This is a genomic window from Anaerocolumna sp. AGMB13025 (assembly GCF_029689925.1).
Lineage (GTDB): Bacteria > Bacillota > Clostridia > Lachnospirales > Lachnospiraceae > Anaerocolumna.
The window spans coordinates 408,357-523,699 of sequence record NZ_CP121445.1 but is presented as its reverse complement, the minus strand read 5'-3'; the positions used below and the strand labels follow the sequence as shown (position 1 = coordinate 523,699).

The window sequence follows — 115,343 nt, the reverse complement described above, 5'->3', positions numbered from 1 at the left end:
AACAGCCTGACCCCTGCTATAGAACTTCTTTTTTCTTAACAACCTCAATTGGTATTTTAAACGTTGATATAAGTTTATCATAACATTCTTCACATATATTAAATTTATGAATTTCCAAATCATATTTTGAAAAGTATCCCCATTCCTTGGCTGCTTCAAATACATCTTCTTTCATGATTCCCTGCTCGATGACAATCTTTTTCCCACACACGTTGCAACTTATGTCCTCGTTAATGCGGATTTTCGTCTTGACCTTGTCCATGTGTTATCCCTCCTGCTAACTTGACCCACTTCTTACTAACATTATAACGTTTTCCATGGTATTTTTACAGTGGGAATTACTGTATCTCGTTCTACTAGGAATATCCAGTGCCATATCTGAATGAGTCTTTCCCATAATTTCATGCATCCTTATGGAACTGAATCAGTTACGTACTGATAATAAGGAGGGCAACTAGTCCCCCCTTAAAAAATGGAAACATATTCTTACCTTCTTACTGAAGCCACATAATCAGGGCATCTTCGGCAGGTGCTTCATAGAAGTTCTTTCTTATACCAGCATCTAAAAAGCCTAATCTGCGGTATAATGCGATTGCTGATAAATTGCCGACCCGTACTTCAAGGGTGAAGGCCACCAGCCCCTGCTTTTTGCCAAGATCAATGAGCTCTTGTAACATGTTACGTCCAATTCCCTGTCCTCTTAACATTTTTTTAACTGCCACATTGTTAATCTGTCCTTCTCCTGCAACGCCCCATAATCCACAATAGGCAACGATTTCGCTTCGTTCTTCCACAACCAGATATATATTATGTGGTTTTTTCATAGAGTCCTTGAAGTCTGTTATGCTCCAGGGTTTTGAAAATATACTGTTCTCCATCTCCTGAACCTCAGGCAAATCTTCTTCTTTCATCCTTCGAATTATCACGTTAACCCCCGTCTGTCTTCACCGGCACACCAATTCAAACGGTTGATATAATGCCTATGTTATTCAACCTTATATGTCGGCAAAGCATTATTGTTCTGCTTTTTCTCTTTCTAAATATTCTCTCTCGGCCTGGGACATCCTAAGATAGGTCGGTTCATGGTCATCTGCACTTTCTGTCAGACCCTGTTTATAATAAAGTATTCCAAGGGCTCCCACTGCTCCCGCTCTTTGTTTAGACAAATGTATGGGGGCAAATTGAATAGGAACTTTCATTATACTTTTTAGGGTATTGGCATGTACTTCTACCCCGTCTCCTAAAAATATTACTTCTCTGCCAAGCTTGTTTAATTCTTCCGCTATCTCGGTGATTTCCACTGCCTTTTGGGCTGTCAGGACCTGAAAACCCTTCTGATTATATTCATAAATTCCTGTATAGACCTGATTCCTTCTGGCATCCATAATGGGGCAGATTAAGCGGTCTGTTCCGTATAAATTATAGGCCAGGGCATCTACAGAAGGCACCTTTATAATCGGCTTGTCCAAGACCAGACCAAGCCCCTTGGCGGTAGAAGAGCCAATCCTGAGTCCGGTAAAGGAGCCGGGACCGCCTGCTACAGCGATTGCATCGATCTCTTTTAAATCCTCATGAAGGAGCTTAACAATCTCATCCAACATGGGCAATAAGGTTTGGGAATGAGTCATTTTATTATTTACTGTATACTCTGCCAACAATTTTTCCTCTGTTACCATTGCAACGGAGGCAACTAAACCTGAACTGTCTATCGCTAATATTTTCATCTATTTTCCGCTCTCCACTGTAATTTTTCTGTAATCAAAGCCTTTCTCCAAATCCTTTTCTAGGGTAATGACTGTCGGAGCTTCTGGAAGTATCTCTTCAATCAGATTGGACCACTCTATTAAACAGACTCCGTTTCCATAGAAATAGTCTTCATAACCAAGCTCATACATTTCTTCTATATCTTCAATCCGATAAACATCAAAATGATAAAAGGGCAGCCTTCCCTCTTCGTATTCCTGGATTATGGTAAAGGTAGGGCTGTTCACCGCTTCCGTAATTCCAAGACCTTTTGCAAAGCCCTGGGTAAATACGGTCTTGCCGGTGCCTAAATCACCTAATAAACAGTATACCTCCCCTGCCATGGCCTGTTCCCCTAATTGTATGCCTAAGTTATAGGTATCTTCCATATTAAAACTTTCAATCATCATAGCTATCTCACTTTACTCCGGTGGATTTGTTTCTATGTGCAATTATAGCAGATTGGGCTAAAATTACAAGTAGGACAACGGTAAACGTTTCAGACCATATCTTAGACAGCCGGAAAGGGCTGCTGCAAATGAAAGTCACTGAACTTTTGCTAAAATATATGGATACTTTCGCAGTTAAGTCAAGTAAGGATTGCAGCAGCCCCTTTGTCCGGGGTTATTATTTAAGTTGGAATGAGAAGTGGCAAGTTTATTGTCTTAGAGACGATTTCTTAATAACCGGTAGGTGTAATGACCGATTACGCCAAGGAATACGCCTTTAAATAAGTTAAACGGTGTAATACCAAAAAGAATCAGAGTGAATTTATCTTTGATTCCGGGAATTACGGTAGCCGCATAAAGTACATTTTCCATACCGCCATAAAGAGTGGCATATAAAGGTATGGTTACAAAGTAGTTCATTAAAAATCCTGCAACAGTCATACAGATGGTAGCAACGCCAAAGGAAATCAGCGGTTTATAATGATTCTTTAACTTTCGGTACAAGATTGCGGCAGGTACGACATATGCAGCACTTACAATAAAGTTGGCAAGTTCGCCCACACCTGCAGTTTTCGTTGCAGTGATACCTTTAATTAAATTCTTAATTAACTCGATTACAAGTCCTGCCATTGGACCGAATTGAAATGCTCCTATGATAGCAGGTATATCACTAAGTTCCAGTCTTAAAAAGCCGATAAAAGGTGGTGATTCCAGTAACATCAGAACATAGGATAAGGCTGATAATAAGCTGATGGTTACCATAGCCCTGGTGGTAAAGGCGGTACCTTTGTTTGAATTCGGTGATTTTGTTTGATGGGTAATTGATGCCATAATAATCTCTCCTTTTCATTTAATTATAAAGGAAAATTCTTGGTTATTAGTACGCTTCACAGGAAAACTATATAATTGTAATCTTACTGACGGCGTATATGCCCTCTATATCGGGCATGGATTATCGCTTATGCATCCTACCCGGAAGGGCTTTTTATTTCATGGAAATATAACGAATTTTTCATAAAATAAAAAACCTCGAATCTATTGATTCGAGGCTAATGATTAAGATTAGTTGCTTGCTATGCAATATTTTCTCTTCTCACATCCAGACTTTACTGTCGGTTTTGGAATTACACCAAATCAACTGATTCACTGCTATTATCAATGTAGTTAAATCAATAACTTCTTGATAAGTCAGAAATCAGGTCGCGGACTATACCGCCGGTCGGGAATTTCACCCTGCCCCGAAGAACTTCCTTATTTAGTTTTTTTCATTTTACAACTTTGGATGGCTCTTGTCAATCCTATTTTTTTAACCATTTTTTATATCACGATAAGATAGTATATATTTCCCTTACATATTCACGAATTATTAGTCCTTAATCGACGCAGTAATATTACCCCTTAATGGACTAAGTAATATTATCCCTTAATGGGCTCAGTAATGTTATCCCCTAACAGACGCAGTAATTACAGTTACCTGCTTTCCCTGGGACAGACCACTGGGGGTCATCTGGTATTCCTTAACACTTGCCGGGATGATGACAGTTTCTGCGTAATGAACATCAAAAGGTTTAAATTCTCCAGCTGTACTTGATATGGTCATTTGTGCTCCATCCACCAGATTCAGCATAGTTACGCTGTCTCTGGACAGACAGGTAATAGACTTTTCAAAGGTATAGCGGTAGGTATCAATAAATTCTAAGTTATGAAGTCCCGTCCGCTCTATGGTTATACCTTCTTCCTCATGACAGGTCTTAGCCTGATGAATTAAATTATCATTGACCCATTTGGTATCTCTGTCCCACTGAATATTTTTTATTCCGTGTTCTAAATGGATGGGTCTGGGTTTTCCATCTAAACCATTTCTCCCCCAATCCCATAGTTTAAAGGTAAAGATATAAGGGGTTGCACTGATTTCCAGAACCACCGTATTTTTTCCGGAACAATGGATGGTTCCGGCAGGAATCAGTATATGGTCGTGTTTTCTCACAGGTATTTTATTAATGTAAGTATCTGCCGGAAATGAATGCTCACCCCCCCTGGCCTTTTCTAAATCCCGTATCATGTCTTCTTTCTTGATGCCCTCTTTTACTCCCAAATATACATAGGTATCTTCTTCCTTTGAAGCCTCCAGTATGTAATAGCTTTCATCCTGAGTATAATGCATACCAAAGGTCTCCTGGATGTATTCTGTCATGGGATGTACCTGGAGGGAAAGATTACCGCCCTCCATGGTATCCAAAAGGTCGAAACGAATTGGGAATTCCGCTCCAAAACGGGCATGGACGCGCTCACCCAGTAACTTTTCCGGGCGGTATAATACCAAATCCATACAGGGGATTTCCACCATAACGTTACCAAATTTAAGAGTCAGGCTGTTTTCCTCCGGTACGCCGTCAAAACTCCAGGCATAATTATCGGACGCCTGATAAAGCCCAAAGACTTCCTTCATCCATTGCCCGCCCCAGACCCCGGGGTCAAAATAGGGTTTCAGACGGAAGGGTCCCGCAGATAATTGGTTTAGTGCTTCGCAGAATGCTTTTCCAGTAATCATCTTAGGCTGGTTGGGAAGATTGGTGTCCACCAGATAATGAATATCTTCGAAATGAGCTTTTTTATGTTTATCTGCCAGGCGCCATTCTATAAAAAATCCACGTTTATATTTACTTAAAATCGGTGCATCGTTGTTTAAACATCTCCAGTTGGGCATACCCCTGCGGTACCGAAGCTGTATTTCCCATCTGGAAAGGTCAAAGTAAAAGTACACATCACCCAAGGTAATTAATCCGGCTCCGACACCCACGATAACTATGAGTTTATCTTCCTCTTCTGACAATAACGTCTGTACTTGTTCTATTTTAGCCTTATCAAAGCAATCCTCAAGTTTTTTATGGGTCATTACACCAAATACACGGTCTTTCGTTAAATTATCTTCAAAGATTTCCGTTATTTTATCGCTGTCATAAGCACATTCCTCAGAATCAATCAGTAAAGAGGGATTTAACTGCTTTAACCAAAAGATAAGCTCACTTTTATCCACTCCCGGATATAAATCAAATACGAAAATGCGTTTTCCCTCTGACTCCAGTCTGCGTATTTCCGACAATATGGATTCATAACCTTCAAAAGCCTGATTGTCAAAACCATCAATCACTTTAAAGGGTGACAAATCATAATTATTATAAATTGAGTATTTTCCACCCATTTTTTTCTCCTTTTAATCTGACATTCATAAGTATAATGAAACATTGCGGTCAGGTTCTTACCTCCTAGTCCGAACATAAAGCCCTTTTAAAATACTCACTGACGTATCTTCTGTTAGTCTGACTGCAATCTGATGTTCTTTACAATACTGTTCTAACTCAGCGCCAAAAAAGCAGAAGCTTTTCGAAACCTGTCCGCCAAGTACCAGGCAGTCCGGTGAGAAAGATTCTAAAAAAGGTTCAATGGCTTCTTTTATGTCACTTCCAAACTCTTTAAAAGTCAGAAGCGCTGTCTCCTCTCCCCTCACTGCCAGATCATATAAAATCCTTCCCTCCACAGGGTCTTTTAAATACTTAGCTGATAGTTTTTGTAAACCCCTGCTGGATACATAATCGTCAATAATGCTGTCTCTAAAAGGCGTTTTATAAATCCAGCCGTTTTCCGGGAAATTTATCGTTTCTTTTTTTAGCACAATTTTGTCTTCCGTAAAGGATGTACCAGAACCTGTGCCGATACATAGATACATGGCACGGCTAAAGCCTGCGGCAGTACCAAAGTGGCTTTCGCCGATGGCAAAGGCTTCCACATCATGAACGAATACAAGGGTGAAGTCTTTTCTAAAGTACTTGTATGTGCCCTTTTTCTTTATGACCGCTATAAGTTCCTGTCTAAAATCACAGTTATAGATGGAGTCGTATTTATTCAAGCCTATCATCTTACTGATGCCATGTTCATAATCAAATGGACCCGGAAAGGCAAACCCAATACCGGCAATACATTTCTCAGGCTCCTCGATGGTGTCAATCAGGTTGCTTATGATATCAGCAAAGTTAACGAAGATTTCCTCCTTTGGCCGGTTTGATTTGGCATCAAAGGTGCTTATATCATGAAGCAGTCTTCCGGTTTCCGTCAGAATTCCGCCTTTAATCTGAGTGCCGCCTACATCCAGCATTACATAATAAATCATATACTCCTTACTCCATTCTCTTCCCTGTTCTTTTTATTTGTTTTTGATCTGTGTTTTTATTTGTTTTTGATATCTGCTTTATATCTGCTTTTATTTCTGCTTCTATATCTGTTTTTATTTCTGCTCTTATTTCTGATCTTATTTCTGCTTTTATTTCTTTTTTACATCTGCTTTCATTTCTGCTTTTATTTCTGCCTTTATTTCTGCTTCTATATCCTACTTTTATAAGTGTTTTTATATCAGCTTTTATACCTTTTTTTGTTCTTTATATATAGAAAGATATCATGCCTTCATTCATTGCTTCACATACTTCCATGGCCTCTTCTTTGGAGGTTTTATCCGTGGTGGTTAGGGAGTAGGCAAATTCATAAAAGCCGCCTAAATCTACTTTAAAATTAGTTTCCCAGTAATTATTCATTATCCAGGAGTAGGCAGTACTCTTGTTTAATTCTGTATCCTTGCCGTCACAAAGTTTAATTGGTTTGGCTTTTAAATCCCCAAAGGTAACTAACGGTGCATCCTTAATAGCAAGGATTACATCCTTCTTGGCACCTTCCATTACAATACCATTTTGCAGGAGATAGAACTCCTTGTTGCTTCCCGGAAGCTGATCAAGACCAGGACGAAGGATGCAGCCGGTTTTATCTATATATGTTACTTCCTCCTCCCCTGCTGTAAAGGGAAGTGCTATATACAGGTTCTCCGGTTCATAGACACTTTCTTTGTGAATACGGACCATGGCTTCCAATTTTGGTATTCCTTTGTAAACCTTTAAGAAGACACTGTAAAATCTGGTTCCTTCCAGATGATAGTCTAACTGTACTGCTGTATAAATATCACCATTTTCTATAATCCGGATATCTTTTAATTTAGAGCCGTACCGTCTTGTGGAAACATCCTTGCGGTTTCTGCCCATTCTTCTTCGTTCTTCACAGGCATTGGTTTTGATGTCTGTTACTTCATAAACACCGGAAAAAGGTGCATAGGGAATTTCAGAACGGACTAAGTCTTTTCCATCCCGTTTATCAATTATGGAATATATTCCTCTTTCTTCACTTAGTAAGACTTTATAAAATGCGGTCTCAATGCAGGATGTATTTTCTTCATAGGTATCCGGTAAAAGAATATCACGGATTCCTTCGGCGCCTATATGAGCGTGGTTTTGTACCGTAGCATTATGCGGTTTTCTTGTAGGATGTATTGCTATGGTCTTTTCTTCTTTCGAATCAAGACTAACTGCTACTTCCACCTGAATCGCACGGGCTATCTGTTTTATCTGGTGTTTTAAAACTTCTCCGGTATTTACATCCACTACTTCCACGGGTATATCAAGGCTGTAATTTATGCCGTCTAAATATTCCCAGAATTCGATATATACCAGCGCAGTGGTTTTTAGAGGAATTCTGTGAGGATTGATTATGGTATATTCCTGTGGTCTGTCCTGTCTAATTGTGACTTCACCTTTTTTAGCTAAAATCTGATCCAGGTTTTTGGCAATCGCTGTATTGCCGTTAATCGCATAGGCTGATTTCTTTAATTCCAGGTCTCCAACCAGGGTTTCCCAGGGTTCTGATACGGAGGAGGAATATCCCCAGGTATGTTCCGCATACAGCATCAGGTTTTCGGAGGCCTCATCCACCAAACGGGAATCTCCCAGGGTTCCGCAGGCATCCAGCTTTTTGCACAGGTTGTATTTTCTCTGGGCATCTTTAAAGTTTTTTACTACTGAGGGGGTAGAACCTACACCATCTGCCCACCAGTCATTCCAGTCTCCTTTATAGGTGGGGATATCGAAGCATTTATCTTTCACCTGTTCAAAAAACTGATCTAACGTAACCATTTTAACTTTAAGTTGTCCGGCAAAGGTCTCGTTTAAACGATTGACACGTTTGGCAATGGAAGCACTTGGGGGTGCATTATCCGTAATTGCACCAGATACCATAAAGGGTATTAGGTCATATGGATATCCTTCCTCCTCAAGGTTAACTAAATAACGCTCCAACCGGCTGCACAGTACTTTAAATTCCTCTTCTTCTGTCGCTTCAAGACCTTCCTTATACATAATATCCTTCCTCATTTTTTCCGTTATTTCGTCACGGATGAAATAGGAGGTACCGGCATGAGGCGCAAACTGTAACTCATTGCCAAAGTGATAGTGTTCTCCGTTCCAGACTAAGATTTTATTTCCCTTTGGACTTTCCCAGTAGAAGGGAATCTGTTTCTTATATAGCGGGAACATGCCATGATGTGGGTGAAGACAGGAAAATAAGTGCTCTACTCCATTTTCAGCTAAGGCATCGGCGTACCCCCAGGCAAAGCCGTTAATATCTGCACTCATACCGCTCTTTACCGGAATTCCGGTTTTTGCTTCATAAGTTTTTGCCTTTCCGATTCTGGACTTTAAAATGTCATAATTAATTAGCTCCGTCATATTTAAATAATTGCCGGATAAGCCGATTTCACCACTTTTTACGTATTTTTCAAAATCCTCTTTATATTCACTACTGGCACTGGCATAGAAATTCTCCACCTGCCAAAAGTTCTCACACTGCCATACAAAGCCCCTGCTGTCGGCATTCTGGTTTTTATGGATATCATTTAAGATATCGATAGCCTGTTTTAAAAAGTCCTTGTGATAATTGATAATCTTATCCTGACGCTCCGTATAACCAATGTCTGTGTGGGAATGGTGGATCAGGTACACATTCCATTCTTTTTTAAATTTCATATATAGACCTTCTTTCTATTATATAATGTAATTATTGCTTTCTTGCTTACTTACTTTGATAAGCAAAGCCTGCTTCAAAATTCTTTTGCAGGAATATAAATAATAATACGGTCGGTATGGAGGCTATGATGCAGCCCACCAGCAAGGCTGGGACATGGGCTTTACCCATTAAGGATATGGCTGCCATGACCGGTCTTATATTTGAGGACTTTGTAAAGGTGATACCAAACATCAGGTCATTCCAGGCCCAGGTAAACTGGGATAAGAATACCACAGATAACGGTGCTTTTGACATTGGGACAAAGATTCTGGTTAATATCTGCATATCCTTACAACCGTCTATTTTGGCTGATTCACAAATTTCATTGGATATTCCCATAAAGAAATTCCGGAGTACAAACATGCTAAAGGGTATGCAGATGGCGGTATAGAATAAAATCATTCCAGCTCTGGTATCATAAAGATGCAGCTTAGCGAAACCCCTGTATACCGGAATCAGATAGATTTGGAATGGAAAAATCGTTCCGCAGTATATTAATAAGAACCAGAACATCCGGAATCTGATTTCCAGCTTTGCGATGGCATAGGCGGCCAGTGCCGCAAGGATAACCGATAAAAGTGCACCGCTGAACGAATACAGGAAACTGCTTAGCATCCCCTGGTAAATGTCTGCTCCCTTGCTTAAATATCCGAGATTCTCAAACAGCAGAAAGTGCTTAGGCATATCCCATATGTTTCCTAAATTATACTCCTGTTTTCCTTTTAAAGCACCCATAACTGTAAAGATCACTGGAAAAATCCAAATTGTAGCCAGTACCGACAGTATTGTATTAATCATGATTTTTTTGCTCTTTTTTTGTCTTATCATAATGACCTCCTTATCTTAATCTGGATTTGGAAATTGGGTGACAACCATTATAACTGCCAATCCAAACTTATCCTTTATGGTTATACTTATTCTTGCAGGTTATACGGTCAGGTTATTATCTGCAAATGTATTTTTCAGATTAAAGTACGCAATTACCAGAATAACAATAGACAAGACCACTGCTACCGCTGAACCGATACCAAATTGGTTTCTTATGAAGGATTCCTCATACATGGTTAAGGCAAGAGTTTCCGAACTGCGGTAAGGACCGCCTTTTGTCATGACCCAGATGGAATCAAAGATCTTAAAGCTATTTACCAGGGACATTAAAAATACTACGATGGTTGTAGGCTTTAACAACGGGAATATCACTTTGGTATACATGCTAAGGGTTCCTGCACCTTCCAGAGCTGCGGCTTCAATCGGAGAAGCCGGAATATGGTTAAGACCGGATATAAATAAAATCATATTAAGACCGATTCCCTGCCACATTCCCATTCCTATCATGATAAAAGTATTGATATAAGGTATTGCCAGCCAGTCACATACCAGGTTATCCATCCCAAGCAGCCCAAAAATCTGGGGCAGACCATATGTGGATATCATAGAGGCAATAATCATACCTCCTACCGTTGCCGATAATGCCGTTGGGAAATAAAATATATTTTTAAAACCTGTCAGCCAGGAACTCCTTGATACCAGTATGGCAAAAAGCAATGGAATTACCAGTGAGATCAGTAAAGAGCAGACTACCCAGATTATAGTGTTCATTACGGATATCTTGAAGTTGGCATCGTGGAACAGATAAATGTAGTTATAAAAACCTACGAATTTAATGGGTGAAAATCCATCCCAGGTATGAAAGCTTAAATAAATCGTGTAAAAGATTGATGTAATAAAGAATACGACTGTTAGTATTACTGCTGGCATAAGATATAAATAGTTCTTTAAGGTTTTGGGACCTTTTTTTAACTTTTTACTATTGATTGATTGTTTATCCATTTTCTTCCTCTTTCTTATATGTAATATGAACGATGGATAAAACATCAGGGCCCGGCAGACCGGGCCTCGTGATGTTATCAGGAAACAATTCCGGTTTATGTTATAAATTTAATTTGAATTAATTAAGTTATGCAAGCCTTAAGTCACTGCAAATCATAAAACCTTTTGAATTTTATGGAGCTTTTCTGGTTATAACTTTCAAGTTATAACTTTCAGGGATAGCACTCAGAGATAGTTTACGCTTTTTTTATTTTAAGTTTTTGAATACTTCATCTGCTTTCTTTTGAATATTGCCTAATACTTCATCGATATCCGCACCACTGTACATAAATCTGGACAGCTCATCCAGTGCATAATTTCTGATATCCTCCGGTGTATTTTCATAATATCTTAAATATAACTGATAATTATCGGAGTCTGCAGTCATCTTTAAAATATTCTGGATCGTCATGTTACTAACGGTTACTGTACTGGTATTCGCTATACCATTCTCATTTAACATTACATTCTGAGTATCCGGTTTGTAAAAATTACGGAGGGCTGCAATAGCTGCTGCTTTATCCTTACTTGCCTTTGCTACGCAAATTGGAGATGCTTCGAAAAAGATAGTGTTTTTTGTCCGTTCATGCTTGGCACAACAAAGGAATCAAAATCATTACCAGAATCCAGACCGTATTCCAGCACCAGTGAGTTGGCAGTTGGATTCGGTTCCAGCATAATTGCAATTTCACCCTTGGCAAAGGTCTTGGTCATATCCGCGTAGGCCTGAGGTTTTGCAAAGTATCCTTTTGCAAACATATCCCTCCAGATTTCCATTACTTTTTTTACACTCTCATCGGTATAGGTTTTGGTGCCGTTACAGATATCCAGATATAGCTGGGGTTCATAGGCTGCTATTAATTGCTCAAACCAGATAAAACTTGCCCAGGAATCATTCTTTAAGCCTATAGGTGTGACTCCGGTCTGTTTTATTTTTTCGCAGTCAGCTAAAAATTCATCAAAAGTTTTTGGTGTATCCGCGATGCCGGCTTTTTCAAAGACTTTTTTATTATATATACAGGTGTTATATAAGACACTGTATGGTGCCGCATAAACTTTTCCGTTAATTGTAAACGCTTCTTTAATATCTGCGGAAACCCCATCTGCTATGTAATTATCCCATTCTGCAGTGAGATCTTCTAACTTGTCATTCTTAGCCAGTGTCTCTAACTGGGCTCCACTCCACCAGGTAAACATTCCGGGTGCCGATTTATCATCAATGGATTGCTGCAGGGAAGTCTGGTATGCTGCTACATCCGGGTAATTGACGATTTTGACATCTATACCGGAGTCATTCTTCCAGACTAATGTTAATTGGTCGATAATTGCCTGATCACCTAGTTTGTCAAGCCAGAATTCAGTATTGCCCGCTGCTTTGGTGTCTACTGCTTTGGTGTCTTCCGTTTTTGTGCCCTCCGGCACAGAATTTACAGCCCCTTCTGTTTCTGTTTTGGTGCCCCCACACCCGGTAACTATGATGCTCATCATTGCTACACACAATAATAACGTTGACAGTTTTTTCATCTTGAACATGATAATACCCTCCGTTTAATTTATTATAACGTTATAATGTTATAACGTTATAATATACACTAACATATGGAATCCGACTTGTCAATTGAAATATTAAACCTAGTTCATTCTTAATAATCTAGTAGTTATTGACTGTTTAATATTACTGGGTACATAGATATGGTTGTTTATTTTATCTTTTAAGTATTTTATAAAGCTATGTTTTTATCCGCTGAATATTCTAACCGCTTCATATTAGTTACCGCTTCATATTAGTTACCGCTTCATAATCATAACCACTGAATAACCCGCCCTCTTTGAATAACCCATCCCCTCTGAATAACCCACCCCCGGAGTATTATTTTTAACTTGATATTGGCATTGCTGGAGTAATCTGCTCTGGAATGCATTTTTGTATCCTTGCTTCTGGTCTGTTTGTCTAGAAACATAAAAAACATCCATTATAAATGCAAGTAATTCTTAGCAAAATATCTTTTGAACGATATTCTGGTACCTGTATTATAATGAATGCTTTTTATGAATGTTTTTTGTTTATGCTTATTATTATGCTTTTATTTATGCTTTATGATCTATGCTTTTAAACCTATGCTTTTTAATCTACTTTAATCTATGCTTTAAATCTATGCTTCTCATCTATACTTTTAAACTATGCTTCTAATCTATGCTTTTAAACTATACTTCTAATCTATGTTTCTAATCAAATGCTTTTAAACTATGCTTCTAATCTATGTTTCCTTCTCATAACAATCATTATGTTATAAGATTTATAATTCTACCGAATACTTATATTTATCACCTGGATAATAACAAACCGCATATTCCACCAGTTCATTTTCCTGGTTGGTCGTCTTCCTGGTTCTTTTAAAAACCGGCGACCCGGCTGATATATTCAGATATCTGCCGATTTCCTTATCGGCCAGGGTCGCTTCAAAGGTATCCTGTCCTTTTACAATTTTAACTCCGTATTGCGACTCCAATAAGTTATAAAGGGATTTCATATACTGCCTCGGATCTAAGGGCAGGTCATAATTCTTTTTTAAATAGGTTATGGAATATACGATTGGAGCAGCTTTCGCGCTTCTTACACGAACTAATTTATAGGCTTCGTCCCCTTCTTTGATATTTAATTTGGAGGCAATCCATTTATCTGCTTTTTCCAACGTAATATCGCAGTAACTCGTTTCCATTTTAATGCCATGCTGTTCCATCTCTTCGGAGAAACTGATTACCCGCTTTAATTTCTCATCTATTTTTTCTTCAAAAATTACAGTGGTACCAATTCCCTGTGAACTTTGCAGGTATCCTGCATTCACCAGCGAACTTACTGCCTGTCTGACGGTCACCCGGCTGACATCATAAAGTTCCTGAAGCTGCTTTTCGCTGGGTAATACTTCACCGTAGGCATATTCACCTTTTTCAATTTTTTCCTTTAGAATATTTTCGATTTGAAAATATAAAGGAGGGGCGCCTTTTTCGTGATTTAGTTTCATGTCGTTCATCCTTCTCCATGTTTGTGATTTCGATATATTAATACAGATTTGGAAATAAACCATTCATAAGATGAAAAACTCCCGTCTTTAAAAACTTAAAGACGAGAGCATTTGTCTCTTATTAACTCTTTTATTCAACTCATCTTTACTGTTAGAGTCTCATCTATTTGCATTATAAATTTACGTTTATATCTCCACTTACAGTTTTTAAACCAGTTTTTACAGAATTTCCAATTCATTATCTCATTCAGAATAGCATGCCGTATTTCATTTGTCAAGTTTGCAAAACCTTGATCTCATCGTAAATCCCGGAAGTTTGACAGTTAAATGAAGAATAAATTGCTGTAAGCCTTGATATAGGCTTATTTTTTTGTCAAATTTCGCGTAAATATATGTAGCTATTTTTGGCTATATATGGTATAATAAGGCATGGAGGTGTTTTTTATGAAACTAACTGTTAGTAAGTCCAAAAATTCTTCATCTTTCTATGTACAAAAAACCATACGCAAGCAGAATGGCTCTGTTACCACTGTTACAGTTGAAAAATTAGGTAACCTTGATGAAGTAAGAACAAAAGCTCATGGCATGGATCCATATATTTGGGCTCAGGAATACGTAAATGAACTCAATCGTAAAGAGTACGACGAACAGAAAGAGATTATTGTTAGTTATTCCCCTACTAAACTCTTAAAAAAGGGTGAGCAAAAAGCTTTTAACTGCGGATATCTTTTCTTGCAGGATGCTTACTACAGTCTTGGTCTCCACAAAATATGCAGCTCAATCCGTTCAAGGCATTCCTTTGAGTATGACCTAAATGATATCCTTTCCAAACTTATTTATACAAGGATTCTCTATCCTTCTTCTAAACTGGCTTCAAACAGGCAGGCCGACGTGTTCATAGAACAACCTTCTTTCGAACTGCATGATATTTATCGTGCCTTATCTGTTCTGGCACAAGAAAATGACTTTATCCAGGCAGAGCTTTATAAAAATAGTCAGAAAGTCGTGGAACGACGCAAGGATATCCTTTACTACGATTGTACTAACTTTTACTTTGAACTTGAAGAAGCGGATGATCTTCGCAGATACGGAAAGAGCAAGCAGCATCAGCCTTTACCCCTGGTTGGTATGGGTCTTTTCATGGATTACGATGGTATTCCTCTGGCTTTTGATATCTTTCCCGGAAATCAAAGCGAGCAGCCTACTCTGAAACCTTTAGAAAAAAAGGTGATCAGTGATTATGGTCTGGATCAGATCATTGTCTGCACCGATGCAGGGCTCTCATCCAAGAGCAACCGTAAATTTAATGATAAATCCATTGGAGGCGAGCGACTCCGTAGTTTTATTACTACGCAGTCAGTCAAACAACTCCCTTCCTATCTAAAAGACTTTGCCCTTGATCCAGATGGGTGGCGCCTGGCTGGCGACAGCCGAACCTATAACATTAGTGAGCTGGATGAAACAGAAGATTACAATAAGATTTACTACAAGGATCGCTGGATAAAAGAAGACCTGTCCCAAAGAAAAATCAAACAGGGTGCTACCCCACTGGAACAGCATTTGATTGTTTCCTTTTCTTTAAAGTATCAACGCTATCAACGCAAAATACGTCAGGGGCAGATTGACCGAGCACAGGAGCTTATCAATAGTGGAAAATATAAACAACGTCCCAAAAATCAGAACGACCCACACCGTTTTATTGGACATGAGGTTGTTACGGAGGATGGTGAGGTATGTTCAAAAGATATCCCATTTCTGGATGCAACTGCTATCCATGAAGAAGAACGATATGATGGTTTTTACTCCGTATGTACGAACCTTGAGAACATGGGGATTGATGAGATTATTAAGATTAACAAGAAGCGCTGGGAGATTGAGGAATGCTTCCGTATCATGAAAACAGAGTTTAAAGCCCGCCCTATATATCTTCAGAAAGAAGATCGTATCAAAGCACATTTCATTACGTGCTACATTGCATTATTCGTGTTCCGGGTACTGGAGAAAAAGCTTTCTGGAGAATACACCTGTGAAGAGATCATGGATACCTTGCGAACTATGATGATATCACGCCCAGGAGAAAAACTTGGTTACATACCAGCCTACACAAGGACAGACCTTACGGATGCTTTACATGAAGCCTTTGGTTTCCGTACGGATTATGAGATTATAACCGACGTTAACATGAAGAAGACTATTCGAGAAACAAAGAAAAAGTAATAATATATAGCTACATTTTTTCATCATTAAAAAGCGGAAAATGCCTTATAAATACAGCGTTTTCCGCTTTTGACCTGTCAAAGATGGGAGAATAGCATGCCGTATTTCATTTGTCAAGTTTGCAAAACCTTGATCTCATCGTAAATCCAGACTTTTTTCTTTGTTCTTTTTCCTGCACAATAAGACAACGCAAAAGAATCCTAAGCCCAAAGTTATTCCGATACTGTCAATAAGTACATCAAGGAGCTGACCAGAGCGCTCCGGTACAAATAATTGATGGAATTCATCCGTACAGGCATAAAGGACACAGATTCCTTCACACCATAGAAACAAATTCCAGCCTCTTTTCTTGTGATAGATATACAAGGCAAAGGCTGCTGCTATGCCTAATAAACCGTATTCTGTCATATGACCTAATTTACGGATAGGGGTATGTATGGAATCTTCTATTGACAGTTTTTGTTCGGGGGTTAATTCTATCTTCATAATGGCTGCTGCCGTATTTACAAGCCGATTTGTTAAATTTGAGCTTAATGCAGAAGATTGATCTCCATTGGCAGTAGAAAACCGGAATATGATAACCATCATGATGAGGGCCGGCAGCCAGGTTAATAAACCAATTTTACTTTTCAAACTTTTTCTCCTTCTAATAACTACTTCGTTTCCCATTTACCTGGCTTAATCCTTTGATAAATGTTAATGATAGAATAAAAAAACAGGATACCAAAAAACATGCCAAGACTGTCTATTAAAACATCCGTGAATCTACCGGAACGCAAAGGGACAAATAATTGGTGTATTTCATCCGTACAGGCATAAAAAAATCCAAAAGCCATACTAATAAGGATCAGCCTTCCCTTATTCATATGATACCGGTACAAGGCAAAAGCAAGGGCAAAGGCAAGGGCTGCATATTCTGTGAAATGACCTAGTTTGCGCACAAGGAGGTTCAGAATATTTAAGGATATCTGTTCCTGACCAGAATTAAAATCTAAAAATGGAACTGCAACGAATACGTTAACAAGCCTGTCGGTCAGACTCACACTTAAGGTATTGGACTGTACGCCGTCCGTTCCTGAAAAATTGAAGATTAGTACTAATAAAAATAAAACCGGAATCCAGACCCATAATTTAGCCAGACGCTTTATTGACATGCCTCTTGTTACCTTTCTATTTATTATTCAGAATATACTATTGATATAAATATTCTCACCAAGTATTACTATTCTAAACAATAAAAAGTGTCTCCTAACAGGAGATTATCCGGTTTTCATAAAACATATCGGCTGTCTTCTCTACAATTTAAACCGATCCACCAGTCGCTCCAGCTCATAAGCAATTCTTTGCAATTCCTGAGCTGACTGGTTGACATTATCCATACTTGAGGATTGTTCTTCCAGGGACATGGCTATCTCTTGGGTAGAGGCACTGGACTGCTGAATTATCATAGAAATTCCCTCCATGGTATTTACCACTTCTGATTTATCGCCATTGATCTGAGTTATGCTGTTGATTACTTTTTGTATCTCCTCAATTACACTGCTTATGGAGCGGTCTATGATTTCAAAGGCTTCGCCGGACTCTTTGGAGACTTCCGTGGTTTTTACGGCTGCCAGAGTTCCCTGCTTCATATACTCGCTTGTTTTATCAATTGCCAGTCCAACCTCGTCTATAATTGTTTCAATCCCGGATATGGATTTTGAGGTCTGTTCCGACAATTTACCAATTTCATCGGCTACGACAGTGAAGCCCTTGCCGTTTTCCCCGGCTCTTGCACTTTCAATCATAGCATTTAAAGCTAACAGCTTGGTCTGGTCTGCAATATTTTTTATTACAGTAGTAATTTCACTCATTGCCTCTAGTTTGCTGTTTAATAAATCCACCTGTTCTTTTATCTGCACCGTAATCTGTGCATTCTCATCTGCTGCTGTTTTTAACTCATCGATGCACTGGGTTCCGGTCTGATTGGCAGCCTTGGATTCTTTAATGCTGTCCCACATAACACCTGTCATACTATTTAACTCATTAATCTTGTCGGCTAAAGCACTTAAACGGTCTATTCCTTTTTGGGTATCGTTAGCAAGGGCTGCAGAACTGTTATTTAACTGCTCAGAGGCCTTTGATATACCCTCGGCAGTGGCTGAATTCTCCTCTAAGACAGTTGCCAGACTCTGGGAACTGTTGGCAACCTCATATGCATTCTGTTTGATCTCCCCCACGACTCCTCGAAAGGTCTGCCGCATATTTTCAAGGGCTTCGCTCATTTTACCAAGTTCATCCTTGCTTTTATGCTCAAACCCGCCTGTAAAATCTCCCTCTGCAAATATTTTCAAACGATCACATATTTTGATAATAGGTTTAATGATTCTTCTTGCCAATACCGAACCAAAAAGAACCGCCAAAACCATACTGATGACAGCGATTGCTGCCGTTTCAGTAAGGGTCATTTTTATCTGGTCATACATGCTTTCTAAAGATATACCTATATTTAGAGCTCCCGTAATCTCTTTGCCATTGGAGAATTCTGTTGATATATTATACACTTTTTCACCGGAAGGAAGTTTTAGTATCTGTCCCAGTGTTTCCTGATTATTTATTACAGCGGCTACATCTCCTGATTGTGTTGCGGAAGAGGTTGCATCTGCACCGCCTGCATCCTGTGTCAGTTTACTGTTATCAGACACTATGACATTGGAGCTTTCATCTGATAGCGAGACATAGACAATATTTCCGTCGCTGCCATCCTTAATATTTTTAAATATATCCTGGAGCTGATTTAAATCAGAAACATTGTTACTAATAATTTCACGTTTTGTATTCAGAACCAAGGTTTTACCGTCACTTTCCATCTGGGCGATTACGGATTTTTGAATCATAAAATAGGACACCCACATAAAGGATGCCGAACAGATAAAGGTAATCAATATTATGACAATAAGAATTTTGTTCATTAATGATTTAATCATTTGTAATTATCCCCTTTCTCCCTTTTTTACATATTTCTACACATTATACTATATTCTGCTATCATAGTAAACGTATTATTTTTAGATGTTTCTGGATAATTTCTATATTGATAATTACAATAGATAGGGTTATAGCTCCCTACCTTTGTAACCGGTCAATCGGATATCAGACTTACCCCGTCTGATCTCAAAACTGCCCTTTTTACAAATATAAGAGAGCTATAACCCTTATCATTAATTATGTATGATTTTAACTAAAAATGGCCTATTCCGCTCTGATTACTGCCCTAATCATTACCGAACTTATGTCCTAATCGTAACCAAACTTATGTCCTAATTGTTACCAAACTTATGCTCTAATTGTTACCAAACTTATGCTCTAATCCCTGCCGTATAAATCCCTGGTATAAACCTTCTCCTCCACATCACTGATGTCCTCCGACCAGCGGTTTGCTACGATTACATCGGATACCTGCTTAAACTCTTCTAAATCCTTGATTACTTTTGAGTTATAAAAGAATTCTTCCCTTAATGCCGGTTCATACACTACTACTTCAATGCCTTTTGCTTTTAACCGCTTCATGATTCCCTGAACGGAGGATTGTCTGAAGTTATCCGAGTCCATTTTCATGGTCAGCCGGAAAATACCAACGGTTCTGGGATTTCTAAGTATAATCCGCTCTGCTATATGGTCTTTCCTGGTCCGGTTGGCATCTACAATTGCTCCGATAATATTGTTGGGTACGTCAAAATAATTGGCCAGCAGTTGTTTCGTATCCTTAGGCAGACAATATCCACCGTAACCAAAGGAGGGATTATTATAATGGCTGCCGATTCTGGGATCCAGGCAGACTCCCTCAATGATCTGCTTTGTATTAAGCCCCCGGACTTCTGAATAAGTATCCAGTTCGTTAAAGTAGGCTACCCGGAGGGCAAGATAGGTATTAGCAAAAAGTTTGATGGCTTCTGCTTCTGTTGAATTGGTATATAATATCGGTATATCTTCCTTTATTGCACCTCCTTCTAAAAGTTTGGCAAATATACGGGCTCTCTCCGATTGTTCGCCTACGATAATCCGGGAGGGATATAAATTATCATATAGGGCTTTTCCTTCCCTTAAAAATTCAGGTGAGAATATGATATTATCAGTTTCAAACATGGCTTTCACTTTTTCTGTATAGCCAACTGGTACAGTAGATTTAATGACCATAACCGCATCCGGATTAATGGATAATACATTTGCAATTACCGCTTCTACCGTTCTTGTATTAAAATAGTTTTTAACCGGATCATAATTCGTCGGAGTAGATATAATTACATAGTCTGCATCTTTGTAGGCTTTATAGGCATCTGTTGTTGCTGTTAAGTTTAAGTCTTCCTGAGTCAGATATTCTTCGATTTCTTTATCTACGATTGGTGATTTTCTTTGATTAATAAGCTCCACTTTTTCCTGAAGGATGTCCAGTGCAATTACTTCATTCTGTTGAGATAATAAAACTGCATTGGATAATCCTACGTAACCGGTTCCGGCTATTGTAATTTTCATATTTTACCTCCATTGCATTTAAAGCCCCCTTGGGTTACTGCTGCAAATAAAATAGGCTGAAAGTATCTCTGTACGACTCTTTTTAATTTTATATTTTCATTCCGTCTTTTAGGCATCATACAAAGAATCGGCATCTCTATGCTTACCTCCTGATATTTTAAATTATCTGCTTTTTCCTTCCTGGGGTTTTTAAAAAATATTTTTAAAGTAAGAATTTTTCTTATAGTAACTCCATTTATTATATCCCTAAATTTTCCATTTCACAAATATATTTTACATATTTTTCCTGAGCTATTCTGACATAAAACACCAGCGAATTTTAACATACGAACCAAGAAAATTTCTGCAAATTTATTTAGAATAATATAATTTTACGCTTCGGTAAATTTCTAATACTAAATTTTTTCATTTGACAGTTTTACGATAACAGAAAAATGTAATGGTTTTATTAAGGCCTAAGTTAAATTTCTTACACAAGAGCTAAGTGCCAGTTTAGAAACTCTTTTCTGGCAGAGCACCTATAAGCAACATATTTTCTTTCCGTAGAAAGATCGCATCAATGCAGAGTGTTTTTAGGTCACGATTTCCACTGTAACAAAAAAAGAGTGGATTATTATAAATTTACCTTATAATAATCCACCCTGTTCAATTGTCTCATATTGTGCTACTGTAGTCAATTTCATACTTTCTATTTTTTCTTCTAACTCCATCAAGAATCTGATGTTTCATGCAGTTGCAGTTAGTCTATGAAAAGAGAAAATAAAGGGAGCTGTATAACAACTCCCTTTTTAAATACTCTATTATTTCATTAATAACTCAGTGTAAAAATATAAGGTGTCTCATTGATTATTTTATCAGGGTCTGCCAATACAGCAACATAATATGTTCCAGGCTGTAAGGTCTCACTGAGAAATAAAAGCTGACCGTTATCTACTGTCTGGGGTTGTGCAGCTGCAGTGACTTCACCGTTAGAATCGAGTATGGCAAAATAATAATCCGATATATCGTCTGTGGCTTTTAGTTCCGGTAATCCGGCTAAATATACCGTAGCGCTTGAGGTAACTGTGAATTTATAATAGTCCAAATCATTATGTGCAAGAGATCCATATACATATATCCCTGAGGATACTGACTGACAGGTATCGGGACTTTTACTTTTCGTTGTATCTTCATACATGATATCACTGTCATTACCTGGATTGTCTTCGCCGGAAACCTTCGTTCCTGAGTTGTCACTTGCTTTGTTGCTATCGTAAAACGCTTGTGCACTTATAGGCTTATCCACATTTACTTTCGATAGCTGATTGATATTAATAGCAAAATTCAGATTCTGACCATCTACATACTGCATTGTATTAATTCCCATTACTTCTCCGTAAGCATTTAATAACGGACCACCGCTGTTTCCATGGGTAATGGCTGCATTCGTCTGAATGAATTCTTCATTTTGAATGATCCTGGAGGCATTGGTTACGATGCCGTTGGTAAAGGTATCGGTAAATCCAAGAGAGCTGCCGATTGCATATACCGTTTCACCGATGCTTACTCCGTGCTTATTGGTTTTTAAGGGTTCATTGGGTACCGGAACACTAAGGATGGCTAAATCCAGGTCTTTGTCATATCCCAGAATCTTTTCCAAATCATAGGTTTTTCCGTTTTGGAGCTGTACTTTAATCGAGGTTGCTCCTTCAATTACATGATAGTTGGTTATGACTCTGTTGTTGTCTAAAAAGAATCCGGAACCTATGGCTTCATTGGTATTGATCTGGACCGTGGAAGGAGAACACTTGGCATATACTTCTTCTGCCGTTAATTTGGCACTGGCATTCTTATCTATGACCGTAACTTTACAGGTATAACTCTTATTGTTTGTTTTACCGGTTATTACTACGACGCCTGCTGATTTTGCTTTCACCGCACCGCTTGAGCTTATCGTTGCAATATTAGTATCCGCACTTTTCCAGGTAATGGTGCCTTTCGCACCATTGATTGAGAGTTTTTTGGTAGTGTTAACCTGCATTTTTAAGGTTTTGGAACTTATGACCAGATTCTTAATAGTTACACTACATTTATACTTTTTCGTTCCAAGGGTTGCTGTGATCGTTGTGGTTCCGCTTTTTACACCGGTTATTTTTCCTTGGGCAGATACGGTTGCAATTTTTTTATTCCCCGATGACCATTTTGCTTTGCTGACTCCGGAAAGCTTTAAGTTATAGGTATCTCCGGTATACAAAGAAATACTGGTTTTATTCAGTTTTACAGCAGCAGCTTCAACCTGTTCACTGTTAATCAGACTCGCAGATACTGGTACTAGTGTCAAAGAAATTGATAATAAAATAGTTGTTAATAGCCTTCTGATTCGATTCATATTTACCCCCATTGCATATCGCAAGTTTGCTTGCGGTACTGCCACAGAATACTATGTGAAAGAATCTTACTGTGGCGTCCTTCTAATTCTTATATTTTCTTTCAACCTTCCAGGCATATCACCGGTAAGTTCGTGTATTATTATAGTAAATATACACCATTACGCTGATATTATCAAGAATTATATGGAAATAACCACCCACACAGCTCAAAGTCCGGTAGAATTATAACAGTTCCGGCGGATTAATCCCTTATTTTGAAACTTTGTTATAGTTGTTGTACGGATATCCTGGTGTTATAATATATGTAAATATTTTACTATTAGGAGCAGAATCTATGGATGCAAACAGCACTTTACTAATTCGTTTCTTATCTCTGTCAATCAGGGCTTTGATACCGGACCATGAATTATATCAGGAAATCCAAATTAAAATTATGGATAATTCCATAGACTGGGACACTATATATCAGGAAGCTTTTGCCCATCAGGTACATGGATTATTATATCCTGTCATATCTGCTCTGCCGAAGGATTGCTGTGATTTTAAAATCCTGTCTCGCTGGCAAAGAGGCGCTGTACTGGCAGGATTACATCAATTGGAACATATGAAACAAATGGAGAAGGTTTTATTCGGGTTTCATAAGGAGAACATCCCGGTTGTTGCTTTAAAAGGACTGGTCTTAAGAAACTTTTATCCAAAGCCGGAATTAAGAACTATGGGGGATGCAGACTTGTTGGTACACAAAGAAGATGTAGAAAGGTCAAAAGCCCTTTTGCTGTCCCTTGGTTATAAAATCACCTTATCCTACTCCAGACATATTAGTTTTTCCTATCTAAGCTACCCTCTGATCGAACTCCATTGGGCTTTAAGCGATGCGGAATGCAGGAAAGCTACCTCTGAATTTACGGACAGTATCTGGGAACGGGTTGAGGAAACTACGATTAATGAAGCACCGGTTCTTTGTCTGTCGGTTGAAGATCAAATTCTTCATCTTCTTTTTCATACTGCCCATCACACGATGACCTCAGGCTTTGGACTCCGCCAGCTCTGTGACTTTGTGGTGCTTATCGAGAATGCAGGGCAGGCAATAAACTGGGATTATATTCATACCAAAACTGAAGTTTATAGCATAAGGAAGTTTTCATTATCCATATTCTTTGTATGCCATACGTTATTTGATACAGATATTTCCTTTATGAAAGATACCTTCGTTAAGGAGCCCTGCTATATCGATTTGCTGATAGAGGATGTCTTAAATTCCGGAGTATATGGAAGAAAGTTAAAAACCCGGGAGGCCAGCACCCAGCTCATGAAATATATTGATGTTAGTGATAATAAAAGGGAGCTTTACCGTATAGGCAATAAATTAAGTTTTTTATTTCCTTCCACTGATAAAATAAGTTTAAAATACAGTTATGCCAAACGACTTCCCTTCTTATTACCCCTGGCCTGGCTCCACCGTGCTTTCCACAACCTAAAAAAAATAAGTACCTACAAAGCCATGAAACACAATGGCATAGAAACAATCACAAAACAAAGAGCCAGTCTCCTTAAGTGGCTTGAGCTTTACTAGCCTGTTCTACCTCCGATAATTTACCGTCTGTAAGCCGCCATACCCGGTGGCAGTAATCCAGTATGGAGGGTCTGTGGGTTATGATGATAAGAGTACGTTTCGGATTTTGGGACATAACTGCGGTAAGTACTTTCTTTTCTGTATCTATGTCCAGGGAGGAGGTTGCTTCATCCAGTAATAAAATAGGAGTGTTTCGCAGTAAAGCTCTGGCAATTGATATCCGCTGAGCCTGTCCCTCCGATAGTCCAAGACCTCTCTCTCCGATTACCGTATTAAGACCTTCAGAAAGTTCTTTTACAAACTCCCAGGCATCGGCCCCTTTTAAGGCGGCAATCTGCTCCTCTTCTGTTGCTGCCTGGTTGCCTATCTTCAGATTATATGCTATGGTGCCGGAAAACAGGGTATTTCCCTGAGGGACATAAGATATCAGGGAACGCATGGTATTTTTTCCTGTTTTGATTTTATCGGCAATTGCCACACGCTCTGACTTATCTGAACTTTTTTCTTCATAATGAAAATATATTCTTCCCTGGGATGGTTCCAAAAGCTGCATCAGCAGATGAATCAAGGTGGTTTTACCCTCACCGGAGGTGCCGATTAATCCGATTATTTCTCCGGCGTATACTTTTGCAGTTATATTCTTTAGAACTGGGTAATTTTCCTTATAGGAAAAAGTAACCTGCTCAAAAACAATATCGTTCAGCTCTTCCACTTCTGTTAAGTCTGTATCATCAATTTCCTTATAAACTTCCCCCTCCAGCTCTTCTAATTCCATTAACCGTCTGGCAGAACCTGTCATGGCAAGAACCTGGGGCAGGGCACTTGACAGACCCAAAAAAGGAACCTGTATCTGGGTGATTAACTGCAAAAAAGCGGTAAGGGTACCAAAGGTAATGGAACCTCTAAACAAACGGACTGCACTCCACAAGAAAGCAGCCAGATACACCAGATAAAAACAAAAAGCAGCCAGCGAGCCGGCTATTACTGTGGCAAGATTTTTTCGTACCACCAGACGTTTTTTATTTTCCTGCAGCCGATATACCTGTTTTCCACTTTCATTTTCCTGGCAGAACGTTTTTAGGACCAGCATATGCTCCATGGATTCCTGCAGGTAGGAACGGTAAGCGCTTTCCGCTGCCTGGGCTCTTTCATGGATTTTCATATATTTTTTTCCAAATAACAGACTCATCAGTATTGCTGCCGGTCCTAAAAGAAATGCAAATACTGCCAGTACCGGATCAAATACGAACAGTGCTATAAAAGAAGCCACTAACCCTACGCTTTGGGATATGATTTCTGGTATCTCACTAACAATTGCGCTTACTACTACATTGACATCGCTGGTCAGTCGGGTTACGATATCGCCGGAATGATACCCTGCATACTCCATCCATTTTGCCCGGATCAGTTTTCTGTATAGCCGGTACCGGATACGGTTGGACATGGATTCCTGGGTTCTGACTGATAACAAGGATACGGCTCCCTTTAATATAATTTGTATGATGATAGCTGCCGTGAAATAAATGCCTGTTTTTACGGCTTTTTGCAGGTCTCCGTCAACAGCAGCGTCAATTAATCCTTTTGTTAAGACTGCCATAGCAACCCTGCAAAGAGAAAGCACCGCACTTAGTATAATGATCAAAATCAGAGCCACTAAAAAGGTACGAATCTTCTCTGCTATCCATTTTACTACCGGCCATATCTTTTTCATGATAATGTACTCCTTATTCTGTGGTTTGCCATCCGTTGAAACTTCCGGTAGGATTTTATAGCAACATACCGCAGGGGAAATATAAGGCGCCAAAGAAAGGACAAAGCCCTCCAGCCCTTGTCCGAGCAATCAATGCACCGATCCTCTCTATAGACCTTACTTACTTTTGCAATAAGTTGATCTGGGTATATTGGTCCTTCAAACCACTGTTGGGCATCACCATTTAGATAAAAATGCTTTTTTCTCTTAAAGAAGAGCCTGTGTAATACATAATGTTCCCTATCCTTTAAAACCAGCAGGATATCTCCCTTACTGACCTCTTTGTAAGATACCTTTACCAATTCCACACTGTCCTTATTTTCCCGCAAAAAAGGGTACATACTCATACCGGTTACGGTGATACGTACCCCTTTACCAGCCTCCAATAATTCCTCTGCTGCTGGTATCATACTACTTGCTTTAATAAATTTCACTTCAGACATTGATATACGATCTCCACTGCTTCACCATCCGGCCTGCACTTTAAAAGATACACAGGCGTAACGGCTATTATTTTCTCAATATTTTGAAATGCCAGCTCCATGATTTCTTCCTCATAATAAGGAAGAAAACACCTGGGCATCAGTCTGGCGGCGGCTTCTTTTGGATCCAGTCTTCTTATGGAATTCTCCTTCGCTTGTTCTAAAAGAATAATCCCAGTCAGAGGAAGGGACCGGTTTTTATATTTTTCTGAGGAACCATTCCAAAGTGTCCCATAAACATAAGCTTTATTATCCCCTGCCCTCACTGCTGGACGGTCTGCATTGATTATCCTGGCACCTTTATACTTCCGCCAGAGATTAGCCTGGGTAGTCTTACCGGTTCCCGAAGGAGCTGAAAAGATAATCCCCTGCCCCTCCCACTCAATTGCAGCGGCATGGATTACGATACCCTGATGAAACAGAAGGGAATTCCGAAACAGGATTTCGCCCAGGGATTCCAAAAAGGGAGTCAGGATATTCCTTTTGTCCTGACAATATGAAATTTCTGCTTTCTTCCATACCTTATCCGCAAGGAGTCTGTAGACTATCTTGCCGGTTTCCGGTTCCTTTATGTATATGGAGGTATTTTCTGCTTTGTCTGGGTCTCGGTTCCAGTACATAATTTCATCCATAGCCAGAGAATTCTCAGGAAGCCTTATTTCTTCGCAGCTTATCAGGGATACCGTTAAATCAGCCACCTGACAGGCTGCAGAAGAAAAACAGTTTATTTTTTTATTTACTTTGAAAGCTACTGCCGAAGCAAGTTGAATCTGTATCCCCGCTATATTAATAGTGATTGTCATTTGTTCCTCCGTTATTTATAACCTAATGGTTTGGGAATCAAAATAGTAACATTCTAACTGCAATGCTGGCTGCCTGACCAGCTTTTTTTACAAGGGCTGCACAGACCTAATAAGGATGCTAATACATCCACAATCCAATTGGGACCACAGTAATGTTCTCTGCATCTGGCAAGTCGTTCCTCCGGACGCAGTTCAACAATTTCGATTGTCGGCTTCACATAATCTTTCATTCTCTCACCCACTGTATATCACAAGTCCACTTGCGATACTGCCACATACTATAATGTGAAATAAGTTTTAAGTTGAACAAATTTCACAGGTTGAAAGAATCGCATCGTGGCATCCTTTCTTTTTTATATTTTCTTTCAACCTTTCCGTAATGATGCTGCCTCTGCAGCATCTCAAACACTAGAGTACGAAGTACTTTCCGCGTGAATATGCTATTCATTCGCACTTTTAGCTCCTGTTTTGAATTAACCTTCTTTCGTAATCATGGTTCTTTCTCTCTTGTGCAAGTTCGCATAAATATGATGACGGTTTCATAAAACTTCCCGTTTCATTCATTAAACTAGCCGGGCAGGAGGTACAATAATCCTGTAAGGAACACTTGCTGCAGCTTTTGCACACAGGAACACGGTCGCATTGTGTTTTTAGGTCTTTCCAAGCCCTCAAAAATCCCTGTTCAAAAGGGTAGGTATGAACCTTATCCATTAAGGAACAAGGAATCATTTTCCCGTCCCAGGTAACCCAAAAGGAATTCTTTCCGGCACTGCAGGGAAAGGCATCTTTTAGTCCCATTTTTTCCAATAAGCCTTGGGGGATACTTTCCTTAAACTGTTCTATAGTGTATTGATCTGCCAAACCGGATACTAGACTATTTTCATTAACTCTGTTTTCAAATTCAGCCAGCTCAACAGGGGATAACCGTTCTGTCTCCGGGCTTGTCAAATTTCCCTCACGCCTTGGCGATATGTAATTTACGATACCTAATGAGGAACCAAAGGTCTTGGCAATATCCTCCATGTATTCATAGTCTCCTATATTTTCTTTTACAATGGTGGTCCTAAGCTGTAAGTTAATGCCCTGAGCCTTTAGTAATTCTATGCCTTTCATTGCCCGTTTAAAACCACTATAATCCCCGCAGACCCGGTCATAGGTCTCGGGAGAAGCACCATATAAGGTTACCTCCATCTGGGACGGCATCCTGCTGCCGAGCCAGTCAGCAACTGCCGGGGTTATCAAAGTCCCATTGGTAAATATAGTTATGTGAAATCCCATCATGGATAGTTCTTCATAAAGGGTTTTAAAGTCATTTCTTAGGAATACTTCTCCGCCTGTGAGTAATAAAAAAAGCATCCCCTGATCTCTGGCTTCTTCGGCAAGCCTGATCCACTCTGTAACGGAACGCTCTTTCTCTATCACTTCTTTCTCGTTTGTATTGCGGCAGATATAGCACATTTTACATCTTAGATTACAACGGGCAGTTAACTCGAATTCTCCAATCAGAGGTATCCGTTTCACCATTGTTTTCCGGTCTAAGATCCCGCCTAATTGCTCCCAGGTCATACTCATTGTTCCATAAATCCTTTCTGCATGATATGATTTAAGAATTCTTTGACATCTGCGGCTGCGGTACTGGTATCCACCTTATAATTCTCTTCTAAGAGTTTTACTAATTCTTCTTCCTTCTCTACCGGGTCCTCCAATCGCTTCCAAAGCAGTGCACCACTTTCACTAAGGCTCATAAGCCCGTTGAATTCCACTACTCTTTGACCGATTGGAACTACTACCCATGTATCTGCTATCTCCCGTAGAAAAAATCCTGGTTTAATCTTCATGGTTTTCCTCCGTATATAAATTATTTACATTGATGTATGGTAATTTTATAGAATTTATTAATATCCTCCCAAGCGCACCCGTGCTGAGGCCAACGCCATTTTTCTTCTTATTCTTCTGAGTCTGCGGCCTCTGATGTTTAAGGCTTCCTCCATGGGTATCATCCCCAGTGTGGTAATTCCGAGATAATGCTCTATATCATCTGCCGTTTTAAGATTATCATTTAACATATGTATTACGATTATAATAACAGCAGTTATGACTGCACCTAATAATCCGCCTACCATAAAACTGCGGGTAATGTTCTGTCCGGTGGGGGAACCTGGTACAATACCATATTCCACTACATTTACTTTTTCTATTTCCATTATGTTTACCAGTTGTTCGGCTGAGATATCCGCTACGGCATCCACCAGTTTCTTGGCTCTGGCGGCGTCAGAATCGGTTACGCTGATTTCCAGGATTCTTGTGCCTTCGGGGTTGATTATGGAGATCTTTCCTGATAGTTCCTCCGGCGTAATGTTTACACCTGAGGTTTTTATTACTGCTTCTAAAACCGGACGGCTGGTTACTAATATCATATAATCCTGGGTGATCTGAGTTCCAGTTTGTAAGTCGGAGTAGGTGATTTTGGATTCATCCTGACGGTTGATTACATATATTTTGGAGGTTGAAGTATATAGCGGCGTTGTGAAATACAGATTAAAAAAACCTAAAAGAGCAGAGAAGACCAACCCCACTACTACTATTAACCACATCTTACGGACCAGACTACTTAAAATATCTTTAAAATCCATTTCTATCATATCTTCATTTTTTGTTTCCATTATTTTTCTCCTTACTAAGTATTTTTTGTATTATTCAATACATGTTATTTTTTTAATTTTGTATATTTTAAAGTTATTGATTTTATATAGCAAGAAAATTATATAATACCCAAACTTCAATTACAATCATAATTTGGTAATATATGTAATTATTGATTTACAGCAAATCTTAATTTAAACCATTATTTTTGTTTTTTTCAATAATCTGTTGCAATATAACTTTTTTTAACTAATCAAGCCTAAAGATGTCAATCAAATAGATTCTTTATTTGCAAAATAATTTTTAACAAAATAAAACCCAGCCCGGTTCCTACTACATTCATTATTATGTCGTCCGTCTGAAAATAGCCCCTCTGTGTGAGATATTGTATACCTTCAATAAAAAAGCTACATAAAAAACCAATAATCAAACATGCCCTACAGGTATTAAACTTATTATTAAGTAAAGGCAGTATAAATCCTAACGGAAGAAATAACATAATATTTTCTACCACATAACTATTACCATAAATATCATTGGTAATGGTAGAGAATAACCTTAAATTTACACGTATCCTAGAACCTGGTTCCCTGGATAATAAAGTGATGGAAATTATCATGAAAATATAAACATAAAGAGTGTATAGCAGGATTACTTTTCCCGGACGAATCCCCATAACTTCTTCTTTGTGAATTACTATATTGTATACAATATATAAAATACATGATAAACTTAATATAATAATTCCAGTAACAACTGCTAATGGCATATACTCTTCTGCTGCTGACCATATATCTTCTATTATTAATTTTCCCATACTCAGACTTCCTTATCGCTATGAATGCAAATTTATGATATCCACACTTTTTTTGTTTTTAACCTCCAATAATTTTTGCCAAACCTGATCTTTAATCTGTACCGCGAGAGGTACTTTACAGATGTAAAGCACAGTAGAATATATTCCAAAAAATACTGTCGCTGAGATAAAAAGAGTTGGAAATTCCGGTAAATATAAGAATTTAAACCCAAAGGAAACCCCAGCTCCTAGTACTAGTGCTAAAATAACTGCATCATATCGTATCGTCTTTAGCATCGAAATGACAATTTCATGCAATGCTATAAATTGAATAACCGTAACTGTCAGCTCTGCACATAAGGTGGCTACTGCAGAACCTACAACGCCCAGTTTTGGAATCAAGGTAAGATTTATAATCAGATCAACTGCTGAACCTGCAATTTCTGAATAAAGGACTTTTTTCTCCAGACCCATAGGAACCAGCATCTGCATCCCCATAATATTGCTGAGACCAATTAGTAGTACTACTGGCATGATTATTTGCATTGGCAATATAGCTTTGGCATAATGATTGCCTGAAAGAAATATTATTCCCTCATGTGCAAAAATTGCAAAGTACAGCCCAAGCGGACAAGCCATTAGAACTACAAAATTCAAGGCTTTCTGGCTCAGATGTAAAAATTTTTTAATATCTTTCTGCTCGAGATAATAGGCGGAGCGAGGTAATAATACACTCCCCAGCGCTGTCACTATACTAGTTAATACACATTTTATTTTAATTGCAGCGCTGTAGTATCCCACATCTGAATCAGTCGATAAAAACCCCAACATAACATTATCCATATTGGTATAAATTGTTGTGGCTACAGACATAGCAAAAAATATGAACACTGCTTTCAGGTGCGGTTTGAGATTATATAAACCAACCGGCTTCATTGATATATAACGATGGACATTAATGAAGTTCAAAATACCAGACCCAGCAGAGGCAAGAACCAGGACTGCACCGTATATGATATAATCTCTTTGCCTATGTACAAATGTAAACATGAAAATCAACCCAATTATTTTAAAAATAATAGAACGGATTGTGATATATGTATATTGCTCCAGTCCCTTATATAACCATTCTACACCGATACAGTTAAAAAATATGGTTGCGCTGGCAATACAAAACAATGTCTTGTCCTGTCTGAATCTGGGTACACAAGCTACTGCCGCAAAAAACATTACATAGATTATCACCATCATAATAATATTAATCAATACTATTTCCTGAACGGTGCGGGAGAGCTTCTCTTTGTCATCCCGAACTTTGGCGCAGGCACGAATACCATATGTCGGAATTCCCAACTGTGCAAACATGGAAAAGTAGGAGACCACTGCCGTTGCAAAAGATACTTTTCCGGTTCCTGCTGGTAACAGAATGCGCGATATGTATGGAAAGGTTATCAACGGAAATATAAAGGAGGACATTGTTAGGATAGAATTCATAATAAAATTTAGTTTAACTGACTTCATTTTCTGCAAGTTTACACCTCATTCTACCTTTGCTATTCAAATCTCCGCTATATTCATACTTTTTCTTAAAAGCATTCACCCAGAAACAGGCCAGTATGCATCCTGTTATATAATTGTATGGGAATGATGTAGAAACAAATAAATATATAAATGCAGCAGAAAAAATAATTAAATTTATTTGTTTTTCTTTTATCCCTTTAATAATAATTTTTAATGCTGGCAAAAGATATAAAATCAATAAATATATTCCCCCCTGCGCCAGTACCCGGAATAATGAATTACTAAAGCCGACATTTTTTGAACGGAAGGTACTCATATACTTATGGATTACCTGCATATTCATATATCCAGAACCAAACAGGGGATATTTAAGCCATGCCTTTAAGCCTGCTGTATAATCATCAATACGTGAATCATAGGAGTCTGTTGCTGCCTTTAAATGAAAGAGATAATTAATTGCTCCTATAGCCGCAAATACCATACACAATAATGTCAGGTATTTCATAAAATGAACAATTCTTGATTTAGACTCGGATAATAGAATTTTAAATACCAAAACAGCTAAAACAAAAGTAATTCCTGTCGTGGTAAATGTAGTTATTATTGTTATAATTAATATCCAAGCTCTGGCAGATAGCTTATTACCAACTCTTTTTGAGCCCAATAGCTCATACAGCAGTGCAATGCTAAGATTCAACGAATATTTGGGAGCTTCAACAAATATACCAGTATTTCTAAATGTATTTAACCCAAAGGTATCATCAAATTGTCTTTCATAATGAAGATACCAATAAGATTCTACTTCCCTTGGCATATTATTAACCCATACGATAACAGAAGTATTGGTATGTATTATATGAAGCAGGGAGCCAAATATAAAAAAGATTAATGATAAACAAGCAAGGAATACAATAAATGAAGAGTATTTTTTTATTATAGATAACATATTATTGCTTGAGGTAAAACTTGCATATACGAAAAATAAAAGCAGTACTGAAACAAACTGAAATGTATCCCGTACAGCATTATAGTTTATCACCAGGAATACAAGTAAATAACTAAGTACTGCGACAACCACAACTTGATTTTTTCTGTTTATTTTCAGTTTCTGAATTGCTAATAGCCCAAGCATTGAAACTGTAAATAAAAAATATATACCATACTTAAAATAACCACTGCCATTTGTCCATTTCCATATACTATCGCATTCCAAAGCAAGACAAACAGCTACTGTATATTCAAGAACACTTTTTAAGCTAACGCTTTTCATGATGATACCTCTTACTCAATATGATCCGCTGATAAAGATTATTTACCAGCACTATGGCTTTACTGTATTGCCAAGCTTTCCAAAAAATCCATCTAAAAACCCACGAATTATTAATTTAATTGCGAGATTCTTCTGCTGCCCCGCAATAACAGCCCAGGCAATTTGACGTAGTGGCTGCCGAAGCATCTTCTTATATTCTTTGCTTCGCTTAAACATATATGTATAATTCCTGACCCGGTAATACTCTTTCCAAGGAGCTTCGGTAGAAATTCTACGCACTTTTCCCAAGATTTTCATATGTTTCTTTTCTAATATGGGATGGAAATAGTATGAATTTGTGATTGTTGCTATGAATGCACCTGCATTTCTGGCACGCCAGGTAAAATCTTCTTCATCACCTTTTATAAAGAAATCTTTGTTAGGGTATCCAATTGCTGCCACTAGCTCTTTCGAGATAAAAGTCCCGTTAAAAGGATTGATATGGTCAGCTATCATGTTATCTTTTGCCTGTGCTAAGGCATCTTTTTTGGTCTTTATTCCACCTGGTAAGCGGAATGACATAATGTCATCCTTTCCAAATACCAGAGAATTTAATAAAAGCTTTTCGTTTTGGTCATGAAGTTTTTCTGCAAACTTAATAATGTTTTCAAATGTATTTTTATCAAAAGGATACCCATCGTCATCCATTAAACATATGTAATCGTATCCTGCCTTATAGGCTAGCTTCGTACCAACATGGAAACCTCCAGCCCCTCCAACATTTTCATCCAGATATATATAATTCAGGTTATCTAACTCCAGAAAACCCTTCTCTTCTAAACATCCTTTCGTATCATCACTACCATGATTATCAATAATATACATCATATCTGGAATACGGGTTTGTGATAATACTGACTGTATATTATGTACAAGTTCATTTTTTCTGTTGAATGTAACAACTACTGTTGCAAACTTCATAATATTCTCCTTTCTCTATGTGTAAAAACTTAGATCCAGACCTTTTACTTTAGCAGATATACATTCTAATCAATTTCATATAACTTATATTATTGTAAAAGCATTTCCCATTCCCTGCATATTTTGTCAATACAGAGTTCATCACGTATTTTTACAGCATTCCTCGACAATTTATCAGCAAACACAGGATCTTGAATCAACTTTAAAATTGCTGAAACCATAGAATCTTTATCATTAACAGGAACCAAAACTCCATTTTCATTATTGCTAATCACCATTCTTGCCCCGCCAATGGGACAGTCTGTGCAAATACTTGGAAGACCAATTGCCATAGCCTCCAGCATTGAATTAGACAAACCTTCATAATTTGATGAGGAGACATAAGCAGTACAGTCTACTACTTTTTCATGTATCTCATTGGAGAATGGTTCCATAAAAATAAATGTATCCGCATTTTTATCTAAAATATATGCTTTAATTTCATCTTCTATAATACCTTCTCCATATATCCTAAGTATGTAATCGGGTACTTTCTCATGAACTTCAATAAAGGAATCTATAAGCAGCGGAAGATTTTTTTGTTTATCTATCCGGCAAAAAGTAACAATTTCTTTTTTCCTGATTCCGTTGAATCGTTCCGGCAAATTAGGTGATATAGGGTTTGGAATAATTTTTCCGTTTTTCTGTGCCTTTTTTGGAAAATACTTCATAGCCTCCGGGGTCTGATAGACTGTTTTGTACATGTACCCAAAGATGAGACCTCGTAAGAACCGAAATGCTGCTCTTTTGGGTTCATTTCGTGGATCTGTCCTTTCTGAACCAATAATTTTGACTCGCAAAAAAAGACAGGAAAGATATGTTTCAACCGCTATCCTTGATATAAATACAATTACATACGCATCTTTGTAATTCTTTAATATATTACGTATCGAAAAGCAGCATTTCAATCGTTCCGAGGCTGAATTATCTTTTGCATCTAAGCAGATAATTCTTATTTTTGAATCTACGGGATAATCGATGGAGGAGTTTTCACGTACTATTATTGTGGTATCATATCCACTATTAGCTAAATAATTGCTTAACATTACAGATACTCTATGAGCTCCACCCCATCCTTTTCCTCCAAGCCGCGGCATAACAAATACAACCTTTTTATTCATTGGTTCACCCTCTTTCTTTTGCTGAAATTATAGACTCAAGTAAAATTCTTGAAGTTCTTTAGAAACTGTATCCATATCATAACCCATTTTTTTTATATAGAGACTCATATCCTGATGGGCATACCTGCTCACTTCAGCCTGTTCTATCTTCTTTACCCATGTATCAACCTTATCGTTTAATGAAACTGTCTCTAGCAAGGGTGAAATATGTATCTCTACCGGCAGTGTATCTGTACATATTACTGGTGTGCCTGCGGCTTGTGCCTCGACTACTACAATCCCCAGTCCTTCAAACAAAGAAGGATAAACAAACACATCCATTGCTTGATACAATTCAGCTACATCTCTTCTATTTCCTAAAAACTTAACTGAATCATCAAGATTCAACTTTTTAACTAGTTCACGAATATTATTTAAAAGGCTTCCAGTACCGATCAATAGCAATACTGATTCCGGATGTTTTTTATGATAACATTCAAAAATTTCCAAAAGGAATTTGTGATTTTTTTGTATTTCAAACCTTCCTACATTTCCTAGAACTATATTATTCCCAACACCAAGTTCTTTTCTTTTCTGAAGTCTTTTATCGGAAGAGAATACGAAATTTTTTGTTATAATAGCATTATTAATTACTCTGAAAGCGGAATTACCAAACATATAACATCCGGCATCCTTTGAACACGCAAATAAATGAGTGGCATCTTTTTTATACATATGATTCATAAAGATTTTGATATATTTTTTCGCATCATTTTGAGTTGCGTTTGTATGAGAATGTGCGATTCGGATTGGTACATTGTACTTTTGTGCCACATGAAAATAAATTGCGCCTAGGCTATGCATATGACCATGTATAATTTTATATTCTTTATGAGTACTAAAAAAATCATTCAGATCTCTATAGTATTTCATACAATTATAGTCTTCCCGAAAAGATAAACGATGAATAATTCCTCCAAGCTTCTCAATTTCATCATCAAAAAACTGCCGTTCCTTATAGTGTACCAGAAAATCAAACTGTATTTTCTCCCTGTCAATGTTCCTGTATAAATTCATTAATAAAGTCTGTACACCCGCTGCCTCCATTCTTTGTAATATATGTAATACTCTTATTGGCTCACTCATAATGAATAACCTGCCTTATCAAGGCTTATCCAACTCCCCATTTTAAGATCAAAGGAATATGGAGTAATCGGATCAAAGCCAGCTCCATTAGCAAATGTAAATTCGCTGAAATATAATTTATTATCAACTATAAAGAAATCTACCCTTACTTGCATAAAATCCTGGGACAGAATCTTTGCACATTGAAGCAATTCACTTAGCACTAAGGGTTTATCAATGGCTTCACTGTGAGGATATTTAAAATTAACATCTTTTAAAAAATTCCAATTAGTATCATATACGTTTCTTTTATGATTTCCAAATCTACCAGAATGTACATCAATTAATTTTGGTTCTCCATTAAAACAAAAAACCTTATAATCCAGCAATTCACCTTTATCTTTATTCTCCAGATATTTTTCTACAATAACTCTTGGCTTTACAATACCGTACCACCATTCACCATAACAGGGAATAAACTTTGCACTAAGCCATAGCTTTAATTTTTGAACTATCTTGTTACGGTCAATTTCGTCCTGATCACGAACGATAATATTAAAGGTTGAACCATGGGTAACTTTAATGACAAATTGCTTAGGTAAACGATTAAAAGGTATCTCTTCTGGGTTAAACCCCTCCCAATATAATTCATTCAATATATCGCTTTCACTATTACCCATCTTTTCCTGAACATACTCACGTACCATATATTTGTCGCATAACCGGGGTTTTAATTGATTTGCTAAATCTGAATCATATAATTTTAACCAATTCATTTTTTCATTAAAACTTTTGGGCTCCACTAGATTTAATCTTCTGCCCGTCTTTAGCTTGAAAAGAACTTTTAGTTCAGTTTTAGGAGAAAGCTTATACAGCAAATTAAATGGTGTCATAACAATCCCTTTAGCTACCTCATTCATGTTACCAATTCTCCTTAATAAAGTGATCAATCATATTGACAATAGCCATTGGATCCTTGTTTTCCCATGGTTTAAGAGTTTTACTTTCTTCATAAATATTTTTAAATGCGGTCTCAAGCTCATCCATTTCATACACCGGGATTACATACCCATTATCAGCAAATGCCTTATTATTCTGTATCTGATGGTCATTAATATGTTCACCATACTTCTCAAGCCTTGTAACTGTAATAACAGGTTTTCCAGCATTCAATGCCTTCATAATAGAACCTGATGCACCGTGGCTTACTACAATATTAGCTTCTTTAACCTTTTCATCAAATTCTTCATTGGAGATAAAATTTTTATATTCATAGTGTATAGGTTTATAAGTGGAAGTACCAATCTGTGCAAATATACTATCAGTGAGAAATCCTTTTTCATATAATTCATCCAACTTTATAAATAAGCGGTCAAATGGATAGTTTCTTGAACCTACGGTTACAAATATCAATATAAACACCCCCCATAAACCGCTTTTTTATAATATTTTTTTTGAGATTCCCATTGAACAATAAATAAATCACTATGCTTTTCCATTTTTACCCCGGCAACAGTTGGCATATCAGCTCTTCCAAAGGTCTCAATAAAAATAAACTTTTTATGTAAAAGAACCGCAATCAGATAAAATGGATAGGCTACCATTGTACCAGTCGTTATAACAAAATCCGGACGCTCTTTTATCCATATGATTATTGCATACAAGGAATTCCAAAACATTTTTAAAAACATATATTTATCTTTTAAGTCTGTTTGTTTCATAAAATACTTTGCTAATGGCTCTGAAAACTGGGTTTTTTCTGTTACAAAAAAACCTTGGTATTTTATTGACAAAGGATTTAATTTCTTAAGCTGTTCCCAGTGCCCGCCTGAGGAAGACACAAAACAAATCCTAGGCTGCCTGTTATGTACTTTTGATTTCATTGTTTTCCCCCTGAATTTGGCTGTCTTGCATATAATAGCCCCTGTACCATTTTGCAAACCGCCTAAGTCCCTCTTCAATACTAGTTTCAGGCTTAAACCCAAAATCCTTTATTAACTCATCTACATCTGCATAGGTCTGGTAAACATCTCCTGGCTGCATCGGAAGTAATTCTTTCTCCGGACGAACACTTATAATACCTTCCTCAAGAAGACAGTTTTCCAGTGTTTCTACAAAGTACATTAAACTAACTGGCTTATTGTTGCCTATATTATATACATGATATGGTACGCCATCATCAGTAAATTCAGGCGTTTTTTGAATTACTTTTATTATCCCACTTACTATATCATCAATATAAGTAAAATCCCGGTACAAATTTCCATAGTTAAATATTTGTATCTTCTCACCCTTTACCATCTTATTTGTAAAGCCAAAATACGCCATGTCCGGTCGTCCAGCAGGACCATATACGGTAAAGAACCTTAATCCTGTGGATGGAATTCCATACAGTTTACTATATGCATGTGCTGTCAGCTCGTTGGATTTCTTTGTGGCTGCATAAAGACTGACAGGATTATCTACCCTATCATTCGTACTGTAAGGTATTTTTTTGTTAGAACCGTAAACGGAAGAACTAGAAGCATATACGAGATGCTCTACTCCTTTCTTACCATCATCATAGGAATGCCGGCAGGCCTCTAATATATTAAAGAATCCGATTAAATTCGAATCAATGTAGACATCCGGATTTGTTATGGAATATCTGACCCCTGCCTGGGCTGCCAGATTTACAACGATATCAGGTATAAAATCAGCAAATATTTTTTTGATTAAGAGTTTATCACTGATACTTCCTTTTATAAATGTAAAATTTTTAAAGTCGCCTAATTCTTTTAACCTGCTTTCTTTCAATTTAATATCATAGTAATCATTCATGTTATCTATACCAATAAGTTTTATATTATCTGATGAATGAATTAAACGTATTGCAAGATTAGAGCCAATAAATCCAGCGACACCAGTAATCAATATGGTTTTATTATTTAAATCAAGCCTCATAAAAAATACCATCCTTATTCTTTTTCTTATCCATAAACCAAATCACCTGTTTTCTCCCACACTATAATTTATATATCTTGTCCTAATAAAAGTTTCTGTTGATTTCCAAAAAGCAGTTCATCAGCATATGCTTCACCATATTTTTTTCTCAGAAAGTTATAGCATTTCCTTATTCTAGGAATGCGTTTCAACTCATTATGGGCATCCGTAGCAACAAATTGTATCAAATTGTTACGTAACAGTTTTCTAGTAGCCGATTTATTTTTTTTACCCCAGCTATTAGTTATACTCATAGAATTAACCTGCATATACACCCCCATATCAAGAAGATTTTCTATAAAAGTCAGATCCTTAATAAAGGCTTCATACCTCTCAATATGGGCTACTATGGGACAAAATCCTTCCAATAAAATCTCCTGTAGGGCATTCTTTATATATCTGCTGTCTGCAACCGGTATAAACTCCACTAATACATATTTTGTTCCTGCCATAGTTGGGATAACCTTTTCCTTAAGTAGCTTCACACAATTATGGTTATAATAAATCTCACACCCCAGAAAAATGTCCATTTCTATTCCTGCACTTTTAGCTGCTTTTGAAACCTCCCGTACTTTCTCTTCCAAAACAACTTTATTAACCATATACCGGTCTTCCTGATAATGTGGTGTTGCAATAATGGTCCGAGTTCCCTCCGCATATGCTATCCTCAGCATATTTATGGTCTGCTCTATACTCTTTGGACCATCATCCACTCCCGGCAACAGATGATTATGTATATCGATAAATCCAGACATTTTCACTCCTTACTATTACTTTCTATCAGCCTTACTTTTTTTCAGCCATACTCCTTTTTTCAGCCTTCCCATTATGATGCCTTTTTTGTAGCATCTCAAACACTTCGGTAAGATCTTTTCTTCACTCTTCTCCCTCACCAAAAATCCGTTTTTCAATTTCACTTATATTTTTATCAAAGTCCATATCAATAACGTCCATTCCACGGATTCTTAAAAAGGAATAGGAACCCTTCACCGGAATACTCCACTGGGCTATATCATAGTTTTTATAATCCGGCAGTTTTAGTAATAGTGAGAATATTTCCCCCTGAGTCAGATTGGTGGTAACCTGGGGTAAAATAATATTAAGTAAACGGTTTAGTTCAATTAGATTTGATTTTTTTACTTTGTCAAATACCTTTTCCAGCACCTTTCTCTGCCTTGCGGTCCGCTCAAAATCCATGCCGATGTAGCGGTTGCGGGCATAACTTAGAGCTTGTTTACCGTTAAGGGTTAAGGTACCAGCTTCCTTTAACAGACCGTCCTCTTCTTTTTGTCCCGTAATTTTATTTAAGCTTGTTATATACCGATTAATAATCGGGATTTCCTCTTGGGTCACCGTAAGTGTAATCCCATCAAGGGCATCGATTACCTCCATGAAGGAATAAAAATCTATGGAGGCATACCGATCGACATGAATTTTTAAATTCTGTTCAATGGTATCCATTAACAGGTCTGCACCGCCATAAGCATAGGCTGCATTGACCCGGTTATTACCCACACCTGGGATTGACAGGTAAATGTCCCGCAAGATAGAGGTGGCAATCAGGGCTTTTGTCTTTTTATTAATGGAGACAAGGATCATGGCATCGGAACGACCGTCCTCTCCCACGGTTCTGCTGTCACTTCCGATTAATAGGATAGTAAAGACATCTTTATCCTGCAGGATCGGGGTACTGTTCTTTTCCATGTTCTCCCTGATTTTATCTTCCAGGGTTTTGACCTGAGCCTCCGTGGCCTCTGTCCCTCCGGGCTCTGTGTCTTCAGGCAGGGTTTCTGTTTTGGTTATCTGTTCCGGCGCAGGGTCCTGTTTGTCTGTAGCTATTACAAGATTTAGTTTATGGATATAACTTTGTATAAATAAATATGCCATAAGTGCAAGTATCAGAAGTATGCCTGCTGCTATCAAAACCGCTATTTTGATTATTTTAGATTTTTTTGTTCTTTCTCTTTGCATATTTACTCCCATTGCATATCGCAAGCCTGCCTGCGAAGCTGCTTTATGTTTTCATTCTTTCCTTTCACCTACAAGTCCCCCTGCCCTTAATAAAACAACTGCTTACTGCACTAAAGCGAATAATAGCTGTTACTTGTCCGTGTAAGTCTTATAATAATTGCCGTAATACTTTCCATAATACTTGTTATTTTTCAATTCTACTTTATTTAAGATTGCACCAAGTATTTTGCAGCTGCCCTTTTCCAATTGCTTAATGATTCTCTGGGCAAATTTATAACTGATGGCGTTAGCCTGAATCACTACGACTACCCCGTCGCAGCATTTGGCTACATTGGCACTGTCTATTACCGCACCAAGAGGCGGTGTATCAATAATGATATAATCATAGGAAGCCTTAAGAGATGCAACCATCTCCCGGAACATTTCACTATCCAGCAAATCGGAGGGGTTTGGAGGTATGGGACCGGTAAATATGAGGTCCAGATTTTCAATATTGGTTTGGCAGAGAACATCTTCCAATCCATTTAATCCGGAAAGGTAATGAGTAAGTCCAAGAACTGCAGAATCTGCTTTTAATCTGGATATGAGAATTGATTTTCTTAAGTCGGCATCGATAAATAATACCTTTTTGCCGCTCTCTGCCATACTGGTTGCAAGACTGAAGGATACTACGGTTTTTCCTTCCCCTGGAATTGAACTGGTAATACAGATTATTTTAATATCTTTTCCGCAAAACTGAATGTTGGTTCTTATAGCATTGTAGGCTTCCGTACTTCTAAAGTTATAACTTTCTATCTTTTCCAGATTAACTGTTTGCATAATGGGGACCCCCTGTGTTTTATTTTTTATATGTACTGATTCTGCAATAGCTTGTTGGTATTTTCCGTTAATAGCTTTTGAATCAGATCAGCACCGTACTTTTTCCGTATTACTTCTATCCCTTCCATAATTCTGGGAGCCCTGACATAGTCAGAATGGGCGTCTGTACCCAGGATATGGACCAGCTCATATTCGATTAACTTTCTGCAGTGTCCCGCCCTTCGATTGGCATATCCGCCGGTAATACTGGATATGTTCATCTGCATATAAACGCCGAGACGGATCATATCATAAATGCCTTCATAATTCTGATACAGGCATTCATAATTCTCCACATGAGCTAAAACCGGTAAATACCCGTATATCAGCAGCCGGTGGAGACCTGTTTTTATTGTGTTATACGCTTCATCTGAGGCGAATTCCACTAATATGTACCTGGTACCGGCTAAGGTCAGGGCTTTTTTCTTTCTCAGATGCTCAATGATATCATCACTGAAATACAGTTCATTTCCAAGTTCGATACAAAAGGACTCATCAATTTGCTTCGCTTCCTCCCGAACCAATTCCAGTTTCCTTTTTAGTTCTTCCTGATCCGGGTTCCTGCACCCCACTCCGTAATGGGGCGTGGCTATAATTGAATGGATGCCTTCTTCATGTGCTATTTTCAGCATGTTTTTCGTCTGTTTCATATTTACGGAGCCATTATCTACGGCAGGCAGTATATGGCAATGAATATCAATCCACTGATTCACTTATCCTTCCCCCAATTCTACCTTGATCCTCGGTTTATTATTACGACCCATATGGTTTTGAGCAGGATTTTTATATCCATCATAAGGGACCAGTTATCAATATAATCCAGATCCATCTTAACAACCTCTTCGAAGTTCTTGATATCACTTCTTCCGCTAACCTGCCAAAGCCCGGTAAGACCGGATTTTAGAGCTAGTCTTCTTTTATGCCTGCCTTCATATTTTAGAAATTCGTCCTCCGTAGGTGGTCTGGTGCCAACCAGACTCATGTCTCCTTTTAGGATGTTAAAAAACTGAGGAAATTCGTCCAGACTGGTTTTTCTGATAAATTTACCCACTTTGGTTATTCTGGGATCATCTTTTAGTTTAAACATGAACCCATCCATTTCATTTTGGGTCATGAGTTCTAACTTTCTCTCCTCCGCATCCAGATACATGGAACGGAATTTATAGATACGGAAACGTCTTCCATTCTTTCCAACCCGTATCTGTGAAAAGAACACCGGACCGGGGGATTCTATTAATATGGCCGGTGCTACAAATAAACCGATTATTACCGTAAGAAAACACCCCACCAGACCGCCTGTAATATCTACCAGCCTTTTTAAATGAAGCTGGGTCGCATTAAATAATTTGGAGCTGAAGGTTAAAACGTGATAGCCGCTCATTTCCTGCACAATCTTTTCACGGAGTTTAAGGCCAAAGGTGTTGATACTTAGGTTAACCGTTATTCCCATATTTTCAAATTCCAGAATGGTTTCCTCTAAATTCAGCTGAGGTACATAGTCACTGGGTATATGAATGAATATTCCGTCTAACACCTGTTGTTTGGCAATTTCATACATATCGATAAAATCTGCTTTTACCTCGATTCCTTCGATTTTTCGGCCTACCATATATTTATCCAGTATGGTAAGATACGTAACCTGGTATTCCCACTCGTTTTCACTTTGAAAGCGGCGTACTACTTCTTTGGCCTGATCGGAAGTGGTTACAATCATAATTTTATTATTGGATTTACTTTTTTTATAAACTGCTAAAAACAATACTTTATAATACAGCCTGCAGACATAGGTAATCAGTATATTAAGCAGGAAAAAGCACAGAAAGAACAACCTGGAATAGGAAGCCCCCTCCTGAAAGATAAACATGACCGCAGTGGAAGTGACTGCCAGGATGCAATTTATTTTTATTATAATGGTGAACTCTTCTAAAAAACCCCGTTTGAACAGGTTACTGTAAGTATCATACAGATTAAATATGGTAATATATAACATGAGCACAAACAAGGAGGACCAGGTGTATATGTTCTCTGACCAGTCTTTTGTAATTTTCCCGTAGCGGATCCAGGTCGCTAACAGAAAGGATGCTATGATGCAGCATAAATCCACCAGCAATATGTATTTATTGAACAAATCCTTCTTCTTTAAATCCATCGTATCTCACGTCCTTTATAAATAATTGATTTTTCCTTGCTATGATAATACATAGAACAAGTAATATCATTATTACTGCCAGCGTAATAAACAGTGCCTTAAAATGTATTTGTGCAGTTTCTACAGTCGTTGTATTCAGGTATAAGTAATTTCCAGCTTTATCGGTTATACGTGTTATGTTTCCCCCGATATCACAGGTCAGGCTAAGTCCGCAGATATTGTAGATTTCCTTAGATAAGTTAATGGCCAGTTCTCTGCCGTCTACTGACATTTTGTTAAAATCACTTTCCTGCTCTATGTTAATAATGGCTTTTAACTCCATTATTTTATTTAAAGCTTCATAAGCTTTCGAGGTTGTAAGGGCAACACCCTGTTTTTCTAAATGATCATAAAGACTTTTAGTATAGATATTATAGTCACCGGCAAGCCCCGTCTCATTTTGGGTATTTCCATTGATATTGAGAAGATTTAAGATAACTTTTTCCGCTTCATTTAATTCCCTATCCTTACTTAAGCTAAGATTACCGGACACTACCGGTATACTGCCTTCCTCTTTCGTATTTAAGCTTCCTGCTGCCGCCTCAGTACATAGGATTAAAACAAGTGCGAGCATGGTAATAAACGGAAGCATAATACGTTTACTCATGAAATTACCCCCTTATGTCAAAAGTATCTTTATATAGCTCAAAGGTTCTTGGTTTATGGTACTGCTGAATCAAAGGATAAAAATTCAACCCAGCTTTCAATTTATTCTTCTTTGAATAATAAGCATTGGGTTACAGATTTATTTTTATTCACTTAACAACATTTATTTACAGTAAATATTTACCAAGTATCTAAGATTATAAAGCACTTAATACTAATTAACAAGATAAAATTTGTAAAATTCCCATCTTTTCATCGCATAAAAACGCTTAATTAATCAGGACAATTTATGATTTTACAGCATAGTATCTCCTCATCTATTATTCTGTCCAATTCGTTTTTGACAGACAAAAATCCCCATGAATCAATTTCTGATCCATGGGGATTTTATTATATTTATTTATTTGTATTAATATTTATATAATATCGCAGAGGATTATGCTCTGGTAAAGAGTAATGATTAAATCCAGTGCAGACTTAGACTTACTTCGACCTATGAGAGAATCTCTCCGGTTTAAATAATCATAGTCAGCTGTATCCGTTTTTTAGAGACATCCACACTCATAACCTTAACTTCAACAATATCACCAACACTGACAACTTCAAGGGGATGCTTGATAAATTTCTTATTGGTAAGCTGCGATATGTGAACCAGACCATCCTGATGAACACCGATATCAACAAACGCACCAAAGTCAATTACGTTGCGGACTGTTCCCTTTAAGATCATACCTTCCGTTAAGTCCTTCATCTCTAATACATCGGTACGTAAAATCGGTTTTGGCATCTCATCACGAGGGTCCCTGCCCGGTTTTTCCAGTTCCTTGATAATGTCTGTCAAAGTAATCTCACCGATTCCCAGTTCCTTTGAAAGGGCTGCCCGGTCTTTTACCTGCTTTCCGAGTTCTGTCAAGCTGCCGGCTTTGATATCCTCTGTGGTATAAGACAGCTTTTTAAGGAGACTTAAGGCTGCTTCATAGGATTCCGGATGCACACTGGTTCCATCCAGTGGATTTTTTCCATCTAAAATTCTCATAAAACCAGCACACTGTTCAAAGGCCTTGGGTCCTAATTTGGCTACCTTAAGGAGCTGTTTACGGTCGGTAAATTTTCCGTTTTCTTCTCGATACGTTACTATATTTTTCGCGATCACCTTTGTAATGCCTGAAATGTATTCCAGTAAAGAGGCAGAAGCCGTATTTAAATCCACCCCCACTTTATTCACACAGTCTTCCACTACTCCGGTTAAAGCCTCTGATAATTTCTTCTGATTCATATCATGCTGGTACTGACCTACACCTATGGATTTAGGATCAATTTTAACCAGTTCCGCCAACGGATCCTGAAGTCTTCTGGCAATGGAGGCTGCACTTCTTTGTCCTACATCAAAGTTTGGGAATTCCTCTGTGGCTAACTTACTGGCAGAATATACGGAAGCCCCTGCTTCATTTACGATAATATATTGTACATTACCATGAAGTTCTTTTAACATATCTACAATTATCATTTCCGATTCCCTGGAGGCTGTACCGTTTCCTACAGAAATTAAGGTAATGCCGTACTTTTTAATGAGGGCGGTGACTGTCTTTTTTGCTTCCTCCACCTTATTCTGAGGTGCGGTAGGATAAATAACTACCGTATCCAGAACTTTTCCGGTTCCGTCAACTACTGCTAATTTACAGCCTGTACGAAAAGCCGGATCCCAGCCTAAGACTACCTGTCCTACGATTGGAGGCTGCATAAGCAGCTGTTCTAAGTTCTTGCCAAAGACCTTAATTGCACTGTCTTCTGCCTTTTCTGTCAGATCACTTCTTAACTCCCGCTCGATAGCAGGGGCTATCAGACGTTTATAGCTATCTTCTATTACCGTTTTTAAGACCTTTGTTGTTTCTTTATTATCTCTGGTTATAATCTTGGTTTCCAGGTACCGTAAGATTTTCTCTTCTGGTGCCGTAAGCTTAACGGTTAGGACCTTCTCATTCTCACCCCTGTTTAAGGCGAGTACCCTGTGACCTGCCAGCTTGGTAAGTTTTTCTTCGAAGTTATAATACATCTCGTAAACACTCTCAAGATTCTCATCCTTGGCAGTACTGGTAATGCTGCCTTCCTGGAAGGTAACCTTACGGATATGGATACGGTAATCTGCTTCATCGGAAATGCTTTCCGCTATGATATCCATAGCACCTGCTATAGCCTCTTCCACCGTATTGACATCCTTTTCGGCATCCAGATAATTCGCGGCTTCCTGCTCCAGTGGATTGCCTGTCATCTGTAACAGTATGATATTGGCTAAGGGTTCTAAGCCCTTTTCCTTTGCAATGGTTGCCCTGGTTCTTCTCTTTGGACGGTAAGGGCGGTAAAGGTCTTCTACTACCACTAACGTAGTGGCTGCCGTTATCTGCTGCCTTAATTCTTCTGTTAACTTTCCCTGTTCCTCTATACTGGATAAGACACTGGCTTTTTTCTCTTCCAGATTCCGAAGATATAATAGCCGTTCGTGAAGATTTCTTAAAATCTCGTCATTTAAGGAGCCGGTTACTTCCTTCCGGTATCTGGCGATAAACGGTATCGTATTACCTTCATCAATTAATTTTACGGTCGCTTCCACCTGTTCTATTCTGATGTCAAGTTCGTCCCTTAGTTGTTTAATGATATCCATGTTTTCTCCTTTAGCTGCATTTCATATTCTTTCCTGTAAACTAACTAACATCATATCATCCAACTCCAGTAAAATCAAGACTCTTCTAATCCTTATCCATTATATCTTACTTCTATTTCCCTGATTACATTGCTTATATCCCTCCGGCTGTTTATCCGGATACGGCGAAAATAAGAATCATTGTAAAGCTGAATGGCATAAAACTCACCTAATGCCTCCCGTTGGCCATGGACCTCGTAAAACTGATCGTTCATTTCCTCTGCCTGTCGGTTTGCATCTCCAATATAAAGGAACAGATTGTCCTTTAAAAACGCTGTTAACTTGTCAAGCTGGTTTGCAGAAACTGCAAAGCCAAGCTGGTATACATTAACCTTTTCCGTGCTTTGCAGACGAATCCCCAGTATCTTTTTATCTGAGTCTTTCTTATTTACCACTACCCGGTAGGCCACCGCCTGTTGATCCAGTACCCCTTTTAACTCAGTAATCCGCTCCTCTAAGACAGCCCCATCTTTTTCATAAGAAAATTCTGTATCTGCCACCATAAGAAGACTCTGATTTGCTGCAATCGTCTGAATTACTTCTATCAAAAATGGAACCGGTTCTTTTATTTTATTATAATCAATAAAATACTGACTTAATCCCTCTATCTCCTTATGTTCTATTCGAATCTTTTTTCCTCGAAACATTTGATAAGCCCTTCCTCTCTACCGTATTTCCTTATTTCATATTCAAGTAAACATCCTCTCTCGTATGAAAACCACTGTCTATAATAACCTTATCAATATTGGAGGCTGTAACCGGAATGGTATCTAACTTATAATAAGGAATATCGTATGCACCATCATTAATCGTATTGTCTACATAATACGTAAAATTCTGGGTTTTATCCGTTATATCCTCTCCTTTTCCTAAGGCTACTGCCAAATAGGCGGCGGCTTTCGCTAAATCCTCTACCTGCTTAAAAACCGTCATGGTCTGGGTTCCTTCCACAATGCGCTGGCAGGCAGATAAATCTGCATCCTGCCCTACTATAAATACCTTTCCTGCCAGCCGGTTTTCCGATAGCGTAAGGAAGACTTCACTGGCTAAATCATCGTTTCCGCACATGATGCCTTTTACATTTGGAAATTCTTTTAAGGCTTCCGCTACATACTTTGCAGCTAATTCGGCACTCCAATTATCACAGGAATTTTTGTATACCACATTTAAATTACTTTTGTTTATTAGGTCCAAAAATCCTTTATTTATCATATCCACATTGTTGTCACTGGCAGGACCGCTGATGATATAGATATCACCACCTTCTGGTATGGAGGTAATTAAGGAATTTGCCATCTCACTTCCTACCTGCTCGTTATCAAAGGATATATATAAATCTGCATTGGCATTTTTTATTAAACGGTCATAGGATATTACTTTAATACCTGCGTCTTTCGCTTCCTTTACAATATCGGTGAGGGCAGCTGAGTCCGTTGCAACGATTACGATTACGTCCATTTTCTTTTTAATAAAATATTTAATTTGGGAAATCTGGGTATCCACATCTCCATTGGCCACCTGAACGTTAACCTCCGCTCCTAAATCCTGAGCAGTCATAACAAAAGCATCCCGGTCCCTTATCCACCGTTCAATAACAAAGGAATCAAAACTAATGCCAATCTGCGGGGTATCTTCTTTTTTTATATTGTTATTTTCATTCTGATCCTTCCTGCTGCACCCGGTAACCATTACTATGCTAACCAAAAGAGCTAGCATACCGTATAGGATTTTCTTATTCATATTCTTCGTTTCTCCCTATAATCACTTGGCGTGATATTTTCAATTTTTTTAAATATCCTGCTGAAATAATTGGGGTCACTGTAACCGGACATGGTACAAATCTCTTTAATGCTTAGGGCAGGATCCTCCAGTAGTTCCTTGGCTTTATTTATTCGTATGCCCGTAAGATAGTCTATAAAATTAACACCGGTTTCTTCTTTAAATCGTTTGCTGAAATAGTATGGATTTATGTTAACTTCTCTGGATACATCATCCAGAGATATGTCTTTTCTGTAATTCTCCTCTATATAACGAATTGCTTTGGACACGATATTTTCCGATTGTGCCTTCTTTCGGTTGGCCATATGTTTTGTAATATCCGTTATCTTTTTCAACCACCAGCTTCTTATTTCATCATAATTATTGCTGTTTTGCACCTCAGATAAATAGTCCTTGCGGTAGAGAAAACCATAATTAAGGCCTCCGTTTAAGAAAGCATCCATTTCCGCCCGCATAATAAGCTCTAACACTTTAAGACGAATACTGTCCATATACTCAGAATAATTATTTACCATCCAGTCAAAGAATATGGAGGCCTGCTCCCTGACAGCTTCGATGTCACCTTTAATGACCCATTGGAAGATAAGCTGTTCATTATCAATAGGATATTCTCCTTCGTATTCCCCTCGCAGAGGCATATCTCCTACATGGACAACCCTGCCTTCTCCCTCCTGTATGGCCCTGAAAGCTTCCTGATAGGATTCGTTTAACTCATCAATCCGGCAGGTGCGGCCGATACCGATACGGAATTTAGCATCAATCCTGGCTTCCAGGGAATGTAGTAGGTTCCTGGCCTGACCTATGATTTTAATTCGTTCTTCATATTCCATGCCATCTGTTTGATCCGGTACCATAACAATTACTTTATTGGCCATAACCGCACCGATAATGCAGTTAAAATGTTCTTTTACAATATCTCTTAGTTCCGGATAAAACTTCTGGGAACGCATACTCATTCCCACCGGATTGGTCAGTACACCGTTTTCATAGCTTTCACCAAATTGTATGAGGATAACATAAGCTGTCTCTTCCTCAATATCTAGAAGTTCCTTATAGTTGTAGTAAGTACTTTCAGCGCCTCCGGTCTGAAGCATAAGATAATTAATAAAGCCGCTTTCCATAATAGGAACCACCGTATCTAGTTTTTCACGGATCCTAAGGTTTGCCATCTGATTGTTCTTTTCTACATCTACCTGTGCCATGGCGCGTTTTATGACCCTTAGGAAATTATCTTTATTCACCGGCTTGGTTAAAAAGTCAAATACACCGATTTCTATGGCTTCCTTAGCATAATCGAATTTGCTGTAAGCTGTTATTACAATAAATAGTACGGTCTTATTCTCCATTCTTATGGCCTGCATGGCTTCAATACCATTCATCCCCGGCATCTGTATATCCATAAAAATGATATCGGGTCTTAGGCTTTGAGCCATATCCACCACTGCCCTTCCGGTTTTTGCCGTGTAAACCTCACACTCTCCTCCCAGATTCTTTTGAATCATGGTCTGCAGAGAATACAACATGATGCCTTCATCATCCGCTATAAGTATTCGATACATGATTGGCTCCTTTCCGTTTTTCACTGGCAAGTTTCGGAATGACAATCCTTACTTCCGTTCCCTTGTCGGTTCCATCACAATGAAGGGTCAGTAGATTTTCCTGTCCGTAATAAAGCTGCAGCCTGCTGATTACATTATGCAGACCGATACCGGTAGAGTTGTCATCTTCTACCGTATTGTAGTTGCCGGATAATACCTCTTTTATTTTTTCCTCTGACATTCCGACTCCATTGTCCTTTACTATAATAAGCAGATATTCCTCATACTGATCCACTTTAAGCAGAATCTCCCCATCTCTGTCAATATCTGCAATGCCGTGTTTCACTGCATTTTCAACGATAGGCTGTAAGATCATACTTGGTACCCAGACTTCTCCTATATCTTCCGGAATCTCTTTTCTAAAGAGAATATCACCGGTTAAACGTACATTTAATATATAAATATAATTATCTACCGATTCGATTTCTTCTAGTAAAGTGGTATCCTGTTCCATCTTCTTTACATTGTAACGAAAGAAATCCGCCATTTTTTCCACGAACAGAGAAGTCTGCTCCGCATCCTCCATCATAGCTAACTGGGCACCCGCATTTAAAGAGTTGAATAAAAAGTGAGGATTAATCTGTGCTTGAAGATATTTTAACTGGGCATCTTTTAGATGATTTTCCATCATCAGCTGCTGCTCGATTAAATTCTGTTCATTTTCCATATCTTTTCTGATCTGTTCAATATAGCTCTTAATATTTTGAAGCATGGTATTAAAAGTACTTGCCAGTATACCCACTTCGTCCTTTGATTTTGGCTTTATAAAATCCGTATCAAAATTACCGTTGGCCACCTCATTGGCATTATGTGCTAACTGTACCAGCGGTCCGATCATATTCCGCAATATAAACAGCAGCAGGAATAAACTGACGATTACTACTGAGATTATAATTGCCAGACTGATGACTTCTGTGTACCTTAAGGATACTAACAGTAATTGATAGTTCTGTGAATTCTGTCTTAACTGTTCCGCGTTCAGGTTGCTGATATAGGAGTTGATATATTGATTTAAGAGTTTGGTCTCTTCATAAGAGGTTTTGTATTTTTCAACATTCCTTCCTCTCTTTTCTTTCACGGTCTCATCGGTCAAAGCGAGATAGGTATCCGACATATTTTTAATATTCTTCTCAAGCATGAGCATATCATCGCTTGTTATCTTATCATTCAGATTTTCCATGAGATTCCTAAAGTCCTGCTCACTTTTATAATAATTAACCAGGGAATTGGAACTTTTGGTGTTTAGGTATTCATAGACATTAGCCTGTACCTCTTTAAGCTTTTCCGCCAGTATATTGGAAGTCACGTTGGAGGCATAGACGGTATTTACCTTTTGCAGGGACTTATTCAAATAGGCGTTCACGCTCAAATTGGTAATAAATAAAATACCCGTTAATAAAAAGAATATGGAAATCAACTTGGCGCTGATGGAACGGCTGAATTTTTGAATTAAGTATTTAATCATAGTAACTCCCATCTGTGTACTTTTGAACATATGCATGTTTTTTCAACCTAACCTCCAGCTGCCGCAGAGCGGCAATCAAATCTGAGTAAAAAACATTTACTGCCTGATAAATAACCTTCATTCCTTAACATTGTCTAAAGCATCGTCTTCATAGGTTTGTACATTTTTCTTATTAATAATATGCAGATCCACATTATAGTAGTTATTCACATATCCCATTTCCTGATATTCCTGAAGAGCCTGTACACTTTGTTTTCCCAACTGCACCGTATCCATGGCAACGGTAACCGCAGCCAGGTTCTTGCTGATTGCTTCTAGGATTGCTTCTGAAGAATATGATCCTATTATGGTAACCTTACCTACTTTATTATAGTCAACAATTGCCTGGCAGGCACATTCTGTATCCACTTCCTCCATACAGACAAGGATGTCCGGAAGATCCTCCTGTGCTATAAATATATCACGGATTGCTTCCTCTGAATCAAATTCATTGTCTGCGGAAATGGAGTAAGGAGCTATGTTCACTCTGTTCTCTCCCAGCTTATCATTCAGGTTTTTCTTGATCTGGTTAAAGACCAGGTCATTGGTAGAGTTGGATTCGGAGGAATGAAACAGAATGGATATGTTCTTGGTGTCCTTATTGATCTGGTCCAGAATCTGTTCTCCGTAAACCAAGCCCAATTCGTAGGAATTTATTCCAACAAAGCTGGCCCGCTTTGTATTGATATCATCATTTAAGATTGTAATTACCGGTATTCCTTTTCTTACGGCCTCATTGATTAATTCCGTCACCTCTTCCGACCCATCGGGACATACGATAATACCGTCTGCTTTTGAGGCAATGCTTATTCTCAGATAATCTGCTATGCTGTATTTTTCCGACAGCTTACTGCCGACTTGTTCTAAATATATATTATTGGCTTCTGCCTCTTCTTTAGCACTTTTATAAACAGACTGCCAGAAGGTGGTGGTGATGTCTTTTGATATCATGACATAGTGTTTTTTATATTCCCTGGCCTGGGTCTGATTTTTGCCATCGATTACGTTGATACTATATTGTTCAAACAGGAAGATCATAACGGCTACGAGGATTACCGTTATGAGGATTCCAATTATATAAGGCTTCTTTTTCAATTTATTCTACCTTCCTGAAAAGTAATTACCTTTTAAGGTATTTTTAAATTTTTAATTCGGGGGGGGGGTGGCTTCGCAGTTGAGGGTTGTGGTACTTGATAAAATCAGCTTTAAGGTTTTTGAGGAAAGCATTGATTAGGATATCGGTTCTAAGCTTAGTATTCGGGGTCTGAATTCACTAATGTCTTTTTTATGTGGTAAAGCGAGAGTGAAACGGCACAAACTCCTCGCTGTCCGCTCGTCAGACAATGTGCCGTTTCACTCTGAACCACATAAAAAAGGCATAAGTGAATTGGCAGACTCCGAATGAAGCGCTTAGGGCCGATATCATAATCATGCTTTCCAGGCTGGTTTTCGAGCTGATTTTATCAAGTTCTTTGAGTTTACTGGGCTGCGAAGCTTTATTTCTTTTTTTAGATTTATATGTTTATTATATCATTATTTATTTGTAATTACAAAAAAACGATGCAACATTATTCAATTTATTATTGTTGCACCGTTTTTTTATTTTATCCTGTTCTTCTTCCATTATCAGGTTTTCCACTTCAGGGATTCCTGATTTTCAGATTATTATGGTTGTTTCGTGAATTGTTTGATGGGCATTTTCAAGTTTTCTTTTTCATAGCGGCATAGATTTTCTATACGAATATCACCGCTTTGAGAGTTTTCCTGAATTTGATTATTTTTTTCCGGTTTATTTAATCGGTATCAGTGTGATTATTGATTGGAAATCGGAATCCCAAGGTCTTTCCAGGTATCCCAGTGATATCTGCATAAACGCGGTCTTAATAATTTTTCGTTTCTTCCTGGATATTTTCAGGGACTGTTTCGTGGAGTTCTTCCATGGTATCCCCTTGTATTTCTGCAGTAGATGCATTTTTTCTTAATTTTGTAGCATACCATACAATCCAGGCTGCACCGATAGCAAATACGGAAGTAAATAAGATTGCAACTGGATAGGACAGGGTATCATCTCCGGTCAGGCGGTTATTAAGGATTGAGTAACCCATATATCCGATATAGATGGCTACCAGGTAATATAATATGGCTTTGCTGCCATCCCCCGGTCTGCTGTATTCTTTCTTTTCCTTACTGGTTTCCCTGTTAAATATGTTATTCCATTTCATTCTTATAGACCTCCTGTCTGTAAACTGCGGCGGCTTATGCCTTACTCATGTTCTTGTTGTTAAATTTAATATCAAAGATTACGGCAAACAATAGTACTCCGCCTTTTACAACATACTGCCAGTTAGAGTTCAGTCCGTAGATAGACATACCCTGATTGATGATACCCATTAGGATTGCACCGATTACGGCACCACCTACGGTACCGGATCCACCATAAGCTGAGGCACCGCCGATAAAGCAGGAACCGATGGCATCCATTTCATACTGGTTACCACTGTCACCGTTAACGGATCCGATACGGGCTGCACTTAAAAGACCGCAAAGTCCTGCAAGAAGTGCTACCTGTGTGTATGCTACGAAGAATATTTTATTGGTATTGATACCGGATAATTTTGTTGCTTTTTCGTTACCGCCGATGGCGTAAAAATAACGTCCGAATACGGATTTATTGGTAATGTAAGCATAGATAAATACCACTACCAAAACCCATAATAACATTACGGAGATACCTTTATAATTGGATAATTTCCAGCTATAAACCAGGATACATAAACTGATAATAGCTACTTTGGTATAGCAGACTATGGGGTTTTCAACCTTATAGCCCTTTCTCTTTTTCGTACTGTTATTGATTATGGTAAATACTACATAACCTACTACCGCTATAATACCAATTATTATTGCTGAATACTTTATCTTGCCGGAATCCAGTCCCGGAATATTAAGATAAGCGGTAAAGGTATCTAAGAACTGCTGGTTTTTAATGGGTATGGTCTTACTGTCAAGTACAACACGACCGATACCACGGAAGATGAACATACCGGCTAAGGTAGTAATAAAGGGTGGGATTCTGGAATATCCAACCCAGTAGCCCTGCCATACACCAATAAGCAGTGCCAGTCCCAAGCCTAATATAATAACCAAAAAGGCACTCAAATCAGATATAGAGAGTATCTTTGCGGCAAATGCACCAACCAGACATACAATAGCACCCACGGATAAGTCGATGTTACCGCCGGTAAGGATACACAGTAACATACCACAGGCAAGAATAACTACATATGCATTTTGAAGGAGCAGATTGGAGAGATTCTGGGCGTACACCATTTTACCTCCGGTTATCATATTGAATAAAAGAAACACGATAACCAAAACGATAACCATGGTATATTTAACGAGAAAATTTTTAGCTTTTACATTCATACGGCTTCAACCTCCTGATTCTTTTTATCATTTAACAGTATGCAGGACATAATTCGTTCCTGAGTGGCTTCACCGGCTGATAACTCTCCGACTATACTGCCTTCATTCATAATATATATACGGTCACACATACCAAGCAGTTCCGGCAATTCGGAGGAGATCATAACAACACTTTTTCCGTCTTTTACTAATTGGTTCATAATACCGTAGATTTCATATTTTGCGCCAACATCGATACCTCTTGTTGGTTCATCCAACATTAATATTTCCGGGTCGGCAAACATCCATTTTGCCAGCAGTACCTTTTGCTGGTTTCCTCCGGAGAGATTGCCAACACGCTGCTCTATACTGCTGCACTTAACATTAAGCTTTTCTTTATATTCATCTGCAACCATGCGTTCCTTATCATAATCAAAGGCTCCATGCCTGCTTACTTTGGAGGTCTTAGCCAGAGTTGTATTTACTCTGATTGGCTGGGCAAGTATGAGACCGTTTCCCTTACGGTCTTCGGTTACATAAGCGATACCTGCTTCAATGGCCTCCTTGGTATTATTAAGTGATGTCTCTTTTCCTTTGACAATTAAAGTTCCAGATATCTTCTGTCCGTAACTTTTACCGAAGATACTCATAGCAAGTTCCGTACGTCCTGCGCCTTGTAGACCGGCAAAACCAACGATTTCCCCTTTGTTTACATGGAAATTAATCTGCTTGCATATTACTTTTTCTTCATATACCGGGTGATATACAGTCCAATTCTTAACTTCCAGACCAACTTCCTTACTTACCTTACGTTCTCTGCTCGGGAAACGGTCCTTCATCTCACGGCCTACCATTCCTTTTATAATGCGGCTCTCATCAATATTATGGGCGGCATTGCTAATGGTTTCAATAGAGGAGCCATCACGGATAACTGTAATATTATCCGATACATAAGCTACTTCATTCAATTTATGGGATATGATAATAGAAGTCATGCCCTGCTTTTTAAACTCTAATAATAAGTCAAGCAGCATCTTCGTATCTTCCTCATTCAGGGAAGAGGTAGGCTCATCCAGTATTAATAATTTTACGTTTTTTGAAAGTGCTTTTGCGATTTCGATTAACTGCTGCTTCCCTGTTCCGATATCTTTAATTAGTGTTTCCGGAGAATCTTTAAGGCCAACCTGGCGCATATGTTTCTCGGCCTGATGGAAGGTTTCATCCCAGTTAATCCCCCAACGGCTTTTTCTTTCATTTCCTAAAAACATATTTTCTGCAATACTTAAAGACGGTATTAACGCTAATTCCTGATGAATAATTACGATACCCTTCTCTTCACTGTCCCGTAAGGTGTTAAACTTACATTCCTGGTTATTATAGATAATATCACCAGAATAGGATCCAAAAGGATAAACACCGCTTAAAATATTCATAAGCGTGGATTTACCTGCCCCGTTCTCCCCTACCAGGGCATGGATTTCTCCTCGCTCTACCTTTAAATTAACATTATTTAAAGCTTTCACTCCGGGGAACTCTTTCACGATATTCCTCATTTCGAGAATATATTCTGCCAAATTAGAATCCTCCTTTTTTTCCGCATGTCCATATACTATAATATGGGCGAGAGAATCTCCCGCCCATAACATTTCATATAAAGCAGCGATTACTTAAATATCCATGATACCGGAATACGAAACTTTTTAAAATCCGGTCATTAATTTATCAATTTATTGAGCTGCTACTAAATATCCATCATCACCGAGTTTATAATATCCGGTATCTACAAGTTTTTCTTTGTAATTATCTTTTGTAACAACATCCGGTACTAAAAGGTAAGAAGGAATTTTGCCGGTACCGTTATCATAAGATTCTGTATCATAAGTAGCTGCACAATCAAATTTGTCTGTTAAGGATGCGTCCGGTTTGTTGCCTGCAAGGATTTCCTGTGCAAGTGCAACAGTAACAACGGCTTCATTAGCTACGGCTTTATAAACGGTCATGGACTGTTTACCGTCTAATAAGTTCTTTAAGTTAGCAACATCGCCGTCCTGTCCGGTAATGATTGGAGTGTTGCTTCCAGCATAATCGGATTCGATAGCCTGAGTAACACCAAGGGCAGTGGAGTCATTTGAACATAAAGCTACATCAAGCTGTGTTCCGTCTGCATAATAAGAAGCTAAGATATTTTGCATACGGTCAAGAGCAGTTGCGGTATCCCAAGCTGCAGTTGCAACTTCTTCAAATTTTGTCTGACCGGATGGAACTTTTAATGTACCTTTGTCAATGTAAGGTTTTAACACATCCATAGCGCCGTTATAGAAATAGGTTGCATTGTTATCAGCGGGATCACCTGCTGTAACTTCAAGATTAAAGGTTTTATCTCCAGCATTATCAAGATCTAATGTATCTACAATATACTGTCCCTGTAATTTACCTACTGTATAGTTATCAAAGGATACATAATAGGAAATTGCATCTGTGTTCATGATCAGACGGTCATAGGAGATAACCGGAATGTTCTGTGCCTTGGCATCTTGTAATACGGTTGATAACGTATCACCATCAATCGCTGCAATAACTAACAGATTAACACCGTCTGCAATTAAGTTCTGGATGTCATTTACCTGTTGGTCACTCTTATTGTCAGAATAGGTTAATTCAGCTTCATAACCTAAAGACTGGAATTGCTGTTGAAGATAAGAACCATCTCTGTTCCAACGTTCCAAAGATTTTGTCGGCATAGAAATACCAACTTTGAATGTCTTGTCGGTAGTAGCCGGCGGTGCTGTTTCTGTGGTGCTGTCAGTAGCAGGGGCTTCGGTTGCTGCCGGTGTATCCTTAGTGGCATCTCCACCTGATGTTGATACATCTTTGTTTGAGCTGCATCCAACTAATGATATCAGCATCACAATTGTTAATACTAATCCCAATACTTTCTTTCTCATAAAATACCCTCCTGGTTTATTTGATAAATAAACTATAACACAGGTGTTTTAGCACTTGCTTTATATATGTCTGGGAATTATTGTTTACCAGGATTAATTTAAAACTGTTTATAGCATATTATTGGTACAAAAAATAGGACAAAACAAAATAATACTGTTCTAAACTCTCCTATGCCTCTATCATAGTTTATTGTTTTACAAATAACTGGACCGCGATAACAGGATAAAGTAATCGGTCTGGTTAATTTGAAAGGGATGTACCAGGTAACTGGCCGGTCACTTTACAAAAGGGAGAACCCCTGTATTGTTCACGATTATTAACTTATGCCTTTAAAAACCAGGGAAAAGCTTTTATACTAATTGACAGCATCAGACCCCGGACAGTATAATCTTATTATAAAAATATGTAACGATGCAGGACTACAAGTATTGGAGCCCCAGATCTAAGGTGTTTTTATCGCCTTAGTATGCTTATTTTTTTTAAGATATCTTGTAACTGATAAATTACTAATTAGTTACTACTATATTATCATTATAAAGGAGATTAACATGTCAGCGAATTTTTCCAATCCTTATATCACCCTTAAGGAATATCTGGATAGCAGGGATTGTGACCAAATCAAAAAACTTGTGGAACTTAGTTATGCTAACGACCAAACTAATCTGAAACTGGAACTGGATTACAAATTAACAGTAGTTAAGCATGAAAAGGACCGGCTCAAGAATATCAACGAATATTTATATTATTATGACGGTAATCTGGTCTCCTATCTTGGAATCTGCGATTTTGGAGGAAATGTATTGGAGCTAAACGGATTGACTCATCCGGAATATAGAGAACAAGGGTTATTTGGACGGCTGTTTGCTCTTGCCGTACAGGAAGCAAAACGTGCCGGTCAGGAAACTGTCCTGTTATTAACCGATGAAAAATCAGTCTCTGGTAATCAGTTCATAGAAAAAGCCGGCGGCAGCTATAAAACTTCTGAATTCCGCATGAAATTATTTGAGAAAACAGAGTTAAAGGGATTCGCGGCTTATGAAGATATCACCTTAAAAACAGCGGATCAATCTGACCTTAACGAGATCGCCAGACAAAATGCCCTACATTTTAACACCACAGAAGAAAGTGAAGCTGCCCTGTTAGATGAATCCATGCTGCATGATGGTATCTATATGATTCAGTTAAAAGGTGAGACCATCGGTAAAATTCATGTGGACTATGAGGACAATTATGCCTTTATCTACGGCTTTGGAATCCTTCCGGAGTTCAGGGGAAGGGGTTATGGTAAATCAGCCTTTTCAAATACGCTTTCTATTATAAAAGGGAAAAACATAGCGAATGTAGAACTTGATGTGGAGAGCAAAAACAGAAATGCCTTGAACTTATATAAATCCTTCGGGTTTGAAGAAATGTCGGTTATGAATTATTATAATTATGCGATTGAATAGATGAATTGTTTGTAGCTGCAGAGAATCAGGTTTATTAAATTTAATGATCCCATATTAGCATAACTGCAAGAATCCCGGAACTTAGTCCAGACTCTTGCAGTTATCATTTTGTAATAACAAATATTTGGTTTGAGCGGCTTATATCCAAACAATATTTTAATTAGATTTTGCTTCATTATTCGGAACTGAGCTGCTGCTCTGCTTCATACAACTTTTAATTCTTTTTCCTTAAGCGCAGGCAGAAGTCCGTATTCTATCCGGTATATATCATGGATGCAGGAATTGGCAGAGGCACTGCAGTCGTATAACTGATCAAAGGTAAAGCCATTTTTACGAAAGATTTCAGCGATTTTTAACGTTAGATCCCAATGCCACTCCGGTTCCGGGCTTCTGTGGTTTTCCAACTCCGAACCTGGATTCGGGCACCAGGCACCTGCAAAGCAGACAATTCCTTTGGAGGCTAAATATTCAACCCCTTCTAAGGTAGAGCGTTTCGGCTCTATACCGGCTACGATATTGGAGCGTACCCTGCCGTGTCCGAATACCTTGGCCGCATGTTCTAAAGATTCCCTCCAATTATCCCAGCCCCCGCTAAGCTGTTCTTTTCCAGGGCAGATACTTTTAAATATATTCTTATCCCAGAATTCAATATTGATTGCCAGGGTCCTATAGCCGGCTTCTTTGTACCGATCAATGATAGTATGGTCCTCCGGCGCTCCGATTACCGCGGTTCCGTTAAAGTCATAAAAGCCTGTTTCCTTCTGTATCGCTTCTGCCACATCAAAATAATAATCCATCTCCCGGTGTTCCGGTATAAAGCCTCCGGTTAAAGTCACATGATGGTTTCCTGGTTCCTTATAGGCAAGTTTTACGGTTTCTGCAATCTGTTTCGGGTATTTCCAGGTGATTCCCTCTACCTGGGCATAAGTATCCTTCGTAGCATTGATGTTACAATATAAGCAGTCCAGGCCTTTTTCTTTTAGATGACACTCATTGCTGTAAGTTACAAATACGACCCCTTCCTGGTTATAGACAGCGATGTTCTTCATCTGCACTCCGTCACTTGTATTATGACGGTAATATTCGGGCCGTTCCAGAAAGTCAATATCAAAGACCTTATGATCATTTTCCGTCAGGATAAAGGAGCCTTTTTCATACCCGATGGAAAATCTGGACTTTCGGTATGAATTAAAAGGAAATATAAATCCGCTTGGTGAACGGAAGCCTGCCGGATGGGCAATCCCGGCATGAGGCTCCTTATCATATTCAAACATACCATGTACTTCTTCCTGATATTTTTCCCCGAGGTCTGCATTTTTTAAAAGGTCATTGACTTCCCTGGTAATCCGGATTCCTTCCACATTAACTTCATTTTTCAGACGTACTTCTTCATATAACTCACTTTTTAAACTCATCGTTACCTCCATTTCTGTACATGCCATATGCACACGTTAAATTTTTAACACTGTCCGGCTTCACCTGCCTGCTGAAAAGTTCTTTTGCTCTTTCAGTCAGGAAGCCCTTTTGCGGTATTTTAAACCATGGGAAGAAGTTCAAACTGAAATTACGTTCATTTAATTTGGAATTCTTCCTAAGCCAATTATGCTTTATCATTCATTTTGAAATAAATTAATCAAATTTCTTATTATCATAAATCCCATACCGCCTCAGTACTACCTTCCCGAACAGCCGAATCAGCCGGTCTGAGATATACCCCATAAGTCCAAGGGTCAGCAAACCAACAAAAATCCAGTCCGTACGGAAGTATAACCTTGAGGTATAGATTAAAAATCCAATACCCTCCTTGGCAGCCAGCATTTCTGCTGCCACAATAGAGGTAAAGGCTCCCCCAAGTCCTAAGCGGATTCCAGTAAAAATATAAGGAATTGCCGAAGGAATAAGAACAGAATAAATGATCTGTATTTCCGAGGCTCCAAGAGATCTGGCTGCCTGTATCCTGTTTTTATCGATGCTTAATACTCCGCTGATGGTATTGATCAGTATCACAAATACCGTTGCATACATAATCAATATGACCTTTGATTTCTCTCCTGCTCCAAACCACATAAGAAACAGTGTAAGAAACCCTATGGCCGGAATGAACCGCAGGAAATCAATAAAAGGTTCAAAGATACGGCGCAGCAGCTCAATTCTTCCGATAATAAGCCCGATGGGAATTGCAAGGAGCATACCAAGCCCCCAGCCTAAACATACCCTTTTTAAACTGATAAGCACATATTGAAATAACGTTCCGTCCAATATGATTTCTCTGGCACCTGTAATGGTTTCTAACGGGCTTGGAAGAAAATCTACGGTATAATTAAGAGATGCTATCCCCCAGATTCCAAAGAGAAACACCCAGGTCAATATTCCTTTTCCCGCCAGATACCAGACTGCTTTATAAAGTGCAGCACCGGTATGAGAAGTGAATCCCGGTTCTCTTTTTACTGTTTCTTTCCCTATTGGTTTCGTCTGTTTTACGGTAATTACTCTGTCCATGTAAGTTTACTCCTTTCCGGTCTTAAATGTTTACCCCAAAATCAAAATGCGCCTGTACCTGCCCGAATAATTCACTGAATTCCGGAGAGTTTATTTTTCTGGGATAGGGCAGGTCTACCTCATAAATCTTATAAATAGCAGCTTCCGGGGCCTTAGACATAATACTGATTCTCTGCCCCAGTAAGATTGCTTCCGTAATGTCATGGGTTACGAAAATTATGGTTTTATGGGTTTGTTCCCAGATTTTGACCAGTTCAATCTGCAGGATTCTTCGGGTATGGGCATCTAAAGCCCCGAAGGGTTCATCCATAATCAGAATTTCCGAATCATTTGCAAGACTCCTGGCAATCTGGACTCTCTGTTTCATTCCTCCGGATAGTTCCTTGGGATATTTATCTTCATGATTGTTTAAACCAACCAGTTTGATATATTCTCCGGAAATTACTCTCCGGTCTTTTGCTTTGATGCCTTTCATTCTTAATCCGTATTCCACATTCTCCCTGACCGTAAGCCAGGGGAATATGGCAGAATCCGCATTCTGAAATACAACTCCCCGGTCTCTGTCCGGCTTAATTATTTCTTCTCCGTTTATGGTTATGCTTCCCCCGGACTTTGGAAGAAAGCCTGCAATTATATTTAATAATGTGGATTTCCCGCACCCGCTGGGCCCTAGAAGGATATGAAACTCCCCTTTCTTTATTTCCAGGTTGATGCCTGTGATGACGTTCTGGCTGGCTTTGGTGCCGAATTCATTATCCGTATATTTTTTTGATACATTTTCAATCTTAATCCATGTTTCACCCATGAAATAGTAACCTCCTTATTCATAATGACCGGTAACCCCTGCCCCGCAACCTGCTGCCGCACCTGGTTTCATCCTGGTAATCCTGATAATCAAACCAGAGAATCGTCACTATAAGTAATTGCCGGCAACCCCCTATTATTATTTTAGACACGCGATTCTTTATAAGCCTCAGAATCTTCTTATCTTTAGAATCTTCTTATCTTTAGAATCTTATCACCCAGATAATTAAGTTATTAAGTGTGCTACTCTTTATAAGTGATGGTATCCGGAAATACTGCCTGTAATGGATTTAGATAAATATAATCTTTTACATTAAAATCATACTTGATTAATTTGTTTTCAATGGACCATTTGGTAACACTGTCTAACTGGTTAAAATCCTCCTCGGAAAACCGGATGTCAAATATGGTATTTTTTAAAACTTTCTCAATATTCTCCGCCGGTATTTTAAAGTTATCCTTAATGATTTCGGCAGCTTCGTGCTGGTCTGAATTAATGGCATCTGCAGCTTCCTTTAAGGCTTTTAAAAGTCTTTCAATTCCCTCTTCATTCTTTTCCAAATAGCTTTTCTTAAGCATTAGAAATCCCTGTGGCGCAAATCCGATCAGACTGTAATCCCCCAGACTCTTTCCTCCCAGGTCTTCAATCTGTGCGCTGGTATCCCCTCCTGCCCAGATCGCATCTGCTTCACCAGATTTAACCAGTGCCAGCCCTTCTGCCGTACTGCTGATATACAGTGGGTTGACAGAAGCCGGATCGATTCCGTACTGGGCGTAAAGCTGTGCCCAGATATATTCATTGACAGTACCTTTCTGGACCACTACAGATTTCCCCGCTAAGTCCTTTACTTCTTTTATACTGTCATCCAGTACATAAAGCTCTGAGCCGCTTAATTTATTACCGGCGATAAAGGATATAAACTGCAGTTCACTGGCACCACCCAGACGGCTTACCGCAGCAAAGTCCATGGCTTCTCCAAGATCTGCCTGATCTAGCTGTACAGCATTGATGGTATCGATTCCATAAGCATAGGTCTGAAATTCCGCTTCAATGTTGTATTTCTTTAAAATCCCTTTATTCTGTGCTACCCAGAACGGATAGGCAAAGGTGCCGGAGTCCACGGCAATATTAATTTTAAATGGCTCACTGCCCCCAGTGTCGGAGGAAGTATCTGAAGACTTCCCGGTATCAGCAGTTTCCTCGCTTTCGACCACAACCGCCCCGCTCCCAGCTGCTTTGGTATTGGTCTTACCGGAACATCCGGTAAGGGCTCCAATTGCTAAACTTAATATTAATAAAATTACCGCAGTAAGTATTAATTTATTTTTTTTCATAATACATACCGTATCACTCTTTTTAAGACGATACTGCCACATATTAAAATAGGCTCAAATGACTTTTATTGCCCAAATAAACAGGTTGAAAGATATTTAAGTGGCATCCTTTCTTTATTTATGTTTTCTTTCAGCCTGCCGTTTTGGAACGTAACACAGATAACTCCTTTTTCCTTCATTCATAATCAGCTTTTTTAGCATTTCATTCTCCTTTCAGCCAAAAACATTGCCTACAAAAACTGTATTATTTCGCAATGACCTTTAAAAAAGAGGTTTAAAAATGTTTCACCATTTTTAAACCTCCGTAGTCCGGTCAGTTCCCAGTTCTTATTCGATTGTATCTGATTCTTTTCTGAATAGGCTACCTATATGCCCTGCTAGTTTCTATACAGCAAAGAAGGTTTTAAAAAGCTGAGTAGTCTATTCCTCTGCTTTCTAAAACCTCCAGTTATCCGGTTAGTTTTGGATGATATACATATGTAATTCATGTGTTGATTATAATTGTTACCCGGTAATGCTGTCAATTACCTGACCGGAATCCATAAACTTTTTCATGGCGTCAGGTAAATTTTGTCATTCATTTCTCTGTTTTTTCACTTTCCTATTATTCTGTTTTTCTTTCTGTTATTTCTATCTCTCGTTTTTTCTGTCAGTATACCTGTACGCCTGCTCCTGCTTTTAATATCTTCTTTATGTTTATCTGAAATACCGTAAAAGTCATACAGGATGCAGAGATATCCGCCTTTTTATCAACTCCCTTTATGATTTATTTACTAAATACCGGCAGTCTCTCTTCTTCAATTCTGAATATATCATGTACTAAAAAGTCTGCTGAAGGTGATACGTCAAAATATTCTTCAAAAGTAAATCCTACTTGTTTGAATATTTTATAAGTCTTTTTCGCCAGGTCCAAATGCCACTCCGGATAAGGTGTCCGGTGTCCTTCAAGCTTTGAGCCGGGATTGGGATTCCAGGCGTTGGTAAGGCTTAATATACCTCTTTTTGCAAAGTACTCAACACCCTCTAAAATTTTCTCCTTGGGTTCAATTCCGGATACAAAACCGGTTCTAACCTTACCCCAGCCAAATACTCCTACGGCATATTCTAATGCATCCACCCAGTGCTGCCAGCCGCCGCATTCGGATTCCTTGCCGGGGCAGATGGTCTTAAAGATGTTTTTATCCCAGATTTCAATCTGGATGGCTATGGTTCTATACCCTGCTTCCTTATATTTATCAATTACACTTAAATCCTTTGGGGCACCGATTACTGCCGTTCCATTAAAATCTTCTGCTCCTACATGTTCCTGGATGGCTTCTGCCACGTCAATGTAATAATCCACTTCTCTTCGTTCTGGGATAAAACCTCCGGTGATGTTTACATGCTGTCCGTTATCATGTTTATAGGCTGCCGCCACGGTTTCTCCGATCTGCTTTGGATTTTTCCACTTTATGTTCTCAGCCTCCGCATAGGTATTCTTCGTGGCATTGGCATTGCAGAATAAGCAGTCCAGTCCAGTATCCTTAAGGGCGCATTCATTGCTGTAAGCAACTCCAACAGTACCTGTGGGATTAAAACTTGCCACATGGGACATAGCCGTTCCATCCGTTGTTTTTAAGCCGTAATAATAGGGCCGTTCGAAGAATTTTATGGGAAACTGCTCTTTTCCCCGGTCCACCAGATAAAACTCGTTGTCATGGTACTCAAGAGATACTTCCGACCTGGGATCCCAGTTAAAGTTGTAATTGAGTCCGGTTGGAGAGGTGAAACTGCAAGGAAATAAAGTTCCCACATGGTCTACATGATCCATTTCAAATAATCCGTGGATTTGTTCCTGATATTTGGTCCCAAGCTCCAGTATCTTAAATATAGACGGTTTTACGTTAATACCTTCTACATTCACTTTGGATTTGAGCGCCAGCTCTTTATATAATATATCTTTTAAATCACTCATCGGTCTGCCTCCTGTCATTATTCACCAAGCTCACTATATGCTGCTTCATAAAAGCTTTTATTAATCCAGTCTTCAAAGTTAATTTCATTTTCAATCAAACCGTTATCCAGTAAGAATTTAATCGTGCTCCGGCCACTCTCAATCAAGGTATCGTCGGCTTTAATACTATAGTAATTATCATGTTTGGGGTATAGATATTCATAAGAACTTTCTGTATCTCCGGTAGTAATCCATTGTTTTACCATTACCGTATCATCTTCTTTGGCTAACTTCTGGGCTTTCACCAATGCTCTTAACAATGCCTTGATAATGTCAGGGTTCTCATTAATATAAGCGGTTCTGGCCTCACCATAGCCACCGCAATTCCATTCCGGATGATCTCTATAATCCACCAGAACCCTGCCATAGCCTTTTTCAATTAAATTAGATAATGTGCTGCCGCCTACCACCGCACCGTCAACACTGCCTGAGATCAATGCTTCGGCAGAACCTTGTGCATTTAAGTTAACAAACTCCACATCATTTATAGTCAAGCCATTCGCTGTTAATATATCTATAAAAACCTTGTGCATAAAAGCACCTTTTTGTGTGGCGATTTTTTTCCCTTTTAAGTCCTGAACAGATTGATAGGAGGAATCTTTCGGAATTACCAGAGAAGCCCCACTGTTTAACCCGCTCAAACTTATAATCTGGGTGTCAATACCTGCCGCTTTACCGATAATTGCCGGAACATCACCCAAAAATCCTATGTCAAGGCTTCCACCTGCCAAGGCTTCGTTAATTGCAGGACCAGCGCCTGTCATAGGCACAAATTCAGCCTTCACTCCAATTGCTCCTAATTCTTCATCAATATATCCCTGATCTCTAGCAACACCCAGTGTATCAGAAATCAAGCCGGTGCCAGTAACATCTACAAAACCGATTTTAACCGTATCTGCCTTGTGCCCGGCAGGCAGCGCGGTGGCTTCGCTTGTAGTTCCGGTTTCTGCTGTTGCTTCTGTACCGGATGTGTCTGTACTGGCAGTTGTCGTACCTGTATCTTCTGATTTTACTTCGCTGGCGGTATCTGCTGTCTGAGTCTGCGTGCTGCTATCCCCACCGGTTTCCGAAGTCTTCTTACCGCAGCCTGCCAAAAGAGATGTAACAAGTACGAATAGCAATAACAGTGCCGTTATTTTTCTGTTCTTTTTCATAAAATTCCTCCTGTTTGATGTCATAAAATTATCAGTTATTGAGTTTAAAGTTTAATTATTTATAAAAATATTGGGTTATAGAGTTACCGGTTATAAAGTTAAAATTAAGATTCCGCACTATATTCGGTCTATGAATTGATGATATTTACCAGTTATCGCCTTACTGTATTTATAGAAGTCCCTCTTCAATTTTAAATACATCATGAATCAAGGTGTTATCTGCCGGTGCTACATAATATAAGTTATCAAACGTAAACCCTGCATTCTTATAGATCCGGTAAGCTTTTTGCGCCAGGTCAATGTTCCATTCTTCCCAGGGGGATCTGTGTCCCTCCAGTTTGGAACCTGCATTGGGGTTAAAGGCTCCTGCTGTTGCCACTACACCCTTGGAGGCCAGATATTCAATACCTTCCAAAGTCTTTTCCTTGGGTTCGATTCCTGCTACAAAGTTGGTTCCCGCATTACCGTAACCAAACACGGATGCCGAGTATTCCAAAGCTTCCACCCAATGGTCAAACCCTCCGCATTCCTGCTCTTTTCCGGGACAGATGGTCTTAAAAAAGTTTTTATCCCAGAATTCAATGTTAATAGCTATGGTACGGTATCCCGCTTCCTTATATTTCTCTATAATTGAAATATCCTGAGGTGCGCCTACACAGGCATTGCCGTCAAAATCCTTTTTCCCCAGATGCTCCTGAATCGCTTCCGCTACATCCAGATAATATTCCACTTCCCGCCTCTCTGGTATAAACCCGCCGGTTATCTGAATGTGCCTGGAACCGTCATATTTATAAGCCGCCGCTACGGTTTCTGCAATCTGCTTAGGCGTTTTCCATTTAATATCTTCTTTTTCCGCGTAGGTATCTTTTGTCACGTTGGCATTACAGAAAAGGCAGTCAAGACCTTTATCTTTTAAAGAACATTCGTTACTGTAAGCCGCTCTTACCGTATTACCGGGGGTAAAGTTGGCTATGTGGGACATTTCCACTCCATCCGAGGTCTTAAGACCATAATAATGGGGGCGTTTTGCAAAAGTTATGGGAAATAATTCTTTACCCGTGTCAAACAGATAATAGTTTCCGTCCCGGTATTCAATGGTTATGGGTGATCTTAAATCCCAGACAAAATTATAGACAATTCCGCTTGGGGATGTAAAATGACACGGGAAATCCACTCCCACATGGGTATGGCGGTCGGATTCCGCAAGGCCGTGTACCTGTTCCATATACTCGGAACCTAAGGCAATATTTTTAAATATACCGGGTTTTACATTAATTCCATTGGAAATCACCCTGGCTTTCGTATAAAGTTCCTTATACAACTGTTCTTTACTGCTCATTCTTACCTCCTGGCTCTAACTGCCTCTCCCCTGACAGTTTCTCTTAGATGCTGTATTCCAGTTCCTGCTTCTCATCCTCAAAGAAGTACTGGTATACTTTATTGGTCAAATATGCAAAGTCTGCGCTGCCTCTGATTTTAGAGCCCGCCGTGTCCACATCTATAATTGATTTTATCTCCCCGGGTCTTGCAGACATCACTACGATTCTCTGTCCTAAATAAACTGCTTCATCAATGTCATGGGTGACTAAAATCATGGTAGTTTTTTCTGTTTCCCAGATTCTTAGGATTTCCTTCTGCATCTGGATTCTGGTTAGGGCGTCCAAAGCTCCGAAGGGTTCATCCAATAGCAATATTTTGGGATTGGTGACCAGTCCTCTTGCTATGGCCGCCCTCTGGGCCATTCCGCCGGATAACTGGTGAGGATATACATTTTCAAAACCGTCCAATTTTACCAGATTGATAATATCCTTTACGATTTTATCTTTCTCCTGTTTCGTTTTATTGGTTAATCCAAATCCGATATTATCTTTAATGGATAACCAGGGTAACAGCCGGTGTTCCTGAAATACCATTCCCCTGTCAATATCCGGTCCGGCTATGGGGGCTCCGTTGTTGGTAACGGTTCCGATCTGATAATCCACCAGACCTGCTATAATTTTAAGCAGGGTGCTTTTCCCGCAGCCGCTGTGTCCTACAATGGTGATAAATTCTCCCTCTTTTATGTTAAGGTTAATATTCTTTAAGATTTCAACCTTTTTCTTATCTACCGAAAAGTACTTATAAAGTCCCTCGATTTTTAACAAGTCTTCTGCCATATCAAGCCCTCCCCTTTTCTACCCAGGGTGTTACCTTTTTCGCGATAAAGCTTAATATCCGGTCCATTAAGATACCGATGATACCGATTAAGAGCATACCTACGATCATAATATCCGGTTTCATTAAGTTTCTGGCATCACTGATCCGGTAACCGATCCCTTTACTGGAGGCAATTAATTCCGCTGCCACCACTGCCATCCAGGAGATACCAAGGCCAAGCTTTAAGCCTACAAATATCTGGGGCAGGGCCGAGGGTAAATACACCTTGGTAAAGATCTGCCAGCTGCTTAAGCGGTAAAGCTTCGCCACTTCGATATACCCCTGGGGGGTACTGGTAATCCCGCTTAGGGTATTTACCATGATTGGAAAGAAGGCGCCCAGGACGATTACTACAATCTTTGATAAATCCTCAATGCCGCACCAGAGTATAATCATAGGAATCCAGGCCATCATGGGAATCTGTCTAATGGTGTTTAAGGTTAACATAAATATGCTGCGGATCGTTACGGACATTCCCATTAGAGTTCCCATAGCCACCCCTAAGAGTGCTGCAAAGAAGAAGCCCTCCAATACACGTTTCACACTGACACTGACATCTGCTGCCAGCTGCCCGTTCTTTGCCTGTTTTACAAATGCAGCACCTACAGCACTGATTTTAGGTAAAATGGCTTTTGGGGTATCGGTATAATTGGTTACATAATACCAGGCGATTATAATAAGTATCGGTATGATACTGCTTAGTGCCAGCTGTTTAACTTTCTGCATGTTTATACCCGTTGCCTGCCGCAGAGCCATCTGCGGTACTGCCTTATATAAAGGTGGAAGAGAACGGCAGCTGCAAGCTTTATCCTTTTCTAATATTTCTCCCAACCATACTGACCTGCTGCCATTCTGCGGCATTCAGACTTTATAGCTATTGCTTTCATTTAAATTTCTTCTCATAAAGTCTAAAGGTATTTCTTAATCTCATCAACCTTATCAAGTCTCTCCCAGGGCAGATCAATATCCGTTCTGCCAAAATGACCGTAAGCTGCGGTTTGTCTGTAAATCGGTCTTCTTAAATCCAAAGCGCTTATAATGGCAGCTGGTCTTAAGTCAAATACTTTATCTATGATATTAACGATCTTCTCCTCGCTTACTTTACCGGTTCCAAAGGTATCTACGGTAATGGATACCGGTTTTGCAACACCGATGGCATAAGCAACTTCCAGTTCCGCTTTATCAGTTGCACCGGCAGCAACTAAATTCTTTGCCACCCATCTGGCTGCGTAAGCTGCAGAACGGTCTACTTTTGTGGGGTCTTTGCCGGAGAAAGCTCCGCCGCCGTGTCTTCCTGTTCCGCCGTAAGTATCTACGATAATCTTTCTACCTGTTAATCCGGCATCCCCCTGAGGACCGCCGATTACAAAACGTCCGGTAGGGTTAACATAATATTTTGTATTTTCATCTAACAGATTGGAAGGAATCACTTCTTTGATTATGTATTTGATCACATCTTCCTTGATCTGTTCTAAGGTCACCTCTTCACTGTGCTGGGTGGAGATAACAATGGTATGGATTCTTGCTACATTACCGGCCTCATCAAATTCCACGGTAACCTGGGATTTGCCATCGGGTCTTAAATAGTTAAGGGTTCCGTTCTTTCTGACCTCTGCCAGCTTTCTTGCCAGCCTGTGGGCAAAGGATATTGCTGGGGGTAAATATTCAGGAGATTCGTTGGTGGCATACCCAAAGATAATACCCTGGTCTCCCGCTCCGGTTCCGAAATCTTCTTTTACTCCTTCCTGCTTGGATTCATAAGCCTTGTCAACTCCAAGGGCGATATCTGCGGACTGTTCGTCAATGGAAGTTAAAACTGCAATGGAGTCTGCATCGAAACCACCGGCGTTTTTGGTATATCCGATATCCCGGATGGTATTTCTTACTATTTTAGAGATATCTACGTAAGCATTGGTGGTAATTTCTCCTACTACCAACGCCAGTCCGGTGGCAACAGTAGTTTCTGCCGCAACTCTGGAATAGGGATCCTGTTCAATTAATGCATCCAGGATAGCGTCGGATATCTGATCCGCGATTTTATCCGGATGTCCTTCTGTGACTGATTCTGATGTAAATAATCTTCCCATATGATTTTCCTCTTTTCTTTTTTATTCCTATCTGTGATTGTTGTCTTAATTCCGCCTTAATTATCACTATTTATTAGTAAATTGCTCAAATCTTCTATCAGCGAAACAGCCCCTGTATATCCGATATCACTCCGGTCTATGATTACTTTTCCATAGGCTGGATAGGATACGATGTAATTCGGAATATTAAGTTTTTCTGCAACCCGGTTTTCCAGTCCACTTCCAAAGATCAGCTCTGCATTGCTGTTTTCAATAATCTCCTCTATTTCACTGCTGTCCTTGTTAAAGTAAACCCGGTCCGTGTATTGACTGATTAAAGATAAAGCTTCCTCCTGTTCTTCTTCCTCCGAAGAATCTGTAATTATGGCAAGCTCCACATCCATTCCAAGATACTCTGTTAAAAATGCTGCATAGCGGATTACCGTACTTTCATCCCCTACAATGGCTATGGTTTTCTGAAAATCATAATCATAATAGTATTCTGTAATCTGTGTTACTACATGGGTGAAATGGGCCTTTTCCTTTTCCAGATAACTTTCAATTAGCTCAGAATCAATTCCAAGTCTCTTACCGACTCCCTGTAAGAATTCTCCTGTGGCTCTCTCCCCAAGGCCCGGAAAAGGAAAATACAGATAGGGTGTACCGAATTTCTCTTCTGCCTTTTTAACGGCATCTAATCCCCACTTGGAAACCGCAATATTAAGTTCAGCTTTCGGTATGTCTTTCCACTTGCCAATATCCTGACTGGAGCCAAATAAGGTATTGGCTTTTACACCGATATTACCAAGAATTCTTTGAAGCTCTGCTAAATTTCCCTGCCAGTAAATGTCCTGCTTCGGTAAAATTCCAAACAAATTTACAAGTCCCTTCTCTACTCCCTGATCAGAAGAGTTGACGATTAACTGATCCAGTACCGCGTTAAGGATTCCCTCATATCCGGTAAACTGGTTTCCCTTAAAGCCTGCAGCCTTATAATAGATGGCATTTTCCCCCTGGTCAATGATTTCCTGGGTCATGGATATAATATCATCCCCTACCATTTCCGCTTCACAGCCGGATATGGTTACATATAAATCACCTTCGATTACTTTAACCGTATTTTTAATCTGCTCCCTTAATCTGGAGGTTCCCCCGAATATAACCTGTTTTTCATATACATTGGAATTCGGTACGGAATATCCTTTTAAATAACCGGTATTACCGCTGCCGGCTTTCCCCGACAGGTAATTCTGGATTCCGCAGCCCGGTGTGGTATGCAAAATAGGTACAACTCCTCTGATTTCGGCTATGGTCTGGAGCGCCCCCTGGAGGTTACATCCATATCTGCCTCTTTCTATGCTCTCCTGCATCTATTTCACCTCCTGCTTGATATACCAGTTCGCACTTTTCTTTAACCAGGATTCCCGGTAAGGTTCCTTTGTATTTTCAGCCAGATAGGCCGCAAAACCCGTTCTTTTTTCTGCCTTTAAGATTGCCTGAATCAATTGGATGGCACCTTCATATCCGTAAAGTATTTTACTGTTTACCGCAATGGGAAGAATTCCGAGACCGGCTGCAAGACCTGTATGTTCCGAACCGCCGATATAAAAATCCGGTTTATTCTTGTTTAATATATTGGCCAGTTCAAAAGGCTGCCCGTCTCCGACTGTAAAAAATACCTCTTTCGATAGTTCTTTTAATTTATTCCTGTTTAAGCTGTCAATATGGCTGATGGAGATACCGCTTACTTCCCCGCCCAGTTCTTCAATGAACTCTGCCAGTCCTGCTGCCGCCGATATATCAATATCAAGAAATACCTTCTTTCTGGCTAACGGCTTTTTACTTATGTACTTTCTCAGCCTTTCTTCTTCTGAATTAATCAGTTCATTTACCCTGTTCTGTATTCCGAGGGCTTTGCCAAGTTCCAAAAGCCACTCTCCGGTTCCTTTCAGACCAATAGGTACAGTGCTTTTTATTGCCGGTATGTGGAATTTTTCCTCCAAACCGTTAAGCAGTACATCTGCCTCGTCATCTATGACCGCTACGGAAGCTTTTGCAAATCTTGCGTTGTCGATATCCTTTACTGACCCAAACTGGGGTATGGTGTTGTAACGGACATTAAGTTTTTCAAGTAAACGGGTGATTTCTTTTATGGCTTTTTCATTTTCAGAGATGCTGATAAGATTAATAAAATCATCTTCCTCTGCTCCCGCTCCCAACTTCTCACTTCCTTCACCGATATATCTGGCCAGGCTGTGTAGCACAATGTCCACACCATTGATTCCGGCTTTTGTTTTAAATCCGTCGGTATATATGGATATGATTTTCGTATCAAACTCTTCTTCCAATTCCAGTATGATAGAATTAATATCATCATTATTGATAGCCACCACAGGAGTGGAAACTACAAAAATAATTTTAGGTTTATATTTGTAATATACCTGCTCAATGGTTTTCCGCAGTTTATCATCTCCACCCATTATGGTATCCCTTTCATTTAAATCCGTGGAATACCAGGTTCCTTCCTGTGCTCCTTTGTAAAAATAGAGTTCCGCCGTACTGCAGCCGATGGCTCCGTGTATGATAACAGGTGCATCCTTGATGCGGCTTAACAGGGCCAGTGCATATATGATTTCATCTTTATTTCCCTGGGAGAATGTCCGGATCCGCTGTCTGATATCCGTTACGCTTAAATCTTCCTTCAGTACCTTATTGATTCCCTGGTAAGCAGTAATGGTGGATGCCCTTTTTTCTCTGGATATAACTTTTCTTTCTTCTAATAATCCCATGTTATCCTCCTGAATCCCAACCTTATTTTCCTCTTAAATGCCTGCTGCTCCTGCTAAAACACCAGTTTCCAGATCGTATATTTTATCGCCCCATTCTTTTGCCCAGTCTCTTAGTTCTGTTACGGCAATAGGGTTTGGAACTACCAGTTCATCACTTTCTGCTATGTATTTCGCTAGATTTCTGTATATGTCAGCATGGGGATCTTCCGGATGGGCTTCGATTACGGTTTTGCCGTATAACTCGCTCTGGGATACTACTAAGGATCGGGGAACGTAACCAACTGCCTTGGTTCCTGTCCGTTCGGCAAAATCATTGATGATTGCTTGGGAATAACCGGCGGATAGACCGTTTCCGATAATACCTCCCAGTTTGGCGCCGCCGGAGGGTGCGTATTTATTGATTGCTTTGAATAAATTATTGGCTGCATAGATTGCCATAAAATCAGAGGAACTGACCACATATGCTCTGTCAGTTATTCCGTCACGGATAGGAACTGCAAAACCGCCGCACACTACATCACCTAAGACGTCATACAATACATAGTCCGGTTTGAATTCTTCAAACAGGTTTAATTCCTGCAAAAGTGTTACCGCCGCATTGATGCCACGGCCTGCACAGCCTACACCGGGTACCGGACCGCCTGACTCAATACAAAGGATTCCTTTATAGCCCACTGCCGAAACATCTTCCAGGTGGATCTTTTTACCTTCCCTCAGACTGTCAAGGACTGTCGGCAAATAATTATTTCCTCTTAAGGTGTTGGTGGAATCACTTTTCGGATCACAGCCAATCTGGATGACTTTATGCCCTGCTTCCGCAAGGGCTGCGCTGATATTGGAGGTGGTGGTGGACTTTCCGATGCCGCCTTTTCCGTAGATTGCAATGTGTTTTCCTATTTTTTTGCTCATTTCCTATTCTCCTTTAATAAAAAAGGAGGCTTTAGAACGCAGAATCTCCTTTCCTTATCTCTGCTTCTAAAACCTCCAGTTGTCTGGTTAGTTTTATTCTTTCTTCTATTTTCTGAATCTAAGCTTTCCATTAAGCTTTCAATAACTTCTACTATCTTCATAGGTCGAATTTATGAAGTTGATTATAGGTTTTCCCCTTTCAAATGTCAATGACCTTACCGGAACCTATAAACTTTTTCCTAGTTACAGATAAAGATTATCAGATATTACGGTACTGCTGTTATCCCTTAGCTATATACCGTTTCGCCGTATTGGTTTTTCCATTATAATGGTAACCATATCATCTTTAATGATTGATTAAAGACTTCACCTTTGCACAGGAACCGAAGAGGGTAAGGCTTGGTATAAAATAATTGAAAAAACTAACCGGCTGTAATCAACACCCGCAGCCGGTTTGCATAATTTTATATATAGCTTACTCCAACTCCCTGACAAATTGCTTTATGATACCCTGTGTTAAATAGGATGCCGTTTTCTCTAAGAACCGTTTTATATTGTAATGGGCATTCTCATCTGCATTATCTGAAATTACCCGGAACACAACGAAATCAACACCATATTCATAACATACCTGAGCTATGGCGGCACCTTCCATTTCCACGCATTGAAGATCATCGATCTGGGAATTCAACGTATTTATTTTATTTCTATCCGATATAAACTGGTCTCCGGTTGCAATGGTACCAACTACTACCGCAGGCACAGTTATATCGAATTCCTGTAGTAATGATACGTCAATTTCTTTATGCATCTGATTCTTTATGTAGTAACCTGCAGATTCTACTGCTTTAGCCAGTAAAGCCGGTTCTGCTTCAAAATAAATCTTTTTAAGTAATGGTATCTCAAATCTTAACGCACCTGGTATTCCACTGGAGTCCATATCATGCTGCAATAATTTACCCCCAACTACAACATCCCCTATCTTTCTTTCTGGATTTCCACCCCCTGCAACTCCGGTAAACAAGACTAAATCTACTCCGAAATGCCCAATCAGAGTAGTAACCGTAGAGGCTGCCGCTACTTTTCCGCATCTGGAATAAACCAGAATGACCTGTTTTCCAAACAGATTTCCTGTATAATAAGTTCTCATTCCGATAGTTTCCTCTGACAGAACTTCAATCTCCTCCATTAAAAGTCTGACTTCTTCTTCAATTGCACCTATTATGCCGATTTTCATATTATCTCCTTTGTATACCGCACTTTTTACAGTTATCTGTAACGAGTAAACGGCTGCCTTTCTAATCAGATTTTTCAATGTAATAATATTATAAATTAATCATGTTGAATTCTATGGCTATTTATCTTAAAAAATCCCCGAAATTCCTCGTTAATAGGATTATAAAAAAAGGTTTTAGAAGACAGAAAAATACCATTCTGCTTTCTAAAACCTCCAGTTGTCTGGTTAGTTTCGTTTTATTGGTTACGCCTCAAAAATCAAGCCAGCCGGCTTGATTTTTGGCCAGAATCTTGACAAAATATAAGCAGTTTTCGCGGCAGGCCGACGCAAAATTGAATATATATTTACGATAGTAAATATTACGCTCGTATTCATAAAATACACATGACACTCAAATCAATTTTGTAGGTTTAATTAATTTGCTTTCATTTATCAACATCCACCGCCCATATAATAAAGACATTCCACAACATCCTTGTCCTTAATTACATAGGTTCCATAATCGGCACGGGAAATAATATCTTCATTAACCTGCACCGTTACATATTCCTGCATTTCCACATATCCCTGCTCTAAAAGTTCCTGTATGGTAAGTTCCTCCTCAAAGGAAGTCTCCTTGCCATTTAAAATAATCGTCATTTAAAAACTCCTTTCTAATACCGGTTTTCATACCGTATACTGTCTGATAGCCTCAAACGCAGCAGTAAATAATATAGTTGATTTCCAGTCTCCGAATAACTCTATTATCCTAATTTTTTATTATCTGCGATACTGCAGGCTGCAATTTCATAATCGATCAATTCGGTAATTGAAGGGTCTTCTCCGCATATCGCACAGTTTTTATCATGAGCAAGCTTTACCTTGCGAAATTCCATCTTTTTCGCGTCATAGGTTAACAGATACCCGGTAAGTAAACTGCCTGCACCTGTTATATATTTAATTGCTTCCGTGGCCTGAATGGTACCAATGACACCACCCATAACCCCTAATACACCGGCCTGCTGACAGGTTGGAACCACATCCGGAGGCGGCGGATTCTTAAATACACAGCGGTAACATGGGCCTTTACCCGGCACATAGGTCATGGTCTGACCCTGGAATCTTATAATTCCTGCATGGGAAAATGGTTTCTTTAGCATAACACAGGCATCATTAATTAGAAACTTGACCGGAAAGTTATCCGTTCCGTCCAGAATAAAATCATAGTCCTGATCCTTTATAATATCTTTTATATTATCAGCCGTAGCCCTTTCCTGATAAGGAATCACCTTCACATCGGGATTGATGGCATTGATACTCTCTTTCCCTGAGATAACTTTTGCCTTACCCACATCCGCTGTGCTGTGAATGACCTGACGCTGTAAATTGGACAAATCCACTGTGTCCCCGTCAACAAGACCAACGGTTCCGATGCCTGCGGCTCCAAGATACAGGGCAGCCGGTGCACCAAGACCTCCGGTGCCTATAATAAGTACCTTACTGTTTAACAGCTTTTCCTGTCCTTTTACTCCGACATCCTCTAAAATAATATGTCTTGAGTAACGCTCAAGTTGCGCGTTTGTAAAATTCATATGGACTCCTATCCGTGCTTTATGGCACTAATCGTGATTAACCAGGGAATACCCTACATTCCTGCCTATGATATTTCTTACCAGAATAGCAAGCTGGTGAAGATTTTCTTTTAACAGGTAGGCACAACACCCATTTTTCATTGCAAACTTAATGCTTTCCGGGGAAACATCTTCGGATACTATAATAAAAGGCGTCTTGGGTGATATCTTATTTCTGGTAAACAAAGCCTGGATTGCATTAAAATGTGGTGTTGAATTGTCCGATAAAATAATATCCCAATCTTTTTGCTCCAGGGCATGGATCATGGATTCCTCACTGCTGACAAACTGGCTGTCAACCAGAAATCCCCCCCGCTTTAATTCCAGAACATTCAAATCGGCAATATATTTAAATTCTTCAACGATTAAAACTTTAATCTCCTGCATTACAATCCCCTTCCCCCCTTACTTTTCTTTCATTCCGCCAGTCCGCCCTTAATAACCTCTATGGTATAGGTACCGTCGTTATTATTTTCAAGGTTTATTACCTTGTGTTTTTCATTTTTCAGACTTCTGGGTACGTTCTGGATGGGTTCTCCTTCCTTTAGTTTAATCTGAAGGATTTGTCCTTTTTCCAGTTCCTCTAATGCTACTTTGGTCTTAACAAAAGTTATGGGGCAGACCACATCTGTTATATCAACATAACCATCCGGTTTTCTTTCACTCATATGGACTCCTTTCTGGGTGCACTTGGCTAAATTCATTTTATTGCTTCTTCCAGCTTTTCCTTCAATTTATCAATACCTGTCCGGTCAATGGTAAAACGGAACCGTTCGCCCTGTTTTCCATGTTCTTTAAAGAATTCTATGGCCGTATCAATTACCGTGAATAAAGTCTCCTTTTCTGTAATCAAAGGAAGCAGCGGCTTTCCAAATGCAATGGTATTACCGAATAATCCGCCGAACGTGGTAATATACCCGCTGACTCCTGTCCAGTTATCAAGAGGGCAGGATTTCACACATTTGCCGCAGTAAATGCACTTATCTTCTTCAAACACCAGCTTTTGATTTCCTTTATCCACGTAGATGCTTTTCGCCGGACAGACTGCTTCGCAAAGGCCGCAGTAAGTACAGCCCTCTTCTTCCCATTCCGGCAAGATACCGCCTTTAATTCCAAGGTCATTCTCTTCTGCCTTCAGGCAGTTATTTTTGCAGCCGGTAATTCCGATTTTAAATTTATGGGGCAGATCTTTTGCAAAATATTTTGCATCCAGTTCTTTTGCCAGGTTGCTGGTTTCAATCAGCCCGCTGGGGCAGATGCCGTTTCCCTGACAGGCAGTTATGGTTCTTACTCTGGGGCCGCAGGCTCCCGGCTGTAAATCCACTTCTGCCAGTTCTTCCTTCACCGCATTAATATCTTTAAAATCAATAAAGGGAATTTCAACTCCCTGTCTGGAGGTCATATGTATGTAACCCTGTCCATACTTTTCTGCTATTTCACTTATCTTTGCGATTTGATTGGCTTTTAACTGTCCGCCTACCACTCTTAACCGCAGAGAAAATTTTTCCTCCTGTATCTGTCTCATAAAGCCGCCCTTTTTCAGCTCTTTATATGCCTGCTCATCCATGGTTTTCCCTCCTGTCTGCCATAAGCAAATATCTGACATCATTTTATTTCTTCATAACTGTCATTATAGAATGCCCTATCTTTTCTGACAATGTGACTATATTTAGGTCTTAGGCAGAGAATCTTTAGCATTTCCATAGGGAAATTGACTTTCTTTCTGAAATAACGTATTTAATATTGACAGAAAGGAGAACTCATTATATAGTTTAATTATATTATTCCTATAAGTTTACAGGGTATATATACTTTAATGAGATTCTTCTGATATCATAACGGCTTTCGCTGTTGATGATATACATAATAATAAAAATTAGAGGGAAATCGCATGATTATATTTAAGGAAGAACACATTAAAGATTTATTTGCCTACTGCAGGAATGGTCTACCCAATGAAAGCTGCGGTTTACTGGCAGGAACCATAACAGATGGAGTTAAGACAGTTACCCAGATTTATTATTTAAAGAACATCGACGAAAGTCCTGAACACTTTTCTATGGATGTAAAGGAACAATTTCAGGCTATATCCCAGATCCGGAAAAGTAATTTAGAGTTGATCGGTAATTTTCACAGCCACCCTTCTACTCCGTCAAGGCCTTCTAAAGAGGACATCCGTCTTGCATTTGATCCGAAATTAAGCTATGTTATAATTTCCTTGCAGGATAAGGATAATCCGGTCATTAACAGTTTTAACATCAAAGAAAAAACAGCAGACATAGACCAATTAGTTGTGGAGTGATAATTATCAGTACCTTTGATGATGAGAAAAAAACAGAAAATAAAATATCCGAGTCAGCCAGGCCAAGCAATGATTTAAGGATTTTTAACTCCAGCATCACCCACGAGATAAAGGCTCCGATTCGTGCTATTGACGGCTATGCCAGAATATTTCTGGAGGACTATAGCGCACAGATTGATGAAAATGGCGTGGAACTGATTGAGAATATCCGAGGTATCTGTAACGATACCCTTGGTTTAATTAATAAGCTCTTAGACTATACCAGGTTTGCGGAAATGGAGCCCATTAAGGAGCCTGTGGATCTAAAGAATATGATCCAGGCGGTTTTTGAAGAGCTTGTGGGAAGCTATCTTCAAGGCAGCTCCATTAAACTGGAATATGAAAGCACAATTCCCATGATACTTACCGACCGTTTTTTAATGAAGCAGGTTATTACCAATATTATTTCTAATTCCCTTAAATTTACCCGGGGGAAAGATCCCGGTATCATAACCGCCGGATACCGGCAGGAGGATACGGTATCTGTCTTTTATATTAAAGACAACGGTGTGGGCTTTGATATGAAGTTTTCAGAGAAGCTGTTTGGAATGTTTCAGAGAATGCACTCGGTGGATGACTTTGAAGGCAGCGGATTAGGTCTTGCCCTTGTTAAGAAAATGATAGAAAGCTTAGGCGGCAGCGTAAGGATTACCGGTGAAGTCGGTAAAGGCGCCTGCACCTATTTTACCCTAGCACCGGAAGATATTCTAAAATAAAGGAGGCAGCCATGTATAAGACTCTGATCGTGGACGACAGGGAAATCTTTTTACTGGAATTAAAGAGAATGCATATCTGGGGAGAACCCTCCGGATTTGAGATAACGGGCAAAGCCGGTAACGGACGTCAGGCCCTGGATTTGCTGCATGAAACTGCTTATGACCTGGTAATAACGGATATCCGTATGCCTATCATTGACGGACTGCAGCTCCTTCATGAAATCCAGAACGAAAACCTATGCCCCTGTGTAATTCTCTTAAGCGAATTCAGCGAATTTCAGTATGCCCGCCAGGGAATTATATACGGAGCTTTTGATTATCTGGTAAAACCTGCCCGTGAGAAAGAATTAATCCCACTTTTAAAAAGGATCCGAAAACACTTGGATACCCTGCCTGCTAATAAGCTGTCTCTTAGTAATGGCGCTGATACAGAGGAAGATTTCTGGGCATATCCGGTGTCTGAAGAAAAAATGCTGATCCATTATTTTAAAGAAAAGGATACTGCTCTGATTACCTTATTCCAGAATACCCTGGAACAAGTTTATGAGGCCCTGAAAGATAATTTAATCAAATCTGACTTAATGATTAAGAAGCTTTACCACAACATTATTTCTGCCGTTTATCAAGAGTTTACCTGGTTATCCTATTTTATTCATATACACTATTTTGAAGAAATCGATTATATCCATGAAGGAAATACCGATTCCTTTCAATCCTTTTATATCAGAAAAATCACTTACCTGCTTCAATTCATACTGAAACTTGATCCCCCGATTCATGACAATACCCTAAAAGATATAATTACTTATATATTAGAAAATCCGGAAGCAGACTTAAAATTAAAAGTACTGGCTTCCAGATTCTTTATTAATAATACCTATTTAAGCAATACCTTTTTTACCAAGACGGGAATCCACTTTAATGATTACATTACAGTTATCAAAATGTCCCGCGCCGAATATCTGTTTAAATATTCGGACCAGAAGATCTATGAGATCAGCTATCAGCTTGGTTATAAAGATATTAACTATTTTTCCAAACAGTTTAAGAAGATATACGGTTTCAGTCCAACGGAATATCGGAATAATGAGATTCGTGATTATCAGATATAGATAGTTATTAATGACTTCCTAATTTTTCATTATCAAGAACCCGGATTGCAAGGGGCAGTAAACTCCCGCCTACCAGATTACCAAGTGCAATTACGATTATGTAAACGAAGGCTTTTCCATTCCACGCATTTGCCAGGGAAAAATAAAACATATCAGCAATACTATGTTCAAAACCGGACAGGATAAACACCATAATCGGAAGAATCAGAGCCAGATGTTTGCCTACGCTGTCTTTTATAGTCTGGAAGCCAATTACTGCAATACACATCATAATACCGCAGAAGACAGCCATAATAAACGTGCTGTAAAGAGTATCTGACAGCTTCAGACTTACCAGCTCCGAAGTGTGATCCACCAGTTTAACCAGTTTGGTACCCCGGTATAAATATCCCGTTCCCACAGTTCCAACCGCATTGCCCAATATGACGATCAAAACCGTTAATAAAAATCTTGGTTTTTCATTGGGTATGTAACACACCTTACCTGTATACAGGTTTAAACCAAATGTATATATAGTAAACAGCCCTATGGAAAATAAAAATGCTCCTGCTATATGGTTTTCAAGGGTTAAATAAATGGTTCCTCCGATACTTATGGCAATTCCCGCCATAATTGCTTTTATAAATGTTTTCATAACTTCTTTCATCCTTTTACTCTCTTTTACTTTCTTTCACATTCTTTAGTCTCTAGACTTGTTTGTCTTACATTATCCGTCTTATTTGTATATTAAATCTTAATTATCTTGCCTTCCCTTTTTTTATGATTGCAGCTTTCCCCTGTTCTACCTGTATCTGTCCGGTTACTTTGTCAGACCACGAAACATTATATCACAACAAAATTAAAAGTACATAGTAAATTACAAGAAACAATAGAAATGATAGAAATTATCAGGTTAGTTTGAAACCTTTCAAAGAAGCTTTAAAATCTGATCGAATACCATTTTATCCAAAACAACATTATGGCCAGATATACAATAATCAAAATCCAGCTTCTTATAGTTTGCCAAGGTCTGCATATATTCCTCTTTTTCACATTCTATACTTGGGATAAGCTCCTCCATAGAATCTCCAATATTATCTCCTAGGTTTAAAACCTTGTCAGCTTCATCCAGTACGCTGATGGAATCCTTTGTATGTCCAGGTGTATAGAATAATCTAATCTTATCCTCAGCAAAATATAGTTCATTATCAAAAGTTAGATTGGGTAGCTGTTTTTTGGTTTCTCCAAACAGATATTTGCTTTTTAACAGCATATCCTCCCACTTTTCCTCTATCCTATCCCTGCATAAGGTATGCGAAAGAATCAGGCTGTCAGGGAACATATGATTTCCCCAGATATGATCCCAATGATGATGGGTATTAATTACCAGAAAGGGTTTCTCACTGTCCTTGAGATACTCTATTACTGGTGCAATGCTTAATGATCCTAAACCGGTATCGATCACATAATTATATTTGTCCCCCATAATCAGATGGAGGTTTAAATCCCATCCATCAGGTATATGATAAGTAAATATAATATTTCTGCTATTAATCTTTTTTACTTTCATTCATAAACCCTCTATTTCCTATTTTTTTACGTTCTTCCTCTATAAAAGTAGTATCCTGCATGAATTCAGTTACAGAAACGAAGCCTTATATACCATATTCCATTCTATAATCTGTAATCAGGATAAAATAATTCTATATCAGCGATCCTCATAAATTAATCCCACAATCTACAATCAGCATGAATCAAGCCTATAATCAGCACTCAGCATAAATCAAGCCGGTTTTCTTTGTTTATAAGTGCATCCACCTATATTCAAAGTCACCGGCTTGATTTCTTACTTTTCACTGCCCTTCCAATATTTCATACAATGGCAGAAAACATAATATAATCAATCATTCGAGTTAATTACTCTAGTCAATTATTTGCTTCAACTCTCTAGTTAATTATATGAATTTCATTCTTAAGTCAATCTATCGATTTCGATTCATAAATGTAACATTCTAATAATTTGCCTTCATCTAAATACCGATCATAAATTACGACAGGCTGAATTTATCATGAACTGCTTTCATAGCCTTTTCCACATAAATCTCATCAATTAAAACTGTAACCCTGATTTCGGAAGTTGAAATCATCTTAATATTCACACCGACGTCATATAATGCTTCAAACATCTTAGCTGCAACTCCTGCATTGGACATCATACCGGCTCCGACGATAGATACTTTGGCAACGGATTTCTCCACATCAATCTTCTGACATTTTAAGCTGCCGGATCTGTGACGTTCTAAGATTTCCACTGCTTCGTCAAGGCTGTCTTCGGACACCGTAAAGCTGATATCTTTGGTACCGTCACGTCCGACAGATTGAAGAATGATATCTACATTAATATTGTATTTTGCCAGATGATTAAATAATTTGAAAGCTACTCCAGGTTGATCCTCTAATCCAATCACTGCAATACGGGCAGTATTTTTATCGGCAGCAACGCCGCTTATAAGCATTTTCTCCATTTTAACTTCCTCCTTCACTACGGTTCCTTCTGATAAATTTAAACTAGAACGCACTACTAACTGTACTCCATATTTTTTAGCCATTTCAACTGATCGGTTGTGTAACACTCCTGCGCCTAAAGAAGCAAGTTCTAACATTTCATCGTACGTTATTTCGTCTAACTTCTTAGCATTTGGTACAAGTCTTGGGTCGGCTGTAAATACACCGTCGACATCGGTATATATTTCACAAGCATCTGCGTTTAAAGCCGCTGCAAGAGCTACTGCTGTTGTATCGGAACCACCGCGGCCAAGGGTTGTAAGATCATCAAATTTGTTAATTCCCTGAAACCCGGTAATAAGGACTACCTTTTTCGCTGCAAGTTCATTTCTGATTCTCTCGGAATCAATTCTCTTAAGCCTTGCATTACCATAAACAGAAGTGGTATGCATAGCCACTTGGAATGCATTTAAAGATATGGCAGGTACTCCTAAAGAATCTAACGCCATCGCCATTAAAGCTACGGAAATCTGTTCACCGGTTGTTAGTAACATATCGAGTTCCCTTTTTGATGCACTAGGGTTAATTTCTTTTGCCTGGGCTAAAAGTACGTCGGTCTGTTTGCCCATAGCAGATAATACTACTACAATCTCGTTGCCTTTTTTATAATCCTCAATAATCCTTTTGGCAACATTAAAAATTCTTTCCTTATCGGCTACTGATGTACCACCGAACTTTTTAACAATAAGCATACGCTGCCTCCTATTTTCCTTATTTACTTGCATCTGTGCAAACAACCCACAGACCAGAAATTGCTATAATTGTTAAATTAACTTTTGTATGAATCAATATTCAAACAATTTATTAATTATTTCATAACCATGATTTACGATATTCCCGCTTTGTTTTGCAAAAGCTTCATTGTAACTCCGGGAGACATCCAGTTCTTTCTTGCTCAATATGAGCGTGCTCATATTGAGCATGCTGTCATAGAGCATATATGGAACCGGGTCACTTGTATGAGTACGGCAATGAATCGGAGTAGGATGATCCGGCATAATTAACATCCGGTAGGGAACCTGGCTTAGATCCATCTGTTCCTTTACCACTTTTATGACTTTTTCATCTAAATACTCTACTGCTTTTATCTTATTCGGGATACTCCCTTGATGACCCATCTCATCAGGGGCTTCTATATGAATATATACAAAATCATAAGAATTTTCAAGTAATTCTTTTACGCCGGCCATTGCTTTTCCGACATAATTGGTATGAAGGGTTCCGTCAGCCCCTTCCACTTCCACGACTTTCATTCCAGCACCCACTGCAATGCCTTTTAATAAGTCAACTGCTGAAACCATAGCACCTTTTTTGTGAAACTTTTCTTCAAAGGAGGTTAAAGCAGGTCTTGTCCCCGCTCCCCAGAACCAGATGGAATTCGCTTTATTCAATCCTTTTTTCGCTCTTTCTATATTAAGTGGATGGTTATTTAATATATCGTAGCTTTTTTTCATCATATCTTTCAGATATGCATCCTCCGGTAAATATGTGCCTATAACTTTTCCTAAAATATCATGTGGCGGTGTCAGCTCAACAACCTCACCCTTATCCCATATGGTAAGGTGCCTGTAGCTTGTACCTACATAATATTTATAAGTATCCGTTTCCAGTTCTTTTCTGACAGCCTCCAGTAAAACTGCCGCATCCTCTGTTGAAATTTCGCTGGAACTGTGGTCGATTATGGTTTTCTCCTCGTAAGGAAGTTCGTCGTCGGACACCGTAACAATATTGCACCGAAGGGCAATGTCCGTAGGTTTCATATCCACCCCGATGCTTAATGCTTCCAAGGGGGATCGTCCCGTATAATATTGTTTTGGATTGTAGCCTAACACAGACAAATTAGCGGTATCACTGCCAGGCTTCATTCCCTCCGGTATGGTGCTGCAAAGTCCGATTTCCGACTTTTTAGCCAGCAGATCCATAGTCGGAGTAACAGCATATTCCAAAGGAGTTTTTCCACCTAGTTCTTGAATTGGTTCATCCGCCATACCATCGCCCAGAATAATTATATATTTCATTTTTGGCTCCTATCTGCATTCTCTGCAACTGTACAAATAGCAATAACTGTTCAAGTGAAATATGAGTATTAAACCATAGAGGCAAAATATCATATTAATAAAGAAAACTGCCCTGCAGTTTCCTTTTCACTTATTCGAGGCATAACTGCCCAGACAGCCATAAAAGGTGCATCAAACTCTGTAGAATGATTAAAACATTACCCGGATCATACTTACGATGTTACCAAGTTTAGCTGCCTTATCCTGATAAGTTTCTTCACTCATGAGCAGAGTAATAAAGGCATATTCGTCTGGGATATCAGAAACTTTCACTTCTTCTACCTGACCAAATAATAATGCTGCCTGTTCTTTGATTTCATCTGTATTACCGGCTAACCGTACAAAATATTTATGTTTCGAATGTTTCATATCGGAAAGTTTTAATTTTTTGCTGCTCCACAGAGTCATAATATTGGTGCCAATGTGCTTAGCCGCATCTACCACATCTGCTACAACCGCACTGGCTGTAGGCAGTTTACCTGCTCCGCTGCCATAAAACATAACATCGCCTATAACGTTGCCCCTTACAAATATGCCATTAAATACATCATTCACGCTAAATAAAGGATGAGTCGGCTTTATTAGCATTGGAGCAACCATGGCATATACATGATCCTGCTCTTTTTTGCTGGTGCCTAAGAGTTTTATGCTGGCTCCCATGGCCTTGGCGTATTTAATATCCATATCCGTTATTTTAGTTATGCCTTCCGTATAAATATCTTCAAAATCCACCTGCATACCAAAAGCCAGAGAAGATAAAATTGCAATTTTTCTGCAGGCATCAAAACCTTCAATATCTGCTGCCGGATTGCGTTCTGCATATCCCATCTGCTGCGCTTCTTTTAATACGGTATCAAAATCAGAGCCTTCACCGGACATTTTGGTCAGGATATAATTTGTGGTACCATTTAAAATGCCTGTTATTTCTTCTATTTCATCTGCAGTTAAGGATTGATTTAATGGTCTGATAATAGGAATACCGCCGCCGACACTAGCCTCAAATAAGAAGTTTACGCGTTTTTGTTTGGAAAGCTCTAATAGCTCAGCTCCGTGTTTCGCCACTAATTCTTTATTGGAGGTGCATACACTTTTGCCTTTTGTAATCGCCTCTTTGACAAAGGTATAAGCAGGTTCGACTCCTCCCATTACTTCTACGATAATTTTTACATCCGGATCATTCATAATTGTGGCATAATCGTGGACTATCTTATCCTGAATTGGATCCCCCGGGAAATCCCTTAAATCCAAAACATATTTTACGTTAATTTCATGACCGCAGCGCTTGCTGATACTATCACCATTTACGTTAAGTACTTCAACAACACCTGATCCTACTGTGCCATAACCTAATACTGCTATATTAACCATAAAAGCTCCTTTCTGCATATCTATCAATTCATTCCTACCTGGGCATCTTTTACCTTTGTGCTTTAAAGTCCTAAATCGGAGTAGTCCTAATGCCCTTATTTACCCTAGTACAGTGTTGCCGGCTTTTAAGGTTTATGCCGGATTACTTATTCTCTGGCTAATATTTTTAAATAGTGAATACCCTCTAAAGCTTCTATGTCATCAAATATTACCGAGGTGTCAACAATATGACCCGGGATTTCAATACTTAAGGTTAAGGATGCGATACCATTAACCGGAATACTTTGATGAATCGTTAATATATTAGCTTCATTTTTGGCAACACAATTTAGTACGCAGGATAATAATCCTGGTTTATCATCTACCTGAAGCATAAATGTTATAGTTTTGCCTCGGGCATTTTCATGAAAAGGGAAAATATCATCTTTATATTTATAGAAAGAACTTCTGCTGATTCCAACGATATCAGCAGCGTCCTGTACTGTAAAAACTTTTTCTGAGTCCAGCAGCCTTTTTGCTTCAACTACTTTTAGAAGGACTTCCGGAACGGCCTTTTTTTTAACTATGAAATACTTGCTTTCATCCATAACGGCTCTCCTATGCGCTTATTTTCGGTTAACTAAAACCCCTTTTTGCAGGGAGTAACTTCCTAAAAACTGTTAGTTTTTCATATGTATGTACAGGAAAAACACATGTCTTTCACAGGAAGATATCTTATCATATTTTTCTTAAAAATGCAACTATTTTTTTGAATAAAGTTTCGTATATTATTCAGTTTAGCAACAAAATCCATGGAAATTCCAGTCACCCGCCGTCATAATATGCATTTTTTTGTATATTTCTATACAGTATATTATAACAATATCTGGAGCTTTATTGATAAAAAAATAGGAATGTACCTTGGCACCTTCTCACGCCGCAGATGACCGGCCAAGTTGACAAAATTATTACGAAGAAGTATGCACCTGCCTGGCAGACTATTTATTTATCAGGAAGTGAAGAGGATTTTCTATGAAATAAAAAATAGGCCGCTGCAAATTATAAATACCTATTGCCCGGGAATTGCGGTTAATACTCCTGTAAGTTTGTAGGAAGCACGTATGAAAGACTAAAAGAATAAAATACAGCCTTTACAAGCACAGCTTGGAACAAAATTCCAGAAGAAAAACCAATCTATCAGATCCAGGTTCAGTAATTTATTATATTGCAACAACCTACTTTAATAAGCTTCACTTATTGATTTGACATGATACTTTGAATATTTTCCTGTTCTTTATCCGATAATATACCATCGTGATTCAACAAAAGTATCATTCTGCCGTTTATATTTGCCACACACTGAATATAGGAGGTATGGATACTCTTTACAATGGCTGGTGTTTCACTGAGATGTTCAGCAGGTATCTCCAAAATTTCTTTTACCGCGTCTACTTCATAAGCCAGAAATATTCCGTTTGATTTCGTAACGATTAATTTCGTATTATCATCTGCTTCTTTATCGGCGAGTCCAAACTTCTTCCGCAAGGAAAATACCGGGATAACATCCCCTCTAAGATTAATAATTCCACGGATATAGGATGGTGCATTGGGAATTGGAATTAAATCGGTATATTTTTCAATTGCATTTACTAACATAATATCCAATCCAAATTCTTCTTCACCTAAAGTAAAAATTACCTGCTTCATTTGAGTTGTCTGTACGCTTATTTTAGTCTCCATCTTTCGTACCCCTTCTTTCATCCTTCAGTGATACAGCCAAAGTGATGACATCCTTACACTCTGCTGTCTAAATTAGCTTATTTTTTATTTATACTTAACCATTTTAAGTATTCATTAATAAAGGGATCCAGATTACCATCTAACACACTGGCTGCATTCCCGATTTCTGCATTCGTCCTATGATCTTTTACCATGGTATAGGGCTGCATAACATAGGATCTGATCTGGCTTCCCCATCCGATTTCCTTCATTTCCCCCCGGATACCGGATTCCTTTTCCTGATTTTCCTGTTGCTTTAACAGATAAAGTTTTGCTTTTAACATCTGCATTGCCTTATCTTTGTTTTGAAACTGGGACCGTTCATTCTGACACTGTACCACGATACCTGTTGGTAAATGAGTGATACGGATAGCAGAAGAGGTCTTATTGACATGCTGACCGCCGGCACCACTAGAACGGAAGGTATCAATCCTTAAATCCCCCTCATCAATTTCAATACCGGTATCCTCCTCAATATCAGGCATGACATCGCAGGATACAAAAGAGGTCTGTCTTTTTCCGGCTGCATTAAAAGGTGATATACGAACCAGACGGTGTACACCTCTTTCCGATTTTAAGTGACCGTAAGCATTCAGACCGTTAATCTGGATGGTAACTGATTTAAGTCCAGCTTCCTCTCCATCTAAAAAGTCGAGTATTTCAGTGGAATATCCTTTTTTATCCGCCCACTTCTGATACATCCTTAATAGCATACTTGCCCAGTCACAGCTTTCCGTACCCCCTGCCCCGGCATGAAGAGTCAAAATAGCATTATACTTATCATATTCCTCAGATAAAAGGGTATTTAGACGCAGTTCATCCAAATCCTGAGTAAACTTATCAAGGGCTTCTTGGATCTCAGAAATGAGAGATGAGTCATTCTCTTCGTATCCCATTTCAATCAACGTTTCAATGTCTTCATACTCCCGTTTTAAGGAGTTATATTCATCAACAATATCTTTTAAGTTCTTAAGTTCTTTGACATAGCCCTGGGATTTTTCTGCTGTATCCCAGAAATTAGGTTCTTCCATGATATGCTCTATCATGTCAATTCTTTCTAATTTATTGCCCAGGTCAAAGTGAATCCCCCACTTCGATTAATGGCTGTTGGTAGGTAGTAAGCGTATATTTTAACTGATCTAATTCAACCACAATTTCACCTCTTTCATAAAACTATTTTTTTATTGCATTAAACCTTTAACTTTTCTTTTTTACTGCTATTATTTACTTCCTTTTTGTTTTAAATTGTATTTCTCTTTAATCTGCTAAATTTTGTATCACTAAATCTATTAAATTTTACTTTTCCTTTTCTTTAACCTAATAGATTTTATTACTTATTACTTCTCATTAAATTCATTATTTTTTGTCTCTTTATTTACTAATTATATAATAAATTATTAAACATACAATTAAAACAACTAATATAAAATTAATTGTTTTAATTGTATCGCTTATTATTTATTTTATCTTATATTCCGGATGATAAAAAAGCAAACGTCCCTTAGCTTCTTCCACAGCAATATTTATATTTCTTACCGCTTCCGCATGGGCATGGATCATTGGGCTGAATTTTTTTACCAACACGTCTTACGGGTCCCTGCTGCAGGGAATCATCTTTATTGGTGCCGGTTTCTTTAGCAACCTGTTCTCTTTCCACATTCTGTTCAATACGGACATGCATTAAGGCTTTTACCGTATCTTCACGGATGGCATTCGTCATTTCATCGAACATCTCAAAGCCCATGAACTTAAATTCCACTAACGGATCTCTCTGTCCATATGCCTGAAGACCAATACCCTGACGTAACTGATCCATATCATCAATATGATCCATCCACTTTCTATCGATTACTTTTAACAAGATAACCCGCTCGATTTCCCTAAGCTGTTCTTTCTCTGGGAATTCGGCTTCTTTCGCTTCATATAAACTGATTGCTTCTTCTTTAAGCTTTTGGATCAGTTCATTCTTCTTAGAATATTTTAAGTCGGTAGAATCCTGAGTAATAGGCTCCAACGGTATGATCGGAATCAGTAAGTTGTTAAGCTCATTTAAATCCCAATCTTCCGGCAGCTGGTCATCGCTGATGCTGGTATTGACACAATCTTCAATTGTATCTGTAATCATCTTGAAGATAGAATCCCTCATGCTTTCGCCGTCAAGGACTTTTCTTCTTTCTTCATATATGATTTCTCTCTGGTCATTGTTAACCTGATCATATTCAAGGAGGTTCTTTCTGATACCAAAGTTATTATTTTCAATTCTCTTCTGGGCTTTTTCGATGGCACTGCTTAGCATCTTATGCTCAATCTGTTCGCCATCCGGAAGACCAAGGGAGTTAAACATACCCATTAGACGTTCGGAACCAAACAAACGCATTAAATCATCTTCCAGGGAAATGAAGAAACGTGACTCACCAGGGTCACCCTGACGTCCGGCACGACCTCTTAACTGGTTATCAATACGTCTTGATTCGTGGCGTTCCGTACCAATAATCTTAAGACCGCCGCTTTCAACCACACCTTCGCCTAATTTAATATCGGTACCACGACCAGCCATATTCGTTGCAATGGTAACCACCCCTGGCTGTCCGGCATCTGCAATAATCTCAGCTTCCAGTTCATGGAACTTAGCATTGAGCACTTTATGAGGAATATTCTTCTTTTTAAGAAGTTCGCTGATTTCTTCCGAAGCTTCGATCGTTATGGTACCAACGAGTACGGGCTGACCTTTTTTATGGGATTCCATAATTTCATTAATAACCGCGTTCAGCTTTTCGCGTTTCGTTTTATAAACTGCATCCTGTCTGTCATCACGGGCAACCGGCACATTGGTAGGAACTTCAATAACATCCATTCCGTAAATATCCCTAAATTCCTTTTCTTCTGTTAAAGCTGTACCAGTCATACCGCTCTTCTTAGCATATTTATTAAAGAAGTTCTGGAAAGTAATGGTCGCAAGGGTTTTACTTTCTCTCTTAACTTTTACTTTTTCCTTCGCTTCTATGGCTTGATGGAGACCATCGGAATAACGTCTTCCAGGCATAATACGTCCGGTAAATTCATCAACGATTAATACTTCATCATCTTTAACTACATAATCCTTATCACGGTGCATTAAATTATGGGCACGCAGTGCTAAGATAATATTGTGCTGGATTTCTAAGTTTTCGGGATCTGCAAGGTTTTCGAGTTTAAAGAAACTTTCAACTTTAGCCACACCATCAGCGGTCAAGTTAACATTCTTATCTTTCTCATTAACCACAAAATCGCCTTCTTCTTCGATTTCTTCCTTCATAATGGCAGCCATTTTGGTTAATTCCGCACTTTCCTTACCACGGACCATCTGTCTTGCCAAAATATCGCAGGCTTCATAAAGTCTGGTGGATTTACCGCTTTGTCCGGAGATAATAAGTGGTGTCCTGGCTTCATCGATTAATACAGAGTCAACTTCATCGATAACAGCATAATGAAGTCCCCGTTGTACCAGCTGTTCTTTATAAATAACCATGTTGTCCCTTAAATAATCAAAGCCCAATTCATTATTGGTAGCATAGGTTATATCACAGGCATAAGCTTCTCTTCTCTGGTCATTATCAAGACTGTTTAAAATAACACCAACTTTAAGTCCTAAAAATTCATGTATCTGACCCATCCATTCGGAGTCACGTTTTGCCAGGTAATCATTAACAGTTACAATGTGTACTCCTTTGCCTTCCAAAGCGTTTAAGTAAGCCGGAAGGGTAGAAACCAAAGTCTTACCTTCACCGGTTTTCATTTCTGCGATTCGGCCCTGATGGAGGATAATACCACCCATTAACTGAACACGGAAATGTCTGATTCCCAATACCCTTTTAGCTGCTTCCCTTACAACTGCATAGGCTTCCACCAAAAGGTCATCCAAGGTTTCACCATTTTTAAGTCTATTCTTAAATTCAATTGTTTTATTTCTTAATTCAGCATCGGAAAGATTGACCATGGTCGGTTCAAGTGCTTCGATTTGATCCACTATAGGTATAACCAGCTTTAATTCTCTTTCACTGTGTGTACCAAATATCTTAGTTATAAAGCTCATATTCGTTTCACTCCTGTTTATTCTATTCATTCAGTAAATGATAATAACTTCCCACTTTAAGTTATGTTTTAACAGTTCAACCTATATTGTATCATTTACACCGCTACTATTCAACACTTTTCGTAAAGTATATCCGTTTGGCGAGGAATTATTTCCTTTTTATAGGAATTTAAGAAAATTACCACTATTTAATTAATAACCCTGCCTCAGTCAGACCTTCGCTGTTTTCATAATTTTACAGCTAAGCTGGCACGCGGTTACTCAATGCCAAATACCCTTGGTTCCTTCTATACAGCCTTTGTAGTTTTTTATGAAAAAAGGCTGCACTATAACGCTCTATTAAAAAAAGGGGGCTATGACAGCCCCCAATACAACAAGGATAATATTACATCTCTTATTGTCTTACTAATGACACCATTACCAGCGGTTTAATGTTCCGGTTCGATTAAACCATAGGTATTACCTTTACGTTTATACACAACATTCACTTCATCTGTCTCTGCATTACGGTATACAAAGAAATTATGTCCTAATAATTCCATCTGCACGCAAGCTTCTTCTGGATCCATAGGCTTAATAGCAAATTTCTTAGTCCTGATAATTTTAATGGAATCGTCTTCTTCAAAATCATCATCCATAAAAGCCTGATTTAAATTAGCTGCTGCCTGTTTTTTCTCTATTATTTTGTTCTTATATTTTCTTAATTGGCGTTCAATTATTTCTTCTACCAAATCAATGGAAACATACATATCATTACTGGTTTGTTCTGCACGTACCATGCTTCCCTTCATAGGAATTGTTACTTCAATCTTCTGCCTTTCTTTTTCTACACTCATAGTTACATGGATTTCAGTATCAGGAGTAAAATATCTCTCTAGTTTGCCGATTTTCTCATAAACAGCAGTCTTAAGACCCTCTGTCACTTCAATATTTTTACCGCTAATTATATAACGCATAATAATCAACTCCTTTTAACTTTCTTTTATAACTTTGTATCAATATTATATCACAAATTGCCAAAGGTGACAAGCTATTTAAAGGAATGAGATAATCCGTTTTTATATTTATCCTTGTTTTTACGAATTCACCTATTATTTTTTTCAATTATGATATAAATCTCAATTTTTCAGTCCTCTTTCATTAATTGTACAACATATTTCTTATTTATTTGACAATAATGTTTTATTGCGACAATCTGTCAGATGGTACAACTATTTCCATTTTTATCATTACTTACAAAACAAATATTCGCGCTTGACAGCCTGTCCTTTTTCCACAGTGGTGTCATTTACCTGTGGATAATGTGGATAACTCAGTGCATAACTTCTTTTTCGAATGAAATCAGGTCTTCTGGATGTGGATAACTTTTGGATAAATGCACAGGCGTTTCAACTCTTCCCCCTGTGTGTATAAACACATATAACCATTTTGTGCAGTTTGTATACCCTATAATTTGTCAAGGGTATTATTTTCAAATATAATCCTATATTTTGTAAAAAAACAATTTAATTAATTTCAAACAATTTTCTAAACATTTTACTACTTTTATTATTATGTCTAATATTAACTGATAAATTCAATAACATTTTCCAACATAACGTTACACTATTCGCTCTCAGGGAGTATAGGTTGCGCTCCTTGGTACCATTAAAATTCGGAGAACTTTCTATAAATTAAAAAATGCTGACTATGTAATTTACATAATCAGCATAATCTTGTCTATTCATTTAGTGCATAACTCTTCTTGCTTTATATGGAGTACGGTAATTGTAATTGGATACCTTAATACCGTCTCTTGGATTACTTGCATGAACAACCTTGCCGCCGCCGATATACATTGCAACGTGACTGACACTTCCGCCGCTGTTACGATAGAAAATCAAATCGCCTGCCTGAAGATTGCTTAAACTTACTTCCTTGCCAGCAGATTGTGACTGGCTGCTGGAGGTTCTTGAAATACTATAACCAAAATGCGAATAGATTGACTGTACAAATCCGGAGCAATCGGTTCCGCCTGTCAAGCTTGTCCCACCATACACATATGGATTACCTACAAAATTAAGTGCATAATTGGCAACTTCACTTCCTGAGGAAGAACTACCGCTATTGCTGTCTGTATTATTATTGGAACTGCTGTTATCGGTACTGCTATTATTGGAAGAATCATTTCTGGTCTGCTCATTATTTTCTGCCTTATTCTCAGCTTCTGCTTTATCCTGAGCTTCCTTTTGCCTTTGGGCTTCCTGTTCTTTCGCAAGTTGTTCCAAACGATCCGCTTCGGCTTTCTTCGCTTTTTCTTCTGCTTCTAATTTCGCTTTTTCTTCTTCAATGGAAATAGCATATTTAAATTCCACTTCTATCTTAACTAAATCCTTGGATACAAATCCGGTTATCTGATCTTTGGCTCCGCTTCCGTCGGAATCGTCTTCATCTATTAAGATTTCTACCCATTCATTATATTCATTAACTATGTAATATTTTTCACCCTGAGGTATTAATGCAACAATATCGGTATCGGTTCCCTGACCTTCTCTCACACGAAGAGTTTCCGTATCGACTATGACATATTTGCTTGCTACTTTGTCAATCAGTTTTTCTGCCTCTTCACCAATGGCTAAAAATTCTGATTTAATATATCCGTCCACCTTACCGGATTTAATTTTGACCCAATCTCCTTGGGTTTCAAGGATGTCTGCTGCACAGCCCGGATATAACTTACCTACGACTTCACTTTCCTGGTCTGGCTTGCTTCTTATATTAACATAACTACTCTCACTCGCAATTGAGATTCCCAGGTTAGCATAGGGCGATTCTACTTTTGTAATATCTGTAGCACTTAATTTAACCGCTTTCTTGCTCTCATTAGAAAGTGTTTCCATTAGTTTTTCTGCACTTCCGGTCTTTTTATCTGCCGTAGCCGTATAATAATTATCCAAAACAGGAGTTATTCCTGCAATTCCTTTATCCGATGTACTCGTTGCCGCTTTCGCTGTAACACTAAAACTTAAGGAAAGCAATATTGCTGTGGCACATAAGGATGCTTTGACAGCCATTCCCTTCATCATTTGATAAGTGACCTCCTTGTAATTCATACGAATGTAATAAAACATTCATAATAAGCCATCATATGTTTCATTTCTCTATTAAATGTTACAATTCTATTAAATACACTGAGGTCATTATATCAAATCATTCTACTCCTGTCAACCGAAATATGGCAAATCTATGTCATTTTTTTATCCATATTCACTAAAAGTTACGCTTATTTTCTAAGTTTTCATGCAATTTACTTAATTATAATGTATTTAAGTACTTTTCTACGCCTGTAATGGAATTTGCTCCATCGGAAGCTGCTGTAATTATCTGCCTTAACTCTTTTGTACGGACATCTCCAGCTGCAAATACGCCGGGAATATTGGTCTCACAACTTTCACCCGCTATTAAATAACCACTTGGATCAGCCTCAATAGCAGTTTTATATACCGAAGAGTTTGGTATGTTGCCTACGGCAATAAAGACCCCGTCCACCGGCAGTTCTGTTGAATTTGCCGTTTTAAGATTCTTAACCGTTATGTTCTCTACCTGTTCCTTCCCTGCTATTTCATCTACCACGCTGTCCCATATAATCTCCACATTTTCCATGGATACTAATTTATTGATATAGCTTCTGGCAGCCCTGAATTCGTCCCTGCGGTGAATTACATATACTTTTTTGCATAATCTTGCCAGGAAAATGGCATCCTCCACAGCGACATCCCCGCCGCCGATTACAGCAGTTACTTTATTTCGAAAGAATGCTCCGTCACAGGTTGCACAATAGGAGACTCCCATGCCGGCCAGTCTTTCCTCACCTTTAACGCCTAACTTACGGGGATTGGCACCAGTTGCAATAATAGCTGTTTTACTTTTATATACGGTGTCATTATCCAGAGTTATGATCTTAAGACCGTCTTCAACACGGAAATTAATAACCTCACCGGTGATGAACTTCATGTCCATACGGTCGCAATGCTCCCTAAATTTAGTACCAAGCTCAAATCCGCTTATGCCAGGTATCCCCGGATAGTTATCTACCTCATAAGTATTAATGATCTGACCGCCGCTCATGGGTGCTTTTTCAATTATTATAGTATCTAATTCCGCTCTTCCGGCATACAGTGCAGCTGCAAGTCCTGCCGGACCGGAACCTATTATTATTACATCATAAATCTTATCCATAATCCATATCCTCCATTCTTTACATACATTTTTGCTTTCATGTATATCCTTTAAACCAATCCTATGTTATAATAAAATCAGGAATCACTGTTATAAGGAATTTGTTTAACTATCTGGATATTATATTATAACACATTATATTGCATATTAAAATTCCTATTCATTTGTAATAACTACTTCATACTGGGAATCAGCTATAAGTAGGAAACTATGCAGCTTTGGGTTGGATATTCCATTAATGTGTATTTCAATGCTTTTGCTGCCTTCCGGGTAGATTTGGCTTAGAAACTATATTAATTGCCTGGTATGCCATTAGAATGGTTTGGTTTCGTTATTACCTGAATGGAATGATTTAATTAGGGGGAGTACATATGGATATTGCAATGTTATCAATTTTACAAAGTCAATCCCAACTTACAACCAATGTAAGTACTGCTGTGCTTGGAATGAATCTGGATACGGTGGAACAATCAGCAGATAACCTGATAAAAATGATGGAGCAGTCTGTCAATCCAAATATAGGGCAGAACATAGATATCAAGTTATAAATGCGGTTGTTTTAATCTGAAACCTCGTACTAACGGACAGCTTCTGGTTATTACATATGAGCTGCCAGCAATAGACAAAACACAGCCCTGCCTAAAGATTAGGCAGGGCTGTGTTTTGTCTATGTTAGCAAATATTTATAGCATAATATTTAATACAGGTGCTAATTCTTTTTTCCTATCCCTACCCTTTAAACTTCAGGAAGGAAAAGATACGAACAATTGCATAAAATTTCTCGCCGCTTTGTTCCTGTACCTCTGGTACATACATTTCATTCACAATCATAAGAGTTACGCATATGACAATACCTATAATTAAGCTGATTGTAATCAGCCGTCTCTTTTTGACCGGTTCCTCATAATGTGTGGTTTGCAGACCTAAGTCCCCTTCTTCGGTATAATATTCCATCTCAGGCTGGGTATTCCTTACACCATTTTTGCTGAATATGCCTTTTATATAATCCCATCTTCCGGAATTTTTAGCTATGGTCCGGAATACCACAAACGCTAATGCCGTTGTAATCAGAGCTGTTAAACCATAAGCCCGGATAATAGTACCTAGGTTCATATTATCAAGAAGACCTGAATTCATTGATTTAATCAGTTCATCCGCATTATACTGATCCGAACCGTAAAAGGCTTCTAATACTTTGAACAGAATAGGATATACTGCCATTACCACCACTGAGGTCCCGTTTATTACAAAGTGTACAATCATGGTGGCAAGAATGGAATTCGTTGCTTCTATCAAAAGGGCAAAAACAACTCCCATAGCAAACGCATAGGAAAACTGATTCAGATTGCCATGGATGATTCCAAATAAAAATCCGCTAAGGAATATTCCTTTTAGTGGGCTTATTTTGCTGTATTCATTGTAAAATATTCCACGGTAAACGGATTCTTCCAGAATACAGGGTATAAAAGCAATCATAATAAGGCTTAGGAAAAATCCATTCCTGGATACGATATTATTCATAAAATCCGTTGTATCATTCTGCACATAAAGCATGGATATTGCATTAATCAGATTCATCAGTGGCGAAATCAGATATGCAAATATAATTATCAGTATAATATTAGAAACTCTAATCTTACGGAACCTGATAGCATGGGCAACATCAACCTGCTGGGACATAAGATAAACTGCTGAGGGAATAATCAGTATCAGCTGGGATATCAATAGCACAATAAAATAATTATCTGTATAGCCCATAATCCATGTATTAATAAAAGAACCCGCTATGGATAACAGAACCGTGGCCAAAAATACCCGGTTCACTGATTTTACTCTATTCATTAAGCTTTACTCCTGCTCTTTGTCATCTATTTTCTTAACCAATACATTTAACCAAACTTCTTCTCCCCGTTCATTTCTGACATCGGGGGTTTTCCAGATATCAATTAACCCAAGTTCGGAAAATCTATTAATTATATCTTTCATTTCTTTTGTTTTAAAATCGTTGAAATACCGTCCGTTACGAAATCCTGAGAATTCTCCATGTTTAAAGGACATATATAATACACCGCCCGGTTTTAAGCATTTGATTACCTTGACGAAAATATCTTCAAATTCATCCGGTGTTGTATGTAATAAAGATGCACATGCCCAAATCCCGTCGAATACTTCATCAAAATCCAGTTCAGAGAATTGCATCTGTAGAACATCCTGTCCGATATGTATAGAAGCCAGTTCACACAGTTCTTTCGACCCATCAACCGCAGTTACCCCAAAGCCTCTTTCAATCAGGTATAAGCTGTCTCTCCCAGAACCGCAGCCTAAATCCATAATTTCTCCGCCCTCTGGTAAATAACCAATAAACTTATCCAGAATATCTCCCATATCTAATTCTACTGTACTTTCAAAGTATAAATTCGCGTACTTACTATAATAGTCTATCGAGTCCAACAAAACCCATCCTTTCAATTCAATACGTTTATATAACAAACCGGTATTATTTATTATTACATTAAAATTTATTTGTTAATCTGCAATAGTATTATTATAACAGACAATCTGTGAAATATCCAGTTAATTACGTCAAAAATATAACTGCCAATATTTAAGAAACCGGCAGAGCCGGTTTCCCTTACTTTCCGCTAAATACTAAACGTATTATAATGCTGCAATTGCTTCAATTTCAATTAATACATCCTTAGGAAGCCTTGCCACTTCCACACAGGATCTGGCAGGACAGTTATTGGTAAAGAACCTGGCGTAAACTTCATTCATTGCTGCGAAATCTTCCATATTCTTAATAAATACCGTTGTTTTTACTACATTATCCAGACTGGTGCCGCTGGCTTTTAACAGCTCAGACAAACTTAGCAAAACACGTTCCGCCTGTACCTTTATATCACCTTCTACCAAGATTCCGTCTTCCGGATTAATGGGTATAACACCGGATGTATAAATCATATTGTTTATCTCTATCGCTTGGGAGTAAGGACCGATTGCCGCAGGTGCTTTGGTTGTGCTGATTACTTTTTTCATACTTATTTACCTCCGTAAGGTTATTTTTCCTATCATTTAACAATTATATACCAATTGTACAAGGATTTCACTATTTTTATGAAGAAACTTTAACCCTGAAAATAATAGTTGTATCATAATAAATAAAACAATGGTATAATAAATGGTAAAGAAAGAAAATAAAATTTTCATATTTAGTTATCGAACATAAGGAGCAATACTATGTACAGTTTTAAAAGCCGTGTCCGTTACAGTGAAATTGACAGGGACAAAAAAATGGATATGTATTCCATAATTAATTATTTTCAGGATTGCAGTACATTTCAATCTGAAGATATTGGTATGGGACTGACATATTTGGAGAAAAATAAACGTGTCTGGTTAATGAATGCATGGCAGATTATCGTAAACCGTTTCCCTGCCCTTGGTGAAGAGATCACTGTATCTACCTGGGCTTATGATTTTAATAATATGTACGGCTACAGGAATTTTCTTATTGAAGATTCCAAGGGACTAGTAACAGCCGCCGCTAATTCCATCTGGGTGTATATGGATACGGAAAGCTTACGTCCTGTCAAAGTTACGGAAGCAGATGTCAGAGACTATCATCCTGAACCGAAATTTGATATGGATTATGCTCCCCGCAAGATCACTCTGCCTAAAACCTTGGAACCCTTAACAGGTTTTTTGGTTACCCGATCTAATATTGACACCAATGACCATGTCAACAATGGGCAATATATTAAAATGGCAGAGGAGTTTTTACCGGCAGGTTTTGCAATCGGACAGATGAGGGCAGAATACAGGATGTCAGCTGTTTTAGGGGATGTCATTGTGCCTATGGTCTGTAAAGAAGATACTACCTATACCGTGGTGCTGGCCAACACAGAAGGAAAGCCCTTTACGATTATTGAATTTAAACAACAGGAGGTTTTATGATAAAATTAGGTGAAGTACAAACTCTGGAAGTGATAAAAACCACAGATTTCGGAATTTATCTTGCCGAAGAAGGAAGTGACGGCAATACACCGGAATTTACAGCAGTGAATAAACCGGCTGTTTCATGGAAAAATCCCTACGGGACCAACCATGGGCGTTCTGACAAGACCGCCCGGCAAAAAATCGATACCAGCAAAGTCCTGCTGCCAAAAAATCAGGTTCCGGCAGGTGTTAAGATAGGAGATCCACTAGAGGTATTTATATATAAGGATTCGGAGGACCGTCCTATAGCCACCACTTCTATCCCTGCTTTAACCTTAGGAAAAACTGCTCTTTTACGTGTGAAGGAAGTTACAACCATCGGAGCCTTCTTAGAATGGGGACTGGCTAAGGATTTATTGCTGCCCTTTAAAGAACAGACTGCAAGAGTCCACACCGGAGAAGATGTGGTCGTTTCTCTTTATATTGACAAAAGCGAACGGCTATGCGCAACGATGAAAGTATACAATTACCTGGACTGTAATTCCCCATATAAAAAGGATGACCGTGTAATCGGCTCTGTTTATGAGATTCTTGAAAACTTTGGAGCCTTCGTGGCAGTAGACAACCGATACTGCGCCTTAATCCCCACAAAAGAACTACACCGCCCCTTAAAAGTAGGCGACAGCGTAGAAGCCAGAGTTACCCAGGTAAAAGAAGATGGTAAACTGGATTTAAGTCTCCGCGAAAAATCCTATGTACAGCTGGATTCCGATGGAGAAATGATATTTGAAAAATTACAGAATGCCGGCGGCTTCCTTCCCTACCACGATAAATCTGATGCCGAAGCAATCAAAGCCCACTTCAACTTAAGTAAAAATGCTTTCAAGCGTGCCATCGGAAGACTTATGAAAGAAGGTCGCATCACCATATCGGATACAGGCATTACTCAAGTGAAGGAATAATATAAAGCAGGATAATAACTGTCTATAAAAGAATAAAGAGTCTGGCTCGCCAGACTCTAGCTTTGACGCGCTGTCACATCAGTAATACTTTCCTATTAAGGGTCCTGGGCATCCTGTCGGTCGTGTCTTTATTTTACAGGATAGTTCAGAGAGCTTTTCTGTAAAATAAAAAACTTGATAAAATCAGCTCCAAAGCCTAACTGGAACCTATGATTATGATATCCTTCATATATTCCGAAGCTGATTTTATCAAGTACCCAATACAAACAAAACTGCAAAGTTTTTATAAATTTAAAATTATTTTAAATAACTAATTCTATTTATTGTCCAAAAATCTCATCTTAGGATTCTGATTATCCTTAAAAAACGGTTTTTGAACCTGAGATTCCTCATCTTTGTACAGACTGCCTAAATTATTAACCAATTTATCCTTGCAAGCCTTGCAAAACCTACCGGTCCTAATCATGGTTCCGCAATTTTCACATTCTATTCCCACTACGGAATCCTCTGAAAATGCCAGTCTCTCTTCCCTGATCCACTTTTGGATCTGCATGGTGGAAACCTCGTTTTCTTCTGCTACCTCCTGCATTCCTGCTCCGGGGTGATTATAAATATATTCCTTTACTACCGCAAATTTTTCGTCCAGTGCTTTTAGACAGGCATTGCATAATGGGGGCATTCCGCTGATATAATTATATAACTTGCCGCAATTTTTACAATTTCGTACATCCATATCTTCATCCTCCTTAGAATCCTTTACCAATACATACACTTAGAAAGTAAACTTCGTCAATACCGTTTTTCGTTAATATATTTGTACAGGCTTCAATGGTGCTTCCTGTGGTATAAATATCATCGATCAGCATTACCTTATGTATTGGGACTGCAAATAAATCGCCTTCCTTCTCTGAATACGTAAATGCTTTTTCCAAATTTTTTAATCTTTCTTTATCATTTAACAATTTCTGAGGCAATGTCTTTTTATCTCTTTGCAAAAGATGAGATAATACTGTTATATTTAACTTACTTCCAATACCCCTGGCAAGGATATCCGCTTGATTATAGCCCCGCATTATCTGCTTGCTTTTATGAACTGGAATAGGTATTAATACATCCGGAGCAATACTTTCTATCTCCTTACCATACCGTTTTATTATCTCATCAATATAAAAATCACTATATTCTCTTCTTCCATGATATTTAAAATCTGATATGGATTTCTTCATGGAAGCATCGTATACCCATAAAGCATACCCTTTGACATAATGATGGTTTTTTGTCTCACAATCATGGCAATATTCCTTTTCTTCTGAAATGATAGGTTTACTGCACTTTTTACATCGAGGTTCTTCCACTGGATTTAATTTTAGTTTACAAGGCGGACATACCAATTCCCCCCTGGGGCTGACTATTTCCCCACAAATTGGACATCTTCTTGGATACAATACATCATAAATTGCTTTTATCAAAACTTCCCCCTGCCATTATCTCTCTCCCCAGTCCGTATTAGAATAGTTTCTCTGGATATACTCCCTGATCAATTAATTTGCGGAAGGATTCCACTACCAGCTGTTTATCTTCTTTATAGGTTACCCCAAACCACTTATCGTTGGAGGTTAGCACATGAACCACGGCATTGCCTTCCTTGACAAGCCTGCCTACTTCCTCAGGAAGTAAATACTCGGATTTTAATTCTTTGCCGTGTTCCTCTAAAAAGGTTACAAAACCTGATTTCAGTTCCTTTAAGAGACCTGTGGTGAACCCCCACATATTCATAGAAACGGAACAGTTTAAATCAATCTTAAGCTCTCCGCCCTTACCGTCAGAAGCTACTGCAATATCACCTTTTTGCTCTATTTCTCTGGTTTCCACAATATCAACCAGTAATCCCGCTTCATTCACTTTACATACGCCTCGGGTGACCGTACCATTATCACTTAAGGTATTTCCCAATATAAATCCGGCCATACAATAGTCGCTCTTATCCTCTGATTCAAGTCCTGCCAGATAATCATGGACTTTTACAAAAGCTTCCTTACCATAATAATCATCTGCATTAATAACCGCAAATGGTTCCTTTACCACACCCATGCAGCATAAAACCGCTTGTCCGGTTCCCCAGGGTTTTGTTCTTTCAGATGGTATGTCAAACCCTGACGGCAGATTAGTAAGCTCTTGAAAAACATAATCCACCTCTATTATTTTTGAAATCCGGTTACCGATGATTTCTTTAAAGTCCTCCTCAAGGTCTTTTCTTATAATAAAAACTACTTTATTAAAACCTGCTTTTATCGCATCATATATGGAATAATCCATTATAATCTCACCGCTTGGTCCAACCGGCTCCAATTGTTTGATTCCTCCATATCTGCTTCCTAGTCCTGCAGCCATTATTACAAGTGTTGTTTTTCTCATAAAGATCCCCTTTCATTTCCTGACTTTCCGCACTCTTAATTTTCTTATTATAATCTATCTTTTGTAGGATTGAAATAAGTCATTGTACTTAAATTTCCTATAATCAGGTATTTCCTATGTTTATTATGTCATTTTATCATATTATATATTAATTATAACTCAATTTTCCATAATTTGCACGAAAATATTTCGTACCAATTATTGGTATAGTTCTTTAATTCTTTCTGATAATCCTGAATATCTTCTTTGTTCACTCTCATTATCAATCATCAGCTGGACCATATTCTGGCTCCCTACTATTGTTACACAGTTTTTAGCTCTGGTCACGGCTGTATATAAAAGATTCCGGTTCATTAACATCTTAGGTCCAGTTAATAATGGCATTACTACCGCAGGATACTCACTTCCCTGAGATTTGTGGATGGTAATTGCGTAAGCCAGCTCCAGTTCCTCCAATTGATTAAAGGTATATTCCACCATTCTGCCTTCATCGAATTCAACCGTTACCTGTTCTGCAAATAGATTGATTTCCTTAATAATTCCGGTATCACCGTTAAAAATACCGGTTCCATTCTCTGTTGTTATGTCATACCGGCTTTTTATTTCCCAGGTTAGCTGATAGTTATTCTTTATCTGCATGACCTTATCGCCTTCTCTGAATATATAATTATGATATTCCTTTTCTTTTTTATCCGGAGAGGAAGGATTTAAATACTGCTGTAATACCTGGTTTAATCGCTCTACACCTAATTCTCCTTTTCGCATAGGCGTCAGAACCTGAATATCGAATGTAGTTGCATTAACATACTTTGGCATTTTATCACGTACCAGAGCGACGATGACCTGAATAATAGCGGTAACCTCCGATCGCTTTAAGAGGAAAAAGTCCTTACTTTTGTTATCCAGATTGATCTGTTCACCGGCATTGATTTTATGTGCATTGACAATAATATCACTTTCCGTAGCCTGGCGGAATATCTTAGTCAGCTTAACTACATTAAAATGATGGGAATTAATGATATCTTTTAATACATTGCCAGGACCGACGGACGGAAGCTGATTGATATCACCTACTAAAATCAGTCTTGTACCCACGGTTACCGCCCTAAGCAAAGCATGCATCAGGCTGATATCCACCATAGACATCTCATCGATAATAATCACATCTGTCTCTAGAGGATTTCCTTCGTTCCTCTCAAATATTAATTTATTTTCAATATCACCGGACATTTTAGAGATTTCTAACAAACGGTGAATCGTCCTGGCTTCATATCCTGTGGTCTCCGTCATTCGCTTGGCAGCCCTGCCGGTAGGAGCGGCTAATAATAAATCCATACCCTCCGCTTCAAAAAAGCGGATAATTGCATTAATCGTAGTAGTTTTACCGGTTCCCGGACCACCGGTAACAACAACCAGTCCATTTCTAGCTGCTTCAACCACTGCTGTCCGCTGGAGGTCATCCAGCTCGATTTGAAATTGCTTTTCAACAGCTGATAATCGATGGTTAATTTCCGTTAGAGACAAATCATATTTTATATTCAGATCACAGAGCATCTTTGCAGAGTTTAATTCCAGATAAAATAAACTGGCACCGTAAATCTGCTTCATTCCTTCGCTTTCTCTGATCATGATTTTCTTATTCATGGCTAAATCGATGATATGGTGTTCCATACCGCTTATATCTATACCCAGCATTTCGGCTGTTCTAGCCTTTAGTACATCCTCAGGCAGAAATACATGTCCCCCCGAACTTGCCTGTAAAAGAACATACAAAATACCAGCCTTAATCCGGTAATCCGAGTCAGTACCGATACCGACTTTTGCTGCAATTTCATCTGCCAATTTAAAACCGATACCGCTTATATCTTCTGCCAGTTTATACGGGTTTTCCTTCACAATTTGATACATCTTTGCGCCGTATTCTTTATAAATCTTAACCGCCAGAGCAGTGGTGATGCCATATTGCTGAAGAAACAGCATGGCTCCCCGCATATCCTTTTTATCATCAAACTGTTTGGCAATCTCTCTTGCCATATGTTCACTGATTCCTTTTACTTCCGAAAGCCGTTCCGGTTCTTCTTCGATAATACGGAACGTATCTTTTTTAAACCTTCTTACAATTCGGGCAGCCAGTGCATTTCCTATCCCTTTGATGGCTCCGGAACCTAAATACCGTTCTATGGACTCTAAATCTTCCGGTTCCATAAATTCATAACTCTGAACCTGAAATTGCTCTCCATATAGCTGATGTGCCGTATAACTGCCGGTGGCTTTGATAAATTCCCCTTCTCCGATAAAAGTAAATGTGCCTACACAGGTCATTTCCACTTCATCATTGACCAAAGTTAATACCGTATATCCGTTCTCAGCATTACGGAACACTATTTTATCTACATACCCTTCTAATATCTCAGACAATTTATTTACCACCTCCTTGTCAGGCCTTTAAGCAGCCACAGCAAACTTGCGTGCTGAGAAATACCTTTTAAATAAAACATCGCCCCAAACAGTAATAATAACGCCTAGAAGGAGTGCTAAAACCCTAATCTAGCGTAACACAGTACCTTTTCATAAGGCATCTATATTACAAGTAATCTTATAGATTCGGGTCAGTCAAATTCTCTAGGCGTAATTAAATCTCTAATCTGGGACGTGTTATGTATCTTTATTTATTTCTCTTCATGGATTCATAGAGCATTTGAGCTATGCCTAAACTTCCGGTTTCCGTCGCATCGTCAGCATATTGTTCCGTAAGCATGTCTCCAAAATAATTCAGATATTCATTTTTTTCCCCATTATCAGGTACTGTTTTTTTCATCTCTTTAAACATCTGCTCAATGAAATAGGACTCAAAACTTTTGCAGACATCCATCAACTCTTTGTCAGAAGAATTATCAAAATTATCCTTTAATTTATCTTCCAGTTTATTTGTCTTAGCTGAGGTATTCAGTGTGGTTTTGTCCATGCCAAATAAAGGATCATTACCGATTGCTATGCTCATAAACTTCTTACCTCCTCATTATCTGCGTAAATTATTAGCCTGCTGCAGCATTTCATCTGCTGCTGTTATTGTCTTTGAATTCATCTCGTAAGCTCTTTGAGCAACAATTAAATCCACCATCTCATTCACAGCCTGTACATTGGAGCCTTCCAGATATCCTTTTTTAATAACACTTTTCTTAAGATTAGCATCTTCGGACTCAAGTCTTGGAGTCCCGGAGGCAGGTGTATCCTTTAAGATACTGTCAGCAGTTTTTTCAAGTCCGGCAGGATTATTAAACTGGACAAGACTTATCTGGACACTCTTTGTATTCCCATTCTCATCGGGATATTCAATATTGCCACTCTCATCAATTTTTATTGATTGGGCATCGATATCAGGATCAAAGATAATCGGTGCACCCGTCGTATCCAACACCGGATATCCTTCGGAAGTAGCTAACATAAGACCATTGGTTCCCATAGATAAACCAAAAGAACCATTTCTTGTATATCCTATACTACCATCAGCAGTCTGAACACGGAAAAAACCATTGCCCTGAATAGCGAAATCATAGTCATTACCGGTTTGCTGGGTAGTTCCCTGAGTAAATTGAGATACAATAGCAGAATTTCTTACACCGAGTCCGGTCTGTATTCCAACCGGCTTTTCAGTTCCGTCGGCATTGGTGGATTTCTCCTGCAATGTCTGATATAACAACGATTTGAATTGGACACTTTCTTTTTTGTATCCGGTGGTATTAATATTAGCTAAGTTATTGGAAATGGTATCAACATTGGTTTGCTGTGATATCATACCAGTAGCAGCTGTCCACAATGAACGCATCATAGGCTTACATCCTTTCTTTTGTTATTGCTTTATTATCAAATCTTGCCGACTGAATTAGCCGCAAGGTCTAAAGTACCGTCTACTGTCTGGATTACCTTCTGATTTGCCTCATATGCTCTGCTAACAGCTATCATATCAATCATCTCTGAAATAACATTAACATTGGATTGTTCTGTATAACCCTGTCTAATGGCTGCCGTTCCATTCACTGTGGTAGCACCTTCAACAGGCACATACATACTGTCACCCTGTTTTTTGAGGTAATTATAATCCTCAAAGTCCGTTGTTGTAATCTTATCTACATAAACTCCATCGGCATAAATGGAACCATCTGTATCTATGGCAATATTACCGGCATCCACAGGGATTGTGATTTCTCCGCTTTCACCCATTAGAGAGTTCCCATTGACATCCACTATTTTACCGTCCTGATTTCTTGTAAAGGAACCATCTCTGGTGTATTTCGTAACCTCATTACCATTCTCATCTTTCGTAGCGATCTTAAAAAAACCTTTGCCTTCAATTGCAAGGTCAAATGTATTACCGGTTTCTCTTAAAGATCCCTGTTTATAATCCGTATAGGTTTCACCCAATTTTACCCCCAGGTTCATTGTGCCTATGGGTCTGTCATTGTAGCCTTCCGAAGAGTCCTTGATCTTTAAAGTGAGAAAATCATTAAATGATTGGTTGGTAACACTGTCTTTTTTATATCCTACTGTCGCCGCATTGGCCAGATTATTAGAGATGATATCTAATCTCTTTTGCTCATTTGCCATTCCTGTCCAAGCTGTATATAGACCTCTTACCATATTTTACTCCTATCCTTCCCGTTGCCAGGGTATAAAAAGGTTGTTCAAATTTCAAGTCACTATCTATATATCGGCTAATCTCTCTTTCCACTTAAGAACTCTACGAATTTTCCTGTACCAATTGCTACTGCTGTCATAGGATCTTCGGCAGTCATGGTATTGATACCAGTTTTGGATTCGATTAATTCTTCCAAACCATATAATAAGCAGCCACCACCGGTTAAAACGATACCACGGTCTGCAATATCTGCTGCTAATTCCGGAGGGGTCTTTTCCAGAACACTGTGTACGGCTTCTACAATTTGGGAAGTTGTTTCTTTTAAAGCTTCTTCCGTTTCATCAGAAGTTACGGTTATGGTTTTAGGAAGTCCGGTAACTAGATTACGTCCTCTTACATCCATAGTCACTACTTCCGGTCTTTTGTAAGCAGATCCAATTTTAATTTTTATGTCTTCCGCGGTTCTTTCACCGATTAAAAGATTATGTTTCTTACGCATATATCTTACAATTGCTTCATCAAAATCATCTCCGGCAATTTTAATAGATGTACTTACTACTGTACCGCCTAAAGAGATTACTGCGATATCTGATGTACCTCCGCCGATATCTACAATCATGTTACCGCAAGGTCTGGAGATATCGATACCTGCACCGATAGCCGCTGCAATTGGTTCTTCAATGATTGCTACCTCTCTGGCACCTGCCTGGTAAGTTGCATCTTCAACAGCCTTTTTCTCAACTTCTGTTACGCCGCTGGGCACACATACGCTGATTCTTGGTTTACGAAAACGTTGTTTACCGACTGCTTTTTGAATAAAGTATTTAAGCATCTTCTCTGTTACGGTATAATCAGAAATAACACCCTGTCTCAATGGACGGACTGCTACAATATTACCTGGAGTTCTACCAAGCATTAATCTGGCTTCTTCCCCAATTGCTTTTATTTTATTGGTATCCCTGTCAAAGGCAACTACTGACGGCTCCTTTAACACTACACCTTTACCTTTTATATAAACCAAAACACTTGCTGTTCCTAAATCAATTCCAATGTCACTGCCTAACATAATTATCTCCTTTCACTTACCAGCTATATTCTGTCTGGGGACTTGTACCATTTAAGCTGCCCCGGACTTTATTCTATCCTTTTGTACAATGCTCTGTTTAAAGCATACTTCGTCTATACTCTGTATTGTATAATCTAATTTTTTCCAATACGCTGTCAATTAAACATACTTGATTATATTATATACATATTTTTGGAATAATTCAAAGGAAATTTTTTAAAAAATGAGGATTTGAGCTATTTTTAAGAAAGAATTAAGAATTGAGATTTTAGGCTGGTGTAAAACTAAAAGAATCAACTGTTTTTTCCAACACCAGGTATATCTTCTAAGTGTTTGATTATTTGTATAAGACAAGATTGGTATATGTGTCTGTTATACGGATGAAAACTTATATCTGCAAGAAGCAGAATCAAGAGAAATAAAAAAAAGAGCCTAAACCCAGTAAGTCTAAGGGTCTAGGCTCATATTTAATTAAGCAATGATTGTAGCAACTTTACCGGAACCAACTGTTCTACCACCTTCACGGATAGCGAAGCCTAAACCTTGCTCCATAGCGATAGGATGAATTAATTCGATAGACATTTCGATGTTATCGCCAGGCATGCACATTTCTGTACCTTCTGGAAGGTTGCAAACACCAGTAACGTCAGTTGTTCTGAAATAGAACTGAGGTCTGTAGTTGTTGAAGAAAGGAGTATGACGTCCACCTTCATCTTTAGTTAATACGTAAACCTGAGCTGTAAATTTCTTGTGGCATTTGATTGTACCTGGTTTGCAAAGAACCTGTCCTCTTTCGATTTCGTTTCTCTGAACACCACGTAAAAGTGCACCAATGTTATCACCAGCCTGAGCTTCATCAAGAAGTTTACGGAACATTTCGATACCAGTTACAACTACTTTACGAGTTTCTTCTTTAATACCAACGATTTCAACTTCTTCAGATACATGAAGAACACCACGTTCAACACGGCCTGTAGCAACAGTACCACGACCTGTGATGGAGAAAACGTCTTCAACTGGCATTAAGAAAGGTTTATCTGTTTCTCTCTGAGGATCAGGAATCCAGGAGTCAACAGCGTCGAATAATTCGATGATTTTATCTCCCCATTCGCTTGAAGGATCTTCAAGAGCTTTAAGAGCAGAACCTTGGATGATAGGTGTATCATCGCCAGGGAATTCATATTCAGTTAATAAGTCTCTGATTTCCATTTCAACTAATTCAAGAAGTTCTGGATCATCAACCATATCACATTTGTTCATGAATACAACGATGTAAGGAACACCTACCTGACGGGATAATAAGATGTGCTCTTTTGTCTGAGCCATAACACCGTCTGTAGCAGCAACAACAAGGATAGCTCCATCCATCTGAGCAGCTCCTGTAATCATGTTCTTAACGTAATCGGCATGTCCTGGGCAGTCAACGTGAGCATAATGTCTGTTCTTTGATTCATACTCAACGTGAGCTGTAGAGATAGTGATACCTCTTTCTCTTTCTTCCGGAGCCTTATCGATCTGGTCGAATGCTACTGCCTGGCCAGTTCCTAATCTTTCATGAAGAGTTTTAGTAATTGCAGCTGTTAATGTAGTTTTACCATGATCTACGTGACCAATGGTTCCGATATTACAATGTGGTTTGTTTCTTTCGAACTTAGCTTTAGCCATTTTATAAAGTCCTCCTTTAAATAAATGCTCTTGATAAGCATGTGCTTATTTGCATTGCCTTTTAAGGCATTGCCCATTTTGGGCTATTGGGTTTGTCTTATATGCCTAATTATATTTCAATTTAGAAATATTTTCAAGCTAAATTAATGAATCACACAAAGTTTTTGTGCATTATTCATTTTAAACTAATAATAAATCATTACCTTTACTATACCAGTCACAATGGCTCTTACGAACCATTGTGAATTGGCTGGTTTTTAAGATTAATTTTTGCCTTTTGCTGCCAGAACTTTTTCCTGAACATTCTTAGGAACTGGTTCGTAGTTTGAGAAGAACATGGAATAAGCACCACGACCCTGTGTTCTGGAACGAAGGGATGTTGAATATCCGAACATTTCAGACAACGGAACGAATCCTCTGATTAACTTGGTTCCGTTAATATCTTCGGATCCTTCGATACGCCCACGACGGGAACTGATATCACCGATAACATCACCCATGTAATCATCCGGAACAGTTACTTCTACTCTCATGATTGGCTCAAGAAGAACAGCGCCTGCTTTGTGCATCGCATCTTTAAATGCCATGGAACCGGCAATCTTAAATGCCATTTCGTTGGAATCGACTTCATGGTAAGAACCATCGTATACGGTAGCTCTGATACCAAGAACCGGATATCCGCCAAGAATACCTGCTTTGGAAGCTTCTTCAATACCTGCACC

The 115,343-nt window shown here is 38.7% G+C and carries 105 protein-coding genes and 1 riboswitch (1 of these 106 only partly in view); of the genes, 9 read left to right on the top strand and 96 right to left on the bottom strand.

Going from position 1 to position 115,343, the window contains the following annotated elements; genetic code table 11:
• Positions 1 to 16: 16 nt before the first annotated feature.
• The 14 genes from QA584_RS02180 to QA584_RS02115 form a co-directional block, all read right to left on the bottom strand.
• The gene (locus QA584_RS02180) at positions 17 to 262 is read right to left on the bottom strand and encodes a hypothetical protein (protein WP_278272888.1); all 246 of its coding nucleotides are present in this window, start codon (positions 260 to 262) and stop codon (positions 17 to 19) included.
• A gap of 232 nt (positions 263 to 494) precedes the next feature.
• Entirely contained in the window at positions 495 to 926 is a 432-nt protein-coding gene (rimI, locus tag QA584_RS02175; protein ID WP_278272887.1) for a ribosomal protein S18-alanine N-acetyltransferase, read from the bottom strand.
• Between the two features lie 87 nt (positions 927 to 1,013).
• Positions 1,014 to 1,724 (bottom strand): tRNA (adenosine(37)-N6)-threonylcarbamoyltransferase complex dimerization subunit type 1 TsaB, encoded by a 711-nt coding sequence (gene tsaB / locus QA584_RS02170; protein WP_278272886.1) that lies wholly within the window; start codon positions 1,722 to 1,724, stop codon positions 1,014 to 1,016.
• Complete coding sequence (gene tsaE, locus QA584_RS02165; RefSeq protein ID WP_278272885.1) at positions 1,725 to 2,153, bottom strand: tRNA (adenosine(37)-N6)-threonylcarbamoyltransferase complex ATPase subunit type 1 TsaE; 429 nt, start codon at positions 2,151 to 2,153, stop codon at positions 1,725 to 1,727. It lies immediately after the preceding gene.
• A gap of 255 nt (positions 2,154 to 2,408) precedes the next feature.
• A complete protein-coding gene (locus tag QA584_RS02160) occupies positions 2,409 to 3,023 on the bottom strand; it encodes an ECF transporter S component (protein WP_278272884.1) in 615 nt (204 codons plus the stop codon).
• A gap of 252 nt (positions 3,024 to 3,275) precedes the next feature.
• A riboswitch (FMN riboswitch) is annotated at positions 3,276 to 3,442 on the bottom strand.
• Positions 3,443 to 3,633: 191 nt separating this feature from the next.
• Positions 3,634 to 5,394 (bottom strand): class I mannose-6-phosphate isomerase, encoded by a 1,761-nt coding sequence (locus tag QA584_RS02155; RefSeq protein WP_278272883.1) that lies wholly within the window; start codon positions 5,392 to 5,394, stop codon positions 3,634 to 3,636.
• A 57-nt stretch (positions 5,395 to 5,451) separates the two neighbouring features.
• Positions 5,452 to 6,360: an ROK family protein gene (locus QA584_RS02150; RefSeq protein WP_278272882.1), complete on the bottom strand. Its 909-nt coding sequence runs from the start codon at positions 6,358 to 6,360 to the stop codon at positions 5,452 to 5,454.
• Positions 6,361 to 6,625: 265 nt separating this feature from the next.
• Positions 6,626 to 9,088, bottom strand: coding sequence for a glycoside hydrolase family 38 C-terminal domain-containing protein (locus QA584_RS02145; RefSeq protein WP_278272881.1), 2,463 nt, complete (start codon positions 9,086 to 9,088; stop codon positions 6,626 to 6,628).
• Between the two features lie 46 nt (positions 9,089 to 9,134).
• Complete coding sequence (locus tag QA584_RS02140) at positions 9,135 to 9,956, bottom strand: carbohydrate ABC transporter permease (protein ID WP_278272880.1); 822 nt, start codon at positions 9,954 to 9,956, stop codon at positions 9,135 to 9,137.
• Between the two features lie 99 nt (positions 9,957 to 10,055).
• On the bottom strand, positions 10,056 to 10,958 hold the full coding sequence (locus QA584_RS02135) for a carbohydrate ABC transporter permease (RefSeq protein WP_278272879.1): 903 nt from the start codon (positions 10,956 to 10,958) through the stop codon (positions 10,056 to 10,058).
• A gap of 247 nt (positions 10,959 to 11,205) precedes the next feature.
• Positions 11,206 to 11,460: a hypothetical protein gene (locus tag QA584_RS02130; protein ID WP_278272878.1), complete on the bottom strand. Its 255-nt coding sequence runs from the start codon at positions 11,458 to 11,460 to the stop codon at positions 11,206 to 11,208.
• A gap of 74 nt (positions 11,461 to 11,534) precedes the next feature.
• The gene (locus tag QA584_RS02125; RefSeq protein ID WP_278272877.1) at positions 11,535 to 12,530 is read right to left on the bottom strand and encodes an ABC transporter substrate-binding protein; all 996 of its coding nucleotides are present in this window, start codon (positions 12,528 to 12,530) and stop codon (positions 11,535 to 11,537) included.
• A 269-nt stretch (positions 12,531 to 12,799) separates the two neighbouring features.
• Positions 12,800 to 12,958: a hypothetical protein gene (locus QA584_RS02120; protein WP_278272876.1), complete on the bottom strand. Its 159-nt coding sequence runs from the start codon at positions 12,956 to 12,958 to the stop codon at positions 12,800 to 12,802.
• 336 nt (positions 12,959 to 13,294) lie between these two features.
• Positions 13,295 to 14,020, bottom strand: coding sequence for a GntR family transcriptional regulator (locus QA584_RS02115; RefSeq protein WP_278272875.1), 726 nt, complete (start codon positions 14,018 to 14,020; stop codon positions 13,295 to 13,297).
• A gap of 444 nt (positions 14,021 to 14,464) precedes the next feature.
• On the opposite strand from QA584_RS02115, the gene QA584_RS02110 reads away from it, so the two are divergent.
• A complete protein-coding gene (locus QA584_RS02110) occupies positions 14,465 to 16,237 on the top strand; it encodes an IS1634 family transposase (protein WP_278272874.1) in 1,773 nt (590 codons plus the stop codon).
• Positions 16,238 to 16,372: 135 nt separating this feature from the next.
• On the opposite strand, the gene QA584_RS02105 is transcribed toward QA584_RS02110, so the two are convergent.
• The 5 genes from QA584_RS02105 to QA584_RS02085 form a co-directional block, all read right to left on the bottom strand.
• Positions 16,373 to 16,870, bottom strand: coding sequence for a VanZ family protein (locus tag QA584_RS02105; protein WP_278272873.1), 498 nt, complete (start codon positions 16,868 to 16,870; stop codon positions 16,373 to 16,375).
• A gap of 20 nt (positions 16,871 to 16,890) precedes the next feature.
• Positions 16,891 to 17,391, bottom strand: a complete 501-nt coding sequence (locus QA584_RS02100; protein ID WP_278272872.1) for a VanZ family protein — start codon at positions 17,389 to 17,391, stop codon at positions 16,891 to 16,893.
• Positions 17,392 to 17,532: 141 nt separating this feature from the next.
• Positions 17,533 to 19,203 (bottom strand): methyl-accepting chemotaxis protein, encoded by a 1,671-nt coding sequence (locus QA584_RS02095; RefSeq protein WP_278272871.1) that lies wholly within the window; start codon positions 19,201 to 19,203, stop codon positions 17,533 to 17,535.
• Positions 19,204 to 19,582: 379 nt separating this feature from the next.
• Positions 19,583 to 20,749, bottom strand: a complete 1,167-nt coding sequence (locus QA584_RS02090) for a nucleotide sugar dehydrogenase (protein WP_278272870.1) — start codon at positions 20,747 to 20,749, stop codon at positions 19,583 to 19,585.
• Positions 20,750 to 21,557: 808 nt separating this feature from the next.
• A complete protein-coding gene (locus QA584_RS02085) occupies positions 21,558 to 23,117 on the bottom strand; it encodes a trypsin-like peptidase domain-containing protein (protein WP_278272869.1) in 1,560 nt (519 codons plus the stop codon).
• A gap of 335 nt (positions 23,118 to 23,452) precedes the next feature.
• Here QA584_RS02085 and QA584_RS02080 point away from each other — a divergent pair, with 335 nt between their 5' ends.
• On the top strand, positions 23,453 to 24,691 hold the full coding sequence (locus QA584_RS02080; protein ID WP_278272868.1) for a nucleotidyltransferase domain-containing protein: 1,239 nt from the start codon (positions 23,453 to 23,455) through the stop codon (positions 24,689 to 24,691).
• Here QA584_RS02080 and QA584_RS02075 read toward each other — a convergent pair.
• The 33 genes from QA584_RS02075 to QA584_RS01915 form a co-directional block, all read right to left on the bottom strand.
• Positions 24,669 to 26,402, bottom strand: a complete 1,734-nt coding sequence (locus tag QA584_RS02075) for an ABC transporter ATP-binding protein (RefSeq protein WP_278272867.1) — start codon at positions 26,400 to 26,402, stop codon at positions 24,669 to 24,671. The genes QA584_RS02080 and QA584_RS02075 overlap by 23 nt on opposite strands.
• Positions 26,399 to 26,884 carry a S24/S26 family peptidase gene (locus tag QA584_RS02070; protein WP_278272866.1) on the bottom strand — a complete coding sequence of 162 codons (486 nt, stop codon included), beginning with the start codon at positions 26,882 to 26,884 and terminating at the stop codon, positions 26,399 to 26,401. The genes QA584_RS02075 and QA584_RS02070 overlap by 4 nt, the downstream gene beginning before the upstream one ends.
• The gene (locus QA584_RS02065) at positions 26,872 to 27,726 is read right to left on the bottom strand and encodes a hypothetical protein (protein WP_278272865.1); all 855 of its coding nucleotides are present in this window, start codon (positions 27,724 to 27,726) and stop codon (positions 26,872 to 26,874) included. Before QA584_RS02065 ends, QA584_RS02070 begins: the two co-directional genes overlap by 13 nt.
• 53 nt (positions 27,727 to 27,779) lie before the next feature.
• Positions 27,780 to 27,956, bottom strand: a complete 177-nt coding sequence (locus QA584_RS02060) for a hypothetical protein (protein ID WP_278272864.1) — start codon at positions 27,954 to 27,956, stop codon at positions 27,780 to 27,782.
• Positions 27,957 to 28,182: 226 nt separating this feature from the next.
• The gene (locus QA584_RS02055; RefSeq protein WP_278272863.1) at positions 28,183 to 29,298 is read right to left on the bottom strand and encodes a radical SAM protein; all 1,116 of its coding nucleotides are present in this window, start codon (positions 29,296 to 29,298) and stop codon (positions 28,183 to 28,185) included.
• Entirely contained in the window at positions 29,295 to 29,564 is a 270-nt protein-coding gene (locus QA584_RS02050; protein ID WP_278272862.1) for a PqqD family protein, read from the bottom strand. Before QA584_RS02050 ends, QA584_RS02055 begins: the two co-directional genes overlap by 4 nt.
• 57 nt (positions 29,565 to 29,621) lie before the next feature.
• On the bottom strand, positions 29,622 to 30,389 hold the full coding sequence (locus QA584_RS02045) for a YveK family protein (protein ID WP_278272861.1): 768 nt from the start codon (positions 30,387 to 30,389) through the stop codon (positions 29,622 to 29,624).
• Between the two features lie 248 nt (positions 30,390 to 30,637).
• A complete protein-coding gene (locus tag QA584_RS02040) occupies positions 30,638 to 31,186 on the bottom strand; it encodes a VanZ family protein (RefSeq protein ID WP_278272859.1) in 549 nt (182 codons plus the stop codon).
• A gap of 18 nt (positions 31,187 to 31,204) precedes the next feature.
• The gene (locus QA584_RS02035; protein WP_278275100.1) at positions 31,205 to 32,686 is read right to left on the bottom strand and encodes a flippase; all 1,482 of its coding nucleotides are present in this window, start codon (positions 32,684 to 32,686) and stop codon (positions 31,205 to 31,207) included.
• Positions 32,673 to 33,956 carry an O-antigen ligase family protein gene (locus QA584_RS02030; RefSeq protein WP_278272858.1) on the bottom strand — a complete coding sequence of 428 codons (1,284 nt, stop codon included), beginning with the start codon at positions 33,954 to 33,956 and terminating at the stop codon, positions 32,673 to 32,675. Before QA584_RS02030 ends, QA584_RS02035 begins: the two co-directional genes overlap by 14 nt.
• A gap of 51 nt (positions 33,957 to 34,007) precedes the next feature.
• On the bottom strand, positions 34,008 to 34,916 hold the full coding sequence (locus QA584_RS02025; protein ID WP_278272857.1) for a glycosyltransferase: 909 nt from the start codon (positions 34,914 to 34,916) through the stop codon (positions 34,008 to 34,010).
• An 89-nt stretch (positions 34,917 to 35,005) separates the two neighbouring features.
• A complete protein-coding gene (locus QA584_RS02020; RefSeq protein ID WP_278272856.1) occupies positions 35,006 to 36,076 on the bottom strand; it encodes a glycosyltransferase in 1,071 nt (356 codons plus the stop codon).
• A 27-nt stretch (positions 36,077 to 36,103) separates the two neighbouring features.
• Positions 36,104 to 37,201 carry a glycosyltransferase family 1 protein gene (locus QA584_RS02015; protein ID WP_278272855.1) on the bottom strand — a complete coding sequence of 366 codons (1,098 nt, stop codon included), beginning with the start codon at positions 37,199 to 37,201 and terminating at the stop codon, positions 36,104 to 36,106.
• Entirely contained in the window at positions 37,198 to 38,100 is a 903-nt protein-coding gene (locus QA584_RS02010; protein WP_278272854.1) for an ATP-grasp fold amidoligase family protein, read from the bottom strand. The genes QA584_RS02015 and QA584_RS02010 overlap by 4 nt, the downstream gene beginning before the upstream one ends.
• 1 nt (position 38,101) lies before the next feature.
• On the bottom strand, positions 38,102 to 38,602 hold the full coding sequence (locus QA584_RS02005) for a glycosyltransferase (protein ID WP_278272853.1): 501 nt from the start codon (positions 38,600 to 38,602) through the stop codon (positions 38,102 to 38,104).
• Positions 38,590 to 39,063: a PssD/Cps14F family polysaccharide biosynthesis glycosyltransferase gene (pssD, locus tag QA584_RS02000; RefSeq protein ID WP_278272852.1), complete on the bottom strand. Its 474-nt coding sequence runs from the start codon at positions 39,061 to 39,063 to the stop codon at positions 38,590 to 38,592. Before pssD ends, QA584_RS02005 begins: the two co-directional genes overlap by 13 nt.
• Positions 39,044 to 40,123, bottom strand: a complete 1,080-nt coding sequence (locus tag QA584_RS01995) for an NAD-dependent epimerase/dehydratase family protein (RefSeq protein ID WP_278272851.1) — start codon at positions 40,121 to 40,123, stop codon at positions 39,044 to 39,046. Before QA584_RS01995 ends, pssD begins: the two co-directional genes overlap by 20 nt.
• Positions 40,124 to 40,191: 68 nt before the next feature.
• Positions 40,192 to 40,917, bottom strand: coding sequence for a CpsB/CapC family capsule biosynthesis tyrosine phosphatase (locus tag QA584_RS01990; RefSeq protein WP_278272850.1), 726 nt, complete (start codon positions 40,915 to 40,917; stop codon positions 40,192 to 40,194).
• A gap of 121 nt (positions 40,918 to 41,038) precedes the next feature.
• Complete coding sequence (locus QA584_RS01985; RefSeq protein ID WP_278272849.1) at positions 41,039 to 42,133, bottom strand: LCP family protein; 1,095 nt, start codon at positions 42,131 to 42,133, stop codon at positions 41,039 to 41,041.
• Positions 42,134 to 42,262: 129 nt separating this feature from the next.
• Positions 42,263 to 42,952: a CpsD/CapB family tyrosine-protein kinase gene (locus QA584_RS01980; RefSeq protein ID WP_278272848.1), complete on the bottom strand. Its 690-nt coding sequence runs from the start codon at positions 42,950 to 42,952 to the stop codon at positions 42,263 to 42,265.
• Positions 42,953 to 42,978: 26 nt separating this feature from the next.
• Positions 42,979 to 43,704, bottom strand: a complete 726-nt coding sequence (locus QA584_RS01975) for a CpsB/CapC family capsule biosynthesis tyrosine phosphatase (RefSeq protein WP_278272847.1) — start codon at positions 43,702 to 43,704, stop codon at positions 42,979 to 42,981.
• A 17-nt stretch (positions 43,705 to 43,721) separates the two neighbouring features.
• Positions 43,722 to 45,140 (bottom strand): sugar transferase, encoded by a 1,419-nt coding sequence (locus QA584_RS01970; protein ID WP_278272846.1) that lies wholly within the window; start codon positions 45,138 to 45,140, stop codon positions 43,722 to 43,724.
• The gene (locus QA584_RS01965; protein WP_278272845.1) at positions 45,109 to 45,786 is read right to left on the bottom strand and encodes a hypothetical protein; all 678 of its coding nucleotides are present in this window, start codon (positions 45,784 to 45,786) and stop codon (positions 45,109 to 45,111) included. Before QA584_RS01965 ends, QA584_RS01970 begins: the two co-directional genes overlap by 32 nt.
• Positions 45,787 to 46,299: 513 nt before the next feature.
• Positions 46,300 to 48,444, bottom strand: a complete 2,145-nt coding sequence (locus tag QA584_RS01960; RefSeq protein ID WP_278272844.1) for a Tex family protein — start codon at positions 48,442 to 48,444, stop codon at positions 46,300 to 46,302.
• A 92-nt stretch (positions 48,445 to 48,536) separates the two neighbouring features.
• Positions 48,537 to 49,130 (bottom strand): hypothetical protein, encoded by a 594-nt coding sequence (locus QA584_RS01955; protein ID WP_278272843.1) that lies wholly within the window; start codon positions 49,128 to 49,130, stop codon positions 48,537 to 48,539.
• Positions 49,131 to 49,161: 31 nt separating this feature from the next.
• Positions 49,162 to 50,223 carry a sugar ABC transporter substrate-binding protein gene (locus tag QA584_RS01950; RefSeq protein ID WP_278272842.1) on the bottom strand — a complete coding sequence of 354 codons (1,062 nt, stop codon included), beginning with the start codon at positions 50,221 to 50,223 and terminating at the stop codon, positions 49,162 to 49,164.
• Positions 50,220 to 51,821 (bottom strand): response regulator, encoded by a 1,602-nt coding sequence (locus QA584_RS01945; protein WP_278272841.1) that lies wholly within the window; start codon positions 51,819 to 51,821, stop codon positions 50,220 to 50,222. Before QA584_RS01945 ends, QA584_RS01950 begins: the two co-directional genes overlap by 4 nt.
• The gene (locus QA584_RS01940) at positions 51,796 to 53,325 is read right to left on the bottom strand and encodes a sensor histidine kinase (RefSeq protein WP_278272840.1); all 1,530 of its coding nucleotides are present in this window, start codon (positions 53,323 to 53,325) and stop codon (positions 51,796 to 51,798) included. The genes QA584_RS01945 and QA584_RS01940 overlap by 26 nt, the downstream gene beginning before the upstream one ends.
• Positions 53,326 to 53,442: 117 nt before the next feature.
• Positions 53,443 to 54,459: a substrate-binding domain-containing protein gene (locus QA584_RS01935; RefSeq protein WP_278272839.1), complete on the bottom strand. Its 1,017-nt coding sequence runs from the start codon at positions 54,457 to 54,459 to the stop codon at positions 53,443 to 53,445.
• Between the two features lie 785 nt (positions 54,460 to 55,244).
• The gene (locus QA584_RS01930; RefSeq protein WP_278272838.1) at positions 55,245 to 55,586 is read right to left on the bottom strand and encodes a hypothetical protein; all 342 of its coding nucleotides are present in this window, start codon (positions 55,584 to 55,586) and stop codon (positions 55,245 to 55,247) included.
• Between the two features lie 34 nt (positions 55,587 to 55,620).
• Complete coding sequence (locus QA584_RS01925; protein ID WP_278272837.1) at positions 55,621 to 56,790, bottom strand: ABC transporter permease subunit; 1,170 nt, start codon at positions 56,788 to 56,790, stop codon at positions 55,621 to 55,623.
• A complete protein-coding gene (gene mmsA / locus QA584_RS01920) occupies positions 56,787 to 58,343 on the bottom strand; it encodes a multiple monosaccharide ABC transporter ATP-binding protein (RefSeq protein ID WP_278272836.1) in 1,557 nt (518 codons plus the stop codon). The genes QA584_RS01925 and mmsA overlap by 4 nt, the downstream gene beginning before the upstream one ends.
• Positions 58,344 to 58,496: 153 nt before the next feature.
• Complete coding sequence (locus QA584_RS01915; protein ID WP_278272834.1) at positions 58,497 to 59,714, bottom strand: substrate-binding domain-containing protein; 1,218 nt, start codon at positions 59,712 to 59,714, stop codon at positions 58,497 to 58,499.
• A gap of 549 nt (positions 59,715 to 60,263) precedes the next feature.
• Here QA584_RS01915 and QA584_RS01910 point away from each other — a divergent pair.
• A complete protein-coding gene (locus tag QA584_RS01910; protein ID WP_278272833.1) occupies positions 60,264 to 61,163 on the top strand; it encodes a GNAT family N-acetyltransferase in 900 nt (299 codons plus the stop codon).
• A 203-nt stretch (positions 61,164 to 61,366) separates the two neighbouring features.
• Here the strand turns inward: QA584_RS01910 and QA584_RS01905 are convergent, their stop codons facing one another.
• The 19 genes from QA584_RS01905 to QA584_RS01815 all read right to left on the bottom strand — a co-directional run bounded on the left by QA584_RS01905 (position 61,367) and on the right by QA584_RS01815 (position 81,322).
• Positions 61,367 to 62,578, bottom strand: coding sequence for a radical SAM protein (locus QA584_RS01905; RefSeq protein ID WP_278272832.1), 1,212 nt, complete (start codon positions 62,576 to 62,578; stop codon positions 61,367 to 61,369).
• Between the two features lie 214 nt (positions 62,579 to 62,792).
• A complete protein-coding gene (locus QA584_RS01900; RefSeq protein ID WP_278272831.1) occupies positions 62,793 to 63,662 on the bottom strand; it encodes an ABC transporter permease in 870 nt (289 codons plus the stop codon).
• Between the two features lie 22 nt (positions 63,663 to 63,684).
• On the bottom strand, positions 63,685 to 64,467 hold the full coding sequence (locus QA584_RS01895; RefSeq protein WP_278272830.1) for an ABC transporter ATP-binding protein: 783 nt from the start codon (positions 64,465 to 64,467) through the stop codon (positions 63,685 to 63,687).
• 242 nt (positions 64,468 to 64,709) lie between these two features.
• Positions 64,710 to 65,801, bottom strand: a complete 1,092-nt coding sequence (locus QA584_RS01890) for an ABC transporter substrate-binding protein (RefSeq protein WP_278272829.1) — start codon at positions 65,799 to 65,801, stop codon at positions 64,710 to 64,712.
• A 766-nt stretch (positions 65,802 to 66,567) separates the two neighbouring features.
• Positions 66,568 to 67,755 (bottom strand): radical SAM protein, encoded by a 1,188-nt coding sequence (locus QA584_RS01885; protein WP_278272828.1) that lies wholly within the window; start codon positions 67,753 to 67,755, stop codon positions 66,568 to 66,570.
• Positions 67,756 to 67,772: 17 nt separating this feature from the next.
• On the bottom strand, positions 67,773 to 68,948 hold the full coding sequence (locus QA584_RS01880) for an ABC transporter substrate-binding protein (RefSeq protein WP_278272827.1): 1,176 nt from the start codon (positions 68,946 to 68,948) through the stop codon (positions 67,773 to 67,775).
• Positions 68,949 to 69,117: 169 nt separating this feature from the next.
• A complete protein-coding gene (locus QA584_RS01875; protein ID WP_278272826.1) occupies positions 69,118 to 70,287 on the bottom strand; it encodes a radical SAM protein in 1,170 nt (389 codons plus the stop codon).
• Between the two features lie 43 nt (positions 70,288 to 70,330).
• Complete coding sequence (locus QA584_RS01870; RefSeq protein ID WP_278272825.1) at positions 70,331 to 71,104, bottom strand: ABC transporter ATP-binding protein; 774 nt, start codon at positions 71,102 to 71,104, stop codon at positions 70,331 to 70,333.
• Between the two features lies 1 nt (position 71,105).
• Complete coding sequence (locus tag QA584_RS01865) at positions 71,106 to 71,975, bottom strand: ABC transporter permease (RefSeq protein WP_278272824.1); 870 nt, start codon at positions 71,973 to 71,975, stop codon at positions 71,106 to 71,108.
• Between the two features lie 77 nt (positions 71,976 to 72,052).
• Positions 72,053 to 73,231, bottom strand: coding sequence for a methionine adenosyltransferase (gene metK / locus QA584_RS01860; RefSeq protein WP_278272823.1), 1,179 nt, complete (start codon positions 73,229 to 73,231; stop codon positions 72,053 to 72,055).
• Positions 73,232 to 73,287: 56 nt separating this feature from the next.
• The gene (locus QA584_RS01855; protein WP_278272822.1) at positions 73,288 to 74,580 is read right to left on the bottom strand and encodes a nitrogenase component 1; all 1,293 of its coding nucleotides are present in this window, start codon (positions 74,578 to 74,580) and stop codon (positions 73,288 to 73,290) included.
• The gene (locus tag QA584_RS01850; RefSeq protein WP_278272821.1) at positions 74,581 to 75,999 is read right to left on the bottom strand and encodes a nitrogenase component 1; all 1,419 of its coding nucleotides are present in this window, start codon (positions 75,997 to 75,999) and stop codon (positions 74,581 to 74,583) included.
• A 33-nt stretch (positions 76,000 to 76,032) separates the two neighbouring features.
• Positions 76,033 to 76,908 (bottom strand): nitrogenase iron protein NifH, encoded by an 876-nt coding sequence (locus QA584_RS01845; RefSeq protein ID WP_278272820.1) that lies wholly within the window; start codon positions 76,906 to 76,908, stop codon positions 76,033 to 76,035.
• Between the two features lie 475 nt (positions 76,909 to 77,383).
• Positions 77,384 to 78,145 carry a 5'-methylthioadenosine/adenosylhomocysteine nucleosidase gene (locus tag QA584_RS01840; protein ID WP_278272819.1) on the bottom strand — a complete coding sequence of 254 codons (762 nt, stop codon included), beginning with the start codon at positions 78,143 to 78,145 and terminating at the stop codon, positions 77,384 to 77,386.
• Between the two features lie 432 nt (positions 78,146 to 78,577).
• Positions 78,578 to 78,784 (bottom strand): sulfur carrier protein ThiS, encoded by a 207-nt coding sequence (gene thiS / locus QA584_RS01835; protein WP_278272818.1) that lies wholly within the window; start codon positions 78,782 to 78,784, stop codon positions 78,578 to 78,580.
• A gap of 104 nt (positions 78,785 to 78,888) precedes the next feature.
• On the bottom strand, positions 78,889 to 79,716 hold the full coding sequence (locus QA584_RS01830) for a HesA/MoeB/ThiF family protein (protein ID WP_278272817.1): 828 nt from the start codon (positions 79,714 to 79,716) through the stop codon (positions 78,889 to 78,891).
• A gap of 27 nt (positions 79,717 to 79,743) precedes the next feature.
• Entirely contained in the window at positions 79,744 to 80,142 is a 399-nt protein-coding gene (locus tag QA584_RS01825) for a response regulator (protein WP_278272816.1), read from the bottom strand.
• A 29-nt stretch (positions 80,143 to 80,171) separates the two neighbouring features.
• A complete protein-coding gene (locus QA584_RS01820) occupies positions 80,172 to 80,423 on the bottom strand; it encodes a sulfurtransferase TusA family protein (RefSeq protein ID WP_278272815.1) in 252 nt (83 codons plus the stop codon).
• Between the two features lie 32 nt (positions 80,424 to 80,455).
• Entirely contained in the window at positions 80,456 to 81,322 is an 867-nt protein-coding gene (locus QA584_RS01815; RefSeq protein WP_278272814.1) for a 4Fe-4S binding protein, read from the bottom strand.
• Between the two features lie 324 nt (positions 81,323 to 81,646).
• Between QA584_RS01815 and QA584_RS01810 the strand changes: the two genes are divergently transcribed.
• The 3 genes from QA584_RS01810 to QA584_RS01800 are packed head-to-tail and all read left to right on the top strand — an operon-like array spanning position 81,647 to position 83,924.
• Positions 81,647 to 82,057 (top strand): M67 family metallopeptidase, encoded by a 411-nt coding sequence (locus QA584_RS01810; RefSeq protein WP_278272813.1) that lies wholly within the window; start codon positions 81,647 to 81,649, stop codon positions 82,055 to 82,057.
• Positions 82,054 to 82,812, top strand: a complete 759-nt coding sequence (locus tag QA584_RS01805; RefSeq protein WP_278272812.1) for a sensor histidine kinase — start codon at positions 82,054 to 82,056, stop codon at positions 82,810 to 82,812. The genes QA584_RS01810 and QA584_RS01805 overlap by 4 nt, the downstream gene beginning before the upstream one ends.
• 11 nt (positions 82,813 to 82,823) lie before the next feature.
• Positions 82,824 to 83,924: a response regulator transcription factor gene (locus tag QA584_RS01800; RefSeq protein ID WP_278272811.1), complete on the top strand. Its 1,101-nt coding sequence runs from the start codon at positions 82,824 to 82,826 to the stop codon at positions 83,922 to 83,924.
• Positions 83,925 to 83,931: 7 nt separating this feature from the next.
• On the opposite strand, the gene QA584_RS01795 is transcribed toward QA584_RS01800, so the two are convergent.
• From QA584_RS01795 to trxB, 12 genes are all read right to left on the bottom strand, one after another.
• Positions 83,932 to 84,558 (bottom strand): formate/nitrite transporter family protein, encoded by a 627-nt coding sequence (locus QA584_RS01795; protein WP_278272810.1) that lies wholly within the window; start codon positions 84,556 to 84,558, stop codon positions 83,932 to 83,934.
• Positions 84,559 to 84,831: 273 nt separating this feature from the next.
• The gene (locus tag QA584_RS01790; RefSeq protein WP_278272809.1) at positions 84,832 to 85,473 is read right to left on the bottom strand and encodes an MBL fold metallo-hydrolase; all 642 of its coding nucleotides are present in this window, start codon (positions 85,471 to 85,473) and stop codon (positions 84,832 to 84,834) included.
• A gap of 478 nt (positions 85,474 to 85,951) precedes the next feature.
• Complete coding sequence (locus tag QA584_RS01785) at positions 85,952 to 87,160, bottom strand: aspartate kinase (protein ID WP_278272808.1); 1,209 nt, start codon at positions 87,158 to 87,160, stop codon at positions 85,952 to 85,954.
• Positions 87,161 to 87,253: 93 nt separating this feature from the next.
• Positions 87,254 to 88,486, bottom strand: coding sequence for a cofactor-independent phosphoglycerate mutase (locus QA584_RS01780; protein ID WP_278272807.1), 1,233 nt, complete (start codon positions 88,484 to 88,486; stop codon positions 87,254 to 87,256).
• A gap of 189 nt (positions 88,487 to 88,675) precedes the next feature.
• Positions 88,676 to 89,893 carry a homoserine dehydrogenase gene (locus QA584_RS01775; protein ID WP_278272806.1) on the bottom strand — a complete coding sequence of 406 codons (1,218 nt, stop codon included), beginning with the start codon at positions 89,891 to 89,893 and terminating at the stop codon, positions 88,676 to 88,678.
• A 146-nt stretch (positions 89,894 to 90,039) separates the two neighbouring features.
• On the bottom strand, positions 90,040 to 90,480 hold the full coding sequence (locus tag QA584_RS01770) for an ACT domain-containing protein (RefSeq protein WP_278272805.1): 441 nt from the start codon (positions 90,478 to 90,480) through the stop codon (positions 90,040 to 90,042).
• A gap of 646 nt (positions 90,481 to 91,126) precedes the next feature.
• Positions 91,127 to 91,612 carry a chemotaxis protein CheW gene (locus QA584_RS01765; RefSeq protein WP_278272804.1) on the bottom strand — a complete coding sequence of 162 codons (486 nt, stop codon included), beginning with the start codon at positions 91,610 to 91,612 and terminating at the stop codon, positions 91,127 to 91,129.
• Positions 91,613 to 91,689: 77 nt separating this feature from the next.
• Positions 91,690 to 92,803, bottom strand: a protein-coding gene (gene prfB, locus QA584_RS01760) for a peptide chain release factor 2 (RefSeq protein WP_278272803.1) whose coding sequence is annotated in 2 segments (ribosomal slippage) — positions 91,690 to 92,727 and positions 92,729 to 92,803 — 1,113 coding nt in all. Because the reading frame shifts where the segments join, the coding sequence is not laid out codon by codon here.
• A 349-nt stretch (positions 92,804 to 93,152) separates the two neighbouring features.
• Positions 93,153 to 95,723 (bottom strand): preprotein translocase subunit SecA, encoded by a 2,571-nt coding sequence (gene secA, locus QA584_RS01755; RefSeq protein WP_278272802.1) that lies wholly within the window; start codon positions 95,721 to 95,723, stop codon positions 93,153 to 93,155.
• Between the two features lie 428 nt (positions 95,724 to 96,151).
• On the bottom strand, positions 96,152 to 96,679 hold the full coding sequence (gene hpf / locus QA584_RS01750) for a ribosome hibernation-promoting factor, HPF/YfiA family (protein ID WP_278272801.1): 528 nt from the start codon (positions 96,677 to 96,679) through the stop codon (positions 96,152 to 96,154).
• A gap of 771 nt (positions 96,680 to 97,450) precedes the next feature.
• Complete coding sequence (locus tag QA584_RS01745; protein ID WP_278272800.1) at positions 97,451 to 98,788, bottom strand: C40 family peptidase; 1,338 nt, start codon at positions 98,786 to 98,788, stop codon at positions 97,451 to 97,453.
• Positions 98,789 to 99,017: 229 nt separating this feature from the next.
• The gene (gene trxB, locus QA584_RS01740; RefSeq protein ID WP_278272799.1) at positions 99,018 to 99,941 is read right to left on the bottom strand and encodes a thioredoxin-disulfide reductase; all 924 of its coding nucleotides are present in this window, start codon (positions 99,939 to 99,941) and stop codon (positions 99,018 to 99,020) included.
• A gap of 371 nt (positions 99,942 to 100,312) precedes the next feature.
• On the opposite strand from trxB, the gene QA584_RS01735 reads away from it, so the two are divergent.
• Positions 100,313 to 100,489: a YjfB family protein gene (locus QA584_RS01735; protein ID WP_278272798.1), complete on the top strand. Its 177-nt coding sequence runs from the start codon at positions 100,313 to 100,315 to the stop codon at positions 100,487 to 100,489.
• A gap of 181 nt (positions 100,490 to 100,670) precedes the next feature.
• Here the strand turns inward: QA584_RS01735 and QA584_RS01730 are convergent, their stop codons facing one another.
• The 3 genes from QA584_RS01730 to QA584_RS01720 form a co-directional block, all read right to left on the bottom strand.
• Positions 100,671 to 101,783 carry a CPBP family intramembrane glutamic endopeptidase gene (locus QA584_RS01730; RefSeq protein ID WP_278272797.1) on the bottom strand — a complete coding sequence of 371 codons (1,113 nt, stop codon included), beginning with the start codon at positions 101,781 to 101,783 and terminating at the stop codon, positions 100,671 to 100,673.
• Positions 101,784 to 101,789: 6 nt separating this feature from the next.
• Complete coding sequence (locus tag QA584_RS01725) at positions 101,790 to 102,395, bottom strand: class I SAM-dependent methyltransferase (RefSeq protein WP_278272796.1); 606 nt, start codon at positions 102,393 to 102,395, stop codon at positions 101,790 to 101,792.
• A gap of 204 nt (positions 102,396 to 102,599) precedes the next feature.
• The gene (locus QA584_RS01720; RefSeq protein WP_278272795.1) at positions 102,600 to 102,977 is read right to left on the bottom strand and encodes a RidA family protein; all 378 of its coding nucleotides are present in this window, start codon (positions 102,975 to 102,977) and stop codon (positions 102,600 to 102,602) included.
• 201 nt (positions 102,978 to 103,178) lie between these two features.
• Between QA584_RS01720 and QA584_RS01715 the strand changes: the two genes are divergently transcribed.
• Together QA584_RS01715 and QA584_RS01710 are read left to right on the top strand one after the other, a co-directional pair.
• Positions 103,179 to 103,895: an acyl-[acyl-carrier-protein] thioesterase gene (locus QA584_RS01715; protein WP_278272794.1), complete on the top strand. Its 717-nt coding sequence runs from the start codon at positions 103,179 to 103,181 to the stop codon at positions 103,893 to 103,895.
• Positions 103,892 to 104,839: a CvfB family protein gene (locus QA584_RS01710; protein WP_278272793.1), complete on the top strand. Its 948-nt coding sequence runs from the start codon at positions 103,892 to 103,894 to the stop codon at positions 104,837 to 104,839. The genes QA584_RS01715 and QA584_RS01710 overlap by 4 nt, the downstream gene beginning before the upstream one ends.
• Positions 104,840 to 105,155: 316 nt before the next feature.
• Here the strand turns inward: QA584_RS01710 and QA584_RS01705 are convergent, their stop codons facing one another.
• The 10 genes from QA584_RS01705 to fusA form a co-directional block, all read right to left on the bottom strand.
• Positions 105,156 to 105,572, bottom strand: coding sequence for a flagellar protein (locus QA584_RS01705; RefSeq protein ID WP_278272792.1), 417 nt, complete (start codon positions 105,570 to 105,572; stop codon positions 105,156 to 105,158).
• A 13-nt stretch (positions 105,573 to 105,585) separates the two neighbouring features.
• The gene (locus tag QA584_RS01700) at positions 105,586 to 106,308 is read right to left on the bottom strand and encodes a ComF family protein (RefSeq protein WP_278272791.1); all 723 of its coding nucleotides are present in this window, start codon (positions 106,306 to 106,308) and stop codon (positions 105,586 to 105,588) included.
• 37 nt (positions 106,309 to 106,345) lie between these two features.
• On the bottom strand, positions 106,346 to 107,254 hold the full coding sequence (locus tag QA584_RS01695; RefSeq protein ID WP_278272790.1) for a nucleotidyltransferase family protein: 909 nt from the start codon (positions 107,252 to 107,254) through the stop codon (positions 106,346 to 106,348).
• A 198-nt stretch (positions 107,255 to 107,452) separates the two neighbouring features.
• A complete protein-coding gene (gene recD2 / locus QA584_RS01690) occupies positions 107,453 to 109,672 on the bottom strand; it encodes an SF1B family DNA helicase RecD2 (protein ID WP_278272789.1) in 2,220 nt (739 codons plus the stop codon).
• Positions 109,673 to 109,919: 247 nt separating this feature from the next.
• Positions 109,920 to 110,255 carry a rod-binding protein gene (locus QA584_RS01685; protein ID WP_278272788.1) on the bottom strand — a complete coding sequence of 112 codons (336 nt, stop codon included), beginning with the start codon at positions 110,253 to 110,255 and terminating at the stop codon, positions 109,920 to 109,922.
• Between the two features lie 18 nt (positions 110,256 to 110,273).
• On the bottom strand, positions 110,274 to 111,083 hold the full coding sequence (flgG, locus tag QA584_RS01680) for a flagellar basal-body rod protein FlgG (RefSeq protein WP_278272787.1): 810 nt from the start codon (positions 111,081 to 111,083) through the stop codon (positions 110,274 to 110,276).
• Between the two features lie 35 nt (positions 111,084 to 111,118).
• Positions 111,119 to 111,892: a flagellar basal-body rod protein FlgF gene (gene flgF / locus QA584_RS01675; protein WP_278272786.1), complete on the bottom strand. Its 774-nt coding sequence runs from the start codon at positions 111,890 to 111,892 to the stop codon at positions 111,119 to 111,121.
• Between the two features lie 74 nt (positions 111,893 to 111,966).
• Positions 111,967 to 112,956, bottom strand: a complete 990-nt coding sequence (locus QA584_RS01670) for a rod shape-determining protein (RefSeq protein WP_161836858.1) — start codon at positions 112,954 to 112,956, stop codon at positions 111,967 to 111,969.
• Positions 112,957 to 113,427: 471 nt separating this feature from the next.
• A complete protein-coding gene (tuf, locus tag QA584_RS01665; RefSeq protein WP_278272785.1) occupies positions 113,428 to 114,621 on the bottom strand; it encodes an elongation factor Tu in 1,194 nt (397 codons plus the stop codon).
• 263 nt (positions 114,622 to 114,884) lie between these two features.
• Positions 114,885 to 115,343, bottom strand: partial view of an elongation factor G gene (fusA, locus tag QA584_RS01660; RefSeq protein WP_278272784.1) — the 3' end only. It continues 1,662 nt past the right edge of the window; only the last 459 of its 2,121 coding nucleotides appear in the window; its start codon lies off the right edge, out of view — the gene reads right to left on this strand; it ends in the stop codon at positions 114,885 to 114,887.

Bases quoted from the DNA above. Each gene is read 5' to 3' on its own strand.
- QA584_RS01785 (WP_278272808.1), bottom strand. From the start codon at position 87,160: ATGCTTATTGTTAAAAAGTTCGGTGGTACATCAGTAGCCGATAAGGAA.
- QA584_RS02060 (WP_278272864.1), bottom strand. From the start codon at position 27,956: ATGAAAGATTATGTGAAGCCGACAATCGAAATTGTTGAACTGCGTCCG.
- QA584_RS01845 (WP_278272820.1), bottom strand. From the start codon at position 76,908: ATGAGCAAAAAAATAGGAAAACACATTGCAATCTACGGAAAAGGCGGC.
- QA584_RS02120 (WP_278272876.1), bottom strand. From the start codon at position 12,958: ATGTTTCTAGACAAACAGACCAGAAGCAAGGATACAAAAATGCATTCC.
- QA584_RS01950 (WP_278272842.1), bottom strand. From the start codon at position 50,223: ATGAATAAGAAAATCCTATACGGTATGCTAGCTCTTTTGGTTAGCATA.
- QA584_RS02010 (WP_278272854.1), bottom strand. From the start codon at position 38,100: ATGAATGAGGTAGCTAAAGGGATTGTTATGACACCATTTAATTTGCTG.
- QA584_RS01955 (WP_278272843.1), bottom strand. From the start codon at position 49,130: ATGTTTCGAGGAAAAAAGATTCGAATAGAACATAAGGAGATAGAGGGA.
- QA584_RS01880 (WP_278272827.1), bottom strand. From the start codon at position 68,948: ATGAAAAAGAACAGAAAAATAACGGCACTGTTATTGCTATTCGTACTT.
- QA584_RS01870 (WP_278272825.1), bottom strand. From the start codon at position 71,104: ATGGCAGAAGACTTGTTAAAAATCGAGGGACTTTATAAGTACTTTTCG.
- QA584_RS01970 (WP_278272846.1), bottom strand. From the start codon at position 45,140: ATGGATTTAAAGAAGAAGGATTTGTTCAATAAATACATATTGCTGGTG.
- QA584_RS01710 (WP_278272793.1), top strand. From the start codon at position 103,892: ATGATAAAATTAGGTGAAGTACAAACTCTGGAAGTGATAAAAACCACA.
- QA584_RS01825 (WP_278272816.1), bottom strand. From the start codon at position 80,142: ATGCAGGAGATTAAAGTTTTAATCGTTGAAGAATTTAAATATATTGCC.
- QA584_RS02125 (WP_278272877.1), bottom strand. From the start codon at position 12,530: ATGTTCAAGATGAAAAAACTGTCAACGTTATTATTGTGTGTAGCAATG.
- QA584_RS01990 (WP_278272850.1), bottom strand. From the start codon at position 40,917: ATGTCTGGATTTATCGATATACATAATCATCTGTTGCCGGGAGTGGAT.
- QA584_RS01885 (WP_278272828.1), bottom strand. From the start codon at position 67,755: ATGAGTGATTTAAAAGATATATTATATAAAGAGCTGGCGCTCAAATCC.
- QA584_RS01895 (WP_278272830.1), bottom strand. From the start codon at position 64,467: ATGGGTGAAACATGGATTAAGATTGAAAATGTATCAAAAAAATATACG.
- QA584_RS01795 (WP_278272810.1), bottom strand. From the start codon at position 84,558: ATGAAAACATTTATAAAAGCAATTATGGCGGGAATTGCCATAAGTATC.
- QA584_RS01775 (WP_278272806.1), bottom strand. From the start codon at position 89,893: ATGGTTAATATAGCAGTATTAGGTTATGGCACAGTAGGATCAGGTGTT.
- metK (WP_278272823.1), bottom strand. From the start codon at position 73,231: ATGGGAAGATTATTTACATCAGAATCAGTCACAGAAGGACATCCGGAT.
- QA584_RS01855 (WP_278272822.1), bottom strand. From the start codon at position 74,580: ATGCAGGAGAGCATAGAAAGAGGCAGATATGGATGTAACCTCCAGGGG.
- QA584_RS01720 (WP_278272795.1), bottom strand. From the start codon at position 102,977: ATGAAAAAAGTAATCAGCACAACCAAAGCACCTGCGGCAATCGGTCCT.
- QA584_RS02095 (WP_278272871.1), bottom strand. From the start codon at position 19,203: ATGATTAAATCATTAATGAACAAAATTCTTATTGTCATAATATTGATT.
- QA584_RS01890 (WP_278272829.1), bottom strand. From the start codon at position 65,801: ATGAAAAAAAATAAATTAATACTTACTGCGGTAATTTTATTAATATTA.
- QA584_RS01910 (WP_278272833.1), top strand. From the start codon at position 60,264: ATGTCAGCGAATTTTTCCAATCCTTATATCACCCTTAAGGAATATCTG.
- QA584_RS01730 (WP_278272797.1), bottom strand. From the start codon at position 101,783: ATGAATAGAGTAAAATCAGTGAACCGGGTATTTTTGGCCACGGTTCTG.
- QA584_RS02045 (WP_278272861.1), bottom strand. From the start codon at position 30,389: ATGGAAACAAAAAATGAAGATATGATAGAAATGGATTTTAAAGATATT.
- QA584_RS02080 (WP_278272868.1), top strand. From the start codon at position 23,453: ATGGATGCAAACAGCACTTTACTAATTCGTTTCTTATCTCTGTCAATC.
- QA584_RS01915 (WP_278272834.1), bottom strand. From the start codon at position 59,714: ATGAGAAAGAAAGTATTGGGATTAGTATTAACAATTGTGATGCTGATA.
- QA584_RS01905 (WP_278272832.1), bottom strand. From the start codon at position 62,578: ATGAGTTTAAAAAGTGAGTTATATGAAGAAGTACGTCTGAAAAATGAA.
- QA584_RS01850 (WP_278272821.1), bottom strand. From the start codon at position 75,999: ATGGGATTATTAGAAGAAAGAAAAGTTATATCCAGAGAAAAAAGGGCA.
- QA584_RS02145 (WP_278272881.1), bottom strand. From the start codon at position 9,088: ATGAAATTTAAAAAAGAATGGAATGTGTACCTGATCCACCATTCCCAC.
- tsaB (WP_278272886.1), bottom strand. From the start codon at position 1,724: ATGAAAATATTAGCGATAGACAGTTCAGGTTTAGTTGCCTCCGTTGCA.
- QA584_RS02150 (WP_278272882.1), bottom strand. From the start codon at position 6,360: ATGATTTATTATGTAATGCTGGATGTAGGCGGCACTCAGATTAAAGGC.
- QA584_RS01820 (WP_278272815.1), bottom strand. From the start codon at position 80,423: ATGAGTGAAAGAAAACCGGATGGTTATGTTGATATAACAGATGTGGTC.
- QA584_RS01770 (WP_278272805.1), bottom strand. From the start codon at position 90,480: ATGGATGAAAGCAAGTATTTCATAGTTAAAAAAAAGGCCGTTCCGGAA.
- QA584_RS02015 (WP_278272855.1), bottom strand. From the start codon at position 37,201: ATGAGTGAGCCAATAAGAGTATTACATATATTACAAAGAATGGAGGCA.
- QA584_RS02115 (WP_278272875.1), bottom strand. From the start codon at position 14,020: ATGAAACTAAATCACGAAAAAGGCGCCCCTCCTTTATATTTTCAAATC.
- QA584_RS01875 (WP_278272826.1), bottom strand. From the start codon at position 70,287: ATGAGCAGTAAAGAACAGTTGTATAAGGAACTTTATACGAAAGCCAGG.
- QA584_RS02035 (WP_278275100.1), bottom strand. From the start codon at position 32,686: ATGAAGTCAGTTAAACTAAATTTTATTATGAATTCTATCCTAACAATG.
- QA584_RS01945 (WP_278272841.1), bottom strand. From the start codon at position 51,821: ATGTATCGAATACTTATAGCGGATGATGAAGGCATCATGTTGTATTCT.
- QA584_RS02130 (WP_278272878.1), bottom strand. From the start codon at position 11,460: ATGTTAAATGAGAATGGTATAGCGAATACCAGTACAGTAACCGTTAGT.
- QA584_RS02055 (WP_278272863.1), bottom strand. From the start codon at position 29,298: ATGAGTATGACCTGGGAGCAATTAGGCGGGATCTTAGACCGGAAAACA.
- hpf (WP_278272801.1), bottom strand. From the start codon at position 96,679: ATGCGTTATATAATTAGCGGTAAAAATATTGAAGTGACAGAGGGTCTT.
- thiS (WP_278272818.1), bottom strand. From the start codon at position 78,784: ATGACGATTATTTTAAATGGCAAGGAGACTTCCTTTGAGGAGGAACTT.
- QA584_RS01960 (WP_278272844.1), bottom strand. From the start codon at position 48,444: ATGGATATCATTAAACAACTAAGGGACGAACTTGACATCAGAATAGAA.
- QA584_RS01930 (WP_278272838.1), bottom strand. From the start codon at position 55,586: ATGAAATGGAATAACATATTTAACAGGGAAACCAGTAAGGAAAAGAAA.
- secA (WP_278272802.1), bottom strand. From the start codon at position 95,723: ATGAGCTTTATAACTAAGATATTTGGTACACACAGTGAAAGAGAATTA.
- QA584_RS01925 (WP_278272837.1), bottom strand. From the start codon at position 56,790: ATGAATGTAAAAGCTAAAAATTTTCTCGTTAAATATACCATGGTTATC.
- QA584_RS01780 (WP_278272807.1), bottom strand. From the start codon at position 88,486: ATGAAATATATAATTATTCTGGGCGATGGTATGGCGGATGAACCAATT.
- QA584_RS01810 (WP_278272813.1), top strand. From the start codon at position 81,647: ATGATTATATTTAAGGAAGAACACATTAAAGATTTATTTGCCTACTGC.
- QA584_RS01800 (WP_278272811.1), top strand. From the start codon at position 82,824: ATGTATAAGACTCTGATCGTGGACGACAGGGAAATCTTTTTACTGGAA.
- QA584_RS01735 (WP_278272798.1), top strand. From the start codon at position 100,313: ATGGATATTGCAATGTTATCAATTTTACAAAGTCAATCCCAACTTACA.
- QA584_RS01985 (WP_278272849.1), bottom strand. From the start codon at position 42,133: ATGCAAAGAGAAAGAACAAAAAAATCTAAAATAATCAAAATAGCGGTT.
- QA584_RS01790 (WP_278272809.1), bottom strand. From the start codon at position 85,473: ATGAAAGTAAAAAAGATTAATAGCAGAAATATTATATTTACTTATCAT.
- QA584_RS01995 (WP_278272851.1), bottom strand. From the start codon at position 40,123: ATGAGGCTTGATTTAAATAATAAAACCATATTGATTACTGGTGTCGCT.
- flgG (WP_278272787.1), bottom strand. From the start codon at position 111,083: ATGATGCGTTCATTGTGGACAGCTGCTACTGGTATGATATCACAGCAA.
- QA584_RS01980 (WP_278272848.1), bottom strand. From the start codon at position 42,952: ATGCAAACAGTTAATCTGGAAAAGATAGAAAGTTATAACTTTAGAAGT.
- QA584_RS01685 (WP_278272788.1), bottom strand. From the start codon at position 110,255: ATGAGCATAGCAATCGGTAATGATCCTTTATTTGGCATGGACAAAACC.
- QA584_RS01705 (WP_278272792.1), bottom strand. From the start codon at position 105,572: ATGGATGTACGAAATTGTAAAAATTGCGGCAAGTTATATAATTATATC.
- QA584_RS02025 (WP_278272857.1), bottom strand. From the start codon at position 34,916: ATGAAGTTTGCAACAGTAGTTGTTACATTCAACAGAAAAAATGAACTT.
- QA584_RS01965 (WP_278272845.1), bottom strand. From the start codon at position 45,786: ATGAGTAAACGTATTATGCTTCCGTTTATTACCATGCTCGCACTTGTT.
- QA584_RS02110 (WP_278272874.1), top strand. From the start codon at position 14,465: ATGAAACTAACTGTTAGTAAGTCCAAAAATTCTTCATCTTTCTATGTA.
- QA584_RS02090 (WP_278272870.1), bottom strand. From the start codon at position 20,749: ATGAAAATTACAATAGCCGGAACCGGTTACGTAGGATTATCCAATGCA.
- tsaE (WP_278272885.1), bottom strand. From the start codon at position 2,153: ATGATGATTGAAAGTTTTAATATGGAAGATACCTATAACTTAGGCATA.
- pssD (WP_278272852.1), bottom strand. From the start codon at position 39,063: ATGAAATCAAAAGTACATAACAGGCAGCCTAGGATTTGTTTTGTGTCT.
- QA584_RS01745 (WP_278272800.1), bottom strand. From the start codon at position 98,788: ATGATGAAGGGAATGGCTGTCAAAGCATCCTTATGTGCCACAGCAATA.
- trxB (WP_278272799.1), bottom strand. From the start codon at position 99,941: ATGGATAAGATTTATGATGTAATAATAATAGGTTCCGGTCCGGCAGGA.
- QA584_RS02020 (WP_278272856.1), bottom strand. From the start codon at position 36,076: ATGAATAAAAAGGTTGTATTTGTTATGCCGCGGCTTGGAGGAAAAGGA.
- QA584_RS01830 (WP_278272817.1), bottom strand. From the start codon at position 79,716: ATGAATTTTACAAACGCGCAACTTGAGCGTTACTCAAGACATATTATT.
- QA584_RS02065 (WP_278272865.1), bottom strand. From the start codon at position 27,726: ATGACAATCACTATTAATATAGCGGGGATACAGATTCAACTTGCTTCG.
- QA584_RS01765 (WP_278272804.1), bottom strand. From the start codon at position 91,612: ATGGAGACTAAAATAAGCGTACAGACAACTCAAATGAAGCAGGTAATT.
- QA584_RS02140 (WP_278272880.1), bottom strand. From the start codon at position 9,956: ATGATAAGACAAAAAAAGAGCAAAAAAATCATGATTAATACAATACTG.
- QA584_RS02160 (WP_278272884.1), bottom strand. From the start codon at position 3,023: ATGGCATCAATTACCCATCAAACAAAATCACCGAATTCAAACAAAGGT.
- QA584_RS02085 (WP_278272869.1), bottom strand. From the start codon at position 23,117: ATGAATCGAATCAGAAGGCTATTAACAACTATTTTATTATCAATTTCT.
- tuf (WP_278272785.1), bottom strand. From the start codon at position 114,621: ATGGCTAAAGCTAAGTTCGAAAGAAACAAACCACATTGTAATATCGGA.
- QA584_RS02135 (WP_278272879.1), bottom strand. From the start codon at position 10,958: ATGGATAAACAATCAATCAATAGTAAAAAGTTAAAAAAAGGTCCCAAA.
- QA584_RS01840 (WP_278272819.1), bottom strand. From the start codon at position 78,145: ATGAAAATCGGCATAATAGGTGCAATTGAAGAAGAAGTCAGACTTTTA.
- QA584_RS01670 (WP_161836858.1), bottom strand. From the start codon at position 112,956: ATGTTAGGCAGTGACATTGGAATTGATTTAGGAACAGCAAGTGTTTTG.
- QA584_RS01940 (WP_278272840.1), bottom strand. From the start codon at position 53,325: ATGATTAAATACTTAATTCAAAAATTCAGCCGTTCCATCAGCGCCAAG.
- QA584_RS01900 (WP_278272831.1), bottom strand. From the start codon at position 63,662: ATGGACAGAGTAATTACCGTAAAACAGACGAAACCAATAGGGAAAGAA.
- QA584_RS01695 (WP_278272790.1), bottom strand. From the start codon at position 107,254: ATGAGAAAAACAACACTTGTAATAATGGCTGCAGGACTAGGAAGCAGA.
- QA584_RS02075 (WP_278272867.1), bottom strand. From the start codon at position 26,402: ATGAAAAAGATATGGCCGGTAGTAAAATGGATAGCAGAGAAGATTCGT.
- QA584_RS02100 (WP_278272872.1), bottom strand. From the start codon at position 17,391: ATGTCAATAAAGCGTCTGGCTAAATTATGGGTCTGGATTCCGGTTTTA.
- QA584_RS02155 (WP_278272883.1), bottom strand. From the start codon at position 5,394: ATGGGTGGAAAATACTCAATTTATAATAATTATGATTTGTCACCCTTT.
- QA584_RS02180 (WP_278272888.1), bottom strand. From the start codon at position 262: ATGGACAAGGTCAAGACGAAAATCCGCATTAACGAGGACATAAGTTGC.
- QA584_RS02030 (WP_278272858.1), bottom strand. From the start codon at position 33,956: ATGAAAAGCGTTAGCTTAAAAAGTGTTCTTGAATATACAGTAGCTGTT.
- flgF (WP_278272786.1), bottom strand. From the start codon at position 111,892: ATGGTAAGAGGTCTATATACAGCTTGGACAGGAATGGCAAATGAGCAA.
- QA584_RS01715 (WP_278272794.1), top strand. From the start codon at position 103,179: ATGTACAGTTTTAAAAGCCGTGTCCGTTACAGTGAAATTGACAGGGAC.
- QA584_RS02040 (WP_278272859.1), bottom strand. From the start codon at position 31,186: ATGGGAAAATTAATAATAGAAGATATATGGTCAGCAGCAGAAGAGTAT.
- QA584_RS01815 (WP_278272814.1), bottom strand. From the start codon at position 81,322: ATGGATGAGCAGGCATATAAAGAGCTGAAAAAGGGCGGCTTTATGAGA.
- QA584_RS02070 (WP_278272866.1), bottom strand. From the start codon at position 26,884: ATGTCTGAAGTGAAATTTATTAAAGCAAGTAGTATGATACCAGCAGCA.
- QA584_RS02050 (WP_278272862.1), bottom strand. From the start codon at position 29,564: ATGAAGATTAAACCAGGATTTTTTCTACGGGAGATAGCAGATACATGG.